The following is a 115,343-nucleotide window of genomic DNA, read 5'->3' as shown; positions in this document are numbered from 1 at the left end:
CAGTTCCCAATAGAACATATACGATGGTCCTACCCAGGTTGTAGAGAAAGATCCCTGTGTATTTCTTCACCCCTTGCATGGCGTTTACGGGAAGAGCCAGGGCGATCGGCCCGCACATACCCACACAGTGTGCACTACCCAAAAAGCCAAATAAAAGTCCGCCGATCAGCCACTCATTGATCATCTATAATTATTCCAAAAGAATTGATATTTATGATTAGTTAATATAAAAAACCTCTCATCAGAATGACCAATGAGAGGCATGGATATAACTTTTCTTTTTAAATTCTAACTGAATCTGATTTTAATTACACCTTCTTCCCTTTCAGCATCTTATTCCAATATAGGTAAGGTAGTACATACTTTTTAAGCAACCACAACCTGTAATGTTCTTTAGAGCTGTCAAATACCAGCATTTGCTTCAGTTTTGGATCCGGTGTGAAGTTGTTGTCATAGTCAAACTCCGCTAATATCATCTTACCGTAGCCTGTTATCAACGGGCATGAGGAATATCCGTTGTATGATGCATTATCCGCTTCTTTTTCGGCCATCAGCTTAAATATATTATCGATCACTATCGGTGCCTGTTTACGAATGGCAGCTCCCGTTTTGGCCGTTGGTAATCCACACACATCACCCACTCCAAATATGTTCGGGTATTTATTATGCTGTAAGGAATGATGATCAACATCCAGCCATCCTTCAGCATTTACCAGGTCTGAGTTTCTTACAAATTCCGGTGCTCGTTGTGGCGGGGCCAGGTGCAACATATCAAATGGCATTTCGATATCAGCATCTCCAACCAAAGTCTCACCCAAGACATTTCCTTCCTGAACCGTACAATCATTTTCATCGGTTTGAATGAATTTGAAGTGAACGATCTTATTCTCAACATCTATACGTACCGGTGCATAGTAAGGACGGAAATAGATATCATATCTCTCGATCACTTTCTGTAAAGTCCTTCTGATCTTATCTACTCCAAAAATGACCGTACCGGGGGTGGCAAACACAACATTGGCATCAATATTATTCTTTCTGAAATAGTCTGCCGATAAATAACAGATCTTCTGTGGCGCACCACCACATTTGATCGGGGTATTAGCCTGAGTGAAGATGGCATTTCCGCCTTTAAAATTTTTCAGGGTTTCCCAAACATGTTCAGGGTCTGTATAGTTACTGCAAACGATCCCTTTTTCCATGGCTTCAGGAAGACCCTCGATCATCTCAGGAGCCATAACCAATCCCGGAGAAACGATCAGGTATTTATATTCTAGGTCACCATTTGCTTCCGTAGTTACTTTATTTTCTTTTGGTTTGAAACCAATGGCTTTATCCTTGATCCAGGTAACTTTATCCGGCATTACCTCTTTCATGGGTTTAGCAGTTTTTTCCATATCGTAGGTACCTGCTCCTACCAATGTCCAGGCCGGTTGATAGTAATGGGTATCCCCGGGTTCAATGACCCCAACTTTTAGCGACGGATCTTTCTTCAAGATCTGTGATGAGGTCATTATTCCACCTGTTCCACCGCCAATTACAAGTACATCAAAAGCTTTATCCATGATCATCCTTTAATTTTGTTTAACTGAAATAAAATAAATCTACCTCTGTATTCCGACTTGTAATGACAAGCAGGGTCAAAAGTCATGCCTCAGTGTAGTACAATTATGTGAAGATTTATTTAAAGTACTTTATGATCACTTCAAGAGCCTTAAGTTTTTATAGACGATCTGTTTCTATTCTTCCAAGTTGAATATATCCGGGCATTAAAAAAGGGCGTACATAATACGCCCTTTTTGCTTCACGAACGATCAATCACTGTGAAGTTATACTATGAACTAAGGAAACTATTCGGCTTCAAACCCGGCATTTGCAAGGTCCTCGAAACCACCTATGTTATATACCTTTTCGAATCCCTCACTTTTCATGATGCGGGCAGCCTGTCCGCTTCGGTTACCTGTTCGGCAGTACAAATAGTACGTCTTGTCTTTTTCCAATTCATCCAGTGAATCTTCAAACTCACCATTCATCAGGTCAAGCTGCATATCTGTTTTAGCAAGGTGACCTTCGTCGTACTCTTGCTGAGTGCGCACGTCTATAACGACGCCTGCATCATCTGCATATTTCTCCTTGAATTCATCGATACTTATATCGATGCCATTTGATTGTTTTGTAAACATGTTAAACATGATAATACCTATAATTAATATTGACGCTATTGTTAAAATCGTTTTCCACATAATGCTATCAGGTTAAGTGAGCTATTGGTTTTTTAAGTTTATTCATACTGAATAACAAAGTAATTCCGGATATCATTACAATAATTCCTGTGATGGTAATGGCAAACCCCAGGTCGAATATATCTGCTAATATCCCAGCCAGAAGGGCTCCTACCGCATATCCTCCGTCTCTCCATAGCCTGAAAACCCCAATACTCTCTGCCCGGTCTTCCGGGTGAACCAGATCTGCCACGGCTGCCAGAAAGGTCGGATACACCATAGCGGTTCCAATACCGAGGAAAGAAGCAGCGATCACAAATTCATAAAATTGATCTAGCAATGGAAACACTAAAAGACTTCCGGCCTGAACCATCAATCCTGCAAGCAGCATATTTTTTCGGCCTGTAAAATCAGATATTTTTCCGGTCACAACCTGAAGGATCCCCCAAAATGCCGGGTAGATCCCGGTTACAATACCTATTTGGTATAGGTCCAGACCGGCAGCAGCCAGATAGAGCGGGAAAATTCCCCACGCCATTCCATCTTTTAAATTCGTAGCCATTCCGGATTGTGAGACGGCAAACAAATTGCGATCTCCAAATGACCCTTTCCAGAATAGATTCTGCTTACTTCGTTTTTCATTGCCACCTTCAGATGACTCTGCCATTACCCAGGGGGCAGTGTCCTTAACCAGGGCTACTGACATCAGCAAACCAATTCCGGCCAGTCCAATACCCAGATAGAACGGGTAAGGACGCAATCCAAACTCTGAAGCGATCCAGCCTGTCAAAAATGCCACAACGGCCACGGCTAGATATCCCGCAAATTCATTTAGCCCCATGGCCAGACCACGATCTTTTTTCCCGGCCAGATCAATTTTCATGATCACATTAGCCGACCATGCCAGCCCCTGGTTGATACCCAAAAACACATTAGCCACGATCACCCAGTTCCAGCTGTCGGCCATCATTAAAATAAATGGCACCGGCAGGCCAAATAACCAACCGATGATCAACATTTTCTTTCGGCCAAATTGCTGGGCAAAACGGCCGGCAAAATAATTGGATGCAGCTTTGGTGATCCCAAACACAACAATGAAAGAGAAGATCGCCGAACGGGCGGCCATTCCAAATTCACTTTCTGCTATTTCAGGGAGAATTGTTCTCTCCAACCCTACCATGCCACCAACAAATGCGTTGATAAGCACAAGTAGCGAAAATTGCTTCCAATTATGTCTTAAACCAAGGGGATTCATTTAGTGGCTTAAAGCTTGTTTAAAGATTTGTTTGAACGGGTGAATAATCGTGATCTTTCTGATGCCCAGCTTTATATGCTTCAATGGCATCAGATACATCGAAATAGAAATTCGAGATACTCAATCCATCAGTAATTCCACTGATCTTGAGTTTATCACGAACAGGTCCAATAGCTCCGGCAAAATATAATTCAATATCCTTGTCATCCAGGTCTTTGATCAACTCTTCCAGAGCATGTACACCTGTTGAATCGACGCTATTTATGGCCGATGCATCCAATACCACCAGTTCCAACCCTTCTCCCTTTTTATCTATCAGGGTGTCTATAGCCGAACGGAAATGTTCAACATTCGCGAAGTATAATTCAGAGTCAAAGCGATAAACCAGGATCTCTTCCTCAGTTCTAGCCTCTTTATATCTGTTCACATTTCTGAAATTTTTGGTCTCACCGAGGCGGCCCAACTCGGTACTGTGTGGTTTAGTGCTGTTATAGATCACCATCACGAGCGACAATACCACACCTATTGCAATTCCCTCCTCAATTCCAAGAGCCAGAGTTGCAATGAAAGTGGCCATTAACATTGCCAGGTCTTTCTTGTCGGTTTTCCAAAGGTGTTTCATTTCATGGGTATCAAACAATCCAGCCACAGCCACAACAATAATGGCACCCAATACTGCTTTCGGCAGATAATAGAATAAAGGGGTAAGGAAGAGTACCGTCAGTGCTATAATAACCGCACTTATGATAGACGCCATACCCGTACTGGCACCGGCCTGATCATTCACAGCTGTTCTGGAAAACCCACCTGTGGTCGGATAAGATTGAAATAAGGCGCCACCAATATTGGCTACACCCAATCCAATGAGTTCCTGATTGGGATCCACCTTATATCCTCGCTTATTGGCGATAGCTTTAGCCACTGCTATGGATTCCATATAACCGACCAATGAGATCACAAGTATAGTTGGAAAAATCACCTCAAAATCTGACCAGCTAAAAGACGTGAGCTTAAAACTTGGTAATCCTTCAGGCACCTGACCCACTATGGCAACGCCGGACTCGTGAAGCCCAAATATGTAAGTAACCAAGGTTCCCAATCCCACTACCACTAATGCTGATGGGAATGTCTTTTTCCATTTCCTTAATAAAATGATAGTAGCAATGGAACCGAACCCTATCAACGCCGTGAACAGATCGATCTCACTGGCTTTCTGGATCGTGTTCATTACGATCTCATGCACATAGTTGGTTCTTGGTATATCAATTCCCAGAATGCTCTTCACCTGACTGCCTCCAATGATCAAGGCCGCGGCAGAGGTGAATCCACTCAATACCGGATGAGACAAGAAGTTCACCAAAAAACCCATCCTAAAAACTCCCATGAAAAACTGGAATAAACCGACTCCCATTGCCGTCATAATAGCCAATTGTATAAAGCGGTCACTGCCAACTTCTGCAATTTCGCCCACACCGGCTAAAACCAGCAACGATACCATGGCAACCGGCCCTACGGCAAGCTGTCTCGATGTACCAAAAATGGCATAAAGAATCAGCGGTACAATGGATGCATACAGACCATAAATAGGCGGTAGTCCGGCAAGCATGGCATAGGCCATCCCTTGTGGGATCAACATAATACCAACCGTAATACCCGCGTTAAGGTCACCCTTTGCATCCTCAGAGTTATAGGACTTTATCCAGTCCAGGATCGGGATATATTTTGCGATGAATGATGTATTAGATTTCATTGTGGTGATTCGATTTTGAATCGGTTACCGTAGGGGAATTCCGTAGAATGCCTCTACAAAAACCGGCTTATGAATTTCAATGTTTAATTTTATTAGAACCCAAGAGGCCTCTCACATCCCCTTGGGATGGGTTTTCGGGGTACAAATTACTTGACTCTCTTTTTGACCAACCCCATCAAGTTTTAGAAATGCGAATAAGTTTTCATTATCCGCTCTTTTTTGATAGATGCCGTAGTGGGCGATCACAAGCCGCCCCTACGAACTCTATCAACAATTAAGCAGTCGCTGCTGCTCTTTTTTCATAGTTCTCCCACTCATCATCGATGAGGGTAACTTCGTAGCCATTACGTTGCAAGAGAGCGGCTGCTACAGCTGAACGACCTCCTGCCTGGCAATGAACTACGATCTTTCTTTCACTTGGCACTTCATCGATTCTTGGAAGCAATCGGGTGTGAGCGATATTTTGTGCTCCCTCGATGTTTCCTTCATCATATTCTGAAGCCTTACGAACATCCAGGATCTGATAGTTGTCGTCACCGACATACTTATCAATGCCATCGAACTTCTCTACAGCCAGTGTTTCAAGCTCGCCGCCATGCTCAGCATAGTGATCCAGATCAACCGGAGTCACATAGCCAACCACATTGTCAAGACCAATTCGATACAGGTCACGAACAGCTTCAGTCAGCTGATGTTCTTCCACGATCAGATAGATCTCTTCATCTTCAGTGATATAAGAACCGGCAACGGTATTGTACTGCTTGTTCAGCGGTGACAATAGTGATCCTGGCAGGTGTCCCTGAGAGAATTCATCTCTTTCCCTGGTATCCAGAACTGCCACTTTTTTATTTCCGGACAGTTTACCCAGCTCTTTCAGGGTCAAATGCTTAGGCTGTGGTAGCCCTTTGATCACTTTTGGTCCAATTTTATTATCACGCTTCATTCTTGCAAAATACAATGGTGGCTCAGGTTGGCCTTCCAGAATGAATTTCACAAAGTCATCTTCTGAAGTCGCTGATTTGATGGATGCATTGTATCGCAACTCATAACCAACGGTGGTTTCAGGTATGGCACCAAGTGCTTTTCCGCATGCACTGCCTGCGCCGTGACCAGGCCAGATCTGCATGAATTCCGGAACACTCTTGAAGTCCTCAACTGATTTGAACAAGGTTCGGGCTGAAGGCTCCATTACGTTTGCTTGTCCGGCAGCAGATTCGAGCAGATCAGGACGACCAACATCACCTACAAAGATGAAATCACCTGTGGCAATACCAATTGGTTGATCAGCGGCTGCACCATCAGTAATGAAATAGCTTAAATGTTCAGGTGTATGACCCGGTGTATGCCATGCTTTAAAGGTGATATTTCCAATACTGAATTCATCACCGTCATTGAGTAACTGATAGTCATAGTCACTGCCGATAAGCCACTCATACTTCCAGTCTTTATCTCCTTCATCAGAAGCGTAAACTTTCACGCCTCTCTCGGCAAACTCGCGCAGACCGGATATGTAGTCAGCGTGAATGTGTGTGTCTGCAGCACCTACAATGGTCAGGTTTTCTTTTGCTGCAGCTTCAATATACTGATCGATGTCTCTCATTGGGTCGATCACGATAGCTGTTCCTTCAGCCTGGCAACCAACCATGTAAGCATACTGTGCTAGTTTTTCGTCAAAGAATTGTTTGAAATACATAATGTGTCTCCTGTGTTGTTTTATTAAATAATCTTGGGTTTCAGATCTCTGGGCTCAGTAGTCAGTATTTCTTTACTGAGTTCTAACTCCTGATCTCTGAGTTCATTTTCATTAATGAGGTAAAGAATCTCGAAGCATACCATAGACGTAGGTTCCTGCAATTGCTGATAAAATTGGGATGATCATCACGGTAATTCCGCTACCGAGAAGTGCGAACATGGGTCCCGGGCAGGCTCCCAACAATGCCCAGCCTAAGCCGAACATGCTTCCGCCAATAATGTAACGCTTCCATTGCGTGGCATCTTTTGGTGGTATAGTGATTGGATTACCTTTGGTATCCTTAATGTTCTTTTTCTTTATGATCTGAACTGAGATGATACCCACCACAACTGCCAGACCTATAATTCCGTACATGTGAATTGAATCAAACCGGAACATTTCCTGAATTCTAAACCAGGAAACCACTTCAGACTTCACCAGAATGAATCCAAAAACTGTTCCTATCAATAAGTATTTGAGATATTCTAAAATTTTCATTGTTCTGCTTTTAATAATTTAAAGTATGATTGGATAGATCAGGTAAGTCATCAATAAGCCACCGATGAAGAAGCCTATCACAGCTATCAGTGAAGCAAGCTGAAGATCAGATAGTCCGGATATAGCATGGCCGGATGTACATCCGCCGGCATATCGGGCTCCAAATCCTACCAGGAATCCTCCTAGTATCATCACGATGAGTCCCGTTGGTGTGCCTAAAGCCTCCCAAGAGATGAGGTCGGCTGGCACCAATCCACTAAAGTCATTTATTCCCAGTGCCTGAAGATCCGTGACCGTTGATGCAGCCAGGTCGATAGGTTCAGGGTTTGCAAATACGTATCCTCCAAGAAAACCGCCTAGTACGGATCCTACCAAAAAGGTAATATTCCACCAACCGGCTTCTTTCCAGTCATAATTGAAAAATTCTACGTTGCCAAAGTTACATGCTGCACATGCATGGCGTAAGTTCGCCGAAACACCAAACATCTTTCCTCCCAGAATGAGAAGTACCGGAACGGTTAATCCGATGATCGGACCGGCAATGTACCAAGGCATAGGTTGAGTAAGTATGTCCATTGTATTTTTGTTAGTTGATTGATCGTTTAATTTTTCTTCACACCAATGATACAAGAGTTTTTAAATTTGTATCAACATGTTATAACAAGTATATTCATTCCGATATTTATCGGGATTTTTATGGTCGCAATGACATTATAGGTGTTATTTATGATGTGTTAACACTTGTATTAAACTATTTACTATTTATTGAATATAAGTACACAGATATGGAACAATTAGCCTCAAAACACGAGCAAGTCAAACAGCATCTACAGAAAGAGATCACTGAAGGAAATTATGAGTCAGGCGAAAAACTCCCTTCAGAGAAAAGACTGTGTGATTATTTCAAGGTGAGCCGTGTAACGGTTCGGCATGCTTTGCAGAATCTCGAAAATGATGGCCTGATCTATCGCAAACAGGGCGTCGGTGCTTTTGTGAGCGACAAGAATATGAAGAGTAATCTGGTCAGGTTAACTGACTTTGCTGAGGACATGAGGCAAGCCGGTCTTGAAAGCAGTTCCCGGTTAATTAATTTAAAGAAAGTGGATCCGATAAAGGAAGTAAACGAGATCCTTGATATTCGTCCCGATATGAAACTGATCCGGGTTGACCGCATACGCCTGGGAAGTGGTAACCCAATAGCTTTTGATATTACCTGGCTTCCCCCCGGATATGGGCAGCTTTTGTTTGATGAGGACCTCACTACGCAGACTATTTATAATATAATTGAAGAAAAATATGAGATCCCTATTCAGGCAGGCAGTTATAAACTAACCGCTGCCAATGCAGATGAATACATTGCAAAACATCTACAGGTAGAACCCAATGATGCCTTACTGGAAATAGACCGGTGTTCACGCACTACCGGTGGTAAGAAAGTATATTTTCAGAAGCGGTACTATAACCCCAAACACGTATCATATGTGATGGAATTATCCCGGGCAGACGAGCAAAACGAGATGTCTTCAAAAGACGGACTTCCCCTAAAAGAATTTTCGCCAAAGTTTGCTAAATAATAGCATTTACAGCATTTTCCTGTTTACATATTATTACTATTCATAAACATTCGTACAAATGAAAAACAACAAGACCACAGCAATCTCCTTGCTGATGCTTGCCTTGCTATTTTCCTTTTCGGGGATTCAGGCACAGTACTTGGAGGAATTTGAAGAAAAAGTAACCGAGTTCACACTCGATAACGGCCTTCACTTTATCATCATTGAAAGACATGACGCACCCGTTGCGAGCTTCTATACCCATGTTGATGTGGGAGGAGCAAACGAGCCCGTTGGTAATACCGGCATAGCTCACATCTTTGAGCATATGGCTTTTAAAGGTACCCACTATATTGGAACTACGAACTGGGATGAAGAAAAAGTAGCCATAGAGAAAATGGATGAAGCTTATCAGAACTGGCTTCGTGAAAGCTATAAAACCAATCCTGACAGTTCCCTGATGGATCAGTATTGGTCTGAATTTCAGAGTTATCAAGAGGAATCGAAGCAGTACGTGGTAAATAATGAATTCTCCCAGATCATACAGCAAAATGGCGGAACCGGACTGAATGCCTCAACCGGAGCTGATTTCACCAATTACTTTTACAGCCTTCCCTCAAACAGAGCAGAACTTTGGTTCAACCTGGAAGCAGACCGGTTCAAGAACCCTACCTACCGTGAGTTTTACGTTGAAAAGGAAGTGGTTCGCGAAGAACGTAACATGAGAACTGAATCTAACCCAATAGGACGTCTTGTTGAGGAATTTCTTGCAGTTGCTTACACAGCCCATCCATATGGCCGCCCGGTCGTAGGCTGGAACTCAGACATTACAGCTACCACAATTGAAGATGCCAGAGATTTCTACGAGACATATTATGTACCTAGCAATATCACTATTGCTATTGCAGGTGATGTGGAACCTGAAAAAATGAAGGAATTTGCTGAAATGTATTTCAGTGATCTTCGTGAAGGAGAACCCGCTCCTATTGTTACAACGAAGGAACCGGCACAACGCGGTGAAAGAAGATTTACTATTGAAGGTAACTCCCAACCGATCATGCTTATCGGGTACCATGGCGTTTCTGAATCACATGAAGACTTTGAAGCTCTAAATCTATTAGGCAACATTATTTCAAACGGCCGTACTTCACGCTTGTATAAGAAATTAGTTGAAGAAGATCAGCTTGCATTACAGGTCGGAGCATTCAATGGTTTTCCCGGAAGTAAGTATTCATCCATGTTCCTCACCCTTGCCGTACCAAACATGAATGTGGAACTGGACACACTGGAACAGTCAATTTACACTGAGATCGAGACAGTAAAAGAAGGTGTACTCACTCAAGAAGAATTGGATCGCGCCAGAACTAACATCCGGGCAGGAATCATCCGCGGTTTGAATAACAACACAGGATTGGCCAGTAATTTTGCCAGCACCTATGCAAACAAAGGCGATTGGAGAGAGGTCTTCCTCCGTCTTGATAAGATCAATGAGGTGACGCTCGAGGATCTTCAAAGGGTTGCTCAGGAGTACCTGACCAAAGACAATCGCACCGTTGGCGCAACTGTACGTGCTGACTCCTAATAGAAGAGTTTAAAATCAAACTGATCCAATTATGAAACGATTAACAATATTTTTATTTATTGCACTTTTTGCGTTGCCTATCATGGCGCAGAAAAGGTATGATGAGATCGAATATCCGGAGTTGAACCCGATCAATATGCCGGAAATTGAGGAATTCAATCTTGATAACGGTATCAAATTCTATTTGGTTGAAGACAAGGAACTTCCCCTTGTCAATGTAAGGGTCACTGTAAAGACCGGAGGCCTGTTAGTGCCTGAAAGTAAAACCGGATTAGCCAGTATGACCGGGCAGGTTATGCGGGAAGGCGGTTCGGAAAATTATCCGGCTGATCAGCTGAATACATTACTTGAGGACAACGCCGCCTTCATGTCCACTTTTATCGGCTTTGGTTCAGGTGGGGCAACTATGAATGTTTTAAAGGAAGATTTCGATAACCTCCTTCCGGCATTTGTGGACCTGCTTCAGAACCCGGCATTTCCCCAGGATAAGATCGACCTGGCCAAGACACAGACAAAGAGTGGCATTTCCAGAAGGAATGACCAGCAACAGCAGATCGCCGGGCGCGAGTTCCAGGAGCTGATCTATGGTGAAAACTCTGTATATACCCGTCAGACAGAATATGAGACCGTGGATAACATCACTCGTGAAGATATGATCGAGTTCCACAAAAACCATTTTACAGGTTCCAACATGACCGTTGGTATTGTCGGTGATTTCGATACTGATGAAATGAAACAAAAGCTGCGTGAGGCTTTTGGCAGCTTACCGACCGGTAGCCCAACTACCCTTCTTTACCCTGAGGTTGATTACGATTATCCCTCCACCATCAATTTAGTGGATAAGCCGGATGTTAACCAAAGTTATGTAACAATGGGGCATATCGGCGGGCTACGTGAAAATCCTGACTATCCTGCCATTCAGGTAATGAACCAGATCCTTGGGGGCGGTTTTTCAAGCCGACTTTTTCAGGAAGTTCGTACCAACCTTGGGCTTGCTTATTCAGTAGGCGGAAGTTATGGCTCCAATATCAATTATCCGGGCACATTCCGCCTGACTACTATGACCAGCAGTGCGCAAACTGCTCAGGCTATTGATGCGATCCTGGCTGAGGTAAAAAAATTGCAGGATGAGCCTATAACTAAAAAAGAATTACAGGATACCAAAGACCGATTCCTGAACTCTCTCGTTTTCCGTTACGATAGCAAATCCCAGATCCTCAATGAACGGATCAGTAACGAATACAATGGCCTCTCCGAAGATGCCTTTGATAAATTGGTTGAAGGTATTAAAGCAACAACCGTTGAAGATATTCAGCGTGTTGCACGTGAATATATGAATCCGGATCAGGTACAGATCCTGGTTGTTGGCAACAAAGCTGAGATCGGTGACCAGCTTGATAAATACGGAAACGTAAACGAGTTGGACATCACTATTCCTCAACCTGCATCAGATGAGCCACAGGAAGCCGGTGATGCTGCACAGGGAGAGGAATGGCTAAAGAATATGGCTGAGGCCATTGTTGAACCCGGCACTGAGGTTGAGTCTATCACCACTGTGGGTGAACAAACCATCAATTCGCCTATGGGTGAGATCGCTGTTTCTGGTACTGTGAATATCAATTTTGTTGAGAACTCACAAAATGCGGTGCTTAATACTCCACAAGGTCAGATAGAGATCAATGTTGCAGATGGCAAGGGAACTCAGAAACTGGGTTCTCAGGAATTCCCAATGCCACCGGCTCAGGTTCAGCAGGTACAGAATGAAATCAAAAGAAGCTATATGAGTATTGCCATCGACAGAAGCGCTGTTGATGCTGAATATATGGGAACCGAAACGATCGGTGATAAGGAATATGTAAAGCTGAAGATCAACTTTGAATCGCCTGTTACATATTATTTAGACCCGGCCACATTCCTTCCAATGATGAGCACTTATTCACAATTCAATCCACAGGCCGGGGGTAATCAAACGGTCAAAACCGAATACTCTGACTGGAGAACAGTGGATGGCGTAACCTATGCATTTGTTACGACTTCTTATGCGGATGACGAAAAAGCAAGTTCCAGCAAAACCGAAAGTCTGGAAGTGAATAACTAAGATCACTACTTGTACTTTATTCAAATTCAAGATCCCGCATTTCTTAATTGAGATGCGGGATTTTTTTATTCGATTTTATCCCACGGTCTACTATATTATTTTAAATTAAATACAGAGGTTAACGATATGTCAGTTTGGGATAATGAACATCCATCCGGCTCAGAGTATGCGCACTATTATGCTAATTATGTGGCTCACGTACCAAAAGGAAATATCATAGAAACCCTTAAAGCGCAAATGCATGAATTCTATACTTTCATCAATGCCATACCCGGTGACAAGGCGTTCTATTCCTATGCGGAAGGGAAATGGACCATCAAGCAGATCATAGGACACCTGATCGAAACTGAAAGGATGTTTGCTTATCGGGCCCAGGCTTTTTCCAGACGTGACCCCAACCCTCAACCGGGTATGGAACAAAATGATTATGTGAAATACTCTAACTACAACAGCCGTACCATCAGCAATCTTGCCAATGAATATCTGGCCGTTCGGATCGCATCCATACACCTCTTTCAAAATATGACCAAAGAGATGATCGACCTGAAGGGTACAGCAAGTGGGTTCGAGTTCACCGTGCGCTCATTCCCTTTTATCATAGCCGGCCATGAACTGCATCATGTTGAGATCATCAAAGAGAAGTATTTGTAGGGATTACTTTTCAATCACTAACATCCCCCTGAAAATGATTCGGGGATCATTTTCTTCCCTCTTCTAAGAGGGACTTTTCTCCGATCAAATTTCTGAGTGTTTAGGCCCCCTATCGTAGTAGATACAAATGAAGCAGCTATTGAGAATTCTCCCTTGGAAGGGAGCAGTTGAGAGCTTAAGCTCGAGACCAGAGGGATGTATGTGAGGCTTTAAAATATTCCTGGAATAAATTTATTTAAGCAACTAATTTACCTGAATATCCAGTTTTCTCGCCACCAGCTTTGGGCCATTACCATCAAACTCGATAGAATAAAATAAGTCTTTAGAGTTCTTAGCTTTAGGAGGGTAGAATCTAACTCTTTCATCATCATAAGAATCAGGATCTGCGGTCAAAACTTCAAAACCGAGATAATTAAATTGATCATCGAATAACTCTACCCCGTATTGTCTCTCTTTTCCAATATCTCGTTTAATAAAGTGAATATAGCGACCACTACTTATTTGCGAAAGAAATAATGATTCTCCATGAATTCTGTACGCAAACGGCTCATCCTGACCGGGAGGAAAAAACAACATTTCAGCATTATCTCTCCCCGGTAGTTTGGAATAATTATTTTCAATATTTGCGGCATTTATGCTACTGACTTTTTTCCATTCCTGAGATTCAGAGTTATACCTAAATCTATAAAGTTTACCCGAATAGATTCGAGGGGCTATTACAAAACTATATTCATCTATGAATTGAAGATTACCATATCCAGTCATCACCTGATAGGATAGGTCTTCATTAAAGTCAGGATAAACTTCTTTCGCTTGAAGCTGGGGTACGCCTATTCTCTCAAAAGCATTATCATAAATATGAATTCCAAAGTACTGGCTCAAATCTCCACTAAACGGCATGGAAGAAAGCATAAAACCCTCATTGAATCTAAAAATATCAGGATTTCCCCTGATATTATCTAAGGTATAAGACGTAATAAATTCTCCATCCAAGGAAAATTTATTCATGGTTGAGCTTCCCTCTGAAAACCCAAACAGTACTGAATCAGCAAAAACGCTGGAAATCCTATCGAACTCACCTGGGCCCCGTCCTCCCCTTCCAATTTTATTAATGAAAGACAGGTCTGTACCAAATTTCTGAATGATGTTTCTTTCCTGATCTGAGACATAAACATAACCATCATTATCTACGGTTAGGTCTCTTGGTCTCACGATCCAGCTGTCCTCATTATCAGGATCTTCAGCGGTCTCGTAAATTTTTTCAAAGCTTACTGAGAACTCTATTTCAGAACTTTTCTTATCCTCTGTTTTAGCACAGCCTGAAAGCAACAATAGGATCAAGATTATATTTTTGTTCATTGTATCCCGATTTTATTTCTACGCTGATAATAGTATGCATAAACCTATATATCAAATGACTCACATCCCCACTGAAAATGATCCGGGGATCATTTTCTGTCCCTCTTCAAAGAGGGATTTTCTCTTAGGCAATTTTTATAGGTAACTAGACTTTTGTGTTTTTAGCAACATTCAGAAATGAGTTAAGGAAATTCTCCCTTGGAAGGGAGCAGTTGAGAGCTTTAGCTCGAGACCAGAGGGATGTGCGTCAGATCATACAGCTAGTTTCATCTTCGGTTCTTTCAGGCCTTTCCCTGCCCCAAGCCCTGCCTTAATAATTTTTTTCACCAGGTCATCCTCATCTGATATTTCAGGTAAGCTCAGTTCTTTGCCATCATCTATCCATGCAGATAGCCTTTTAATAAAATTCTGATCGATCTGATAGACCACCTCTGCTCCCAATTGTTTCAAAGCCGCGGCATTGCACAATTGTTCATACTGCCTCTTGATGGGTACGGTAAGAAATTTTTTGCCCAGGAACATGGCTTCTGAACTGGTTTCAAATCCCGTTGCAGAGACAATTCCCATACAATTCTCAATACTTTTCAGAAATGTCTCTTTGCCAACCGGGTTTACTTTCACATTCCCTTTCTGATAGGATGTATCACATGTCGGTGAAAAGATATGCCACCTGACTTTTTTTATCTGCCCGAAAATAGATGTCAGGGTTTCATGATCAAAAGCCGGCAGATAAACGGTTATATGATCTTTCTGTTTCGGAACAAGATCGCGGATATGCCTTCTTATAATTGGTGGTTCAATAAAATCATCATACCGTAAATAATGGGAACCCACTGCCGCTGTACAAGGTGCAAAATACCTCATAAGATTTTCTGCAATTTGTGATCTTTTTTCCGGACGCGGCACCTTTGATGATAAGAATGAAGCCTGATGACTGATAGCAACGCAGGGCATCCCGGCTCTTTTTGCTGACCAGGCAGAAACCGGTTCAAAATCATTTACCACAAAGTCATAGTTCTGAACCGGTAATTTTTGCATATCCTGAACAAAACGTACAGGATTAAGGCCCAATACCGTCCCCAGGAAATCGATGCTTCCTTTGTTATCATAAGCCAAACTCAAACCACGTGCTTCGAAATCCACCGGCCCATCAATTGATATCTTGAAGTTATATCCACTGATCAGAACATCAACATCAGCATATTCACGTAGCTTGGGTAAAACTACCCGGGCGCGACTAATATGTCCATGCCCGGTTCCCTGAATACCATATAGTATCCTCATCCTATCATCACCTTATGGTCAAAAGTGTGACTCTTCATTAACAAATTCATTCTTGGGTTTTCCTGTAGCATTTTGTCTTCACTGTATCTGTAAAGACTCCACTCTGCTCCATCATATTCCAGGCAGGTCAGGTTTTCAACCCAATCGCCGGAATTAAGATAGATCACTGATCCCTTCTCATTTTCATAACCCCTGATCTTTGGCTGATGAATATGTCCGCAAATCACGTAATCGTAACCTTCCTCGATCGCCAGTTCCATTGCTGTTACCTCAAAATCATCAATAAAATTCACGGCCTGCTTCACACTGTCCTTGATCTTTTTGGAAAGTGAAAACTTACCATAACCTAACTTTTCAGATATGGCATTCATCCAGCGATTCAATAATATCAGAAGCTCATACCCTTTTCCGCCTAATTTGGCTACCCACTTACTATGCTTCATCGTAATATCAAAAATATCACCGTGGAAGATCCAGACACTTTCGCCATTCATTTCAAGCACCAACTTATCCCGGATGAATAGAGGTCCCAGTTGCAGGCTTGAGATCTTTCGTAAGGTTTCATCGTGATTCCCCGTCAGATAGTAAATATCCACCCCATTGGTCATCATAGTGATGAATGTTCTGATCACATGCATATGGGATTCAGGCCAGTAGTACTTCTTAAAGTTCCACATATCGATAAAATCACCATTCAGAATAACTCGCTTGGGTTGAATGGAATTTAGATATTGGACCAGTTCAACAGCGTGACATCCAACGGTACCTAAATGGATATCAGATAATACAACAGTGTCAAGTGTACGCTTCATGGCATTTGGGATAGATGATTTTTATCAAATATCGTAACGCCATGTTACTATGGTTTTTTTTAAGCATTATGTTTTGATTACCGGTGTATTAGGAAATTGTAAATGATAATTTAGAATAGTCTTAAATGAGCGATAAAAAGATAGTACACGTACACCTGCCAAAAAATGAAACCTATAAAACCACTCTGACTGCCGGAAACCATGAGTTGATAGCCGATGAGCCGAAAAGTGTAAAGGGAGGAACCGATGCCGGTCCTGACCCTTATGATTATCTACTGATGGGGTTGGGCTCCTGTACCCTTATGACCGTTAAGATGTACGCAGAACGAAAGGGATGGGAACTGGATGATATGTATCTCGAACTCCGCCATAACAAACGCCATGCTGATGATTGCAGGGAATGTGACGATCCAAAAAGTAAGATCGACCACATTGAGAAAGAGTTAATTGTTAAAGGCGATCTAAAGCAGGAGCAATTAGATAAGCTGCTGGAGATCTCCAAGAAATGCCCCGTTCACAGAACACTCATGAGTGATATCACGATCGAGAGCAGCCTTAGTACTTCGTGAATTCGTTACGACGCAGAGCGTCTTAACGAGGGGTTGATGTCGAGTTGATAGAAGTTTATCCTCGTGCCTACGCTCTGCGTTGGTACGAGGATGTGAAGCTAAACCAAGCATGAATATCTTTAAGGAACTCTGAAGCTTTCTTTCTTCAACATTCAAAATTCCTCTGCTAAACATTCATTATTCGATAACTTCTATCCCTTCTTCGTAGGCTTCCATGGGGATGCAGGCACAAACCAGGTTCCTGTCACCGTAGGCATCATCCACTCGGGAAACGGATGGCCAGAATTTGTTAAACCTGAGTTCTTCAAGTGGGAAGGCACCTTTCTCACGCGGATAACTTCTTGTCCATTCATCCGCCACCATCACTCTTTGAGTGTGAGGTGCATGCTTAAGTACATTGTCTTCTCTGTCTGCAATACCATCTTCTATCTCCTGAATCTCCTTGCGGATAGAGATCATGGCCTCACAAAATCGATCCAATTCTTCTATCGACTCACTTTCAGTTGGCTCGATCATCAATGTTCCCGGAACCGGGAAACTCATAGTTGGGGCATGGAACCCATAATCCATCAACCGTTTGGCCAGGTCAACAGACTCTATACCTGCAGATTGTTTGAATGGACGAAGGTCGACAATGAATTCGTGAGCTGATCGGCCGGTCATACCGGTATACAGAATATCATAATGATCTTTAAGGCGATCCTTCAAATAGTTGGCATTCAATATGGCATAACGTGTAGCATCGGTCAGTCCATCTCCACCCATCATCCTGATATAGGCATAAGAAATAGTTAGGATACTCGCGCTTCCCCAGGGAGCTGCAGATATAGCCGTTACTCCTTTCTCTCCTCCGGTCTTGACAACAGAGTGTGATGGCAGAAAAGGAACCAAATGTTCAGCCACCCCGATCGGCCCCATTCCCGGTCCACCGCCCCCGTGCGGTATACAAAAGGTTTTATGAAGGTTCAGGTGGCATACATCAGCCCCGATCTCGCCCGGGCTGGTTAAACCAACCTGTGCATTCATATTGGCCCCATCCATGTAAACCTGTCCACCATGCTGGTGAATGATCTCACAAAAATCTTTTACTTTATGTTCAAATACACCGTGTGTGGATGGATAGGTGATCATCAGTGCCGCAAGACGGTCACTGTATTTTTCCGCTTTTGCTTTCAGGTCGTCATAAGAAATGTTGCCGTGATCATCCGTATCTACCACAACTACGTCCATTCCTGCCATTACAGCACTTGCCGGATTGGTTCCATGAGCTGAGGATGGGATCAATGCCACATCACGATGGTCATCACCGTTGGCATGATGATAAGCGCGGATCGTCATCAAACCGGCATACTCCCCCTGAGCGCCGGAATTCGGCTGAAGTGACATTCCTGCAAATCCTGTGATCTCACATAACCAGTCACTCAGTTCATCAAAAAATTGAGTATAGCCTTTAGCCTGCTCTCTCGGAGCAAACGGGTGGATCTGACCGAATTCGGGCCAGGTTACCGGAATCATCTCAGCCGTTGCGTTTAACTTCATGGTACAGGAACCGAGGGAGATCATGGAGTGAACCAGCGAAAGATCTTTATTCTCAAGCCTCTTCATATAGCGTAACATCTCGTGCTCTGAATGGTATAGATGAAACACAGGATGATCCATGTAATCAGAATTTCTTTTTAGATCTTCCGGATAATCCACTTTGATACTATTAGCTTCAGTATAAACATCAAAGGTATTTTCCTTACCCAATGCCTCTGCAAAGATATCCAGAACTAGTTTGGCATCTTCAAGTTGCTTCGCTTCATCAAATGAAAGGCCAATGGTATCCTCGTCTATAAAACGGAAGTTCACTTCATGCTTTTCGGCGACCTCACGAATCTTGCCTGCATTCGATTTAACTGTAATAGTATCAAAGAAGGTATCAGTGAGAACCTCCACTCCCAAAGCTTCCAATCCTTTTTTGGTCAGCTTGGTCAAGCCATGGACTTTTGAAGCAATTTTTTTAAGTCCTTCCGGACCATGATATACGGCATACATTCCAGCGATCACAGCAAGAAGTACCTGTGCCGTACAGATATTAGAAGTCGCTTTCTCCCGGCGGATATGCTGTTCCCGGGTTTGAAGTGCCATGCGATATGCCGGTTTACCTTCAGCATCCTGAGTCACTCCAATAATTCGACCCGGGATCTTGCGTTGAAACTTCTCCTGAGTTGCAAGGTATGCGGCATGAGGACCACCATATCCCATAGGAACACCAAATCGCTGAGATGAACCAACTACCACATCAGCCCCCATTTCACCGGGAGCCTTTAATAGAGTCAGACTCAACAGGTCTGCAGCCACTACCCCAAATACATCATTTTCATGGGCGGCAGCTATAATATTTGTGTAATCCTCTACTGAACCATCGGTGGCAGGATATTGAAGTAAAATACCAAACAATTTCGGATCGGTAACGTCAAGATCATGGTGATCTCCTACCACTATCTTTACATCGATCGGTTCGGCCCGGGTCTGAAGTACCTCAATGGTTTGTGGATGACACAATTCCGATACAAAGAAAATATCAGCTTCTTTTCGTTTCTTTCCTTTTCGCTGACCATATAACATACTCATTGCCTCAGCGGCTGCCGTTCCTTCATCCAGTAAGGAAGCGTTCGCCAGTTCCATTCCGGTCAGATCAGAAACCACGGTTTGAAAATTAATAAGAGCTTCCAGTCTTCCCTGTGCAATTTCAGCCTGATATGGTGTATATGCTGTATACCAACCCGGGTTTTCAAGGATATTCCTCTTGATCACATTCGGCATATAAGTGTCATAATACCCCATACCGATAAATGACTTGAAGATCTTGTTCTTATCAGCCAGTTTTTTGAATTCATTCAAGAAATCGGTTTCACTCAAAGAATCAGGCAGGCTCAGAGGTTTCTGCAATCGGATTCCCTCGGGAATGGTCTCATCGATCAGTTCTTCCAATGATCCAGCACCGATAACCTCCAGCATTTTTTTTATTGATTTCTGATCAGGTCCGTTGTGTCGGTGAGCAAATACTTCTCGGTCGAAATTGATGTTCATTAATGCTAAAACGTGAAGGTTAAATATTTAAAAATGAAACACTGAATGGCCGTCATACATTTCGTAAAAACAGCATAAAATTCGAATTCTGTAAAATAAGGAAAAACGGGTTCAAAAAAGCATCAATTGTATACTCAGTAATTCTGTTTGTCATTTTTTTTTGATTTATTACAGCTCTAATCAAAATCAGTATTTCCGCTAATTAATTTTATCAAATCATGGGAAAAGCACTAAAACTTTTAGTCGCCGTTTTGCTTTTGGGCACCGGCAATATTTTTGCACAGGATGCAAACACATTAAAAATTGTAATTGAGCCTGATCCGGTCGTCGTGGAAGTCGGCAACGAACTTCAATTACAGGCAAAACTGGTTAACGCCCAGGGGCAGACTCTACCCGATACCGTATTATTTTTCTCAAGAAACGGAGCAGACCTGGAAGTCTCCCGAGAAGGCTATATTAAAGCCAACAAACCCGGTAATTATTCCGTTATTGCCATGAGATCCGGCCCTAGAGAAGAACGGGTGACCAAGAATTTTGAGGTCAAGGTGCCTTATCCACCGATCGCTGAAGTCTCTTTTAAAAATGTGCCTGATAATGTCTATTCCAAGACCACTATCGACCTTATGGTTGAGGTGATCGATGAAATGGACCTTATCAGAGAAGATCCGGACGTTACTTTCCGCAGCAATAATGAGGCCGTTGCAACCGTGAACCATGGAAAATTATTGGCCATTAAACCCGGCAATGTTCGGATCACAGCATCATCCGGAGGCAAATCTTCGACCCTCAATTTAAACATCAAAGCCAATCCGGCTCAGTCCATTGAGATCGCAAACAATGAGACAACCGTTCGAACCGGTGATGTGATCACCCTGAATGCTACAGCCAAAGCAGGCAATGGCAGTAATGTTGATGCTCCCATCACATATTCCTTTGTTGCACAACCAGATGACAATCTTGGTCAGGGAGCTGAAGGTCAGATCAATCAGCAGGGTAAATTTGTAGCTAATGTACCCGGAACATTTATCCTAAGTGCCCGATCCGGTAATGCAGTAGCAGATCAGGTTATCCGTGTTACTGAAAGAAATGTGGCGAAAGATGTAGAGCTGATCGGCCACGCCGAGATCCTTGATGTACACACGTCTGACCTTTGGGTCTGGGAAGGAGTTGACGGAAGAGATTATGCGATCACCGGTACATGGGGCGCTAACGGAGATGCCTATTTCTGGGATGTGACCGATCCTTCAAATATGGTTGCTGTAGACACTGTACGTGTAGATGCAAGAACCGTGAATGATGTCAAGATCTCTGAAGATGGAACTATTGGTGTACTTACACGTGAAGGTGCTTCAAACCGTAAAAACGGGATCGTGATCCTTGATGTCTCTGATCCGGGTAATGTGAGTGTGATCTCGGAATACACTGATGGCCTCACCGGCGGAGTTCATAATGCTTTCATTTATGATGATCACGTTTATGCCGTAAATAATGGCCGTCGTTATGATATCATCAATATTGAAGACCCTGCCAACCCGTATACCGTTGGCCGATTTGAATTAGACACTCCGGGTCACTCGATCCACGATGTTTGGATCGAAGATGGCATTGCCTATTCCAGTAACTGGAGAGATGGTGTAGTAGCTGTTGATATTGGAAGCCGAAACAGTGAACTGGCTGATGCAGGCGGTTCTCCTGAAAACCCTGTGATGCTCGGCAGTTATACCTACCCAAGTGGACGGAATCACGCCGCATTCCCTTTTAAAAGTGAATCAACCGGTGACTTTTATGTCATTGCCGGAGACGAGTCCTTCCCATATGGTTTGCCATCGCGCAGTAATCCTGTAGCAGCTGCCGGCTGGATCCATTTCATCAAATTTGACGGATGGGGTAATCCCAGTGAAGTAGCTCGTTATCAGGTTCCTGAAGCCGGAACGCATAACTTCTGGGTTGTTGGAGATGTGCTGTATGTTGCTTACTACAACGGCGGGCTACGTATCGTTGATATTTCCGGGGAACTGATGGGTAATCTATATGATCAGGGCAGAGAGATCGCCAAATTTGAACCGACTCATCCTGATGCAATCGTACCTAATGCCCCTTTTACATGGGGACCGCAGCCCTATAAAGGTAATATCTTTTTATCAGACTGGAATTCCGGATTATGGGCCATCAAACTGGTTGACAAGCCACAACAAGGAACCAATTAAATCAAATAGGGAATCAAAATACTATGCATTTAAAGAGAGTTTTGCAGACTATTTTGGTCGGAGGGTTCCTCATATGGGGAACTTCCGATCTTATTGCACAGGATTACTATGTATATGTAGCGGCTGAATCTGATGATCAGGTTCATCTGGTTCATTTCAACGGAGAAACTCAGCAAGGAGAGATCGCTGAGACCATTGATGTAGGAACATGGCCACAGGAGAATGAAGGACCACATGGATTAAATATTTCACCTGATGGTGAGTACTGGTTTGTAAGTATTGCCCATGGCATGCCTTATGGTTCTCTTTGGAAATATAGGACCGGAACCAATGAACCGGTAGGTTCGGTAGAACTTGGACTATTCCCGGCTACTATGGATATCTCATCAAGTACCGGTTTGCTCTACGTTGTGAACTTCAATCTACATGGTGATATGGAACCAAGTACGGTATCGGTAGTTGAGCCTGGATCCATGATGCGCCTGGATGATATTAAAACCGGGATCATGCCTCACGGTTCCCGCATTACCGATGATGGAACCCGGCAATATCATGTATCTATGATGACCGATGAATTGATAGAGATCAACACCGAAAAGCTGGAAGTATCACGTCGTCTTAAATTGGGTAAAGAAGGTGATAACAGTCAGCATACCATGGCATCAGGTTCTGATATGGATCACTCCACAATGAATCATTCAGATCACGATAATATGGAACACAATCCAATTGAAAAGCCTACCTGGGCAGATCCTCATCCAACCAAACCACTGGTTTATGTTGCCGGAAATGGCTCTGATGAGATCCTTGAGGTAGACACAAAAAAATGGAAGGTCACGAAACGCTGGAGTACCGGTAAAGCGCCTTATAACCTTGAGATCTCCCACGATGGAAAACTACTTGTAGTGACTTACAAAGGCGAAGGAGCTACAGGGATTTGGGACCTTGAAAAAGGTAAAGAACTGGCAAAAATTCCCAATAGTAGAAAAGTTAGCCATGGCGTAACCATCTCACCTGATAATAAATTTGCCTTTATTTCGGTTGAGGGAATTGGAGGTGAACCCGGTTCAGTTGATATCCTCAACCTGCAAACATTAAAACGAGTGGATGTTGTTGAAACCGGCAAACAAGCCGGCGGTATCATATTCTGGAAAATGGATAGTTGATCCACCCCAATAAAATTTACTATCCGAAGCCGGGATGAACCTTCATTCCGGCTTTTTTATTTTAGAGAGATCAAGTGGCTTACACTATGATCTTTTTCATGCTCCCTTATGATGGTTTGCCTGTCCAATGATGATATCTTATAACCCAACTTGTCAGCTATTCCAATGATCAAAGACTCAAGCCTTCCTTTATCCGTATTGAACTTCACCAAAGCCGAGCCAGTCCTTATGTCGATCTTTTGAGCTGCACGACCGATCATGTCCGCGCACCTGATCACTTCTGCCCCACTGTAACTCTCCCTGTCTGTTAACGGGCTTGGCTTAAACGACTTCTTATGTACACTAAGCGACCTGATCTCCCCTGATTTTTCATCCTGCTGTAACCATTCGATCCTATGGTCCACTTTTTTGATGTAGTAGGCAAGGTACCTGGGTTTTTCACTTTCGATATGAAAATTAAAATCTGAAACCCAGATCTGTTTTACATCTTCCATCGGGATGTCAAACCATATACCTCCTTCTTCAACATCGAAAACTATTTTATCTTCTGTACTCTGCCTTTTATTGATCTGAAGATCCAATGATGTGTTAAAGGAATCTGTCAGTTCAGAAACACCGGAATCGGGTATCACTCTCAGTTTGGGACGATCTTCTTCTGCTTTAACAAAATCAGGAGCATCATTTTCAAATGTACAGATCACGCTGCCGATCCTTAAAAAGATCCTGATCAGACCACTTTCAATAGGTACATCAAATGCTTTTAAAGCTTTGTCCATTGCCCAAGGTTTTCAATATAATTTAGACAAAGGTAGTAAAAATATTTTCTGTATAGTAATACACAAATTTCATATGTTTAGCCGTGACTAAATCATAAATATGATTAAGCAAATAACCTTTAATTGAATCACTTTCATGGAATTTATTCCCGATTGGTTTTTAAACCTTAGTCCTATCACACAAGCTCTTTTGGGCGGATTATTTACCTGGGGGGTTACCTCACTTGGAGCAGCGTTGGTTTTCATGACCAAGACCATCAATTACAAATTACTGGACGGCATGATGGGATTTGCAGCCGGTGTTATGATCGCAGCCAGTGTTTGGTCTTTGATCATACCAGGTATCGATCTGGCGGAAGCACAGGGAATGATCGGATGGATTCCTGCAGCCATTGGTTTCCTTTTAGGTGGACTATTCCTGCGTATTTGTGATGCTTATATTCCTCACCTTCACATAGGTCTTCCCAGGGATGCAGCGGAAGGAGTTGATACCAAATGGAAAAGGGCTACACTGCTGGTACTTGCCATCACCCTTCATAATATCCCGGAAGGACTTGCCATTGGTGTTCTTTTTGGTGCCGCAAGTATTGGGATGGAATTAGATGGAGGGGCAACCGTAGCCGGCGCAATAGCACTTGCCATAGGTATAGGGATCCAAAACTTTCCTGAAGGCGTGGCTATATCAATGCCACTGCGCAGGGATGGAGTAAGCCGACTCAAGAGTTTCAACTATGGACAGTTATCTGCAATTGTTGAACCGGTAGCTGCAGTGATAGGGGCCGCGGCTGTTATCTATATCACACCGGCACTGCCTTATGCCCTCTCGTTTGCAGCAGGCGCCATGATCTATGTTGTGGTTGAAGAGTTGATCCCTGAAAGCCAACTTCATGGAAATGACGATCTTGCCACCCTCGGCTTAATGTTAGGTTTTGTTGTGATGATGGTACTTGATGTATCACTTGGTTGATGGATACTGAATTCATTAATGAACGGGATCAACCTTAAGCTTCGGTTCATCCCTCTTTAATCATTTCAAAAGCTGAAAATGCCTTCTTAAAATCGTTGTGCATTTCGTACCTTTAAAGTCTTTCATATTCACAATAAAAGCATACTCCATTGAGCGATAATAAGATCATATTTTCTATGGTTGGGGTCTCAAAGACCTACAAACCCAATAAAACGGTTTTAAAAGATATATACCTCTCATTTTTCTATGGTGCCAAGATCGGTGTACTTGGTCTTAACGGTGCCGGTAAATCCACTTTGCTGCGAATTATTGCCGGTGAAGACCAGAACTATCAGGGTGATATCAGTTTTCAGAAAGGGATCACTTTTGGGTATTTGTCACAGGAGCCCAAGCTGGATCCCTCAAAAACAGTGAAAGAGATCGTCGAAGAAGGCGTGCAGGATACGATAGATCTGCTTAATGAATATGAATCTATAAATGCCCAATTCAGTGACCCGGATGCTGACTTTGAAAAACTAATAGAAAAACAGGCAAAACTTCAGGAAAAGATCGATCAGATCGATGCCTGGGATATTGACAGTAAGCTAGAACAGGCTATGGATGCGCTCAGATGTCCTCCGGGTGATACATCGGTTGAAGTTCTCTCTGGTGGTGAGGCCAGGCGTGTTGCCTTATGTCGGCTTCTGTTGAAGAAACCCGATGTTCTGCTATTGGATGAGCCTACTAACCATCTTGATGCTGAATCCGTCCTGTGGTTGGAACAACACCTTGCCAGGTATGAAGGAACCGTCATCGCTGTGACTCACGACCGTTACTTTCTTGACAATGTAGCAGGCTGGATCCTGGAACTTGACCGTGGGGAAGGCATTCCATTCGAAGGAAATTACAGCTCATGGCTGGAACAGAAATCAAAGCGTCTTGCTCAGGAAGAGAAAGAAGAATCCAAGCGGCAAAAAACTCTGAAACAAGAACTTGAATGGATACAGCAAAACCCCAAAGGTCGCCGTGCAAAAAGTAAGGCCCGCATCAATAAGTATGAAGAGATGCTTTCAGAAGAACATGACAAACGGCGCGATGATATGGAGATCTTTATTCCTGCAGGGCCACGACTTGGTGACAAGGTCATAGTTGCTGATCATGTCCACAAAGGATTTGAAGACCGGCTGCTTATTGAGGATATGAATTTTCGGCTTCCTCCGGGGGGTATTGTGGGGGTTATCGGGCCAAACGGCGCGGGTAAGACCACTTTATTCAAAATGATCACGGGAGAAGAAGATCCTGACAAAGGAACCTTGGTTACCGGGGAAACTGTAAAACTGGGTTACATTGATCAAAAACGACCACTTGATCCAACTAAAACGATCTGGGAAGAGATATCCGGAGGGCATGATACCATCAAGCTTGGCAACAGAGAAGTAAACTCCAGGGCCTATGTTGCCAGATTTAACTTCAGTGGCAGTGATCAGCAGAAAAAGGTAACAGAACTATCAGGTGGTGAAAGAAACCGTGTTCACCTGGCTAAAATGCTTAAAGAAGGCGCCAACGTACTTTTACTGGATGAGCCAACTAATGACCTTGATGTGAACACGCTGCGTGCCCTCGAGGAAGCTCTTCTTGAATTTGCCGGCTGTGCCGTAGTGATCTCGCACGACAGATGGTTCCTGGACCGCATTGCCACACACATTTTGGCTTTTGAGGGGAATTCTCAGGTCTATTGGTTCGAGGGTAACTTTCAGGAATATGAGGAGAACAAAAAACAACGACTTGGTATTGCAGATGATCAGCCGCACCGTATCAAATACAAAAAACTCATGCGTTGATCCATTTGTTATCAAGTGATCATTTCTTTTTTATAAATTCCTATTATTTTAATATTTATAAGCATTAAATAATAGTTTTCATCTTTGATCATATTATTTAGTTCATAAATATATAAATATGGATATAGGAGCAGAAAAAGTACGATTTAATGGTGATGGTAAAATTCTTGGCGTCATCTCCTTTGGGCTATTTTGTGCGCTCTTGCTTATCATCGTTGTAAATGTTTCCATCAATACCTCTTCAGGAATTCGAGCTTATGTTGCAGGAGAAGGCTATTGGGCTAAAGCTCAAAAAGAAGCCGCTTTACATCTTAGCAATTATATCATTACCGAAGATCCCGAAAAATACGATCACTTTGAAAGCGTACTTCGTGTAATTGAAGGAGACAAAATTAGTCGTATTGAGCTTCATAAAGAAGATTTCGACTATGAAACAGCATACGAAGGATTTGTTACGGGTAAGAATCATCCCGATGATATTAATGACATGATCAATCTTCTCAGAAGGTTTCAGGACGTTTCATATGTAAAAAAAGCGATCGATACCTGGAAAGCCGGAGATAAAAAAGTTGATGAATTCAGAGCTTTTGCTGCAAACATCCACTCCGTGATCCAAAACAGTGATTCAATTTCACTTGCTCAAAAAACCGATTGGATGCAAAAGCTGGAATCCTTAGATCATGAGTTGACCGATCTTGAATACAATTTTTCCCAAGCCATGGGCAATATGGCTCGATTGATCAATGAGATCTTCAGATGGACCACCATTACATTAGGATTGATCATAATCTTTATCGGAGTCTGGATCACTTCACGCTTCTACCGTTCTACTCAAAATTGGGCTCGTGTCCTTAAAGAAAGTCAGGAACAGCTCAAGAATATTCTTGATAACTCTAAAGACTTCCTCTACAAATTAAACCTGAAGACCCGTACCTATGAATTCGTTAGTCCGGGTGTTTACGATATGCTTGGGTATGAAAAACAGCAATATATTGATGGAGGCATACCATTTGTGTTATCGATCACTCACCCTGACGATCTGCAACGGATGAATAAAGAAATAAAAAACTATGATGAACTAAGTTCCAGTGACTTTTTATCTGAAACCCAGTTCAGACTCAAAACCAAGAGCGGTGAATACAAATGGGTAAGTAATGTACGATCATTAATTCACGATGAGCAGGGTAATGCCACTGCAATTGTTGGAGCCGTAAGGGATATTTCTACTCAAAAAGAACAGGAACGGACTATAAAAGAATCTTTAAAGGAAAAAGAATTCTTACTGAAGGAGATCCATCATAGGGTTAAGAACAACCTCGCGATCATTTCCAGCCTTCTTGAGCTGCAAAAAGACGGGGTAAGCGAAGAAGTACAAAGTATGCTCACTTCCAGTCAGGCACGTATCAAATCGATCGCAAAAGTTCATGAAAAACTTTACGAATCTACAACCCTTTCAGATATCAACCTGAAAACATATATCGCTGAAATTACTGAAGAAATTAAACGAGCATATCTCTCTGATAACAGAAACATTGATATACAAATGGATCTTGCTCCCCTGACCGTAGATATCAACAATGCCATTCCTATAGGATTGATATTGAATGAACTTATCAATAATGCCTATAAACATGCCTTCAAAGGTCTTAAAACAGGGATTTTAAGGATCAAATTAAATGTAAATGACGGGCAGGTGGAACTTTCTGTTGAAAGCGATGGAAACAAAATGAAAAAAGATTTCAATATAAACGAAAGTGACTCATTGGGTATGACACTCATTGAAGTGCTCGTCCAACGAATTGATGGACAACTGAATGTTGAGCAAGATGATTGGACCAGATTTATAATCTCCTTCGACTTAAAGGATAACATTCAATCTTAGGCTATCCAGCTTTTAGGGGTTGTTATCACTTTTTTCGATATTTCCTTTTGAGGGAATCATTACATTTTTTCCGTTTATCCAATCGAATACCCTTTGGCAATCGTCACCATTCAGGTCGTCGACTTCAAAACTCATACCTCCAGCCCCTGAAGCTACCGTAGTACTGAGACTATATACGTCTTTCCTTTTTTGAAACGGATTCTGGGACAGCTCCACATTTTGAACCCGAATACGCTTGGCTATGGCGGTGGTTCTGGAGATCATTCTAAATCGGGAGCGGATAAAATCTTTGTCGAACCCTATTGCTGCATCCTTATACCGCAACCAACCCAATAAGCCCATAAGTGGTAACAGGAAGACCAGCAGCCAGCCATAATCCAGTAAAAGCCATACAATCGGTAATGCCAATAAGATCAGGTAAGCCGGCCTTCTGATGTAACGGAATTTTACCTTAGGCTTTGGAGTGATGTCGTATTCCGGTTCCTGATACTCCGGCAGAAAATCACTCAGAAATTTACTGAATCTATCGGCCGCCAGGTAAGGAGCGATCACGATCGATCTGCCTTTTTGAGCTTGATTGAATCCTGCACTCTCAACATAAACCATACCGTATCCAAAAGGTTGACGTATCACACCCTCCACAAACCTAACAGCCTGAATGCGATCAAATGGAATGGTAACGTGTTTTCGCTCTATAAGTCCACTCGTGATGATCAATTCCTTTGAAGTCTTTTGAAGCTGAAAGTCTGAATAGTTAAAGATCACACCCAGAAATGAAAGTGTCCAGGAAACAACTATAATAGCAACAACTATTGTAATGATCATTGTCACATTATTGAATCCCGGTAATATTTCATACAAATATTCTATCGTCTCCTCATTGATCACTTCATTTAACTGACCGGAAACTGCACCAAGAATGGAGGCGATCAACCCAAAGTTACCCGAAGTAAATGCGGCATAGACCAGATCCTTATTCGATAGTTTCCAACTATCAAGTATGTCATCCTCTTGATCCTGAGGCTGATCATAACCATCCTCAAAATCAGGCCCCGTCTGTTCTTTCTTTTTGCGTAACTCGGTACGGAGTGCCTCGGCCTCCTCGCGTGAAATTGCACTGATCGTTGCTGATTCTGTTCCCCCTCCTGCCGTTTTTATCTCGACCTTCACTAAGCCAAAGATACGCTGGACCAGCCCCTCAGTGATATCGATCACCTGAATGCGATCCTTTGACATATAGATATTGTTCTTAACAAATACCCCCTTCCTGATCTGAAGTTCATCATCCTTTATGCGGTACCTGAAGACCCACCAACCAAATACTCCGGCTACGAGTGAGAGTACAAGACCGGCTAACAAAAAATAGAGAAAGTAGCCTTCTGTATTCGAGGTTCCAATAAATAACAGAATGATAAGCGTGATGAAATTCTGTTTTATGGTCTCAAAAACCTGAGATACAGCGGCAACAGGATGTTGTTTTTTGAAATCAGACATCACCCTTAACTTTTCTCACCAGTTCTGAGATCGTGTTTCGCAGTGCGTTGGCAGTCTCATCATCCAAAGCCGGGATCTCATGGGTTGTGGCTGCAGTAGAGATTGTCACGGATGATAATCCAAACTTCCTGTAAACCGGCCCCTGCCGTGTGTCTACGTGTTGTACGCGATTGATCGGTACCAAAGTGCGCTTTTTGATAATGATGCCTCTAAGCAGGTCGATCTCTTTCTCGGAAACGTCATATTTCCATCTCTGCCAACGTAATTTGGGATACAACAACCCAATAAGCAAATACAAAAAAAGAGCTACGACCAATAACACTGAAAATAAAAACCAGTCTATGCCTTCATACCAAGCCAGGTCGGTCCCAAAGGTATCTCCAACAGATATCATGACATAAAATCCTATCGGGATAAACCATATCAATCCCACAATCAATGCGTTGACAGTCCATGCCTTGATAGCATTTCTATGAATTCTTTTCTCGGGTTCTTTGTGCATTTTTTACATTATTAGGTTGGCTTTGAAGTTAGGCACAACTAGTTACTTAAAAAATCATTTACATAAAAAAAGCCACACAATGGTGGCTTTTTTATTAACTACGTTATTGTAGAAAATTACATTTCGTTTTTCTTAGCCTGAATTTCCTGACGAATTTCGTGGGCCATGTTTTTAAGAGTCATCAGATGCTTACGAGCCCGTGTTCCGGCTGCTTTGTTTCCTTTCTCATAAAACTTCTGCATGTCAACTTGTAATTCTTCTACTACGTTGTTGATATCGTCCATTCTACTCATATGTTGTACTCCTTTAAATTATATTTCGGTTAAGAGCATTTATCTCAATGAAAAACACCCGCTACTAAAATGCACTGTACTTAAACAGCATTAAATTCTGCGTTAATTTAATAAATAAGTAGATAAATACATTTTTTTCTTTGTTATAATCTTTGAGGGATTTTCTCATGTTTTGTTCCCTGAATTTCTTCAACGCTGAACATCAGGATCAGGCCTATGATCAATAACAGTAAAATTGCACTCATCCCCCACCTTTGACTATTCATCAATAAGGTGATCCAACCAACCATAATGGGACCGGCAAAGGTGGTCACTTTACCGGACAATGCAAACAGGCCATACATTTGATTTCGTTTATCTTGGGGCGCCAATCTTCCCATAAAGGTCCGGCTGGAAGCCTGCACCGGTCCAACAAATATTCCAAGCAGTAAACCCCAGATCCAGAACCAGGTTTCAGACTCAACGAAAAGTACGGCTACAACAGGGATTATCAGTCCAACCAAAGCCCCCACTATAGTCTTCTTACTTCCACTTATATCATCCAACCATGCAAAACCAAATGCACCCATGCCTGCCGTCACATTGAGCGCGATTCCGAACATAAAGATCTGTCCTGTATCAAAATTGAAGGTACCTGCAGCATATACACCCCCCATAGCAAAGATAGTAGCAAGACCATCGTTATAGAAAATACGGGCCAACAGGAACTTCCAGATATTAGGTTCATCCTTTAGCATGACCAAGCCCTTCTTCAATTCCCTTCTTCCATCACTCAATGCCTGTCTGATTGATTTCTTCTTAGAAGGGGTATCCGGGGTCTTTATGAACATAGGAAGACTGAACAAAGCATACCAAATACCGGTAAATAGGAAAGTTACCCTGACATTTTGCAGTGAGTCTTCATTCAACCCAAATAGTGTTGCACCATGTTCAACAAATCCAAAATAACCTATGATGAGGCAAAATAAACCTCCTGCGTAACCCATGGCCCATCCCCAACCAGACCATTTTCCGATATTCAGACTGGTGGTAAGATCCGGTAACATCGCATTATAAAAAATAAAAGACAGTTCAGCACCAAGGGTGGCTATGAATGCCATGATCAATGCAAACCAGATATAATCAGCACCGGGTTCTGCGAACCAAAGCATACTACATCCAAAAACACACATTACCGTAAAAAAACCTATCCAGGGCTTACGGCGACCACCTTCATCCGCTATAGAACCGAGAAGAGGGGCAGACAAAGCGATCACTAAACCTGCAATACCGATCATATTCCCCCATAACGCAGTTCCTGAAGTTTCATTTTCAGCAATGGACTGTGCAAAATAGGCTGCAAATACAAAGGTTTGGATCATTACAAAATAGGCCGAATTGGCCCAGTCGTACATGGCCCATGCAAAGAGGCCTTTCGTTGAATCAGGTTTCGTCATGGTATCAGTTAATGGAAGATGTGCCCGAATATCGCCTCTGAGAAGGGAAAAGCAAAATTCAAAATACCGGTTTTATATTTGTCCGGTTTGCTTAAATTCATTTTTTCAATTCGATGGACCTAAATAAGCATAAATGAAATCAAACTACCTAAAGGCAATAATTTTTGTTGCATCAACAAACTTGTTCTTTCTTTTAAACTCCGGGGCATTTGCACAAACCCTGCCGAACGTTTTAGGGGATCCGCATTATGGTTCCATTGAATTTGGAAACACGTCATCTAACAGTATTTCTCAGGAGATTTCAGCTGGTGGTTCTTTTGATCTGGCTGAAATGAATACTGATTACAGTGGGTATATTAGTTCCATACCCGACATTCAACTAACGTATAGTGCCGGCAATAGTGAATTAACATTTATGGCGGAAAGTAATAATACAGGAGATGACCCCATTTTGCTGATATTTTCACCCTCCGGTGAGTTTTTATTTAACGATGATATTGAGCAAGGCGGTTATGATGCAGAAATAACCATTAAAAACCCCGAATCCGGGAACTACGCCATTTGGGTCGGTAACTATGATGCTGAAGAGCTCATCTCTACACTTTTGACCATTTCAGAGAACAGCGGCTCTGGTTCCAACGAAAATTCCTTTGTTATCAGTTCAGCTTCATTTGACCAACTTGATGTATTTGAAGATCCATATTACGGGGATGTGCATTTAGAGAGTGGTTTTATGCCCGACCCTTATATAAAAACAATTACTGCAGGGGGGTCTGTTGATCTATCGCAATATGGCCATACAGGCTATTCAGGCAGCAAACCCGATATAGACTTTTATTTCACTCCATCGGGAAATACCGGTGAAAAGCTGACCATTTCCGTTCGAAGTGAGACCGATACCATCTTGCTTATTAATGGACCTGAAGAGACATGGTATTTTAGTGACGATGCTGACGGAACAAACCCAGCCATCATCTTTAGCAACCCAAATGGTGGCCTATACAGTATTTTTGTTGGCACATTCGACTCAGGGACTGCTGAAGCAGAGCTTATGATCTCAGAGCTATAATGTGAACTTTCTTTGAACCAACGTTTTAGCAGCCTTTATACAATCAGGCACCGAAACTCCCCATCGATAATTGCCGCCAAAATACAACCCGGGATAGTTCTCTTCTGCATGTTTCAGAACTTCGCGAATGTTTTCATAGCCCACATGAAACTGGGGGATCGCCTTTTTCCACAAAACTGACCTCAAATACATCGGATCAGCCTTAGCCTTAATTCCCGTGAGCCTTGCAAACTCCTGAAGGATCTCTTGTTCGATCTGGTCCATGGAGTCACTCAACAAGGTCTTATCATGAGCCCCTCCTGTCATAAGTGTGAAATGAAAATGATCATCATTGCTCAACTCCGGGAAGATGCTGGTCTTCCAGATCGCGCCCAGCAATCGTATATTTTCTTTTCTGGGTATCAGGAAGCCAAAACCCTGTTTATCAAATTCGATATCCTTTTTCCTGAAGATAATTTGAGTGGATAACATAGGAGAGTATTTGATCTGTCTAAGGGTATCACATAGATCTACCTCAAAATTATCTAACATATTAACCAATACATGCGCCGGCAAGCATGATATGACCTGACCCGATCTATAGGTTGACTCTTCTGTTTCAACCAGATATCCTGTCTTTTCTGCGGTGATCTTAAGGATCTTCTCGTGATATATATGGTCTGAAAGCTTTGTTTCAATTGCTTCGGCCAACTGTTGAATTCCTTTTTGAAATGTTAAAACAGCGGGTTTAACATCAGATCTTTCTTTTTTGGAACGGAGGGCCCCCATTACCAATGATCCGAATTTTTGTTCATTTTCCTGAAGTTTTGGAAGGATCTCTTTTTTACTGATGCTGTAAATATCTCCCGCATAAATGCCCGAAAAAACAGGGTCCACCAGATACTCGACAGCCTCTTTACCGATCCTGCGTTCCAAAAAAGAACCGACACTTTCATCTTCCGCAGTTCCCTTCGATATAAAAGGCTCCGCCAGAACGCGCCATTTTCCTTTGGCTGACAGAACATTCGTAGTAAAAAGTGTCTTTGGAGAAGGAGCCAGTTCCTGAAGATCTCCATCTCTGACCAAGTACCGTGTTTTAAAGGCTTCAGATATCTCAATGATATCATCTTTCAGGCCAACCTCCGAAGCAAGAGCTCGAAGTTCTCCATCCCTGTCACGAAGAGAATTTGGGCCATAATCTACAACAGTTCCCTCAATTTCAGATGATGAGATCACTCCCCCTGACCTCCTCTCTTTTTCAATGAGTGTGAAGGGTACACCAGCTTTATGAAGAAACCATGCCGTAGCCAGACCCGAGATCCCTCCGCCTAAAACAATGACTCCATTTCTATCACCGGCTTCTTCCATCTATTATTTGGCTAAAATTGGCCGGATTTATGGGTATGACCCAATAAAATCCGGCATCATAAATTTATGCGACTTTCTCGGCTGGTTTAAGCATTTGTGTACACCAGGTTTCAAGGGCATCGATCCATAGATCGCTGTCATTGACACAAGGGATAAGTATCAGGTCATCCCCTCCGGCTTCCACAAAGTCTTCTTTACCACGAATCCCGATCTCTTCAAGTGTTTCAATACAGTCTGAGATAAAGGCCGGACAGGCGACTGCTACTTTTTTCACTCCTTCTTCCGCCAACCGAACTAGCTCATCATCTGTTGCAGGTGTCAACCAGGGATCGATCCCAAGTTTGGATTGAAAAGCCACACTGTAATTAAAATCTTTGCTGTCCAGATCCAGGTACTTTGCCACATTTTGAGTGGTCTTGATATCCTGGTGGCGATAGCAGAAGGTATGAGCAGGTGAATTCACATTACAGCAATCATCACACTTAAGGCAGTGATCACCGGTTATATCCCGCTTCTTGATATGCCGCTCCGGTACCCCATGATATGAGAACAAAAGGTGTTCAATATCATGTTCCTCAATATGCGGCCGAATACTTTCACCTAAAGCTTTTACATACTGGGGGTCATCATAAAATGCTTCCTTGAACTTGACTTCAAGGTGTGGATATTTACCCTGCCATACTTCTTTTGCCTTTTCAATCACAGTTTCAGTAGTTGACATGGCATATTGTGGATAAAGTGGGATCAAAAATACTTCCTCAAGATCCGGATTCTTTTCTATCAACTCATCAAAACCTGCTTCTATGGATGGATTACCGTATCGCATTCCCATCGAGATCGGCACATTCTCACCCAACCGTTTCTGCAGTTTGTCGATCACTTGTTGCGTGATAACGATCAAAGGTGATCCTTCATCCCACCAGATCAATTCGTAGGCTTCCGCTGATTCCTTAGGGCGAATCGGTAAAATAATTCCTTCCACCAATGCCTTTCGTAATGGTGTTGGAAAATCAATGACTCTCTTGTCAGTTAAAAATTCTCTGAGGTATACTTTAAGGTCTGCCGGTTCATAACTATCCGGAGATCCGAGATTCACTAATAATATGCCTGTTTTAGATTGTTCCATGCCAGATTTTAGTATAAGTTTAGTCTGCAGTTACGCAATAACTTTGTTTAATTTAAAGATTATATGAAATCAGATGATGTAAGATCCGTGCTAATTATTGGTTGCGGATGGGTCGGTAAAAAACTTGGACAGTATCTTGGCAGTAAGGGTTTTAAGGTGTATGGAACTACCAGGTCTGAAAAGAATTTTTCCGATATCAAAGGTTATAACATCACTCCGATCAAGCTACAACTTCCGTTTGATAAGATACAAAATATTGAACTTCCTAAAGTAGGCTCAGTAGTTATATCAATATCACCCGGCCGCGGAGAAAACAGGGATGAATACCCTGCAAACATCCGACAGCTTGCCAAGCTTTGGGAGGACTCAAACACTCAGGTAATCATGTATAGTTCCACAGGTGTTTATGGAAATGCAACCGGACTGATAACTGAAGACCATACAATACCTGAAGTAAGTAACAGCAATAGTATATGTGCGGCTGAAGGTGAGCTTAAACAAACTCTTAATGACTCCGTTATTCTTCGGCTTGCCGGCCTCTACGGAGAGGACCGCCACCCTGTCAAATACCTCGCAGGTCGCAAGAACATCAAACAGGGAGATGCTCCTGTTAATCTGGTTCATCGTAAAGATGTAATTCAGGTTACAGATCTTATGATCAATGAGAATATTCGATCTGAGATCTATAATGTTTGCAGTCCGGGTCACCCCAAAAAAAGGGACATTTATACCGCTATTGCAAACAGGTTAGGCTTGGATAAACCTGAGTTTTTATCTGGAGGGAAAGATGGCAAACAAATATCCTCTGAGAAACTTATCAAAGATCTTGATTATGAATTTATCCACCCGGATCCAATGGAATACCGTAATTAATCCGTCTTTAAAGTCCCCTCTTCTTCCAATAACTCCAGTGTTATTGTGGCATGACGTAAATGAGGTATGACAATGCTGCCACCCACTATTAATGCAACATTCAGGGCATCTGTGATCTCTGCTTTGGTCGATCCTGTTTTGGCACATTGTTCGAGGTGATAATCAATGCAGTCGTTACAGCGAAGTACAGCAGAAGCAACCAATCCCAGCAATTCTTTGGTTTGTTTTGGTAAAGCCCCCTCACGATAGGTATTGGTATCCATATTGAAAAAACGCTTGATCCCCAGGTGATCGAGATCCATAACTTTTTCGTTCATGATCTCACGTTCTTCTCTGAATTGCTCTAATCGGTTTTTTTCCGCCATGTTCTGTGTTTCTGCATTAAGATTCTGTCTTAAAAATAGGCAGTATTCTGTATTAAAACCTAACTGTTCATTAATTGTATTTTGAATGGTCTTGCTCTTAAGTATCTTCTTGTGCTTGCAAGATCAAGTAATACGAAGTAATGTTCTGGAAAAAGAAAGAAGCAAAACATAAACTGGTAGTTATCGGCGACAGCCTTACTCAGGGCTTTAACAATGGGGGTATCTACAGAACCGATATCAACTTCCCTTCTTTTATTCACAGGTGTTTTGAGCCGAAGCCCGATTTTGATCAGCCCAGCTTTACAGCACAGGCCGGTATACCACTTAATATCGAGGTATTGGTGAGAGGCCTGTCCGAAAAATACGGAGATGAAATTGAACTTTCGGAATTTCTCTCTGCCTCCAAATATATGTTCACCACCTTTAAAAGGATCAAAAAATACTGGGAAGGTGGTATGAAAGATCTTTCCGTGGATCGTTCTATTCCATATCACAATCAGTCTGTTTGGGGATTCAATATCAGCGATTCATGGAAGGTAACTGAAAAGAACAGTCATGAATACATTCAAAACAACCCCGAATCTTTTACAGTATTCAACATGTTGCCGGAGCATGCAAAATTTACGACCGCAAGGTTAGTTTTGAATCCCTCCCTTAAACCAGAGTATGAGAGCCGATCCCAGATCGATAACGCCAAAATACTTGCTGAAGATGGTGGTATTGAAAACCTTATCGTTTGCCATGGTCATAATAATATACTTGCTGCAGTTACCGACCTTAAGGTAATTTGGACGGAAGAAAAGGATGACCTGGAAGCTTTTCCGGGGCACCGTAATTATACTATTTATCGCCCTGAACACTTTGAGCAACAGTACCGGAAACTAGCTGAAAAAATATCAACCCTTGAGGCCAATAGGGTTTTTGTCCCGACCATACCATACGTGACGATCCCCCCGGTCATGCGTGGTGTCAATTCGAACCTTTCAAGCAAGCGATTGGGCTATTTTGATTACTATACCCGGTTTTGGATCTGGGATGAGGATTTCCATCCCGACAAACATCCACATCTAACCAAAGATCAGGCCATTCAACTCGATTTCACTATTGATGCTTACAACGAGATCATCAAGAAGGTAGCCGAAGAATATGGGTGGACCGTGGTACCGATCGCCAAGAACGTGGCCGGACTTGCCAGACGCCGATTAGGAGGTGAACTCGTTCGTGACCTTCCGGCGGGACTTGGTGAAGCCCTTAAAAACAGAGATTCTACGAAACATCTGGTTGATGAAAACGGAGAAATAAACCTGTCTACGGATTTCATCAGACTAAATGATGAAGGCAAGATCTATAAAGGTGGGATATTCAGCCTCGATGGTTTACACCCAACCACTATCGGGTATGGCTTAATGGCTAACGTTTATATCAAAACCATGGCTCGCGCCGGCGTGAAGTTTGAACGGGGTATTGACTGGGATTTAGTTGTAGGCGAAGATACTCTTATCAATAACCCTCCGATACTGCTCGCAGAATTACGTATGGTGCTGCGAATGCTTGCCATGAATCATCAGGAACGGATCTTCAGTGTCAGTAAAAACATACTCAGTCAGGTTATGGAGATCGTCTCCCCCCGCCAACACGACTAAAAATACACCTCCCTTTATATTTCTATAGCTTTCTTATTTTAATTTAGATTTATTCTACATAAGCTTTGATTCCGTCTAAAAAGCTCCTTAACTTAGAATTGTTCTAAATAACAACTCTAACCATATCATATCAATTTTCTTCTCAGATGAAACTCTCTAATATATTATTACTTCCGATATTAGCTCTTTCTCTTTTTTCCTGCGATAATAATAACGAACCAAATATAGACGCTCCTGCCACTTATGAGTTTACCCGAAACGGTGAATCATCTGTGTCATTTACCGGTCAAACCACCCGGATACAAATGGCCGCAGAGTTGACTTCCGCCATGCTGGATTTTGACAATTCCACTGAAACGCTGCTCCTGGAAATGTATCGTAATGAAACTGCTAATGGTGGTGATGCCGATCCATTTCAGAATCCGGATCTGAATGAAGCCACCAAAAATATAAAAGGCAAAGTAGCTGCCTCCACTGATTATTTTGCTTCCAACACTCAGATGAGTGCCGATATCAAAAATGAATTTGAAAGCTGGATCAGCGCTCAGGTCAATGAAGTATTTCCTAATGAAAATACCCTGGCAGCCCCCGGTCAGCCCGGACAAATTGCTGATGGTTCATCTACACGGTATGTAAACGGAAAAGGTTTTGAATACAATCAACTGGTGGGAAAAAGCCTCATCGGTGCTTTGATGGCCGACCAAATGCTAAATAACTATTTAAGTACTTCAGTATTGGACGCCGGAACGAACCGCGAAGATAATAATGAGGGAACTCTCGCTGAAGGCTCCAATTATACCAACATGGAACATAAGTGGGATGAAGCCTACGGATACTTATTCGGAAATGCTGACAATCCTGCAAATCCTACCATCGGTGAGGGTAGTGGTTTTCTGAATACCTATCTTGGGCGGGTTGACGGAGACGATGATTTTGCCGGAATTGGACAGGAAACCTACGAAGCTTTTATTCTTGGACGAGCCGCCATTGAGGCCGGAGCTTATGATGTTCGTGATGAACAAGCACAGATCATCCGGGAAAATATCTCAACTGTGATCGCGGTAAGAGCTGTCTACTATCTGCAGTCCGGGAAAGCAGCCCTGGAGCAATCCAATCCTGATTTTGGAGCAGCTTTTCACGATCTTTCTGAAGCTTATGGGTTTATGTATAGCCTGAAATTCAGCCGTGTTCCCAATTCTGATAGCCCATACCTTTCTTCACAGGAAATTGATGCTATGTTAGCTCAGTTAGAGGATGGAGAAGGACTTTGGGATGTTGAAACCAGCACGTTGGATCAAATGTCTGAAACGATTGCGGCTCAATTTGATTTCACAGTAGCACAAGCCGCTAATTAAAACCATTTTTATAATTAAGCTGGCATTAAGAAAAATTGCCAGCTTTTTTGTTTTAAACCATTTTTGCCATGAAGAAATATGCCATTCTGTTATTAACTGTTTTCTTTATATGGAGCTGTACCGATAACGGCCCTTCAGGCCCCAACCCGGATGATTTTGATCGAGAAGCAATTTTAGTGAACTGGGCTGATAATATTATCATCCCTTCATTTACTGATCTATCAGAGGCGACCGACCAACTCCATACCTCGGCTGAAACTTTTACAGCCTCCCCTACCCAGCAAAATCTAAACACCCTTCGAAACTCCTGGGAAAATACTTATCTCGCATTTCAGCATGTTTCTATGTTTGAGATGGGAGAAGCCATGCAGCTTCGTTTTCGGGATAACCTGAATATATACCCAACCGACACAACTGAGATCAAACAGAATATCAGTGAAGGGGGATATGACCTAACACTTCCTTCTTTAAATGACAGTCAGGGTTTCCCGGCACTGGATTATCTGATCCATGGTCTCGGTGATAATGACATTGAAATACTATCATATTACACCACCAACAGTGATGCCCAAAACTATCGCACTTACCTGACAGACCTGACCCTGCGAATCGATACTCTAACTGATCAGGTCTTAAACAGCTGGACATCAGGATATCGGGATGAATTTGTAAGCAACTCCGGTAACGGAGCTAATTCTTCACTCGACATGATGGTAAATGATTATATCTACTATTACGAAAAACACTTGCGTGCGGGCAAGATCGGCATTCCGGCCGGTGTCTTTTCCGGTTCGCCATTAAGCAGTCATGTTGAGGCTTATTACAGTGAAGGCTTTTCTAAGGCTTTATTCAATGAAGCATTGTCAGCAAGTATCAATTTCTTTAATGGCACTCACTTTGAAGGAGAAGCTGATGGTCAAAGTCTGGATGATTACCTGGATTATCTCAATACCATGAAAGATGGTGCTGACCTCACATCCATCATAAATAGCCAGTTTCAGGATGCAAAAAATGAAGCTCAGGCTTTGAACGATAACTTCGCTGTTCAGGTAGAATCTGATAACAGCCTCATGCTTTCAACATACGATGAGCTTCAGCGGAATGTCGTCAACCTGAAAGTGGATATGCTTCAGGCATTGAATATCAATGTAGATTATGTGGATGCCGACGGTGACTAAGGCGTGAATAATTCTTCCATTCGCACATATTTTTCCAGTACCAAGAATGCTGCTCCATTAGCCGTTTTCCGAATCCTGTTTGGGATCCTGATGCTTTGGAGCATCATTCGTTTTGCGGCAAACGGCTGGATCTCTAAACTATACATCGAACCGCAATTTTTCTTTTCCTACTACGGCTTTGAATGGGTTCAGCCTTTGGGTGAATGGACCTATCTGATTTTTATCATTTGCGGGCTCTCCTCTTTATTTGTAGCCATAGGCTTCAAATATAGATGGGCAATTATCATTTTTTTCCTCAGTTTCACTTACATCGAGCTGATGGATAAGACCACCTACCTGAACCACTATTACTTCATCAGTATACTCAGCTTTTTAATGATCTTTCTCCCGGCTCACAGCTATTTTTCTGTAGACGCCTGGCAGGATGAAAAGATCCGCTCACAGAAAGTTCCCTCCTGGACCATCGATTCTATCAAACTACTTTTAGGGATCGTATATTTTTATGCCGGTCTTGCCAAACTCAATTCGGACTGGTTATTTGAAGCCATGCCATTGCAGATCTGGTTACCGGCTAAGTACTCTATTCCATTATTAGGTGATCTGCTGCAGCAAACATGGATGCATTACATCTTTGCATGGAGTGGCGCCATTTACGATCTGTCTATTCCGTTTCTGCTGTTATATAAACGAACCAGAACTATTGCATTTATCTTGGTTGTTGTTTTCCATGTACTGACGCGGGTCCTTTTCCCAATAGGTATGTTTCCGTACATAATGATCGCCAGTGCCCTTATCTTTTTTGACTCGGGACTACATAATAAGATCCTGGAAAAACTTTCAGAATGGCTTAGGATCAGTAAATCCTATTTTGATAACGGTTCTATTTATGAATATCCCAAAAAATGGATCCATAAGGCCTCTCTGAGCATCATAACCGTATTTTTTGTTCTTCAGCTTTTAATTCCCTTTCGCTATATGCTCTATCCCGGTGAACTCTTCTGGACTGAAGAAGGGTATCGGTTTTCATGGCGGGTAATGCTTATGGAAAAAGCCGGGTATGCTAATTTTAAAATAGTTGATCCTGAAAAGGATCAGCGTTTCTATGTTGACAATACTGAATTCTTAACCCGCTTCCAGGAAAAGCAAATGTCTTCGCAGCCGGATTTTATTCTGGAATATGCACACTTCCTTGAAGATCATTATCAGGAACAAGGCATCAAAGATCCTGAAATATATGTTGAAAGCTACGTTGCTCTCAATGGGCGGCGAAGTCAACCTTATGTAGACCCAAACGTTGATCTAACAGAGATCGAACCCTCATTTAAACACCGAACCTGGTTATTACCATTTGATGACGAAATTAAAGGCCTTTAGTTTTTTACTGTTCACAGGAATCTGGTCCTTCCCAGCTTTTGCCCAGCATCAGATCTCAGGGTATGTGATCAATGCGGAATCCAAGGAACCCATTGAATCAGTTGAGATATATGATAATAATGCGGGTAAGGCCTATAGTACGAATGAGGAGGGTTATTTCGAGATCAATGACCTGCCTTATGGAACCTATTTTCTGTATTTCTACAAATTAGGGTATGAAGTAGAACAACGGCCCATCATTTTGGATACACAAAACGCCAACATCTACATTGAATTAAGGAAATTATCCCGAGAGATGTCGGAGGTTGCCATTATTGAGCAAAGAGAGCAAGTATTTGCCATGCAGCGCCTTCGGGAAGTGGAAGGAACAGCCATCTTTGCCGGAAAGAAAAATGAGGTCATCAACCTGGATCAAATGGTGGTGAATACATCCTCCAATAATGCACGACAGATCTACAGCCAGATTTCCGGTTTGAACATATTTGAATCAAATGATGCAGGACTCCAACTGAATATCGGTGGACGTGGCCTGGACCCAAATCGTTCATCCAATTTTAATACCCGCCAAAACAACTATGACATCAGTGCGGATGTGTTAGGCTACCCTGAGAGTTATTACACCCCTCCAGCAGAGGGCATAAAAGAGATACAGGTCATACGCGGAGCGGCTTCCCTGCAGTATGGTACTCAGTTTGGTGGTCTCGTCAATTTTAAAATGAAAACTCCTGAAAGAGATAGAAATTTAGAACTCATATCTCGTCAATCTCTTGGTTCCAATGCTCTTTTCACCTCTTTCAACAGTCTGAGTGGTTCAACCGGTAAACTCGGTTACTACGGGTATTTCAATTATAAGCAGGGGGATGGTTTTCGCCCCAATTCAAATTTTGATTCTCAGAACGCCTATATCTTCAGTGATTACAAGCTGGGTAAAAACACAACCATCAGTGCTGATTTTACTTACCTGTACTACCTGGCCCAGCAGCCTGGTGGCTTAACAGATGCTCAGTTTTACCGGGACCCGACCGTCAGTAACCGTACCCGGAATTGGTTTGAAGTGAATTGGAAACTGGCCTCTCTAAAATTAGAACACCGATTTTCTTACAAAACCCGACTAAGCGTATTGACCTATGGCCTTGATGCCTCCAGGAAATCTGTCGGATTCCGTACAAACCGAGTCTCTCAGGAAGATGACCTTGATGCCCCCCGCGACCTCATTCTTGGAGATTTCAACAATTGGGGTACTGAATTACGTTTCCTGAATCGCTATGAGATCGGTTCCATGAGTTCTGTTTTCCTGATCGGTTCCAAATATTATCAGTCTAACAATGAATCCGTCCAGGGGCCGGGTACCGCAAGTTCAGAAGCTGACTTTTCCCTTGCTGACCAACAATTTCCTAATTACCCCAACCAATCTGATTTCACCTTTCCAAACCGCAATATGGCTGTGTTTGGGGAGAACATATTTTATATAAAGGATAACCTTTCGATCACACCGGGATTTCGCTTCGAATATATCAATACAAGCAGTGAAGGTTCTTTCAAAAGGATCAATTTCGATCTTGCAGGTAACCCCATACAGAATGAAACCTTTGAAGATAACCGTGAATTCGAACGCGGCTTTATTCTGTTGGGTACCGGAATCAGTTATCTGCCAAACTCCACCACTGAATTTTACGGTAATATTTCACAAAACTATCGTTCAGTAACATTCAACGATATTCGTATAGTCAATCCAACATTTCAGGTTGATCCGAATATTACAGATGAAAGCGGATTTACAACCGACTTTGGGATCAGGGGTCGTTTTAATGAATCTGTTTCATATGATATCGGTGGTTTTGGTTTATTGTATGATAACCGAATTGGTGAGGTTCTGAGAGCAGAAACCCGCCTGAATACAGTAGGAGAACTGGAGGAAACGGGCCGTGTTGTCCGTTACCGTGGAAACATCGGGCAGGCATTTATGTATGGAATTGAAAGCCTGATCGAATTAAATCTATTGCCGATACTAGGATATGATTCACCGGATAAAAAACTTAGCTTTTTTGCCAATACGGCTCTGACCCGATCTCAATATATCAATTCAGATATTTCAGGTGTGGAAGGTAATAGTGTGGAATTTGTTCCTTTGTTGAATCTCAAGACGGGATTCAACTTTGGGTTTAAAAACCTGGTTGGAAGCCTGCAGTATACGTATGTATCCAGCCAGTACACTGATGCCTCGAACGCGGCCCAGAATCCCTTTGATAATCAAAGTGGCATACGTGGTGAAATACCTTCTTATAATGTTCTGGACCTGTCAGCTTCTTACAGCTGGAACAGATTCACACTTGAGTCTGGTATCAATAATGTTTTGAATACCTGGTATTTTACAAGACGTGCAACCGGGTATCCCGGTCCCGGCATCATACCATCTCCACCCCGCACCTTTTACCTTACTTTGGAGCTTAAGATCGGAAGATAATTTCTGAGCCATTTCCTACCCATTCAAAACAAATTATTTTCCTTATCTTTGAGCTATTCATCAAAATTATTCTAATACTATTCATGAAGTACCTACTAATTTCTGTGGCAGCCATGTTCGCTGTTTCCTGTAACTCCACACCTGAAAAAGAAACTTACAACCCGGAAGCTGACTCACTCAAGTACGAACAGGAAGTCCACCTCCGGAATGTACAACAGCTCACTTTTGGTGGAGACAATGCCGAGGCATACTGGAGCTACGACAGTGATGAACTGATCTTCCAATCCAACAATCCGGAGTGGGGAGTGGAATGTGACCAGATCTTTACCATGGATATTTCTAAGAAAGAGCCGGGGTTTGAACCCACTATGATCAGTACCGGAAATGGCCGAACAACTTGTGCTTACTTCCTTCCCGGAGATTCCACCTTTGTTTACTCCTCAACTCATGAAACAGGCATGGAGTGTCCTACCCCTCCGGAACGTGGTGATGCAGGTGCATATGTTTGGCCTATTTATGATTCCTATGATATCTATAAAGCAGATATGGATGGTAATATCATAGCTAAACTCACTGATGAACCCGGTTATGATGCTGAACCCACCGTTTCACCAAAAGGTGACAAGATCGTTTTTACGTCAGACCGTTCCGGAGATCTGGAGTTGTACATTATGGATACCGACGGTTCCAACGTGATACAGATAACGGACGAACTCGGTTATGATGGCGGCGCTTTCTTCTCGCCTGATGGCACTCAGCTGATCTTCAGGGCCTCACGACCTGAGACTGAGGAAGAAGTCACAAAATACAAGTCATTATTGGAAGACGGCCTGGTAGAACCGACCAACATGGAGCTCTTTATCGTAAATGTAGACGGTTCAGGATTACGACAGATCACTGATCTCGGTAATGCCAACTGGGCCCCTTATTTTCACCCTTCCGGCGATAAAGTGGTCTTCTCCTCTAATCATATGTCGCAACGTGGGTTTCCGTTCAACATCTTCATGATCAACGTGGATGGAACCGGACTGGAACAGGTTACATTCGATGAGCAGTTTGATTCCTTCCCTATGTTTTCTCCGGATGGTAAAAAGATCGTTTTCTCATCCAATCGAAATAATGGTGGTGATCGATCAACCAACGTATTTATTGCCGATTGGGTGGATTAGTTTAAGGCAAAGAGTTCAATGCATGTATTGAAGGCAGGACCTGGCTCCTAACGCATGGGTAAATAATGTATCATTCTATATACATCAGAACTTGCTTGAACTTTTGCGGCTCAACATATCCGGATACGTGAAACAGATAATTACCGTTCGCTGACAAAAATACCACGGCCGGAACCGATTGAACATTGAACCTTTGTGCAAGCCGTAAGTGGGATAGACTCTGATCCAGATATTTCACTTTACTGTTGTTGTCATCCCGGTTAAGGCGTGTAAGAATAAAATCATTTTCCAAAGTTTCAGAATGTTCAGGATATACTTCCTTCTGCATTTTCTTACACCACCCACACCAGGGAGCCCATACGTCAACCATGATTGGTTTTTGGTCTGTTTTCGCTATTTCAATAGCATCTTCAAAAGACTTCCAATCCAACTGTGAATTCTGACCATAAGTTGGTTGACCGATCAGTACGTCGGATACCACGAGAACAATGAAAAGCGAAATGGTTCTAAAGTACATGCTCATAAACAATTATCTGAGATTCAAGCGAGCGCCAACTGAAAAGGTTCTTCCCAGAATTGGCCCCCACGTATAAATGGTGTCAAAATTTGGTCCGAAGGGATTTCCTGCATCTAACAACGGACTGCCCTGCCTAAAATTGAACAAGTTTTCAGCCGTTATATAGGCTTCAAATCCAACTCCATTGTCACTATTCACATTTGTGAATTCCTTAGTTATCTTCAGGTCGTGGGTGCTATATGCAGGCGACCATTGGTCACGTCCAAAATTTTCTGCATATCCATCCGGCATTCGCTTTGGACCTACCAGGTTCCCGTTATAGCCTATGGATGTATCCAGTGATCTGATGGTATAGGTAGCCCCGAAAACACCTGTATAATCCGGAGCATAGGTCAGTGCCTGACGTTGTCCACTTTCTTTTGTGTAAACATCCATGACCGTTATGCTTGTGTTGTAGGTTAAAGGAAATGCTGTGAAATTTTGCTCTACCTCTACTGAGAAACCTTGGGTAACTGAATATCCTTCCAGGTTTTCATATACAATAAGATTTGGATCCTGATCATAATCGGGGATGATCTTATTAGAAAAGTGAGTGTAAAATCCATCAAGGGTTATTGTCATGGGATTGGTCCCAAACGGCATGATCTGTTCCAAACTGGCTGTCAGGCTTTTGGATTCCTCCGGATCGAGGTCTTCATTAAATATTACTTCCCGTGAACCGGTAAGCGCAGCATGGTCTTCTGTAAATACATTTACAACCCGAAAACCCGTACCAGCACTGGCCCTGAATGTGGTAAGGTTATTTGGGCTGAATTTGGTTGAAAGTCGAGGAGCCGTAACATATCCGTGTTCGGAATGATGATCGATGCGTAATCCTCCAAGAAAGGTGAATTCTCCGGCGGTTATTTCACCCTGAGTAAATATTCCGGGGATCCATTGTACATCGGTTCCATCTGATGTGGCCGGGGTATTGTCGTTGTAGGTCTCATACCGCAGAGTGGTCCCGGTTAATAGGCGAATATTATCTCCAATGGATTGATCCCAGGTTGCCTGACCATACATTACGCTTTGCTGGGCATCATACCATTCCGTTCCGTAATAACTGTCCTGATCATGAAAGGTGACGGCTCCATTAAAGCGAAGCTGTTCATTTAAACCGTCGGGTCGATATTCTGTCATCAGCTCAAACCGATTAGTATAAATAGACTCACCATAGATCTGATCTGAACCACGAAGGTTATCCGTAAATTGCTCTAAGCCGCCTGTACGGTCTTCTGAATAAAACTTCGTCGCTATATTCAGCCTCTGCTCCTTGTTCTCACCCAATAAGGTTCCTTTTCCAAACAAAGAGACTCTGGACTGTTTTACCACATCATTGAAGTTATCTCCATTCCTGTCAAAGAAATTCTCAAGTTGGACCAGATTCCCACTTATAAAGCCTTCAAATCGTCCAAACTTTGGCGAGTAAGCCATATTTATGTTTCCCTCGCGGGTGCTTTTTGCATATGCATCTACTGAAAAGGTGGGAGTTAATGCAGGATTTTTAGTAATGATATTTACAACTCCGCCCAGTGCCTGCGTGCCATATAAGGTAGATTGAGGTCCTTTGATCACTTCCACCTGATCAATGATGGAAGGACTGATACCATTCAACCCATAGACAGATGCCAAAGCTCCCATGATAGGCATGCCATCGATCAAAACAGCCGTATTTGGCCCTTCTACTCCATTGATCCTGATAGCATTAGTTCCACAAACTCCACAATTCAACTGGGTTGAGAGTCCATTGACACTGCTGATCAGGTCCATGATATTTGAGCTGGTTCTCCCCTGTTGCAGCTGTTCCGTTTTCACTACATTCACTTTTACCGGAGAATCCTTCACATAGGTTTTTCGCATAGTACCGGTTACTACCATTTCACCCTGAACTTCCTTTGCCACCAAATTAATATTGATAATTCGATCCTCATCCTTGGTAATTTCAATTGCCTGTTCATGTGTTTTGAACCCAACATAGGACGCACGAAGTGAATATTCACCCGGGCGTAAATTTGTGATCTTATAGAATCCTTCTGCATCCGTAGTGGTGCCTTTCTCTGCCTCTGCAACATAGATATTCACAAACTCTACCGGTTCACCATTATGAGTAACCGATCCCTGAATGGTACTGTACTGTGCTTTTAGATCTGTTGAATACAGAACACAGGTTACGATCAGAAAGAATAACTGTATAGTTTTCATTGTTAACTTATTTTTTAGCTTTGGCTAAATATACAGATACTACGGCTGAATGTTCAACCTAATAAACATTATAATTAGCCATGACTAAGTATTGAAAGTTGCATTGTAATCTGGATGCTTCACATACCTTTTCACAAAGAAGGATCAGAGCTTACTTTTCAGTAGGAATACTTGATGCGAAAGTAGATGGCGTTGGGTGTTTCGGTAAGATCAGTTAATACCGCCCCCTTTAGAAGTTGTGCCAGGATGAGCAGGTCAATATTCTCGGAAAGGGATCTGGTAAATTGAGGGATCAGTATGATCATTTTTCGATCAAAACTTCCCATCACACCACCTGATATACTCGTAAGTGGATTCACCTGATAGGCTCCATTCAGGAAATACCCCGTTTCTGCAATAAAAAGATCTGATGCACTTGGTGGTCTGGTCAGTTGAGCTACCGGATTCACAGAGCTATTCCAGCCTCCGTTATACAATAGTTCGGCTGACGCATACACGCCATTCTGAAACATGTAATCTGTGCCTACCGTTGAGGTGATATGTCCGGTTTCATCAAAGAAATTTTCTCTTGGGTGAAAGTAGGTGAACTCCCCCCTGAACCCAGCATTCTGTATATAGCCACTCCAACCGCCTCCCAACGCAAGTTCCTCAAAATAATTCCCGATTATGAACTGCAGATCATATTCCCCTGCATTACCTCGTATCATTCCGGCTATAACTGATCTATCGATGCCATTCCCTATTCTATAGCCTGCTTCCACACTTGATGCATAACTCCATGAGTAGGATGCGTAGAAAGCATCGGTTCCGGGGCGTTCTTCATAATCAAAATCAAGATAGGCATAAGCATTGAATAGGTCGTTTGGGTTCCAGACCATGGTCTTACCCCAATTGATACGCTGGCGCCCTGCATGAACCTCCCATGGGCCGTTAATATAAGATACATGCAGGCGATCTACCGCGGTATTCAACACGGCGTTGTCTGTATCGACCCAGGTGTGACTCAGATCAAAGTAACCGGGATCATTGGATAGAAAATCACCGTAACCGGGTGAGTTTTTAACCGTCCAGCCGTTGAAAAGGCGTGTTCTGGCATCTGCCCTTATCTCAAATTTTTTCCCCAGGTCAAAACGGCTTTCAATGCGGTGATGCAGGATATTATCGAACCTCAATGTACCCAGATCATTGCTCAAACTTAAGGCTCCCAGTTCCTTTACATATCCCCGAAATTCAGCCTCGAAATTCATTTGTGCCAACACAAAGTTTGGACTCAAGGTCAACAGAAAACAAATGGAAATAGCAGGATATATTTTTTTCAGTCCGATCACTGTCTACTGATTTTTGGCTTACTGTTCATTGTCTACCCTATCCCTGACTTCATCTGATGCGATCTTTCCATCTACCAGTGTGATCACTCGCCTGGCCCGGTCGATCACACGCTGATCGTGAGTTGAAAATATAAAGGTCATATTTTCGATCTTATTTAAATCTGCCATCATATCCAGTAACTCCGTGGTAGAAACCGAATCCAGGTTAGCGGTTGGTTCATCAGCAAGAACAAAGTCGGGTTTGGATGCCAGTGCCCTTGCTACAGCCACCCTTTGCTGCTGCCCTCCTGATAATTCTGAGGGACGCTTATTGATCTTATCTTCAAGACCAACTTCTTCCAGCAGGTCAATACTTTTTTCACGACACTCCCCGGCAGGCCTGCCCTGCATTTGCATGATAAAAGAAACATTCTCAAGAGCAGTCAGTACAGGAATGAGGTTGTAGGATTGAAAAACAAAACCAATATGGTTCAACCTGAAATTGATCAACTCCCTGTCTGAAAGCGTACTGATATCCGTGTCTTTGATAAACGCTTTTCCCTCTGTTGGTTCGTCCAGTCCCCCTATAATGTTCAATAGTGTGGTTTTGCCGGAACCTGAGGGTCCAACTATAGCCGTAAATTCTCCTTTCTCTATAGTCAGGTCTACGCCATTCAAAGCATGTACCGGAACCTGATCCGGATTGTAGACTTTGGTCAACCCTTCTGTTTTTATTACAGACATATTAATACCGTTCCGTGTTAGGGTTAATGTTTATCTTTGTTATGACTGCATCTTTCATTCTTCAATTAAATTTTCTGATCGCTTCAACCGGCCTAAGCTTAAGAGCTCTCCATGCCGGATATAGTGCGGATATCAAGGCTGCTGCTGCCACCAGTAATACAATATTCAGGTAGTATTTAAAAGCAAGGGAAGGATAGATCATGGTAGTGAAACCCCATCCTTCCAAACCTTCTGAAAAAGCACTTAGGTCGATCCCTTTCACCCCAAAAAAGGAGATCGTCAGCCATCCCAACAGTAAGCCAACCGGAGAACCTACCATTGTCAGGAATACGGTTTCGAGCATTACCATGCTAAATGTTCGGGTTTTGTTCATCCCAATTGCGCGCAGCATTCCCAGTTCACGGGTTCGTTCCATTACCGCCATCAGCATAGTGTTTATGATGCTGAAGATCAGCCCAATAATAATGATGATCATGACCATGTACATCGAAAGGTCCTGCATGTCAAATACGTAGCGAAGGTCGGGGGCGATCTCTCTCCAGCTTTTTACCTCGAGATCAGGGTAATCTTTCTGCAGTTGTTCAGCCAGGGCACCCGCCGTCGTTAGGTTATCGGTGTCGATCCTGATGTTATGTGTTAAATCATCTTTGCCAAGTAACCGGTTCAGGTCACTTTTTTTAACGACTACATAATTTTCATCAAACCGGCTATCAAAGCTGTCATATATGCCGGATACCCTAAAAGTCCCGGCCGTGATATCGCCGCTCACATCCTGGAAACTCAAAACCATACGGGATTTCAATTCAAGTCCAAGCCTTTCTGCCAGCTCATCCCCGATCAGAATGCGGTTACTGCTTTCGTTATCAGGAAAACTTCCTTCATGCAAATAACTTTCAATTGAACGTACCGAAATAGAGGTATCAGTTTCAAGATCCATTCCCCAGATAGTCACCCCATAACTATTGCGTGCACTTTGAGCCAGACCGGTTGCCACGCTCTTGGCTGAAACATCCCTGATACTGGAGTTTTCACTCAACGAGCTCATGATGCTCCCCGATTCGGGAATGAAGTAATTTGGGTTATAAAGATCTTCGAACTCAGGATGCATGATCTGAACGTGCCCTACCGTCAAATTTATCTGTCCTTTGAGGTAATCATCCATCATTCCGTTGAAAAAACCTGCTGCAAAAATGCCGGCCCAGGTACCAAGCAATACGGTTATGATCACAACCCCGCTTCTTGTCGGGTTTCTCCAGACATTCTTCCAGCCAAGTTTCAGAATATACTTCAGCATATCAGGACCTCATCGCTTTTACAGGGTTCAAACGACTGGCTTTTAGTATCGGGTAGAGGCAAAAGATGAGCGTTATTACAAAAATGATAATAGCCTGAGAATAAAACAGTGATGGCTCCAAAGAGAATTTCAGAACCGGTTCCATGCCAAATGTTTCTATGACCTCTGCCATATCACTGCTGCCTGATAATCTGATAGGGTTCACGTTGAAATAGTAGGAAATGGGAAAGGAGACTACGATCCCTATCATCGACCCTACCATAGCCACCAGAAAGACCTCAAATGCCAAAATTATGGCTATGGCAATTCTTGGTGTACCCACTGAGATCATGACACCAAATTCGTACATCCGCTCGGTGATCATCATCAAAACCGTACCCAGTATTCCGAACCCGACAACAACATATAATATCATTATGACGATAAACCCACTGCCACGATCAGATTCAATGGCCTGCACCAATTCCGGCATGAGCTCTTTCCAGTCCATGACCTCATACTGCTCTTTAGACAGTTTGCCGGATAGTGTCTTTGCAACTTCCCCGGCATCATCAGAGTCTTCCAGCATTAGAGAGATGGATGTTAGTCTATCCGGTGCCGCCAAAAAGTATTGGGCAGTTTCAAGCGGCATCATCACCAGGCTGCTGTTGAGTTCCGGATTAGGGAACCGTACCGAACCCTTGATCTCATATAAACCGGCAGCACTTTGTCCCCTGAAACCTTGCCCTATCATGACCAGGCTGTCGCCTACCTGAAGTTCCAAACGCTGTATTAGGTCGATTCCAAGTAAAACCGACTGTTCGTTGATCGACTCAAAGTAAGAACCGGTAACCAGTCTGCTTTCAGGGTCACTTAAAGCCTTTTCTAATCCAGGGTCTACACCCATTACCATAGCGGCCCTGCTTTGATTCTCTCCGGCTACCAAAGCATAGGCTTCCAGCCTCGGGACAGCATCCGTTATTCCGGGTGTCCGGTCAATTATTTGGAATAAAGAATCTGATGAGACAAGTGTGTTTTCAAGTGTTTTATCATCCCAATATCCATCGTGATGAATTTGAGCATACCCGGTAAAGATACCTACCGTGTTCTCTATCATTTGCTCATAAGAACCCTCATTCATGGTCCGGGTGACAGAGGATAGCATAACCGCAATTATCACAGACAGCATTGTGATAAAAGTGCGCCTTTTATTACGCCATAGATTTCGCCAAGCTAATTTTAGGTAAAGCAATTTTTTCAGTTAGCAGTTAACAGTAAATAGTAAACAATTTTCTATTTATTGTTGATACGGGTTGTTTTTAAAATAGAAAATAAAATTTTACACAATTCATCGGCATCATCATGCATACTTCGGAAAACCTTTGAATTGATAAAGCCTGTATCCGAAAGAAGCTTAAGCCAATATTTTGTTTCAAGCGCTTCCTTGTACGCAATTGAGATCTTAAGTGAAAAATCTGATCTAGAAATGGCTCCATTGGCTTCAGCAACATTGGCCCCAATACTCGTTCCACTTCTCAGTAATTGCTTAGAGATGATAAATTCTCGTTTCTCTCTACTCAAAAATTGATACCCCTTTACCACGCGTATGGCAAAAGCATACGACTTATCATAAAGATTATTCTTTTCCATATGTTATCTGTGATATTTCAGTTCTATAGTAAGAGCACCTAATTCTCTATTCCTTACAGAATTCGTTGTAAGATCAACTATACAAGCTGACTGTTCACTGTTAACTGCTTAATGATCACTGATCAGTCAAGTCGTCTCATGTTTTGAATACTAAAAAAGCTTTCGGGGATACCTTCATTGAATTCCATGGATCTGTACTCTAATACCGTTTTATGGCCTTCTTTATCCATTGGGATCATCTCCATTTTTGAGGGGATCATTCTTCCATCGAATTCTTTCACTTCCATCCCATTCATTACATTGATCAGCTCCCCAAATTCATCATAGAATTCCGCTTTAAGTTCTAAATATTCTTCTTTGGATATCCATACATCTACTCTTGTCCATACAACCGGAGCGTCCGGTTTAGGCTTCATCTCGATCTTGTAGCACACATAACCCTCAATGGTCTCTTCTCCAACCAGTTCATGATCATAATCCGTAACAGCAGAAGATTCCCGCACCAGGTCATCGTTGGTAAAATCAGATCCCATCCACGACTGCATCATCATTGATGGGGGCATTTTTATAGTCCTGCCAACACTCGGTACCCAGTTCCAGATCTCATTTCCCCGTTTTAGAAAAGCAGTGCCCCGGTCGCGTGCAGGTGCGGTGATCAATATCATTGAGTATTCCGTGCCACGACTCCAGCTTTTCATTGACACTTCCCGGCTCCAATCCGGGCGTACGATAGTCATCGTGACTTCGGCCTTGAGCGACTCACCCCTCATTTTTTCGTCCATTCTTTGAACTATCTCAGTCGCATTTTGTGCCCGAACTGCTCCTGCAAGGAATACCAGAATGGATGTAGCAATAAATATCTTAGATCGAAACTGCATGCTTTTAACCTCCTCAGGTAGTTAACCAAAAGTAAAGTTAAAAGAAAATAGTCGGGGTGAATGAATTTAAGGTGAAGAAATATATCTCTTTATTTCTGAATTGCTTTGGCTTTTTCAGGAGAGTAAACCAGATCCAGAAAATTTTGGAGGATCATAGACCCAACGCTGCCTGATTTCTCGGGATGAAACTGAACACCAATGAAATTATCTTTAGCGACTATAGCGGAAAAATCATTGATATAATTACAGGTGGCAAGCGTGTGATCACTGACAGGGGCATAATAGCTATGCACAAAATAGAGGTAATTTTTCTCGATCAGATTCTTTAAGATAGGATGACCATTAGTGCTTTTGAGTTTATTCCATCCCATGTGAGGCACCTTTGCTTTCGTATCGTCAAATTTCTTCAGAGACCCCGGAATGATCCCAAGACCCGCTGTATCCCCTTCTGAAGAGTTTTCATATAAGAGCTGCATTCCCACACAGATACCCAGGACCGGTTTATTAGTTTGCTTAAGCCAGTCGTCAACTCCCTTCTCCTGAAGTGATTCCATGGCTGCTCCTGCATGGCCTACGCCCGGAAATATTACTGCCCTTGCACTTTCGAGTTCTTCTGGAGTCTCAGCAAAAAAATATCTGGCTTCCAGACGTTCCAGGGCATTTGCCACAGAGGCTGTATTTCCGGCTTTATACTTGATGATAGCGATCATATGTAATCTACAACGTCCCTTTTGAACTTGGGACTAGATTTTTTATGCGCCCGTTCTGTTCTATAGCCATCTTCAAAGACCGGGCGAGACCTTTAAAGCAGGCTTCAATTTTGTGGTGATCATTTTTACCTGAAAAGCTAACATGTAAAGTTGCTTTCAAGTTCATTGCCAGGCTATAAAAAAAATGTTCTGCCATCTCGGTGGGAAAGTCTCCAACATATTCTCTCTTGAAGTCACCTTCAAACACCAAGAATGGTCTGCCTGACAGATCGATTGCCACTGTAGCTTGCGTTTCGTCCATTGGTAACACGAATCCATAGCGCTCAATTCCCATTTTATTACCGAGCGCTTTTGTGATCACCTCTCCAAGGGCAATGGCTACATCTTCTATTGTGTGATGTTCATCTACCTCAAGGTCGCCCTTACATTCCAGTTTCATATCAATTAACCCGTGCCGGGCTATCTGATCCAGCATATGGTCAAAGAACTTCAGACCGGTTGAAATATCGGCTTTACCGGTACCATCCAGATTGACTTCAATGGAGATGTCAGTTTCGTTGGTTTTCCGTTGTATTGATCCTTTACGGGCATCTGAAGTAAGGTATTTTACCAGATCTTTCCATTCAGGGGATGTGATCAGTTTTTTTTCTCCATCTCTCACGACCAGCTTTTCATCTTCCTCATCGATCAAAAGATCTGCTTCTCCTTCCCCAAAATTTGCAACATCTTCCTGCTCAAGCACGGCCTTTTGTTCATTTGTAATAGATCCTTTGGCAATACAAAGATCACTTCCTCCTTCCTCAATTCTTTTAAGTGAAGTGATCGTGTTTTTCCGAAACAAATACTTGCCGGAAGGATCATTAATTGCCTTTTTGGTGATAGATATTAGCATGGTTCACGAATTTAATTGAAACGAAACTTCAGTGAGTATTTCCACAAGAAAGCAGTGAATGGATATCAAATGATATAAACAATTCGCCAGTCGAACTTTGAATAGCCGGACGAAGATTCATTTTGTAATTCAAAATTCCTTGTTCATTATTCAATGTTTTCAAGCGCTGCAAAGAACCGGTCATTTTCAGCGGACGTTCCAATGGTTAGTCTCAGACAGTCTTCACAGTGAGGCTCATTACCGCGATAACGAACGATCACACCCTTATCTGCCAGTTTTTTATATACTTCCAGTGCATTATCTATTCTGAACAGCACAAAATTTGCGTCAGTCGGGTATATTCTTTTAACCTGTGGAAAAGTAACCAGTTTTGCGATCACGCGTTCCCTTTCTTCCAGTACAGCTTCAATATTTTTTTTAACATGATCGAGATTTGAGAAAGCCTGAGTCGCTTTTTGAGCCGTCAGCTTATTAACATTGTATGGAGCCTTCACCTTCAGCATATAGGATATGATCTCCGCATCAGCCAGGGCTATACCCAATCGTATACCGGCCAGTCCAAAAGATTTGGACATGGTCTGAAGTACCACCAGGTTATTGAAGTCGGTCAGGTTACCGGCTAAACTAGCCTGGCTGCTGAAATCAATGTATGCCTCATCGATCACTACAATACCATCAAATTCATTCATCACCCGCATGATATCATCAATATCCAGGCTGTTAGCCGTGGGGTTGTTAGGTGAACAGATAAAAATCATTTTGGTTTCAGGACGAACCGCCTCAAGGATCTTGTCTGGCTGCAACTGAAAATTTTCAGTCAACAGAACCTCATCTACAGCTACATCGTTGATCGCAGCAGATACTTTATACATTCCGTAAGTGGGGGGATTAGTGATAACCCTGTCTTTACCGGGGGTACAATATATCCTGAATAGAAGATCAATAGCCTCATCGCTGCCTACACCCACAAATACATTCTCTGTATCAACCCCTCTGAATGTAGCTATCTTTTCTCTTAACTCGTTTTGATAGGGCATCGGATAACGATTCAATTCCATGTCATCCGCAAATGGAGCCCCAAAGCTATTTTCATTTGCATCCAGTAAGATCCCGGAATCAAAATCATCCCGTGCACTACGATATGGTCTTAGGTTCTTGATATTATCCCTCACCAGAGTATTGATATCTATTTTTTTCATTTACAGTGATTTATAGTGAAATGCGTCGTTTTGGTTAGAGTTGGAGACTTATCTGAGCATGCCAAAATAGAATTACGAAATTCAATATTCATTATTCAATATTCTTTAAGCGAATGCTGACAGCATTTTTGTGAGCCTGAAGTTCTTCTAATTCAGCCAGTTTTTCCACTGCAGGACCAACATTTTTTAAACCCTCTTTTGTGAGTGACTGCAAGGTCACTGATTTTTGAAAGGCTGCTAAATTCACCCCGCTATACATGCGTGCATAACCGTAAGTAGGCAGGGTGTGATTGGTTCCCGAAGCATAGTCACCCACACTTTCCGGAGTCAATTGACCAAGAAATACGGACCCTGCATTCAGGATCTCATCAACATATAATTCAGCATCATTCACATTCACTATCAAATGCTCGGGAGCATACTGATTTGAGAAATGGAATGCTTCTTCAAGTGCATTGGTCACAAGCGTAAAACTATTTTTTAGCGCCCCGGACGCCATTTCTTTGCGGGGCAGTTCATTAAGCTGAAGCTCAAGTTCCTGCTCCAGTTTATTCAGGTCAAATTCTATAGTGGCTACCAAAACAACCTGACTGTCACTCCCATGTTCCGCTTGTGACAAAAGGTCTGCTGCTACAAATGCAGGATTCGCCTGTTCATCAGCAATTACCAATACTTCAGATGGGCCGGCGGGCATGTCGATGCTGATCTGAGCCTCTGAATTCTGGAGGATCATCTTAGCAGCTGTCACATATTGATTGCCCGGACCAAATATCTTATCCACTTTCGGCACCGACTCTGTTCCAATTGCCAAAGCAGCCACAGCCTGTGCCCCACCGGCCAGCAGAACCTTATCGATCCCGGCCTTTTGTGCAATATAAATGATCTCAGGGGCTACGGTTCCATCCTTACGAGGTGGTGTTGCCAAAACTTTGGTTGAACAACCTGCTATCATAGCCGGAATGGCAAGCATCATAGCTGTAGATGGAAGTATTGCTGTGCCACCCGGCACGTACAGTCCGACTCGTTGGATCGGTCGACTTATCTTCGAGCACTTCACCCCGGGCATGGTTTCCAGGTGAAGATCAGGCACCTGTTGAGCTTTATGAAATTGTGAGATATTGTTGAACGCAACATCTATGGCATCCTTAACCGATGCTTCGATCTCGACCTCAATCTCACCTGGGTCCATCGTGACCTCACTCAGTTTCACCCCATCAAATTGCTCAGTATATCGGGTTACCGCAGCATCGCCCTCATTCTCAACAGCATCGATAATAGGCTGAACCGTTTGAAAGATCGCGCTGAAATCGATCTTCGGTCGCTTCAATAGCCCACTGATCTCTTCCTGTGATAATTCAGAATAGTTGTATGTTTTCATTTCTTTGCCTTATAGTTTATAGCAGGACTCAGTTTGGCATTCCGCAGCGAAGCGACGGAACGAGTTTCGAATACTTCGATATTCAATATTCCTTGTTCATTGTTCAATGTTCTATAGGATCATACTTTCGATCGGCAACATTACAATATCTGATGCGCCGGCTTCTTTAAGTTCTTCCATCACGGTCCAGAATTTATCCAGCGGGATCACCGTATGAATTGCCACCATATTCTCTTCAGCCAGCGGCATCACAGTCGGACTTTTCATTGAAGGAATGATATCCTTGATCTTCTCTACGGCGGAGGTAGGCGCATTCATCATGATATAACGGCTCTTCGCGGCCTGTTGATATCCATCCATTCTCACCAAAAAGCGTTCTATCAGTTCTTTTTTGCCCGGCGAAAGTTCTTTATTGGTTCTGATCAACTGTGTTTGTGACTCAAGAATAGTATCAAGTTCTACCAGGCCATTTGCTCGAAGTGTTCCTCCTGACGATACAAGATCTACGATAGCGTCGGCAACTTCCAGTTGTGGAGCGATCTCTACGGCACCGGATATCTCAATGACCTTGATCTCTACCCCTCTTTCATTAAAAAACCTTCGCGTTAGATTAGGGTAGCTTGTAGCCACCTTCTTTCCGGCGAAATCTTCCGGTTTTTTGATGTCCCCGTTTTTAGGAGCTGCCAGTGATAAACGACATTTTCCATATCCAAGATCCCGTATAGGAGTCACATCCGCGCCGGTTTCCTGAGTTTCGTTAGCCCCCACAAATCCTAGATCGCAAACACCATCTTGTACATATTCCGGAATATCATCATCGCGAAGCAGTAATAATTCTACGTCAAAATTCCGTGTTTTAACAATGAGATTACGCTTATAGTTATCAAATTCAATTCCAATGCCTTCAAGCAGTGCAATGGTTTTGTCAGTCAAACGACCACTTTTTTGAATAGCAATACGCAGTGAAGTTGAAGAGTCCTTCGTTCGGTTCATAATATCAGTAAATAATTGGTTGGTTTATAAATTGGAAAAAGGTAGAAGTAGGTATGAAAAAACGTGCAGATCTAGTGCACATGAATATGATGATGTCCCTGATGGGCATGATGGACATCATGATGAAATTGATGAGAGATCGATGTATATGTGTTTTCTTTTTTCACGACTCAAAAATAGGGATAGTTTGATTTAGGTACAATTCGTTATCAAACATTTAACGATTCTTTCAATAAATAACGTTTCAATCAGCTCTAAACTATTTGGGCTCACTGTATGTTTGGGTGAAACATATTAATTACAGTTCTTAACCAATGAAGATCTTTTTTATATTTTTGATAACTGGATACTTTATGACAGTCGATCTATCAGCCCAGATGGAAGATAGTTTCGACCTTGATGAACATCGCTGGAACAACCGGGTACTGCTCGTTTTCTCTCCCAACAACACCTATACGGATCTGACGCGAACCATGGAAATGGTTCAAAATAATCGAGGTGGTATTTCTGAAAGAGATCTCAAGGTCTTTCAGGTTTTGGGAAATATTGGAAACTCATCCGGTGATAACGTTTTACAAAGCGATGATGCCCAAGATCTGCGAGAACGATTTAAGGTATCCCCAAACGAATATATGTCCATTTTGATCGGAAAAGATGGAACTGAGAAAATGCGTACCGGGGAAGTCGTTACAGCAAAGAGACTGTTTGAGATCATAGATGCCATGCCGATGCGCAAGCTCGAAATGAAAGACAATGGTTAAGGCCAAGCTATTTTCTTATCTTCGGCGCAACAAAATTTATAATTAAACAATTACTTATTAGCAGATGAAAATTGATGTAAACTGGCTGGGTAAAGACTTCCATTTTGAAGCTGAAAATGACACCAAAGGCAAGATCCGTATTGACGGAAATAATGAAATAGGCGGATTGGAAGGTGGACTTGCCCCCATGCAATTGTTACTGGCCGGAGTGGGAGGTTGCAGTGCAATAGATGTTCTGCACATACTGGAGAAACAACAGCAAAAAGTTGATTCCCTTAAAGTGGAAGTGGATGGTGACCGTCAAGAGGTTGAAGGTGCCTCTCATACCGAATATCGATCCATTCACCTGCATTTCATTCTATCAGGTGAGTTAGATCCAAAAAAAGTTGAACGGGCACTTAAGCTCTCCATTACAAAATACTGCTCTGCTTCCAAAGCCCTTGAAAAAGGGTCTGAGATCACATACGACTATGAAATAGTCTAACGAAAACCCCTCAAAATTGCTTCTGAAGCACATTTTCGGTATTTTATGATGTTTAAAATTTAATAAATCAATTACTTATCTATGGCTAAATGTGAGTTATACCAAGACGTTAAAGGCGAATGGAGATGGAGACGCGTTTCCAAGAATGGTGATATTGAGGCCTTTTCCAGTCAGGGTTTTGAAAAGGAAGAAGATGCACGAAAAGACGGCAAAGAATGTAAAGAGTGCACCAGTTATCTGCGAAAGTTTTAACTGAGTCTGACCATTTTATTTTTAGAGCCTCTCCAGTTGGAGGGGCTTTTTTTGTTTAAAGCAAAAAACCTGACTCACATCCCTCTGATTGAGAGCTGAAGGGCTCAACCGGTCTCCCTTCTAAGGGAGAATTCACCTAAAAAATTATGTATACCATTTTTTTAAACCCATAAACCTAAACTAACCTCCGAAACTAGCTAAAGATAATTCCCTCTTTGAAGAGGGACAGGAAATGATCGCCCGATCATTTACAGGGGGATGTAAAGTGTTTTCCAGGGGCTATTCATTCTTAAAACGCCGAACAAAATCTTCCAGATACCGCAAAACATCAGGTAGTTTATTTTTCACATCCGCATCATCTATCCTTACAAATGTGACACCCAATTTCTCTATTCTTTTTTGACGATTCGTATCCTTTTTAAATTTTTCAGGATGATCATGACTTACCCCATCAATTTCAATCGCCAACATTATCTCGTGGCAGTAGAAATCCATTATGTAATTCAGGATCGGTACCTGTCTGTGGAATTCTTCACCTAGTGCCTTACCCTTTATTTGTTCCCACAATAAAACCTCACTTAATGTGCTGTTTTTCCTTAGTTCCCGTGCTAAATATTTCAAATTCCGATCATACGGAAGGCTCTTATTCGGCATGGCATACCCCTCTCATCTTTGTTCAAATTAACTCACATCCCTCTGATTGAGAGCTGAAGCTCTCAACCGGTCTTCCTTCTAAGGGAGAATTCTCTTTATTGACCTTAAATACTTTAATCCTGCTACAAATTTCTAACACTCTCCCTAAAACCTAAAAGGAGAATTCCCTCTTCGAATAGGGACAGGAAATGAACTTATTCATTTACAGGGGGATGTAAGTGGTCTACAAAAGATCACATACTCTTATCAAACTCCAGTATCACATTCAATATCATTTGAACGGAACGCTTATAGAAATCCTGTGGGATCGTTCCAAAATCATCGGTGTGCTGATGGTAATGTTCGTGATCTGAAACTCCAAAATAGATAAACGGTACTCCCTGTTGATGAAACGGGCCATGGTCTGAGGCATAGGTCCAGTCATCAAGCTCACCATTCGGATCGTCATGGCCATAAAGCACATTGACTCCGGCCTTATCTGTACTGTCTATAACAGACTTCAACTCCGGGTAATGATACGTACCCACTGCATAGATCGTATTTTCGTCATTCTGAGCGATCATATCCAGGTTAATATTCATTTTTACCATATCCAGAAATACGGAATCCTGAACCATTGCTCTTGCTCCCTGCAATCCCATTTCCTCTGCATCAAAAGCTGCAAATACCAGTGTGTGATTGGGTTTTACATCATCAAAATAATCGATGTAGGCAAGTAATGCCGCTGTTCCTGAAGCATCATCATCGGCTCCATTGAAGATCAGCGAATCTCTCATTCCCAGATGATCATAATGGGCCGTGATCACGATCACCGAATCCGATTTGCCACTCACCTGCCCTATGACATTCACACCGGTCATTTCTTCCCCCTCCCGGTTACTGAAAGTGAATTCATGCGTATATGCCCCTTGGAATGGTTCGGCTCCTTCCTCTTCAAATCTTTGCAGAAGATAATCGCGGGCAATTTGATTGCCTTCTGTACCTGTACGGCGGCCCTCTGTAGAGTCAGACGAGATGATGCGAAGATCTTCGATCAGCTGCTCCGTATCAAGTGATGGTTCTTGATTTGCTGCCTCCTGATCTGCAGAACAGGAAACAAAAAGAAGCACAAAAATTGAAAGCAGTAAATGATGTTTTAGGAATTTCATTTAGTAAATGATTTTATTTAAAAGGTAGACAGTTCTTATTTATTTAAAAATATTCTTGGGAAGATGCATGGAAACCAGCATATGAGGAACATCCACGACTTCAGCGATCTTAAGATCACCCGCCAGTGAAAGGAGTGCATAGGCATCATTTCTGCTCATTCCTTTTTCTTCCTCCAGGTAATCGATCATAAATCGTGTGGCTTTCTTTGCTGCTTCATCGGTCGTTTCAGCAAAGGCAGTGACTGCATAGTATTCATCCGTTTCATACTGAGGCTCCATGATCTTTCTGCCTCCTTTGATCACTTCAACCTCATAAATAATATTCATGGGTGCTTCAATAGCGGTACCGCAAACTTCCCCGTGACCCTGAGCTGCATGCGTATCACCAATGGAAAACAGTGCTCCTTCCACAAATACCGGAAAATAAATGGTCGATCCTTCTGTCATATTGGGATCATCCATATTTCCGCCATTGGCCCGCGGTGGAATAGTGGACAGCATTTCATCTGTATCAGGCGCTACTCCCATCACACCGGGAAATGGCTTCAATGGGATCTCAATATTTTCAGAGAATTTAGCCGTCTTCCGGTCTTTACCCAACTCAAAAGTTTTCAGGTAGGGTTCATCAAACTCATCAGCCAAAAATCCAAATCCCGGGATAATGGCCGTCCAGCCCCAATCCCCCATTTCAACTTTGTGCAGCGTCACTTTTAATACATCTCCGGGCTCTGCACCTTCAACGTAAACAGGACCTGTAAGTGGGTGGATCGGATCGAAACTCAAATTACCAAGATCTTCAACCGTAGAGTTTACCGTAAGCTGTTTGGCTGAGGCCTCCTGAGTCGCCACCTTGACCACGGATCCTGAGGGAACCGTCAGAACAGGTTCAATTGCCCGACTCCAACGGGCATGAGTTTGAGCATCCGTCAACTCATAATCATATTCGATCTCTTCTGTAAGAGGTTTCTCTGTCTCTGTAATACAACCGGATAATATTATCCCGAAAAAAATCATCATCAAAATTATCGACCGAATCATAGTATCTCCATTTTATATTTATTAGTTAATACACTGCTAACTCTTACCACTCACATCCCTCTGCTTTCAAGCTGAAGCTCTCAAGCGGTCTCCCTTCTAAGGGAGAATTCTCTTAATATAAAACTGAAAGGCTTAAATTACCTTCTATATCTCCCTAAGAAAAAATTCCCTCTTTGAAGAGGGATCGTAAATGATCCCCGGATCATTTACAGGGGGATGTGAGTCAGTCTACAAAGTTCTTCCTGCCTTTATTCGGCTAATAAAATTATCCAGGAAAAGAATAACATTCGGTAAGTTTTTCCGGATAATCATGACTAATCCCATCTACCTCTATCACCACCATGATCTCGTGACAATAAAAATCTACTATGTAGTTTAATATTGGTATTTGTCTGCGAAACTCAACACCCAATGATTTACCTTTTATTTGTTCCCAAAGAAGCACTTCACTCAGCGTACTGTTTTTTAGTAATTCCCGTGCTAAATATTTCAGTTTCCGATCATATGGAAGGATATTATTCGGCATTGTGTACCCCCAATGTTTTTTCCTGGTCTAATTAACCCACTAACATCCCTCGGTTAAATCAGTGAACTGATTTTAGCCTCTCCCTTCAAAGGGAGAATTCGTTTTAATCAGTTCATAAGTTTGCTTAAACATCAAAATTCTAAACACGTTTATAAAATCTTTAAGGAGAAAATCCCTCTTCGAAGAGGGTTATTAAGTGATCGCTAGAGCATTTTCAGGGGGATGTTACTCATGTGCAAATGTGGGGAGATAGATCCAGTTTTACAAGTAAACAGATATAAAAAAAACTCCTGCTCTCTTTCGAGAACAGGAGTTCAAATAATTATCTATATCTCTGAGATCAGTTTAAACGATCCTTTCGATAAGGTCAGCGGTGCGAGCAGAATAACCCGCTTCGTTGTCATACCAACCGATCACTTTCACCAGATTACCATCCACTTTGGTACTCAAAGCGTCAAAGATATTTGAATGCGGATTTCCAATGATATCACTGGATACCAGTTCCACTTCAGAGTATTCAAGAATACCTTTCATGGGTCCTTCGGCAGCTGCTTTGAATGCTGCATTCACTTCTTCTTCTGTCGTCTCTTTTTCAAGAACCACAGTAAAGTCTGTAAGTGAACCGGTCACCGTAGGAACTCGAACAGCTCCACCGTCCAGTTTACCGTCAAGGTGAGGAAGTACAAGTCCTACAGCCTTGGCAGCACCTGTAGTGGTAGGTACGATATTCACAGCTGCAGCACGTGCTCTACGAAGATCCTTATGAGGACCATCAACTAATGCCTGATCACCCGTGTAAGAGTGGATCGTGGTCATGAACCCTTTTACCAGTCCAAAGCTGTCATCAAGTACCTTAGCCATTGGAGCCAGGCAGTTGGTTGTACAGCTGGCATTAGAGTAGATCTCAACATCTTTGTCGATCTTCTCATCATTCACTCCCAAGACTACAGTTTGAACTCCTTCTCCTGAGGCAGGTGCTGAGATGATCACTTTCTTTGCACCGGCTTCCAGATGTTTTCCGGCACTTTTAGCATCGCGGAAAAACCCAGTGGATTCAACCACCACTTCTGCACCAAGTTCTCCCCAGTTCAGGTTTGCCGGGTCTCTTTCAGCTGAAACCTTGAAACTATCTCCATCAATAGTCAGGGTATCACCGTCCACAGAAACATCTCCCGGATACATTCCTTGAGCCGAGTCATATTTGAACAGGTGAGCCAGTGTTTTGGTATCTGTCAGGTCATTTACACCAACAATTTCAATATTGTCTTTATGATTTGCGAGGATCGAGCGGGTAACCATTCTTCCGATACGTCCAAACCCGTTAATTCCTACTTTAATTTTTGACATTTCTAATCCTTTTTGTGATTGAATATTAATGCTCTTTATTCATTAAACAACAATGTAAAAAGCACTTATAAAGTTCTTATGAATCTCCCCAAATCTACCATTATAACGCTCGATTTTCAATGTTTTACCTGATACTGCCACAGTTTAAATATGCCCTTTGAAATGGGAGCGCTTTTCTGCGTATCTTACAGCTAATAATTATAAAACAAGATAAAATTATACAGCTATGCCTGACCAAACATTGGAGAAATACAGAAACGAAACCTACCTGGATTTTTCAGATCCGACACATGACAAAGCCCAAAAAGACGCACTCAAAGAAGTTCGTTCTAATTTTGGAAAAGAATACGATCTGTACATCAACGGTAAATTCGTGAAGGGAGATGCCGGTACTTTCGACAGTAAGAACCCCGGGAACCTTTCCGAGACCATCGGTACCTTTCAGATGGCCAGTAAGGAACAAGCCTTTGATGCCCTTGACAAAGCATGGGATGCCTTTGAGAGCTGGCAATATGTTTCTGCCAAAAAACGTGCCGACTACCTGTTCAAAGCAGCTGATGTAGTGCGCCGGCGGCGTCTTGAGATCAACGCATGGATGATCAGTGAAGCCGGAAAGAGTTTCCTGGAAGCTGATGCTGATACATGCGAAGCCATCGACTTCATTGAATATTACGCCCATGAAGCCCTCCGTATTGACGATGGCATGGATGTACTTGAAGAAACCTGGGGTGATCATAACCGCACTATCTACATGCCAATTGGTGCCGGCGTATCCATCTCGCCATGGAACTTCCCATTTGCGATATTTGTGGGCATGTCCATTGCCCCTATCGCCGTGGGTAATACCGTGGTTGCCAAACCTGCCCCTGATACTCCAAAAATGGGACAACTTTTTGCTGAGATCCTTGACGAAGTGGGACTACCGGCCGGAGTATTCAATTATGTAACCGGTGGAGATATCGAAGTAGGTGAGAATCTCGCCAAGCATCCAAACACCCGTTTCATCACCTTTACCGGTTCCAAAGGAGTTGGGCTTCATCTCAACAAGATCGCAGCTGAAGTTGCTGAAGGACAAAAATTCCTGAAGCGCATGGTTTGTGAACTGGGTGGTAAAAATGCAACGGTTGTTGATAAAGACGCTGACATTGAGTTGGCTGCAAATGAGATCATCAAAGGAGCATTTGGGTTCCAGGGACAAAAATGTTCTGCCAGTTCACGGGTGGTTGCTCACGAAGCGATCTATGATGAACTGCTGGAGAAAGTGACTGAGAAAGCCAAGGCCCTGAGTGTTGGTAATCCTAAAGAAAATCATATTTCCGGACCGGTTATCAATCAAAAAGCCGTGGATAAGATCATGAGCTATATTGAGATCGGAAAAGAAGAAGGCCGCCTGATGGCCGGTGGTAAGATGGCCGAAACGGATGAGGAAGGCTACTACATCGAACCGACTGTTTTTGCAGATATTGATGAGAACGCCCGTATTGCACAGGAAGAGATCTTTGGGCCTGTTACGGCATTCATCAAAGCTAAAGACACGGATGATGCACTGCGCATTGCCAATGGTGTGGATTACGCCCTGACCGGTGCTTATTTCTCAAACGACCCTAAGAAATTGGATCGTGCGCTGAGAGAGTTCAGAGTCGGTAATCTATACATCAACAGAAAATGTACCGGAGCTCTTGTTGGAGCCCAGCCATTCGGCGGTTTCAAATTGAGTGGAACCGATGCCAAAGCCGGTGGACGTGATTACCTCAAGTATTTCCTTGAGCCGAAATCAACCACCCTCCGTCCTAAGGATGGCGTGGATTATGACCTTCAAAAATTCGAATTCTCCAATAAGTAAATAAGAGATTCGGTTTTTAAAATTATCAAAGCCCTGTATGCGAAAGCATGCAGGGCTTTTTTTGTATAAAAATATCAGAAAAAATAGCCCCGTCCTTTAGGGCGGGGTAATTAGAATATGAATTTTAAACCCGTGTCTCATATTATGACAAGCCTATTCATTTTTTCAGGGTTGTGCAAATAACTCTTTAATAACACCCCTGCCAAAGCTTCGAATAACATTATGAGCCTTAACACCCGTCGGGCGAAGCTTTTATTTGGATTAATTTTCTACCCCGCCCTAAAGGACGGGGCTATTTTTTATCATTAATTTATTCGCAGATCAATCATCCAGGTCAACATCGTCTGGAGCTTCATCATCGTCAACCAGGTCATCGACATCGGGTGTATCATCCAGGTCATCTTCATCCTCATCATCGTCAGTGATAGGCACCACTTCCTTTTTAGGTTTGGTCTCAGGCTTGGCACCGGCCCGCTTAAGGATCAGGGCAATATCCTCCTGTTCATTATCCATCGCTATGATCATGGCCGTGTCACCATTCTTATCACGGAGTTTGACATTCGCTCCCTGTTCGATCAGGTATTTTACCACATCCGTATTTCCTGCTTTGGCAGCCACCATAAGTGCCGTGTGCCCCCAACGCTGCTGAGCATCCACATCAGCTCCGGCATCAACCAAAAGTTTGACCGCATCAAGATCGCCGGACCGGGAAGCTGCTATCAAAGCCAGATCGCCGATCTCCACTCCTTTTTCAATAAAGAGTTTGATGAGTTCAACGTTACTGTTCTCTGCGGCTCGATTCAAGGCGGTGCCCCCCATCTTGGTCGTGATATTCAGATCGGCTCCCTCAGAAACCAGATATTTTACTATATCGGTATGATCTTTTTCAGAAGCAACGATGAGAGCAGACGCCCCGCTTTTATTCGTGTCATTGATATCCGCTTTACCTGAAAGAAGCTTTTTTATCTCTTCAAGATCTCCTGCTTTTGCAGCTTCTATTAATGCTGGTTGCTCCATGGTGCTATATATATTTTTACCGTTATAGTTGGCGTGATGATAAAAAACGGTACGTATATCTCAAACTTATTCTTTAATATTTTTTTAATAGCCGCTCAGATGAATGTGATAAACTGACTAATAACTCTGCATAAGGCTACAAACACCCATCGGTCAAATCAGTAAACTGATTTACCCTCTCCCCTCAAGGGGAGACTTTCCTCATAAATACGGTCCTCGGTCTTCCGTCCCCCGTCAATCATTAACCCAACTAAACACTAAACACTAAAAACTCACCACTAAAAACTACTTAAGCATCCCTTCAGCTAAATGGCCGTGTATAAACTCCTGCCCCGTCATTCTTTTTGTACCAGGTAACTGAACTTCTTTCAGGATCACCGTTCCGGATCCACAGCCAACCAACAGATGTTCTTCATGCTCAGTAAGTTCTCCGGGTTTCAGGTTGATATCCGGTCCAATTTCGGAAGCATACATATTGAATTTATCACCGTTCAGGGAGGCCCATGCGGTTGGAAAGGGACTCAACCCTCTAATCTTATTATGAACTTCAACAGATGGACGATCAAAATCGACATGACAATCATCCTTGAACAGTTTGGGAGCCGGTGAAGCCTTCTCATCATCCTGGGCTTTCAGGTCATATTCACCTGAATCGATCAGGTTGAGGGCTTTTAGAACCAATTCACTTCCCATATCCCGCAGGCGGCTATATAGTTCACCGGTGGTCTCATTCTTGCCGATCTCTGTTCTTTCCTGAAGCAGGATATTACCGGTATCCACCTTTTCATCCAGGAAAAAGATCGTACAACCGGTCTCTTTTTCACCATTCATGATGGCCCAGTGAATAGGCGCCGCCCCCCTGTATTTTGGAAGCAAAGAGGCGTGTAAATTTACAGACCCAATATTAGGGATCTCAAGAACGGATACCGGAAGGATGCGAAAGGCCACAACAACGAACAGATCGGCTTCAAGGGCCCTTAATTTTTCTGCGAATTCCGGAGAACTCAGATCTTCCACTTCTATCACCGGTAACCCAAGTTCAATTGCTTTTGCTTTTACCGGGGTTGGAGAGGTCTTTGAACCACGGCCACGACGCTTATCAACATTACTTGCCACCGCCTTAACCGTATGGTCGTCAGACTGATGGATCTTTTCTAAGCTGGGAATCGCAAACTCCGGCGACCCCATAAAAACGATGTCCATGGAATTAATCTTCCTTTTTCGGAACTACCGGATATTTAACCTTCTTTTTACCTGAATCGATCTCTTCCAGTTCCTTTTTATGCAGACGTTTTTTGAAGGTACTCAGGTAATCGATGAACAAGGTTCCTTCCAAATGATCATATTCATGCTGAATGACCCTGGAAGTCCACCCTCCGGCTTCAAGACGGTGTTTATTGAAATCACGGTCAAAGAACTCGATCACCACTGTTTCCGGGCGGAATACCTTATCATTCACTTCCGGGATACTCAGGCAACCTTCTTCCATCGGTACTTTATTACCGCGTTTTTCAAGGATGAGTGGATTGATGAATACCATAGGACCGTAAGGAACTTCTCCTTCCTCGATCATTGCATCGGTATCCATCACAAATAAGTTGATCGATCGACCGATCTGTGGAGCCGCGAGTCCAACGCCATCAGCATTGTACATGGTCTCCAGCATGTTGTCGATCAGGGTTTGCAGTTCAGGACTATCTTCTTCAATATCCTCTGATTTTTTCAGTAAAACAGGATCATTGTAGGTTACTATAGGTAAAATGGGCATGATTTATTTTAAATTCGAATCTAAGTAATTTTGTAAGATGATGGCCGCGGCAATACGGTCAACGCGTCCCTTCTCCCGCCTCTTTTTTTGGGGGATCCCTGCCTCCAGCATCATATCTTTTGCACGGGATGAGGTATAACGCTCATCGATCTTTATGATATCAATATCCGGGAATTTCTTTTGCAGTTTCCTGATGAACTTTTCAACCATTTGCGTGGCCGGTCCTTCATCTCCGCTCAGAGACAAGGGCCAACCGATCACAAATTTTTCAACCGGAGATCCTTCAACGATCTTCCCGATCTCTGTAAATACATTCTCAGGCGAAAATGTTCCAACCGGACTGGCAATGGTTTGCAGCAGATCCGTTTGGGCGATTCCAACTCGCTTTTTACCAACATCTATACCTATAAGGCGAGTGTAGTCCTGCAAAGAATCAATAATTCCTATTTTTTATCTTTTACATCTTCAAGAGGCTGACGCAAGAATTTCTTCATCAGTTTACTTGGCTTGAAGTGTGTTTTACGGTGAGCCGGTACATAGATCACCTCATTGGTCTTAGGATTACGTGCTTTTGGTTTAGCCTTGGTCTCTTTCACTTCAAAAACACCAAAATCACGAATCTCAATACGGCATTCCGTATCAGCCGACATCATGATCTCTCTTAAAGCTACAATTACAGCATCTACCCATGGCTCTGCCTGAATCATGGGTTCATCCATGGATTCTGCCACCCGACGCACTACATCTCGTTTCGTGTATGTCATCATAGTATTATTATTTAGTTATTTGCTAACCTTTATGTTCGCATTGTTTTAGTGTCCTTCCTTCTATTCGCATCTGCACTTTTGTTAGTACTTTTTAGCTAAAACGAATAAATATTATTCATTGTAAAGATAAGTTGAATAAAAATCTACCTTAACTGTACTAATAACTATAAACTTAGGTTAACAGTGTTATGTAGTATTGACCGAAGACCGGGGACGGGGGATGAATAGCGAATATCGAACAAGGAACATTGAATTTCGAAGTACTTCCATATATGATAAGTCATTGCGAGGCCTTCGGCGAAGCAAAGCCCGTGGCAATCTGCCTGATCTATTTGGGATGTCGATTTCGGGAGATCCCGGATCTTCGACTCTGATACTAGCGCAAGCGTCTCGCTTGTGGCGGTAAGTATATTCCGGGGTTATAAGGAATGATCAGCAATCCAAATTCCCATCACCCGGCTCTTTTAGGAATATACCTCGTAACTAATTTAAAGTAAGCCGAATGATGGAGGTGATTTTCAGTGATTGATCGAGGACCGAGGACGGACGACCGACGACCGGTTTTAAAAGGCGAAGTCATTGCGAGGCCTTCGGCGAAGCAAAGGCCGCGGCAATCTGTCTGATCTGCCTGGGAACTCGCTTTAGGGAGGTTTTTTACCAGACCAGATCTTAGATCAGCTTTCCATCACCCGGCTCTTTTGGTAATGAATCCCGAAACCAAATTAACGTGAGCCGAATGATGAAGGTACTTTTCAAAACCCTCATCCATCATTCCGTTCAGCATGCATCTGTTATTGGTTTTACAAAATGAGAACGGGATGATGGATGGTTTGAATTTACCTGTGTGTTCGTATCAGGGAGGTCGCTTCGTTGTTCATTTTTTTAAACCTATGTTATACTAAAGGGCGCCTCGCAATGACCGGTTTTTAATTACTTATGTTTTTTAGTCCTCGTTACGAAGGTCCTCCTTCGTAACGCCATCTCGGAAGCTCCTGCTTCCAGTAAAGGCTTGGTTGCCCTGATCACGAACACACCTAGATCCGCTCCTTCACAAGGAGAGGATTTTATAAGTCACATTAACTTTCATAAGCAGGATAGGACTAAGCAGTGTGATACAACCAAGAGGATTCCTCCTTTGAAGGAGGTGCCGGGCTGACCGAATGGGAAGCCTGGCGGAGGATGTACGGGGGTGGATTTGACCTGGTTGCCTTCATACCCGCACTCACATCCCTCGGTAAGATCAGTAAACTGATCTTAGCCTCTCCCTTCTAAGGGAGATTTTCAGTGATTGATCGAGGACCGAGGACGGGGGATGAATAGCGAATATCGAACAAGGAACATTGAATTTCGAAGTGCTTCCATTTATGATAAGTCATTGCGAGGCCTTCAGCGAAGTAAAGGCCGTGGCAATCTGCCTGATCTGCTTGAGAACTCGCTTTAGGAAGGTTTTTTACCAGATCAGATCTTAGATCAGCTTTCCATCACCCGGCTCTTTTGGAAATGAATCCCGAAACCAAATTAACGTGAGCCGAATGATGGAGGTGCTTTTCAAAACCCTCATCCATCATTCCGTTCAGTATGCAACTGTTTATTGGTTTTACAAAATGAGAACGGGGTGATGGATGGTTTGAATTTATTTTGGAGCTCGCTTTAGGGAGATTGCTTCGTTGTTCAACTTACCAAACCAACATTAGGACTCCGGCCGCCTCGCAATGACCGGCCTTTAATGGTTTTGGATATTTGACAAACACTCACTTCAACATTCAATGTTGAATATTGAATGTTCAATATTCATAACCCTCCGTCCTCCGTCATCGGTCTAAATTTTATTCATACCGCAGAACATTCTTAACGCCCTCGATCTTCTCCAGGCGCTTCATGATGCGTTCCAGGTGATCGATACCATCCACGTACAGCGTGATGATCCCCTCGAACATGCCACTGTCACTGTTTACGTTAATGCTCTTCATATTCGTTTCCAGTGATTTTGACAACACATCCGTGATATCATTGATCATTCCCACGCGATCACCGCCAATGACCTTGATGGCTCCCAGAAACTTGGTATCCAGATTCTTGGCCCAGCTGACGTCCACGATACGTTCTGCTTCGGTCTTCAGCAAATGCTGGGCATTATTACACATGGCCCGGTGGATCTTGATATCCCCCGTCCGACTGATAAACCCGATCACATCATCACCGGGTATTGGATTACAGCAATTGGCATACGAGTATTTGATATTGCTAAGCTCACCATTGATATAAAGTGATTTCCCATCACCATAGGAGCGCGCCTCACTCAGGTATTTATCCTGGATCTCATCTTCCGTAACCTGCTTGCTTTCTGATCCTTCAGCCTCGGAATCATCAAAACGGCCGGTACTCTTATATTTTTTAACAGCTTTATAGAGGGTATTCACTTCAAACACACCGGACCCGATATCAAAGAACAGCTCCTGCGTGGATTCATAATTGAACCGCTTGGCGAACTTGTTAAGCTCCTGTTCCGAGATCTCCACACTGCCCTTTCTGGCCCGCTTATCCCAGATCTCACGGCCTTCCTCAGCCACCTTACGCTGTTTCTGCTTGATGAACTGACGGATCCGTGATTTCGCCTTATGCGTCACCACATCATCGATCCAATCCGGGTTCAAATTGATCTTGTTCCCGGTGATGATCTCAACCTGGTCGCCGTTATGTAATTTCTGTCGCAAAGGCACCATCTTGCCATTTACCTTGGCAGCCATCGCCCGCTCTCCGATCTCACTGTGGATCTCAAAGGCAAAATCTATCGGCGTGGCATTTCTGGGCAGGGTCTTCAGCTCTCCATTGGGAGTGAACACGTAGATCTCATCCTTATACAAATTCAGCTGAAAATCCTTCACAAAATCGGTAGCCGCATCCGGACGGGGGTTATCCAGGATATCCCTAACCCAGCTTACAAACTTATCCAGGGTATCGGAGCCCTGCTGTGCCCCCTCCTTATATTTCCAATGGGCGGCCAGGCCTTTTTCAGCAATATCGTCCATGCGGCGGGTACGGATCTGCACTTCCACCTTGCGCCCTTTATTGGTGATCACCGTAGTATGCAGCGACTGATACCCATTGGCTTTAGGCACCGAAATAAAATCACGGAACCGCTCCGGGATCGGCGTGTACCAATCGGTGATGATGGAATATACCCTCCAGCAATCCTCCTTGGTGTGAGGATCCTCTAAAATGATACGAATGGCAAACAGGTCATAGATCTCTTCGAACGGCTTTTGCTGCCGCTGCATCTTCCGGTAGATGGAAAAGATATGCTTTGGCCGACCCTTGATCTCAAAATTCAGCTTCATCTTACCGAGCTCATTCTTGATCGGTTCCATGAACTCGTTGATGAATTCTTCCCGGTCCTCCTTCTTCTCCCGAAGCTTTCGGGCTACAAATTTATAAGAAGTTGGGTCAATGGCCTTAAAGCAAAGGTCCTCCAGCTCATTCTTGATCCGGAATAAACCGAAGCGATGGGCCAGCGGGGCATAGAGGTCCATGGTCTCTGACGCGATCTTCACCTGTTTCTCCCGCTTCAGGTGCTGAATGGTCCGCATATTATGCAGGCGATCTGCAAATTTGATGAGTACTACCCGAATATCTTCTGCCATGGTCAGCAGCAGCTTCATAAAGGCTTCCGCCTGCTTGCTGTCCCGACTCTTAAAAACGCCGGTGATCTTGGTCACCCCGTCAATAATGACCGCCACCTCTTCCCCAAACCAATAGCGGATATCATCCAGGTTCACATCGGTATCCTCCACCGTATCATGCAGTAAAGAGGCGATCACTGAGACATCATCAATATTGATCTCACTGGCTACGATCTTGGCTACTTCCACCGGGTGGTAATAATAGGGCTCACCGGAAGCGCGGGTCGTTTCTTTATGGGACAAATAACACAGCTTGAATGCTTTGGTGATCGCCTCCTCATCCACATCCTGAATGTGTTCACGACACACTTCGATCAGGTTCTGAAGGTCATCAGCCTGAACTTTATCAAGGGTATACCCCTCAAGGTCGTATTTATCTATGGAGGCTACTCGGCTCATATACTATTTTTTATACCCTTAAAAGTAGGTATTAAGTTGGTTTAAATCATTATGCGAAGTGAACCCAATGAAATAACCATAACATTAATAGTCACAATTTTTACTTTGATAGCCTAATATTCTTATTTAGGTCATGCTGATCAGCCAAACGGCGGAGAAGCACCTTCACAGGTGTTGTTCGTTCCATAGACTTGAAGATCCTTCGGGGGTACCCTCAGGATGACTATCAAATTGTCGTGGTTATATTACATCTCATGGTATTTTATCCCATACAAAAAAAGCGGATATGACATTCACATCCGCTTATTGAACAACAATCTTTCCATTAAAAACTGATTGAGATACCGAAAGAAATGATCCCACTGCTGTCTTTAACATCCTGCAGGTTTGGACTTTCCAGATCATAGGACGTATAGCGATATTCCACAAAGGGTTTGATCTTCGGCACTATGGATACTTTGGCTCCGGCCATCATATTCCAGAACAGGCTGCTTTCATCGGCACTGCTTGGGCTCGCGTTTCCGGGATCATTCTGAACATCAGATATGGCTTGTTCGTAATTATTGGTACCCAGTCCCAATCCAACATATGGTTCCAGCAGTCCTAATGACACGCCTCCAATGGCGGATACACCCAACTCATAATTGGTCAGGTCTTCGGAATAGCTGATCCCATTTTCAGACACACTATTCTCTTCGCTGAAATAACTTCCATGTAAGCGAAGTCCAAGATTCACGATCGGGAGCTGTGACAAAATGCCTTTTTGAATGCGAATACCGAATCCATTTTTAGGGTCTTCTTCACGCAGCTCGTAAGAAGCACCGATCTCGAATTGTGCCAGCGTACTTGCCGAAAATAATGCTGTGATGATAACAATCAGGGGTAATACTTTTTTCATAGGAACTCTCCTTTGATTTATTGGTTGCTTAAAGTTACAAAAGAGTTTTGATAGTGTTTAGTGCTTAGTTTTTAGTTTTGAGTGGGGGTGATATGACCGAGGACCGAGGACGAGGGACCGATAAGTTCTCGTTACGCAGCTCCTGCTGCGTAATGACCTCCCGGAAGCTCCTGCTTCCAGTTCAAGCTTGGTTGCCCTGATCACGACCTCACCTAAATCCTCTCCTTCGCAAGGAGAGGACTTTGTAGATATAATCAAGTATGATAGCATTATAGGACTCAGTAGTATGAAACTACCAAGGAAATTCCTCCTTTGAAGGAGATGCCGGGCTGAGTGAATACGAAGCCTGGCGGAGGATGTACGGGGGTGGATTTAACATAGGTGCCTACATACCCGCACTCACATCCCTCGGTAAAATCAGTAAACTGATTTTAGCCTCTCCCTTCTAAGGGTGATTTTTCGAGGTTGAATGAAGACCGGAGACGGGGAATGAATAGCGAATATCGAACAAGGAACATTGAATTTCGAAGTACTTCCATATATGATAAGTCATTGCGAGGCCTTCGGCGAAGCAAAGGCCGCAGCAATCTGCCTGATCTATTTGGGATGTCGATTTCGGGAGATCCCGGATCTTCGACTCTGATACTAGCGCAAGCGTCTCGCTTGTGGCGGTAAGTATATTCCGGGGTTATAAGGAATGATCGGCAATCCAAATTTCCATCACCCGGCTCTTTTGGAAATGAATCCCGAAACCAAATTAACGTGAGCCTAATGATGGAGGTGCTTTTCAAAACCCTAATCCATCATTCCGTTCAGCCTGCATCTGTTTATTGGTTGTACAAAGTGAGAACGGGGTGATGGATGGTTTGAATTTACCTGGGTTCTCGTTTCAGGGAGATTGCTTCGTTGGTCACTATTCTAAACCTCTGTTATACTACCGGGCGCCTCGCAATGACCGGGTTTTAGGTACCTCCGTATCTTAACAGACCACACTTCAACATTCAATGTTGAGTGTTGAATGTTCAATGTTCAAATCCCGTCTCCGGTCATAAATCAGTTATTCCCGAACAGGTCCCGGGTGTACACTTTATCCTTTACATCCCTGATCTCATCCACCATGCGATTGGCTACAATGACTTCTGATATGTTCTTGAATTCATCAAGGTCACGGATCACGCGGGAGTGATAGAACTCATTCTGCTTCAAATACGGCTCAAATACAACCACTTCGATGCCTTTAGCTTTGATCCGCTTCATAATCCCCTGTATTGCGCTTTGGCGGAAGTTATCAGAACCTTGTTTCATCACCAGGCGATACACGCCTACGATCTTAGGTTCTTTCTTGATGATCTGATCCGCCACAAAATCCTTACGGGTTCTATTGGCATCCACAATAGCCTGAATGAGGTTGTTGGGTACATCCTCGAAATTTGCAAGCAGCTGTTTGGTATCTTTAGGAAGGCAGTATCCTCCGTATCCAAACGATGGATTGTTGTAATGATCTCCGATCCTGGGGTCAAGCCCTACGCCCCTTACCACTTGCTCTGTACTGAGGCCATGTGTTTCGCAGTAAGTATCCAGCTCGTTAAAATAGGCCACCCGCATCGCCAGGTAAGTGTTTGAGAATAGCTTGATCGCTTCTGCTTCTGTGCTGTCTGTATACAGCACCGGGATCTCGTCAGCGTCTTCCGCGGCTCCCTCCTCCAATAACCGTGCAAATACTTCAGCCCGACCGGATCTTTCCCCCACAACAATTCGTGATGGATACAGGTTATCATGCAGGGCTTTTCCTTCTCTCAAAAACTCCGGTGAAAAGATCAGGTTGTCGGTTCCGAATTTTTCCCTGGCGCTATCCACATATCCTACCGGGATGGTGGATTTGATGACCATGACCGCGTCCGGGTTGATCTCCATCACATCCTCAATAACGGACTCCACCGAACTCGTATCAAATTTGTTGGTATCCGGATCGTAGTTGGTGGGCGTGGCTATGATCACAAACTCGGCTCCCTCGTATGCCTCGTTCTTATCCAGTGTAGCCCTCAGGTTCAGGTCATCCCGGTTCTTTAAAAAGTCTTCGATCTCGGGATCGGTGATGGGCGATTTCTTATCATTGATCATCTTCACTTTTTCTTCCATGATATCCAAGGCAACCACTTCATGGTGTTGCGCTAAGAGAACGGAAAGTGAAAGTCCAACATACCCGGTTCCGGCTACAGCTATTTTCATATGGCTATCTTACTGATTATTAGTTTTGAAAGACTTGGAAGATAAGGAATTTATAGTGTTTAGTTTTGAGTGATTAGGATTTAGGTGAAAGGTGCAAGGCGCAAGGCGCAAGGTGTTAGGTGTTAGGTTTGAGGTGTTAGGGGTTCAGTGCTCGTTTCGGAGGTTTTTCTTTGTGATGCTACGCGGGAAGTCTGCCTTAGTGATCGTTACGCGGTTCTTGCTGCGTAATGCCATCTCGGAAGCTCCTGCTTCCGGTTCAGACTTGGGTGCCCTGTTCACGACCTCACCTGAATCCCTTTTTAAATACACGTCATTGCGAAGGCTGCCGTGAACGAAGTGAACACAGCCTGTGGCAATCTGCCTGATCTAGTTGGGAGGTCGATTTTGGGAGATTCCGAATCTTCGACTCTGATACTAGCGCAAGCGTCTCGCTTGTAGCGGTAAGTATATTTCGGGGTTATAAATCTTAAGAATAAGTACTACAATACCTTTCAGGTAATTCCTCCTTTGAAGGAGGTGTCAGGCTGACCGAATGGGAAGCCTGGCGGAGGATGTACGGGGGTGGATTTGGCCTGGTTGCCTTCTTTCCCGCACACACATCCCTTGTTAAAATCAGTAAACTGATTATAGGCTATCCCTTAGAAGGGAGAATTTCCTGGTTCGGATATAATATTTCTTAATGGGCGTTTGTATCCAGGTGAAGCATTTGAAGAGCTGTGATCGTAATGATCTTCAGGTCCATCCAAAAAGACTGTTTCTCTACGTAGATAAGATCCTCATCCAGTCTTTCGCGCATATGCTCTTCGTCAAGTGTCCCCCCTCTTAGTCCCTGAACCTGAGCTAAACCGGTAAGCCCGGGCCGTACGGCATAACGATAGTAAAAGTCGTCAAAGGTGCGGTTCCAGTATTTACATTCATCTTCCATATAAGGTCGTGGGCCAACAAGGCTCATATCCCCTTTCAGGACATTGATAAGCTGAGGCAGTTCATCCAGATTGGTTTTGCGCAGGAAACTGCCAAATTTGAAGACCCGGACATCTCCTTTCTGTGTGACTGCCGGTTTCTCGTGATTAGGACTGTCATAAAAGGTGTGCATGGTTCTTAACTTATAACAGTTAAATGAACGTCCATTCACTCCGGTCCGCTTTTGAGTAAAGAAAACGGCTCCCCTGGAAGATAATTTAATGCCAACGACAATAAATGGGAAAGCGATAGCAAACGGAATGAGACCGATCAGTGCCAACATTATGTCTAATGTGCGTTTCCCCAAATACTCTTTTTGGGTCAATTCAAAATATTTTTCCGGTAGTACAGATTTTTTGTGAATGATCTTATGATCACTTCTCTCTGCTTCTTTTTTTATCGTATCCCTTACTGTCATGAAAAAGACTTGGTTAAGTAAATGATGCTAGATGATATTATTTCAGCAACTTTTTCAGAATTAGAATTTACTATAATTTGATTTTAAAAGAAACACTTCAATTTTTAGATAAAAACAAATCTCTATATTGTGATGTAATTTTTCCCCAACTGTATTCTTTTTCCCCAATGTTTTTCATTTTTCTGGAACATTCTTTTAATGAAGGCTCAGATAAACTTTCTAATAATTTCTTTAAAGACTTTGAATTCTTAAAGTAATTAGCTTGTTCCGATGTAGTTTCTCTATTTGTAGGAACATCATAGGAAATAACCGCCAAGTCTAAATTCATTGCCTCAACCAGGGATGGGGCAGTACCACATCTGGAATGAGAATGAACATATACATGTGCATTACCTCTAATATAATCTAACTCTTCTTTATCATAAATCGCATCAAGTAATATCATGTTGGGATGATCCTTATACTTTTCTTTTAAATCTATTCCATATTGAGATACTTCCCAGTTTGAAATAAGTACAATTTTATATTTAGAAAAGGATTCAAATGCTTCTAAAACAAGATGTATATTATTATCAATCTGAGCTCTTGAGACACTTACAGCATATTTTTCTTTAACAAAAGGATATTTTGCATAAAACCTTATCTCTTCTTTTGGAATTTTCTTCACATGATCACCGCCATATCTGATCACTTTAGAATCAGCCCCAAAATTACTTTTCAAGCTTTTCTTGTACAGTTGATTATCTGCAATATTTACATCAGAAAATTTGGCAGCTATATGATGATTCATTTTAGCCCATTTCTTTTGAAACCAGCTTAACTTTTCGCGTTCCCATTCATTTAACCCTCCATGATTTACAATAACTTTAACTTTCTTGCCAAATAATAGATTCAGTGGAGTTATAAAACCTGAACCTACCGGACTTAAGTAGAGAATAATATCAGCTTTTAATAGAGCCTCAGAGTAGGTGATCAGATCATACAAAATGCCTTTTGCCCCGCTTGCATCAAGTTTCAGGTATTTTAATTCAGCGCCATGATATTTCCTTTCTTTAGATGGATATTTATGAGCATTACAATAAACAGTAATGGCAAATTCTGAGCCTAAATATTGACATAAAAAATCAGCTAGTGTTTCAAAACCACCATATTTTGCGGGTACACCATGTGTACCTACAATATGTACTTTTATTTTTTTATCACCCATTCTTCAATTTAAGTAACCCTTATAATAGTTCTCAATGTATTCGTTCAGAGAAACTCTCCAGTCTCTCATTTTACTTACCCCTCTTAGTTCAAGCTTCTTAGTAATTAGTCTTTCGGAAGCAGGCCTTTCCGCATAATAGATGTCCTTAAAGTAATCTGACTTTACCGGAGTTATTTTTATTTCATCTTCCAACCCTAATATATTAATCAGCTCTTTAGCAACCTCTAATCTGCTAGTTTGACCTCCGCATACGCAATTATATAAACCCCAATATTCATTTATTATTAATTCTTTTACTGTTTTTGCAAAATCATGAGTATAAGTGGGAGTTCCATCCTTGTCATCTACAATAAATAACTCAGTTTTACCATCTTTAAGTTGCCTCATTAGTTTCTGGATAAATTTCTTATCCTTTTTTGGTCCGGCTCCCATCATCCATCCTGCACGACACACCAAATATCGATTTGCATTTTCTACCACAAAACGTTCACCTTTATATTTCGATCTAGCATATACCCCTAATGGATTTGGAATATCCCAATCATCATATAGTTCTTTTTTTCCATCAAATATTCCCGCGGTACTTATATATAATAATGGGATATCTAATTTATTAGCTATATAAACAGCATTTTCAACAGCTAATGTGTTCGTTAAATAGGTATCATCAACATTTTCTTCACAAAACTCTAAATCAGTATAGGCCCCTAGATGGAATAAATAATCCGGTTTAAAATCTCTTACATCTTTTTCATACTTGTCTAGTTCACGAAAATCTAAAAAAGATAACCAGTTCTCATTTACATCTTTATCCGTGCATTTGATTTCATATTCATCTTTGAACTGTTGGTAAAAGGCCTCACCTAGCATACCCCCAGATCCTGCTATATATATTTTCATTGATTATATTTATCTTAGTTGTTGTCTTTAATTGCTAATATTAAAAGTTGCCAAAAAATTTAATAATTTATTATTTAAACATATAATTGAAACAACTTTATCCATTAGCGTAAATATTATAGTCCTCGATTAATTGGCAATATATTTTATATAAATCTTTACTTTTTGAGTTAATATCAAGACGTTTGTTTTTAATAAAGTTCCTAGTCTCAATGTTGTTCATTTTCAAAGAATTATAAACATGAAGTGCTAGTTCTTCCGGGGTATTTGTTTTACTCACTTTGCATCCAGGGATCCCTTCAATCATCTCTCGTACATTTCCTACATCCGTAGACACTACAGGAGTTGAGCAAGCTAATGCTTCTTTTACCGAGTTAGGAGACCCTTCAAAATCTGAAGTCATTAAATGTATATCAGCTGAGTTATAATAATATATTAGTTTTTCTCTTGGTAGATTAGAAATAGTTAGTTCCTCTACCATTTTAAGATCATACTTTTCTTTTAGTAAATTTACTGTAGATTTATAGATATCGTATCTTTTCTGAGGTCTTTTGATTGATTTAGAGCTTACAAAAAGAATGTACTTTTTATGTAAATCAAGACCTAACTGGCTTTTTGCCTCTATCTTATTCATAGGATAAAAAGTTTCAAGATCTACTCCATTTGGTAAGTGAAATGTGTTATTGCGCTCTTGAAACTCGTTTGGAATTTTGTCTTTCAAAATAACTCCAGTACGGCTTTTCAACAATCGATTAACTGATATTATCTTAAAAAGTGAACTCAGAATTTTACCATTATCAGCATATTCATTATCAATTGAATTCAAAAAAGAGACCAGTATTGGAACTCCTGAATGAAATGTGCTAACTAGCAAGTAAGTTAAACCATGAAAACAGTGTATTAGGTCATAATTTCCGTCACTAACTTCTTTCCTTATCTTACCAATAGCTTTAAAGTATTCATTTCTTCCTTTTTCTCTTGCATTAATAAATATTATCGTTCCATCAACACCTTCTTTTTTAACCCCTGCTATTTGATCTTTAGTAAAGACACAGTATTCAGGATTATTTTTTGTAGGGTAACCATTTGTAACCCACAGAACTTTCATAGACATGATTATATTTCAAATTTCTGTACAATAGCCCGACGAGGGCCGAGTAGAATAGAATAAAAGTAAGTTGCCCTAAAATAGATAGAACCATACTTTCAATGAATAACAAAATAATTATTGTGCTACTTAGAAATAAATATATTTTGCGTTTTTTTAATTCTAAAGACTTCAAGTCATATATTAACTTTAATGGATAAAAATAGAGAATTAAAAAGATTAAAGCTGCAATAAATCCATTCTCACCAATTATTGAAGACCAATATGTGTCAAATAAAAAATTTGGTTGACCTTTTTTCCCTTTGATTGAATTCTCAGTTAAACCATAAACGTTAGATAAATTGTAGTCTTTATAAACATCACTATAATTTATTCTAACCGGGTAACTACCAAAAGTTGATTGTCCAGATCCAAAAGGAAAATTGTCAGAAGCAATTGAAAATGAAGTTAAATATAGTAAGTTTCTTGGTATAGTATCCGCCTCACTCGACATAACATATAAGTTAATGTATCTCTTTATTTTATAATTAACAGAATCAATAGAGAATGTCATTATTGATATACCTAAAACAAACATGGCTAAAGTAGTTATAAACTTTGCTCGATTGTAATATAGAAATAAAAAAATACCAATAACTGCAGCTAAGGATAAAAGCGATTTAAGAATCGAAGAGTAAATAACAAAAACTGATAAAATCCCAATATTAACAATATAGATTAATTGAGGTCTACGTTTAAATAAATAGAGGCTAATAGACACATTTATTACGCATAAAGTACCCAAAAACGCTGGGGTTTTTAAAAGGTGTGTAGAATAAAATATATTTGCTCTACCATTAATAATTGACTCTAAAATTGATATAATTATTATTGAATTACAAAACCAATACAATAATGAAATCAACCTATTGAGTTTTTTATTATTTAAATAAATATTACTTGTAAATATAAATAATAAAATTGGTAATATTGTAATACTCAACCCAATTATGTAAAGTATATAACTCTCAACATAGTCCGAAATAAACATGTTTAATAGGTTTAACAGTATAAATATCCCGAAAAGAAAGGTGTACTTTTTTGAAATGTTTATTTGTTTTACAGAAAACAGTAGAGAGGAAACAAAAACAAAAACCGACAGAAGTATATAATCAATTCCTGGAACATTAAATCCTATTATACCCCAAAAATATGAACCTATCGAGGAGTGAATAAATAAACCTATAAATAAAAATATAAATAAATTTGTATTATAAATTTGCAAGTTCTTTAAGGTCTATTTCTGGATGTTTTAAATCTGGATTATTGAGCAGGTTCTTTAAATGGAAAAACCCCGGTATAAAATTGCCTTCAATAAAATTTAAATCACGGTCATAAACGCCAGGACAAGAATAAAGAGGCTCATCCAAATAAGTATAACTTATTTCACAGAGTTTAAGCTCATCATTTTCGTCATAAAGAAAATCGTATGCCATAGAATCAAATCCTAGCTCATCTGATATTTCAAAAGCTAATTTTATTGCCTTTAAATCAATTTTATCCTGATCAAATTCAATTTTCCCACTACCTGAAGCTCTGAAGTCATTATCTCTATTATACCTTAAAAAAGCATAAGCATGCCCCCCAATCACGGTTATCCTTGTATCAAAATTATTATCAGGTAAATACTCCTGAAATAAACAATAATTCATGTGTTTTTTCCAAAATAGCTTTCTAATGCCATATTTTTTTTCTGAATAGGTATCATAGAAAATGGATTTTACGAATGATCTAATGTTTTTATAAGTAAGATTATTACCAAGAGGAATTTTGCCATCCAATACTCCTTTTCGAAACATGGCTTTCACAACTTTTTTTGCTTGACTTATCTTTTCTATCTTTATTACGTTCGATGAACCAGCTCCGCTTTTTAGTTTAAATATCTTGGGTAGATCGGTCTTATTAACCCATTCAATTGCTTTATTATAATCCCAAAATACATGTGTATTAATGATTGGAAAATTTTTAGATCTCAGCAAGTAAAACTGTTTTATTTTATCATCATAATGCCACCTGGCATTTGAATTAGGAAAGACTTTTTTATCTAATATATTTTCAATTACTGGAAGAACTGATTCTGCTTCCTGTATTTGGTATTCAGTATTAACGTACCTATATATGAAGTAATCACATTTTTTTACTTTACTCCAAAAATCAGGATCACTTAAATTAGATTCTTCATATGGTATATCATTAAAGTCTAATATTGATTTGTAATAATCATTGTATTTTGGTGTTTCCCAAATGTTCGACTTATAGAGTAATATCATTTATCCAAATATTTGTCGTAATCTAATTCCTGTTAAAACTTTCCAGAATGCTATGCTTCATACCTTTGCTAATTCCTATCCAGCCATACATTCCAAAAATAATCACTATCAGTAGATTCCATAAAACAATTCCTTTAAGGGTGATTCCAAATAAATTCCTGATAATAAAAAATATTATGAGTCCCAAACCAACCGTAATATATCTACTTAAATAAATCTTGAAGAAATCTTTATTAGAGACATTGTAATATTTCAGGTATCTAAACAATTGGATTATTGTACAGAATGAGTAGCCAAGCGTTAAGCCACTTATGAACCCAATGAAACCAAAATATTTTATACCTAAAAATGCTAATAGTATAGATAGCGTTGTGTTCGCCAAATTAAACTGAACACTCATCTTAGAATTTCCTTCATTATAGTACAGCATTAGCATTATTGCAAAGCTTGGTAATATCAACTGCACTCCTAAAATTGTGAGGTGTAATGCAAAATTTTGATACTCTGATTGCAGATAATATTGTGATAAAACTTCCCCATTTACTAAGATAATAAATACCAAGCCAGTCACTATTATTGAATGAATATTGGTCCCCTTTTCAATTATTTTCTTTATAGAATATTTCCTTTTTAATTCATGTGCCGCGGGTAAAATTGGCCTAATTAACATATCTGAAATTTGTTTTACAAGTCTAAGAATACGCTGCATTATCCCAAACTCACCAACTACAGTTGGAGAAGCTATTACAGAAAGAATCGTTTGAGTTCCATGGTTAAATATTTGTGCCGATACAGTTACAAAAGAAATACCACCTAGGTAATTAAATGTCTCTTTTATATAATATATTTTAGGCTTTTTTGGGATAGAAATAATCTCCGGGATGTAAAACATAACCTGTATCAGTTGAGTCAACAACTTTATAAATGGTACAAATACAAAGGTAAGAATTGAAAATTCTACAATAGATAAATTGCCTAAATAAAACCAAACAAAAAAAGCTGTGACATAAAATATTTTTGAACAGATGCTAGCAAAAGAAGTCATATCAAATCTTACAAATCCATTAACAACTGCATCTATAAATGAATTTAAATTTTGAATAAGTACCCCAACACCAAACCAAAGTATAGCTTTTTTTAAAATATGTAAGTTGTCTACAGTTACTTTATGGAATATGGTTTCTACATTAAAAGCGACAAGTACACAGATGATAAACCCAATAATAGAAAGGAATATTTTGAACCAAAAAAAAGTCCAAAAGAATTCTGAAAATTTTCCACCCTCTAAATCAAAATATCTTTTTGTATAGTTTGTTATTGTTGACCCAATACCAATATCCAGCACACTATTTATGATATTAAGAGAAAATACTATTTCAAATAATCCATACTGTTCTTTGCCAAGACCACTTATAATAAATGGAATAAAAAATATCCCGGCTAATCCACTTACAAACAAGTTCAACAGTTGATAAGATACACTTTTTGTGATCTTAGACTCTATAGAGGTCATTATCCTATACTCAAAATATACTTGGTTAGGTTTTCAACTGATTCATCTTTTGTAATATCTGTATTTTCTTTTACCCCTTTATAATGATATGCATTAACTGTATTCTTTCGGATATTAGATAGCCCCTTCAACAATTCATATTGATCATGATTCTGCATATTAATATTCTGAAATAAGTTTTCTAGGTCTTGCCTATTAGTTATTTTTAAAACACCAGGTAAGCTTTCATACCATGAGGTGCCAAATACAACAGCACATTTTTTTCTAATCAGTGCCTCTACTCCTACTGTACCAGTCAATGTAACAACAGCCAAAGAATTGTCAATAAGTGTAAATGAGTTGATTTTAGTAGAAATCAACTTCACACGATCTATTTTTTTTATTACTTGGTAAAAATCTGAATTTCTTCCTGTTTGTCCTTCCATTTTAGGATTAAACTGAGAAGGGTGCTCTTTCACGTAGATACTTATGGTATTAGGCAGGTACTTTGATAAAGCTTCAACCATCAAGGCCTGATCAACATAAATTTTACCGCTTGGGCAGCTTGTCTCTTCAGGTTGATAATGTAAAGCGACAAAGATGTATTCCCTGTCTTTTTCATATGTATCACACATGCTTTCATATTTTTTTTTAAGCTTTTTTTTAAACCGATAACCTTTAATAAACTCAAAAAAATACTCAGCTTTTAGATAATTAGAATCTTTTAGGCTTCTTCTTTTTTTCTTCCAGTAGATTTTAGATGGTTTGAACAACTTGGGAATCGCATAAATTTTATACTTTAAAAAATAGTTCTGGATTCTTTTAAAAAAACTTTTGCTGGCTTCATTTGCCTGTTTCTTCATGTATTCAGGCTCTGCTTTTTGATAAGTTGAATTCACTTTATCAAAATATTTCAGAATATTGTCATCTATTTCAGAGTCAGCATCATGTTCCAGTGGGGGCAAATTATCAACATCAAAGAACGGTAGGTTATATCCAGGCCAAGCGGTCATTTTAAATGTTAAAAATTTGATATCCAAAATATTAGCTGCTAGATATAATGCATAATCAAATACCCTATGTGGAATACTTGGTGCTATAATTAGGTTAATTTCTTGTTCCTTAAGAATATTTAACCAAGCCCTTAATAGGTACCTGAAAAAGTCTTTTCTCTCATTAAAATTGAATGACTTTTGATCTGGATCTAAACGATCCATCATTTTGATGGCCATTAGTTCTTCTCCACTTAGATCTGACAACTCGAATCCATCCAACTGAGAAAATGTTATATCCGTTAACCCTTTTGGAAAAATACCTTTCCAAGCATGATTGATATCATGATAAATGCAATCAGGAAACTCATCTTTTATTTTACTTTCAGAATCTTCTGGCCATCCTATCCAATAAACTGGTTTATACTTTTTAGATTTTTGAAGTTTTAGAGCTACTTCTTTCCATGGATCTGCTATACAACAACAAAAAAGTAAATTCTTCATCTATTGGTTTGTAATAATTTCTAACTGAAAGCGCCCAACCTTTCCAGCAAAATTAATGCTTTCACTTTGCCATGAGAGATGGCCCTCTTCTTTGTAACTATAATAAATCAAGTAGTTATTTCTAGATATTTTAATTGCTTGTGGTGCAATATATAGGCCCCGAAATTTTGGAAGCCCCTTAAATAATTCCTGATCAAACTTATAAAATGTAAATGTTGTTTTTCTTTTATTGCCTAACATCCTATACGCAACCCTAAGTTGCATTTGGTCATTTGAAGGATTATAAACACTTGGAAACATAAATTCGTACCTGTCATCAATTACCCTGGTAGCATTATTATATAAATGAATATTAGATGCGTCTAAATTTGAGAAACTAATTTCTCCATAATCAAGGCCTAATGACTCATCAAAGTTTTGAGATTCTGAAACTCCAATTTGTCTGTATCCTTCACTATGCTTTTCTCCACTCCAATACCTATAAAATAATTTATAGTATCCGTTATAATAGTATGCAACTGTTTGTGTGTCAGAATAATGACGTTTTAAAAGTCTTTCATTTTTCCATTCTATGCCATCTTTGGACGTCATTCCATAAATCCAATTAGTTGATAAACTATCTATCCATCGTGCGTAAACTATTTTATAAGGCCCTGAATCTTTACTCGAATTGGGGTCTAAAAAGACAGTCATACCATGTATACCTTTGTTTGGCATTCCCTTATTACTTATAAGTATGTTATTATTAGTATTACCATCATATTCAATAATTCCCATACTTGGTTTAATCCAATTAGTGCCATTATGAGAGTATGCATAATTGAAGTAACTATTGTAATCCACCTTGCCAAATGTAGCGGATTTTCTTCCTAATGATTCGTACCACATATGCCATAATGTATCTGTTTGAATTACATTAATATAACCGAGACCTTTTTCTTCCCAATCATTTTCTAATTTTAAATTAAGTGGAAATTCATGGTTTGAAATTTTGAGTTCAAATGGATGTTCAATTCTGCTATCATCATTAAGCATATCACACCCAAAAAAACTTAAACTTAATACTACCAATATTAGAATATTTAGCAGGTATTTCATTTATGCTTAATTGATCGATCTAATTATTTGAAAGCACTCAACAGATTCTTTCCCGATCCTAATTCCTCTTTCTGTACAAGTGATTTTCAGGGCTTTTGCGGACCTCGGATGCGGCCACTCCCTTTTTTCAAATTCATAACTTTCCATTCCCTCTATTTTTGCTTCAACATCTTCTTCAGAAACTTCTATAAATAAATTAGGCACAAACCGTTTTGGATCACTGGATGCTTGCCATTCAGTACCGGATGGAGTTTCAAAAGTTATGATAGTTTTTACTACCTCATCAGCCATAGGCCGAGTTGCTGTTATGACTGCTTCAAATGTTCGCTGATGATCGATGTTGAGATCGCCGCCATGATGGGTAAAAATTATTTCGGGTTGAAATTGTTCTTTTTCTTTCTCAACGACCTTAATAATGTTCAACAAGGCAACCGTATCAAATCGGTTATCCGGAAAATCATACGTACTCACTGAGTGATACCCTATAACAGCTTGAGCATCTTTTATATTCTGCTTATGAATTTTGAGCTCTTTCTCCCATTGTTCCGGATCTCGTTCATCTCCCCTGGAGGTTATACCTTCACCAAGTATGACCACATGAGTTTGAACGTTATACTCTTGTATTAATTTATGCATGGTTGCCCCAAGACCAAGTAACTCATCATCCGGATGAGCAACCACAACCATAATCTTTTTATTTTTCAGGTATTCTAACATTTTTATTCCTTAATAACCTCAAAAGTTAATGGTGTTCCCCTTTCTAAATTTCTTGTAACTGTTTTTCCAAGAATATCTTCATAATTCTTTGGTTTCATTCCATAACCTGGTCTTATGGACCTAACATTTTCTGAAGTAAGCTTTTCTCCACTTTTAATATCCTTTACAATATATAATGATCTAGCAAACTGGCGGTTTTTTTCCACTTTCTTGCTTACAATCAACTCTTCATTACCCAAAGCCTTTTCCATGCTCCTTACTTCTTGAACCATATTCTTAAATTGCAGAGGTTCCATCGAAAAAGAGGCGTCGGGGCCTCCAAGATCACGTTCTAAAATGAAATGTTTTTCGATTATTTTTCCTCCCAAAGCAGTCGCTCCTAACGGAACTAAACTTCCTTCTGTATGGTCTGAAAGTCCTACTACACAATTAAATTTGTCTCTTAGTGTATGAATTCCTCTAAGATGGACTTCTTCCAATGGAGTTGGGTAAGCAGATGTACATTTAAGAAGTGCTATTTGTTCATTACCAACGCTTTTACAAGCATCTATTGCTTCTTGGATATCAACCTCAGTAGCTATACCAGTAGATATGATTATAGGTTTTTTCTTACGTGCAACAGCTTTAATGAGAGGTATATCTGTAATTTCAAAAGACGCAATCTTAAAAGCCGGTACTCCAAGGTCATCTAAAAATTCTACAGCTTCTAAATCAAATGGAGAGCTCATGAATTCCATCCCCAATGATTCGGTTAATTCTTTTAAAGGTTTATGCCATTCCCACGGGGTATATGTTTCTTTATAAAGTTCGTATAGTGTTTTACCGTCCCAAAGAGTATCACCTTTAATTATAAAATCTTCCTTATCTGAATCTATAGTAATAGACTCAGGTCGTGCTGTTTGAAGTTTTACACAATCTGCCCCAGCATCTTTCATTGCTTTAATTGTTTCAACAGCTATCTGATAGTCTTGTCGATGATTACAAGAAAGCTCAGCAATTATAAATGCAGATGAATTTTCGTTAATTATTTTTTTTCCAATTCTCATGTTTAATTTACTCAAATTATTAGAATGCATCTGAATCTCCCATAACTAAATGCCATTTATCAAAATCAAATAAATATTCAGGCACTTCTTGATTTAATTTTTTAACAGCAAAAAAAGTATCAAACCCATTTTCGCTGAACCCAAGATTTATCAGTTCTTTTGATGTTGACTTGTTAAATGGCCAAAAAACTAATTTATCAAATTTACCTTCATACAATTTAGCTATGTCATTTATTGCTTTATTTAAATCAATTTCAGGTTCCTTTACATAGTCAATTAAATGGAGTTTAGTGATAGTATCTTCCTCAAAAGTCTTTAAAACTAGAATTCCTTTTTTTTCTGACTGGGTTACTTTCCATACATCATATGGCTTTTGAGGGTGTGATAAATATCTTTTATTCCAATAATCAGTAGTTCGTTTAAAATGAATGTGAGAAATATTTTCACTTTCTATCAACTCATTTAACAGAAATAAAAAGTCCCAACCAGGTTGCTCGATACTTTCCCATTTGTACTCATAATCGTTTGATAGAAAGCTAGATGCATCTTTAACGAGTGCATTAAATAAAGAGACTCGTTTCCATTTTTCAATTTTTTCCTGGATTAATCTATAGTTTTGATTGGGAAAACCATATACAAAATCTATTCCTCTCTCCTCTGCTAACTTATAAGCTAAACCGCTTATTGAAAAAATTGATGCCTCGTTTCGTCTATCGGGTGCTACAAATGCATGAACTCCTAAACCTGCTTTTAATTCCAATTCCTTATTTAATACACATCTTCTGGGTAGAATTGCATAATGGCCAATAATATTACCCTTCTCTTCTGCAACTGATACTACAGAATTTGAAAGAATTCTATTCATCCATACCCAGAAAGACGCATCCCTTTTATATTTAGTATGCTCTTGAAATAACTTGAAAATTTGTTCCGCATCACCCGTGGAGTACGGTCTAATATTTATTCCCATAATTCAAATTGTTCCTGAGTCAACAAAAATATTTTGTCCTGTTATGGATTCTGATTTATCTGATAACAAATACAGCACAGTTTCAGATACACTTTTTAACGTTGTTGGTTTCTTAAGTGCGGTTCTTTTATAAATTCTATTTTTTTGATCTGACGATAGCCCACTACTCATTTCTGTTTCCATAAATCCGGCTACAACACAATTTGATCGAACTCCCATTTCCCCCCATTCTCTTGCTGTATTTTTGGAGAAAGCCTCTAGAGCGCCTTTTGTAGATGCATACATGGCAAGTCCCTTATACCCGGTATGGACGCTTATTGATGAAATATGCACAATACTTCCTTTAACTTTATGAAGAAGCATATTACGAATCACATATTTCGTGATCATCATTGGAGAAAAAACATTCACCTTATACATTTTAGCCAACCTCTCTTCATCAACATTAGTTACTATATCATCATATGCTAAAGCTGCATTATTTATAAAACCATGGATTTCGTTCTTTCTAATAAACTCATCAAATATATCTTTCTTGACATTAAATCCTTTATCAGCCAAGTCAATAGATTTCCAACTTAAATCTCCATTTGACTTACTGATTAAATCCTCCAGATCTTCAGTTTTGCTTCTACTGATACCAAAAACTTTATGGCCTTTAGCTATTGCAATCTCAGAAATTTTCAAGCCTAATCCTTTTGAAACACCTGTAATTAATAAATTCATATTCTTTTAATTTTACCGGTTCTTGTTCTTTCAATTTCATCAGAAAACTCAATGACCGCAGGAATCTTAAATTCTTGCAGCTCAGTGTTTAAAATTTTCTTCAAATCGCTTTTTGTTAGAGTAGAATTTTCCTCTAATACAATTTCAGCACAAAGGATATTACCCAAAACTGAATTCTGTCTGCTATATACTCGTGTATCTAATATACCTTTGACTTGCCTTATTGTATCTTCAACCTCAGTGGGATTTACCATGTACCCCCCAACATTTATTTTTGTGCTTTTTCTGCTCACGAATTTAAATAAAAGAGGTTTTGAGGATATTAATTCTACAATATCTCCTGTAGGATACCATTCACCTTCCCGTAAATTTTTATCTGGTAATAAGGCACTGTCCAAAATAAGTTCGTTATCAATAATTTTAACTTGGTCTTTCAGACTATCAGGAACTCTAAAAACATCACCATCTGTTACAAACAATGAGCCAAATTCTGTAGAAGCGTAAATATTATTAATTTTGGCATTTGGGAATGTGCGTCTCAAATTTGCTAATAACTTATCATTCGACTTTTCTCCTCCAAGCGTTACTCTTTTAACATTACCAAATCCCTCACTATCAGACACCAACATTCTATAAAAAGTAGGAGTAGCTGAAATATGAGTAATACCGTATTTCTCAATTTCTTTATTTATAGTTTTTACTGGCTTTTCAAATAAATAAACAATAGTGTTTGAATTTAGTACTGCCTGAAATAGGACTTGCAAACCTGCCATATGCGTTGGATTATATGCTAATCCCCAAACATCCGAGTCATATTTTTCACCAATCCTTGTCATTCTAGTCAACGAATTCACAGAATGAGTAACCTTTTTGGGCACTCCTGTTGTACCGGAGGTATAAATATAAATTTTAGATTTTGAATTTCTGACAGATGAAAAGAGTTGAGCAATATCATCAAAATTATTTTTAGCAATCTCTTTCCTTTTTTCTACTTGATCATAAAATCCAAGTTTTTCTAGCTCACTTTTTGAAAAATCTTTATCCAATAAGATTATATTCTCATTACCTGAAAGTGCTTTAATAAAGTTTATGATATATTCATATAAGTTCTCATAGAGCCAACTTTCATAATAATAACCATCCCTATTTACTCTATTAAGGATTTCGTTATACGAGAGACTTTTATCTAAATTGCTATCAATTATCATTGCTATTTATAACTATATCATAAATTTCTCCTACAGTAGAAACTATACCTTCTTCAAATACATCAACTCCAAATTCATTTTCAATATGAACAGTGAGTAAAGCTAATCCAAGTGAGTCCAGACCTAAATCATCTCTTAAATGAGATTCTTCGGATATTTCAACATCAGTTTCAATTCCTCTTTCATTCATAACTTCCGTTAAAATGTTGTTAATTCTATTCTTCATCTTTGTAAATTTTTAAATGATATTTAAATCCATCAATTTTAAAAAAAGCAGGATACCTTTCGTTATCACATACTCTTAATAAGTCAAATTGGTCTTTAATGTTTTTACCAATGTCTAACTCACTATCTTTGGGCTTTCGTTTCGGATAATAGGTCGATTCGCCTTCTTGTGGAGAAGCCTTTACATTTGGATATTTTTCCACAAAATCAATAATCAATTTTTTAGTTTTTAACCCTTGCTGATGCTTTATCTCAGCAAGCAATTCATGGCCCTCTAATTGAATAAGTTCTTTTCCATAGACATCTCCGGCATCTACTTCTTTTGAAGCTTCAAAGAGAGTTATAGGGATTCTATTTTTCCCCTCTAATATCTGCCAGGTAAGCGGCGACCAGCCTTTACCCTCAGGAAGGTCACTTTCATGAACAACTAAGTTATGTTTGTTAAGATGTAACTCCTTGAATATTTGTTCACATGAGAGTAAACATAATATATCACCTTCTTTTACATCATCATGGCTATGTATCAAATATACTTCATGACCTTTATCCTCTAGCTGATCACTAAGCTCTTTCGCATAGGGAATGATCCAAGAGTTAATATTATCCACTAAAATTTGAATTAGCATAATTCTAACAATCTATTACTTACCCGATTTTTAATATTTCTATCAATAAGTTGTTTTTGTTTGCTTACAATAGCATCTAAATCAAGGATTTTTAGTTTGTTAAAAGCTTCATTAAAAGCTTCTTTCGAAAAAGATTTAGCATCTATAAATACCCCTTTATCTAAGAATCCTTCATAGATACCCTTTTGATTATCCGTGTAATATCCAGATATAACAGGAAGACCGATCGATATTACTTCAAATAAGATACCACTTGCAGGTACTATGGCTAAGTCTGCCTTTTCAAGCTCATGTCTCATCTCTTTTGCAGATAAAGAACTTTTTACAACAATTTCTAAATCCTGTCTTTCCTCTATCACTTTATTCAATGCATCTTGATGTTGGTAAGCATTACCAAGTACCACTGTGACCGAGTAACCTTTTGAAGGAAGCCATGAAAAAACCTGAGCTGTAAGGTTCTTATGATCGGAGCCACCAAAACAAATGAATACATTCTTTATGTCATTCGATTTCTTTATTACTTGGGTGGTACTCTCGAGAAACTCAGGCCGAAGCAAAGCATAATCAGGCCCCAATAAGTATTTAGTGTACGACTCCCCCTCATAATCATCCTTAGCTACTCCAGGCGCATGATTGATCACTAAGTCTGCATAGAAATGCTGATCATGAAAATCATCAATACAAACTAATTTACATCCTTTACTCTTTATCTCTTTCTGGTAGTCTGAGTCAAATTGATACCCATCCAATACCACGATCTCATTTCCGGTAAGCTTATTTAAAAAAACTGATTCTCTCTCAATAAAAGTCACATTCCAACCATTTTGGTTGATCTCAATTTTTAGAGAATCTGGAATTTCCAAAGAAAAGAAATGGATAGTAAAATCATTCTTAAGCATATGAGCCAGTGACATACACCGAACAATATGGCCTAAACCGATATCAAAACTTCCATCAGCTCGTATGTAGACCTTTTGTTTCATTATGAGAGCTTTGCTTTCATTTCTGCTAACTTCCAATCTTCTTCAGTGTCAATATCTTGCACGTTGGTGCTTGGCAATACAATTGCCCCACTATTATTCCCAAAAAGCTTTTCTTCTTTTAGAAGCTCTTCTACATTGAACCAATAAAACTGACCTGCATCATGGTAAGCTTTCGAGAGGTCTTGCGAACGAGAATTCAGATGTTCCGGCCAATACATTTCTGCTTTTCCCTTTTCATTCAGCTTGAGGGAGCGCTGTATCGGATATGAAAACTCAACCACAGGAAATACGATACTGAAATTCTCTTTAATTAATTTCTCATACCCACTTTTTAAAAAAGAAGGCTTTAACAACGGCGCTGTTGGGTAGAGACAACACCCATTTTCAAATTTCTTTTCTTGTTGCTGATAAGTTTGTAACACTTCAACTAATACATCTACAGTAGTCGCATAATCGTCAGCATTTTCTTCAGATCTCATAAATGGAACTTTTGCTCCGTATTTCTTTGCGACCTCAGCGATCTCTTCATCATCAGTCGAAACCATCACTTCTTCAAAGAGTCCACTTTCCAACGCCGTCTCAATGGAATAGGCAATGATAGGTTTTCCCAGAAAGTCCCGGATGTTCTTTCGGGGAATTCTCTTGCTTCCGCCTCGAGCCGGTATAATTGCCAAATTGTTCATTCGTAATATTCATTGATCTTATTAATTACAAGATACTGTTGATCATCAGTCAATGTCGGGTACATCGGCAGGCTAATACAATACTTATAATAGTTTTCAGCATTCGGCATATCTCCTTCTTTCCATCCAAACTCCCGGTAATAAGGCATCAGATGACAAGGAATGTAATGGATCTGAGCATAGATTTTTTGTTCTCTCAGATAATTATACAGTCCCAAACGATCTACTACTTCAATCACGTACAAGTGATAGGCATGTCCATCTACAATACCTGATTGTCCTTTTATAAACTCTTTTCCTTCAAAAGCTTCTTTATATTTTTTAGCAATTTCTCTTCTTCGTTCAATTCCTTCGTCCGCTCTTTTCAGCTGACTGGTACCCAAAGCACACTGAAAATCGGTAATCCGATAGTTGTATCCGAGCTCCTGCATTTCCATGTACCAGGCGGGGTATTTTTGAGTGTTTAGTTTTGAGTTTTGTTTGGAGCCTACTGCAAACTCAACTGAGTTTATATATTCGTTTTCATTTTTGGTGATACCGTGGGTGCGGAATTTGAGGAGTTTTTCGTAGAGGTCTTTGTCGTTGGTAGTGATCATTCCGCCTTCACCGGAAGCTATATGCTTAACCGGATGGAAAGAAAAAATGGCCAAGTCAGCAAAATTTCCATTTCCACAAAACTGTTTAGTTCCTTTACTATCAGTAAAAAATCCGCCTGGAGCATGACAGGCATCTTCAATGATCCAGAGATCATATTCATCTGCCAGTTGTCTATAAGCTTCAAGGTCAACGGCACTGCCTGCAAAATCGACCGGAATAATTCCTTTGTAGGTTCCTTTTGGTGAAGATTCCAACAGTTCTCTTACCTTTTTGATATCAAGCAGATAGGTTTCTGGATCAATATCAGCAAACACTACTTCCCCTCCACAATATCGAACACAATTGGCAGACGCTGCAAAAGTATTAGGTGTCGTAATGACTTTATCTCCTTCTTGTACATTAAGAGCTAATGCACATAAATGGAGGGCTGCCGTTCCATTCGAAATAGCAACGGCATATTTTGAACCAACGTAATCAGCAAACGCCTCTTCAAATTCGGCTATGCGAGGACCCTGAGTAAGATAGTCTGATTTTAATGCTTCAACTACAGCTTGGATATCCTCATCCGTAATATGTTGGCGGCCGTAAGGTATTACTTCCATCCTTTAAACCTCAAATGTTGGATCTACATGTTCTTTGATGAGTTTTCTCAGACTTTCAACAGTCTCCCATTCATCATTTTCTCCGGAATTGTATCGAAAGCCCTTCTCAACGGGTTTAGCGTTATGATGATCGATAAAATCTTCAAGCTTGAAGCGAGGAACTTGTGGAAGTATTGCAAAATACTTTCCTAGATCATAAGTATTAAAGGAGTCGGAAGCAGTGATCATTTCCTCGTGAACTTTTTCCCCGGGCCTGATACCTATTATTGGCTTTTCACATTCCGGTCCAATAGCCTCAGCAACATCCATAATACGATATGAAGGGATCTTTGGAACATACAATTCTCCTCCCCATGCCTCTTCCAAGGCATGCATTACCATATTAACCCCGCCTTGCAAAGAGATATTAAAACGTGTCATATTCGGATCGGTTATAGGTAATACTCCCTCCTTTCTTTTATCCAGGAAAAAAGGAATTACAGACCCATTAGAACCCATTACATTTCCATAACGTACTACAGAAAATTTAATAGGATTCCAGCCTCTAATATTATTAGCAGCTATAAAAAGCTTATCAGACGTAAGCTTAGTGGCTCCATACAGATTAATTGGAGCAGCTGCCTTATCTGTGGAGAGAGCAACAACCCTTTCAACTTCCGTTTCAAGACATGCATTGATCAAGTTCTCAGCGCCCAAAACATTTGTTTTGACACACTCCATGGGATTGTACTCTGCAATAGGTACATGCTTCATTGCTGCGGCATGAATTACGTAATCGATTCCTTTTAAAGCACGTTTTACTCGGTCTTCATCCCTTATATCCCCTATAAAAAATCGTATTTGAGGAAATTTGTCATGAGGATATTCTTGACCCATTTGAAATTGTTTCTGTTCATCCCGAGAAAATATTACTAATCTCTTCACATCTGGATAATTTTTAAAAATATATTCAGTTAAGGCTTTACCCAAAGAGCCCGTACCACCAGTAATGAGTATTGATTTTCCGTTTAGCATTTTATCTGTGATTTTTTAAAAATGGTAAATTTATGTCTTTTTCTGAAACAATAGGTTTTTCCAATAACCAGTCTATATCTAATTCTGGATCATCAAACCTAATCCCACCTTCATCTTCAGGATGATAATAATCCGTACATTTATAAGTAAAATCGGCCACTTCAGAAATTACACAAAAACCATGAGCAAACCCTGGTGGAACATACATTTGAAGATTGTTATCCTCACTTAGTTCTTCACCATACCACTGGCCAAATGTTGGTGAACCTTTCCGAATATCAACAGCCACATCAAATACATTTCCGGTACGCACGCTAACTAACTTCCCTTGTGGATGTTTTCTTTGGAAATGGAGTCCCCTTAACACACCTTTAGTTGAACGGGACCAGTTATCCTGTACAAAGTCTTCTTTTATTCCGATGTCTTTATATCGTTCTTTTTGCCAGGTCTCTAAAAAGAATCCACGTTCATCTTTAAAAACTCTTGGCTTTATTATTAATAATCCCGGTATAGGTTCTTTAATTACTTCCAGCATCTATATTTATTACTTTATTAAATTTAGCAAATATTCACCATAACCACTTTTTATCAATGGCTTCGCTAAATCTCTAAGTTGAGAATCATCCAAATAATTCATGCGCCAAGCCACTTCTTCCGGGCTGGCAATTTTTAACCCCTGTCGCTGTTCTACGGTTTGTACAAAATTTGAAGCTTGAAGCATAGAATCATGGGTTCCGGTATCCAACCAAGCTGTTCCCCGCCCCATTAATTCTACAGTAAGCTCTTCACTTTCTAAATAGACCTTATTCAGATCCGTTATCTCTAACTCCCCTCTGGCAGATGGCTTTAAATTTTTTGCGCGTTCTACTACTTGGTTATCGTAATAGTATAAACCAACCACGGCATAATTAGATTTTGGTTGTTTGGGTTTTTCCTCGAGGCTTAGCACTTTCCCATTTTTATCAAATTCAACTACGCCATACCGTTCCGGATCATGCACGTTGTATCCAAACACCGTTGCTCCGGATTCTAATTGAGCCGCTTTCTGAAGTTTTTCAGAAAGACCCTGTCCATAAAAAATGTTATCACCTAAAATCAGGGCAACATTGTCATCATCAATAAAATCTTCTCCAATGATAAAAGCCTGAGCCAATCCTTCGGGTTTAGGTTGTTTCGCATAGCTTAACTCAATACCCCATTGAGAGCCATCACCTAATAAATCTTCAAAGCGTGGTAAGTCTTCAGGTGTAGAGATCACCAATATTTCGTTAATACCGGAAAGCATTAAAGTAGAAAGCGGGTAATAAATCATAGGTTTGTCGTACACCGGTAATAATTGCTTACTAACTACCAATGTATTTGGATGTAAACGTGTTCCTGCTCCACCGGCAAGGATTATTCCTTTCATTATGGAAATTTTAAATTGAGTAATTCTAAATTTTAAATTATTTAGGCTGTACCAAGTCTTTCGAGATCGTAGTTGTTTTCTGTGACAGCTTCGCACCAATCGATATTATCGAGATACCATTGAATGGTTTTTTTCATACCACTTTCGAAAGTCTCCTCAGGTGTCCATCCTAATTCACGCTCAATTTTGGATGCATCAATAGCGTAGCGGAAGTCATGGCCGGGACGGTCGGTGACGAAAGAAATTTGATCTCTGTAATTATCACCGGCATCTTTTGGCACTAATTCATTCAGTGTATCACAAATGGTGTGTACCACTTCAATGTTTTGTTTTTCGTTGTGCCCACCGATGTTGTAGGTTTCGCCTGGAAGTCCTTCTTGTGCAACTTTGAGCAATGCACGTGCGTGGTCATCCACATATAACCAATCGCGTACATTTTTACCGGTTCCATATACCGGAATATTTTTTCCCTGTAAGGCTTTCAAAATGACGACCGGGATCAATTTCTCAGGAAACTGATACGGTCCATAGTTGTTCGAACAGTTTGTGATCATCGTCGGCAATCCATAGGTATGATACCATGCTCTTACTAAATGATCAGAGGAAGCCTTACTTGAAGAATAAGGTGAGCGGGGATCATAAGGAGTCTCTTCAGTAAAAAATCCTTCATCTCCTAATTCACCATATACCTCATCCGTAGATACATGCAGAAAACGGAAATTATCTTTTTGCTCATCATCTAATCCTTGCCAATAATGCTTTGCTTCCTCTAGTAAAGTATGCGTACCATTTACATTTGTTTTAATAAACTCTGCTGATCCGTCTATTGAGCGATCCACATGCGATTCAGCTGCAAGATGTATAATGGCATCTGGTTGAAATTTATCAAAAATTCGGTTAATCGTTTCAACATCACAAATATCCACTTGTTCAAATTGATATCGGTCTGAGTCTGAAACAGGTTCTAAAGATTCTAAGTGACCTGCATAGGTAAGCTTATCAATGTTTAAAACTTCATGGTCTGTTTCATTTATAATCATTCGAACTAGGGCTGAACCTATAAATCCTGCACCGCCTGTTATTATTATCTTCATTACTTGCAAAATTTTGAATTCAAACTTTTAAATATTAAATGTATCCTAGTTTCAGAAAATCTCAGATGAAACCCGTAATAAAGACACTTTTTTCTCATTCTCTACTAAAAGGATTCGACTCCAAAAACTGTCTAATAAATATCCAACCGATACTCACAATTCCACTGAGTATCACAAACAAGATTAAAATCCTTAGTCCACTCGTCTCATCATCCACCGGCACCTGCACCGGCTGTAAAACACTCACCACCGGGGTTTGTTCCTGCACTTTCAGTTTGGCTTGTTCCACCTGTTGGGCCAGGGAGTTGTAGACATTAAAGGCCAGGTCATACTCAGATTGTAGTCGTTGTAATTGTGTCTGAGCCCGGGCAGAGGATAGATTTACGTTACTGTCTCTGAATTCAGCCAGTTTATTCTGGGTCGCTTCAAATTCTGTTTTTGCTCCCTCCATTTGTTCCCTGGCATACACCAGATCTTCTTCAGCCTTTCGGGTTCGGTAATTCACCACATACTCCCGCATCAGGCCAATACTTTTCTGAGCCAATTGGGCGGCTGCTTCAGGATCGGGCATGGTGACAGACAGGTTTATCACCCCGGTTTCTTCGTTTAAAGATACAGAAACACGTTCCCTCATGTTATCAATGATCTCCATTTGGTCTTTGGTCACGGAGATCACCGAATCGGTTTCAAAACCCATCGGTAACGGCCTGTGCGCTTCCTCCTCTTTCAGTAACCCGATCAATTTTCCGGGTAAGCCTATGGTATATTCTTTGGCGTAGGAAAGAACAGAGGGGGTATACACTTCATCAAAAAAAGTGTAAACCGTAGCGGTGGTCTCAAAACGGGGAAATTCCATTTCCGTATTCAATAACTCCAGCTGAAAAGGCAGGCTTTGCACCATCTGCGGGTATAGCTGAGGAGGGATCATTCCTCCACCTCCAAGATCAGCGCTTCCACCCATACCCAACAATCCTCCATACTGCTGCAACAGTCGGCTGGCCCCGCTTTCCGTGCTTTGCACTTCGGGCATCAGGGTAGCCCCGCTTTTATATTCTTTAGGGCTGAGCAAAGCCACGGCCAGTCCGAGTACTACTCCCACGGCCGTAAATTTGTAAATGGTGGAGCGGTTATCCCAGATGTATTTGGCCAGTTCGATCAGGTCAATTTCATTTTCGCCGCCTTCCCGCTCATCCCATTCCTCAACGGGTACCAGGCGGTATTCCTGCAATGGAAAATCTTCACCACCGGACTTCTTTTTCTTCTTCCCGGGCTGATCCGAATTGTGCCCCTGATCGTTGTTTTTATTCTCTTCGCTCACGTTTTCTGATACGTTTTTTGTGAAGCTTTAATGATACGAAGATATTGAATGGATTTAAAGGGTGGTTTTTTAGTGTTTAGTGTTTAGTGTTTAGTGTTTAGTGTTTAGTGGTTAGTGGTTAGTGGTTAGTGGTTAGGTTTTAGGTTTTAGTTGTTAGTGGACGGTGGACCGAGGGAAAAATGAATTTCGAATAACGAACAGGGAACACCGAATTTCGAAGTGGATCCTATAAATTGATTTTCTAATCCTGTAAATCCCGGTTCAAAATGAGATACTTACCAAAGCCTCTGCTGTTTTACCTACCAAAACACTCGGTTAAAGCGTCTTCTCCCCTGTGTAAGGGGAGAAACAAAGAGGGGGGAAGTGAATATCCAATATCCAACAAGGAATATTGAATTTCGAAGTATTCTAATTTTGAGTCTCGTCATTGCGAGGCCTTCAGCGAAGCAAAGACCGTGGCAATCTGTCTGAATTATTTGGGTGATCGCTTTAGGGAGATTGCTTCGTTGTAAGGCATCGAAATTGAGAATTGACTCCCGAGCACCTCGCAATGACCGGGTTTTGGTTGTTTGGGATGTAAACTTAATCCAGCCCCGTACACCCTCCGCCAGGCTTCGTATTCACTCAGCCTGGCACCTCCCTCAAGGGAGGACTCCCTGAATATCGACCAAAGAATTATCAAATATCGAATCACAAATTAGTTGGATGGTGGTGGGTAACATAAATACGCCCCACTTCAAAATTCAGTGTTCCTTGTTTGATATTCGATATTCTAAAAAGTCCTTCTCCTTGCGAAGGAGAAGACAGATGAGGTCGAGGATACGGGTAACCAAGTCTACCCATTCGTCAGACGACTCTTTGCAGGATTCTACGGACAAGTCATGTAATAGTCGTCAGACGAGTTTCGGTAGTAAACATGGCGTTCCCTTACCCTGCGGCGGTGACTGTAAGAAAACCAACTTTATTTCTGTGAGCCGGAGGGCAAGGGACAGGGATTGGGTTATGAATACAGGCAACCGAGCATGAATGGGCAAGATCCTTCTCCGCCAGCTGGCGGATCAGGATGACCGGTTGAATATCCAATATCCAATAAGGAACACCCAATATCGAAGTGGATCCTGAAGGTCATTCTACTAATCCCGTAATTCCCTGTTCAAAACGAGTTATTATCGCTAAAATCAAATCTGGATGGATCGTTTATAAGGCATAAGAAGTGCCTCTCTTTTTGTGAGCCTGACCCGGCACTATAGTCTGTGATAACGGGACAATATACCAACTTTCATTCCCGGTAAAAAAATAGAGCGGAGAGCAGGGATTGAACCTGCAACCTCCGACCTGGTTGGCCGGTGCTCTGCTAATTGAGCTATCCCCGCATATAAATTTTAGTTGTACCATACCCTATTGGTATCTAATAATAAAGGTATAAAAACCATGGTTGTCAATACGGTATCTTCTATTCCGAACGTAAATTTTGAGCTGTGAAGATCCTTTGAATATCCAATATCCAACAAGGAACACCGAATATCGAAACGTTCTAGTTTTAAGTCTCGTCATTGCGAATGTTGCAGTGAGCGGAGTGAGCACAGCCTATGGCAATCTGCTTAGGAGCTCGCTTTATGGAGATTGCTTCGTCGTAAAGCCCTAAGTCCGAGTTTTGATTTCACGCCTCCTTGCAATGACCTGGTTTTTGGTTGTTTGGGTAATTGTTTTACATAAAATCCTGATAATCGTACTTCAATCCCATAAATCCCGGTTCAAAGCGATGAACTTACTATAACCCTTGCTATTTTAACTACCTCACCACACACCAAAGCGTCTTCTCCCCTGTGTAAGGGGAGAAACAAAGAGGGGGAAGTGAATATCCAACAAGGAATATTGAATTTCGAAGTATTCTAATTTTGAGTCTCGTCACTGCGAGGCCTTCAGCGAAGCAAAGGCCGCGGCAATCTGTCTGAATTATTTGGGAGCTCGCTTTAGGGAGATTGCTTCGTTGTAAGGCATCGAAATCGAGACTTGACTCCCGAGCTCCTCGCAATGACCGGGTTTTGGGTGGTTAGGAATTGGCTTTCAAAATCCGTGTAATCCTTTCATCCCACTAATCCGCGATTCTTAAACGAGACATAAACCATAGCCCATACAGTATTACCTACTCCCCATGTATAACAAGAGTCCTTCTCCTTGCGAAGGAGAAGACAGATGAGGTCGTGGATACGGGCAACCAAGTCTACCCATTCGTCAGACGACTCTTTGCAGGATTCTACGGACAAGTCATGTAATAGTCGTCAGACGAGTTTCGGTAGTAAACATGGCATTCCCTTACCCTGCGGCGGTGACTGTAAGAAAACCAATTTACTTCGGTGAGCCGGAGGGCAAGGGACAGGGATTGGGTTGTGATTTCGAGCAACCGAGTATGAATAGGCAAGGCCCCTCGGTTCCTCGGGGTGACCTGTTGTTTAGTTAGGCTTACAAAAATAAGGACATCGCGGGTTTAGCCCGCGATGACTTGCCTGTTTGTTAACTCATATACCCTCAATTAGGCCAAGTACCTTTTCCACGGCTTCATCAATAGAAAGCTCATCGGTGTTGATGGTGAGTGCCGGGTTTTCGGGGGCTTCGTGATCGGCATCGTAGCCGGTGAGGCCGGAGATCTCTCCTTTTTCGGCTTTGGCGTAAAGGCCTTTGGGGTCTCGTTCCTGCGCCGTCTTTGGATCGCAGGTGATATGAACAACCTTGAAGTCGCCTTCAGGGAATAAGGCTTTGACAGCCTCGCGGTCTGTGTCAAATGGAGAAACAAAAGTGCAGATCACAATATTACCATGCTCGAAGAATAACCTGGATAAGTGGCCGACTCTCCGGATATTCTCACTTCGGTCGGCGGCACTGAAACCAAGGTCACCATTTAGTCCGTGACGGACCTGATCTCCATCCAGTAACATCGTCTGCTTTCCGGATTCAAATAATCGTTTCTCAACCTCTTTGGCGATAGTGCTCTTTCCGGCGCCGGAGATACCGGTCAACCACAGAACCTGTGCTTTATGGCCGTTTCGCTCTTCACGTTCTTCCCGGGGGATATTCCACGGCTCCCAGGTCACATTGGGCGAAACATTTCGGTCATCCGTCCCCGGTCCTCCGTCTTTAGCTACCGTTGAGCCTGCTCGCATCATACCGGCCCCGACCGTTACATTGGTGGCCTTGTCGATGATGATGAAGCTACCGGTTCTTTTATTGATCTGGTAAGCGTCAAAGAAGAGGGGCTGACTACTGACCAGTTTTACCCGACCGATCTCATTCAGCTCAAGCTTATTGGCATCCTCACGACCCATGGTATCCACGTTCATGCGATATACAATATCATCAGCGTAGACCTGGGTTCTGCGGGTGTTGTGCTGCAGTACATATTGCTTACCCGGCTCTAAGGCTTTGCCATCCATCCAGCACACATAGGCTTCAAAATCATTTCTAACCGTCGGTACATTGTCTTTTCGGACGATCATGTCCCCGCGCGAAATATCGATCTCGTCTTCAGTTGTCAGTGTCACGGAATCACCGGGGTAAGCAATGTCCAAATTTTCATCCCGTGTCACTATCTCCTTGATCTTAGTAGTCAGCCCGGATGGCAGCACTTTCACTTCATCTCCGGGACGCACATGACCGGAGGCCACACGACCTGAAAATCCCCTGAAGTTCTGATTGGGTCGGATCACATACTGCACCGGAAACCTGAAATCGATAATATTCTCATCGGCATCCACCTTAACATTCTCAAGGTGATGCAGCAAGGTTGAGCCTTTGTACCATTCGGTGTTTTCACTTTTATCCACCACGTTATCTCCCTTGAGGGCAGAGATCGGGATGTAGGTCACGTCCGTTACGTTCAATTTCTTGGCAAAGGCACTGAATTCCGAGACGATCTCATTGTATACGTCTTCAGAATAGTCCACTAGGTCCATCTTGTTGATGGCAACCACCAGGTGAGGAATCCTCAAAAGTGATGAGATAAAGGCATGGCGGCGGGATTGTGTCAATAATCCTTTCGAGGCATCTACCAGGATGACTGCAAGATCAGCCGTGGAGGCACCGGTCACCATATTTCGGGTGTATTGGGTATGACCCGGGGTGTCCGCGATGATGAATTTTCGTTTTGGGGTCGCAAAATAGCGGTAAGCTACGTCGATGGTGATCTTTTGCTCACGTTCGGCTTTGAGTCCGTCCGTTAACAGGGCCAGGTTCACATCCTCTTCCCCACTGCTCTTACTGGATTTCTCGATCGCCTCCATCTGATCTTCAAAAATAGACTTGGAATCATAGAACAACCGCCCGATCAGCGTACTTTTTCCATCATCCACACTCCCGGCTGTTGTAAAACGCAGCAGGTCCATGTCGAGATACTTATTGTCAGATTCAGAAGTTTTGGGTGAACTCATAATAGTTTTTAGTGCTTAGTTTTTAGTGCTCAGTTGGCTTGTTTTAACAATTGTAGTCAGAATTTTTACAAGCTCCAGGCACCTTTCATATTCTTGTTCTACATCAATTTTCACGACATCACTTGCTTTAAGTAACTCTAGCCAATAGAGAGCTTCCCGTGCTTCTTTCGATGCGATGCCCATCTTGTTAGTGAAATCTCTTTTGGAAACAGCAGCTCCTGCCTCATTTACATTTGCTCCTATGGCTGTTCCGGATCTGAGTATTTGCCTGCCTAGATCATACTCTTTTTGTTCATTCAATTTCTTTTTCAAGCTTAATATCATCAGTGCAAATTCAAAGCTTTTAGTGTAAATGGGGCCTTTATTTTTCATATCTCCAAACGTTTAGTTAATAACAGTAAGAGCAATCAATTACTGATTCCTTACAAAGGATCTTCAACTAAACACTAAAAACTCAAAACTAAGCACTAAAAATATCCCTGCCTTTTCCGGTCTTCCATCGCTGTTTCGCTGCGTTTGTCGTCGTGGCGATTGCCGCGTTCGGTTTGTCGGGCTGAGGCCACTTCCTGGATGATCTCCTCCATGTTGGATGCCGTGGATTCCACCGCTCCGGTGCACGTGGCATCCCCGATGGTTCTGAAACGAACGGTCTTGGTGACCACTTCCTCATCATCCATTTTATTCACAAAATCTGTATCCGCCAGCCATACCCCGCGCCGGTCAAAGACCTCGCGCTCGTGAGCAAAATACAGGGACGGGATCTCGATCTCTTCCTGAGCGATATATTGCCACACATCCATCTCCGTCCAGTTACTGATCGGGAACACGCGGAAGTTCTCGCCGGGCTTCTTCATACCGTTGTATAAATTCCATAGTTCAGGACGCTGATTCTTAGGATCCCACTGACCAAACACATCCCGGTGGGAGAAAAACCGCTCCTTGGCCCGGGCTTTCTCCTCATCACGGCGACCACCACCCAAAGCGGCATCCACCTGATGCTTTTTCAACGTGTCTAATAGAGTTACGGTTTGAAGGGCATTACGGCTGGCATCGGGGCCGGTTTCTTCTTCCACATCTCCTTTATCGATGGACTCCTGTACGCTACCCACGATCAGTTCCACACCATATTTCTCGACCAGTTTATCACGGAACTCAATGGTCTCCGGGAAATTATGTCCGGTATCCACGTGCATAAGTGGAAATGGTACCTTACCGGGATGAAATGCTTTTAAGGCTAAATGGAACATCACGATGGAGTCTTTACCACCTGAGAATAACAGTACCGGCCGGTCGAACTGGGCGGCTACTTCTCTCATTACGTAGATGCCTTCGTCTTCAAGTTCTTTTAAATGCGATTGTTTTTTGCGTTCGCTCATTGCGTGATTTTTGACGGTTGACGGAGGACCGACGACCGTTTGTAGTGTTTAGTGTTTAGTGTTTAGTGATGAGTTTTGAGTTATTACTCGATGTCCACAAACTCATCCATGCCCAGTAAAAAATAGGGATTTTTGAAGGTTTCTTTGTTGTAGGTTAGCGGAGAGTATTTTTCTCCGTTTTTACCTGAATATCTGTATACGGCATCGGCTGCTGCTGTGTCCCACTCCATGGTTGGCCCAAGGCGCGGATAGAGATCAGCTTTGCCCTCAGCTACCAGACAAAATTTAATAGAGCTTCCTGAGGGGACTTCCTCACTTACCTCTATACCGAGTTTCTTTAATTTCTTTTGTGTGGTAGCGTCACCATGGGAGCGGCTGACCACGATCCTTGCCGGTTCTGAGTTCTTGAAGGTCTCTGTTTCCAGTTTGACTGCCTTATTATCTCCTTCTTTCTTATAGGATCCGATGGTATCATCGCCATAGTACATCGTACCGAAGGCGGGCACGTAAACCACACCAAGCACCGGTTTATCCCCTTTGATCAGGGCAATATTAACGGTGAATTCGCCATTTTTCTTGATGAATTCCTTGGTTCCATCGAGCGGATCCACCAGCCAGAATGCATCCCATTCTTTTCTTTCCTCATAATCCGGAATACCTGATTCTTCTGAAATGACCGGTGTATCGGGATCTATTTCTTTCAGGGCGTTTACAATGATGTGATGGGCGGCCAGATCAGCCTTGGTGAGCGGGGAGTCATCCTCTTTGGTAATTACTTCAACATCCGTCTCATAAAATTCCAGTATTTTTTGCCCCGCCTCTTCTGCAGTCTTAATAACCTGATTTAGCATTGACCTCTTTTAAAAGTTCCAAATATAGGGTATTAATGATACGGCGATCGCACCGACTATCAAATTAAGCGGTAATCCTATACGCGTGAAATCAGTAAACTGGTAACCGCCCGGCCCCATCACCATCAGGTTGGTCTGATAGCCGATCGGTGATGAAAAACTAGCTGAAGCTGCCACGATCATCACCATGGCAAAGGGCATGAATTCCACCCCCAGAGTTGCGGCCAGTGAAAGGGCTACCGGAAACACCAGAACAGCCGCTGCATTGTTGGTGATCATTTCCGTTAGCAGCCAAGTGGCCAGGTAGGTCAGAGCCAACGCCAGTGTTGGATTATCACCCGCAAAGGAAAGCAGGTTGGTAGCCAGGAATTCGGCCGTCCCGGTATATTCCAAGGCACTTCCCAGCCCCAAAGCTGAAGCAATGGCGATCAATACCCGCCAATCCACGCTATCCAGGGCGTTAGCATACCTGAAACTTTTAGTAACCAACAGAAACCCGCTAGCAACAATAGCTGCCTGCAGCATACTAAGGATACCAGTCCCTGCCAATATCACCATTCCGATCAAAGAGAGACCGGCTACCCATGCTTTTTCGTACGTAACCGGAGTGGAGTCTTCAATAGAGCTCACCAAGTAATACTCACTGGAGTTGCGATATTTCTTTACAAAATTGGGATGAGCCTCCAGTAAGAGCACATCCCCCATGCGCAAGGTAATATCTCCTATCTTCTCGTTGATCCGCTCACCGCTTCGGGATACTGCAATGACCACTGCGTCGTACCGATCCCTGAAATTTCCATCCCTGATGGTTCTTCCGATCAATGGGTTTGAGCGGGATACCACCGCCTCGATCATCATCCGTTCATTGCGGGGGGCATTCAGCTTGAATACCTGATCAGTTGCAGGAATGAGTCCCGATATTTGTCGCAGGTCGATGATCGAATCCACAATGCCTGTAAAGATCAAACGGTCATTCCCTTTCAAAAGCTCATAGGGCCCCACAGCCGGAATGGTGCGCTCATTGCGCTGTATCTCAATCAGGTACAGTCCCGGTAAATTTCTCAGCCCGGCATCCTCGATGGTCTTACCGGTCAGTGTACTTTCCACCTCTACGATCATCTCTATGGTATATTCTTTCGGATCCTGAAAAGTGTCCAGACTGGACCCTCGTTCCGGTAGCAGACTATCCCCAAACAACATCAGATATATAAAACCCGCTACGGCGACCGGGATCCCGATAAGCGCCGGTTCAAAAAGGCCAATGGTTTCCAGCGACCCCTGCTGAATCATCAGTCCATTGATTATAAGGTTGGTACTGGTTCCTATCAGAGTACAGGTGCCCCCCAGTATGGCTGCATAACTCAATGGGATCAGGATCTTGGACACCGGGATCTGCGAGATGCGGCTCCATCGTTCCAATGCCGGAATAAAGGAAGCAACGATAGGCGTGTTATTGAGAAAGGCACTCATGATCATGACCGGACTCATGATCCTCAACTGGGCTTTTTTGACGGTCCTGGCATCCCCCATCACCTTTTGAACAATGAAATGGATAGCCCCGGTTTCCCTGAGTCCTGCAGCTACAATATACAGTGCTGCCACGGTCAGCATCCCCTCGTTCGAAAAACCGGAAAGGGCTTGCTCAGCCGGCAAGATCCCTGATATAAAGATCACAGCCAGCCCTGCAAATAGGATGATATCCACCGAAATGGAGGTGCCAACCAGCAGGATCAAACAGATCAAGATCACCCCTAAGACAAACCAGCCTTCAAATGTCATATAATTTCAATTCTGTATGTGAGTTGATGAATGCGGAATATATCATCAGGCGGGCAGAGGAAAAAATTGAATGTACAGCTTTTCTCCAAGGCAATTAAAAATACAAAAACCGTGATCCATCTTTCTTTCATCTCTGATCAAACCCTAAAGCCAACTGCAACTAATTTAGTGACCTATACGAATTTATCAATCCCTACTCAGCGCATAGACCCGGACATACGTATTTAGTCGTATTTTTAATTTTAGGCCTTATTACCGATGTATTTATAAAGAGTTATTGGGATCTTCATTACCCTAATCATAAAGAACTTCCATTATCAATTCAGTTTACATGACGCACAAAATAAAAACCGGAATAGAGGGTTTAGATGAAATTTTAGACGGCGGATTATTAACTAACAGATCCTATTTAATACAAGGCGGACCGGGTTCCGGGAAATCTACTCTTGGGTATCATTTTTTGGAAGAAGGTAATAAGAACCATGAGAATACTCTACTGATCTCTTTAAGTGAGAAAAACGAGAATATCGTTGAAAATATCATGCGCCAGAACATTGATCTGTCTGATACGAAGATCTTAGACCTCAGTCCAAGTGCCAGTCTTTATGAAGATGGGGAAACCTATGGTATTTTTTCTCCCTCAAATGTCGACCAAAAGCCATTGATGCAAAAGATCAAGCAGGTGCTTGATGAGCATAAACCTTCCCGCGTGGTCCTGGATTCCATCACCATGCTGAATATGCTCAATGAAAACCCTTACCATGCCCGAACCCTGGCTCTTTCATTTATCCGGTATCTCTCCAATAATGATGCCACTCTACTGATGATCTCAGAACAAAGTACAGATATCGAAGAAGCCTCTTTTTGGGTTAATGGTGTCATAAAACTGAACCATGAATCAGGCTGGCGAAAAATTGAAGTAAATAAATACAGAGGATCTGATTTTCAGTCTGGGCAGCATGCTTTCAGAATTTCTGACAAAGGACTGGAAGTCTTTCCTCAATTAAAGCCTAATAAATACGAACGTAAATTTGCCCCCAAACAACTAAGATCAGGAATTGAAGGCCTTGACAGTATGCTGAAAGGGGGACTTGAAAGAGGTTCTACTACCCTTTTGACAGGACCTTCCGGAATTGGAAAAACAAATCTAGGCGTTCATTTTGTAAGCCACGCCGCTTCCCAGAAAGAACGCTCGGCTATCTATTCATTTGAGGAATCAAAGGAAGTCATTCTAACGCGTTCGAAAGGTATTAACATCCCGATCCATGACATAATCGAGCAGGGAAATCTTAAAATTGAATCGGTTGAACCTTTATCGTACTCCCCGGATGAATTTTCAAAAATGGTGCGAACGGATGTTGAAGAAAATGATACCCGAATAGTCATGATCGACTCCATTGGCGGTTATAAACTTGCCGTGGGAGAAGAAAATGCCCTTTCACGAATGCATTCACTTTGCGTATACCTCCAAAACATGGGAGTGACCACCATACTGATCAATGAAACTTCCAATATATTCGGTGACCTGCGGTCAACAGAGATCAATGCAAGCTACCTGGCAGATAATATCATCTTCTTTCGGTATTTCGAACATCAGGGGTCATTACTTAAATCATTGGGTATTTTGAAAAAACGCCTCAGTGATTTCGAAAGTCAGCTTAAAGAGTTCCGCATAACCGGAAACGGGATAGTGATGGGTAAACCACTGAACAACATGCGTGGGGTCTTAACCGGTCAGCCGGAAATACTTACAAACAATACTGATCATGAATAATACGGCAGTAAATTATCCGAAATTCAGTAAGAATGAATTTTCCAATCTAACGCTATTGCTGTCTAATGCCTCTGATGAGAGATTGGTATGGAATTTATTTTCTGATGAATACAATATCTCTTCATCCAAAGAATCATTGGAAACAGGTGAGTTTGATCTTCTGATCACGGATGAAAGTAGGTTTGAAGAGTGTGCCGTTCATTTTAAAGAGCTGAAAGAACAGTCCCTCCCCATTATTTTACCGGTATTACTCTTAACTAAAAATGAAACTTTTGTCAGCAATCCCAGGAAACATGCTGAGGTTATTGATGATATTCTTTTCATGCCCACTTCTCCGGAGGTTTTACGCACCAAGATCAATTTACTGCTTCAGGCAAGAAAACATTCAAAACAGTTAGAGGAAGAGAAAAGGAAGTATCAGTTACTTGCTGAAAATTCAACCGATATGATCTCAACCCACAAACCCAATGGGGAGTATGAATATGCTTCTCCGTCATCACAAAGTATATTCGGTTTCAGTTCTGAAGAGTTGATCGGGAAAAATGCATTTGATTTCATCCACCAGGATGATCTGGAAGGTGTCATAAAGGGTCGGGAACACACCATAAGAACCAAAGAACCCTCAAAAGTAGAATTCAGGAAAAGAACTAAATCTGGAGAATATAAATGGGTCGAGTCGATCATAAAAACCCTGGACCTGCCCGGTAAGAATGATGAGGTTCGGATCCAGGCTGCAACAAGAGACATCTCAGATAGGAAATGTTATGAGCAGAAACTGAAAAAGGAGGTCTCTTTTAGCAACGCTGCCCTTGATGCTTTGCCCAATATCTTCTTTATGGTGGATTCTGATCTAAACTTTATCCGATGGAATAAGAATCTCGAAAAAAACCTTGGATACTCCAATAATGAAATTAGGAATATGACTCCCTTTGACTTCTTTAAAAAAGAAGACCATGAAAGAGTTAGAATGAAAATTCAGGATGTATTTATTGATGGTGAGGCAGAAATTGAAGCAGACCTGATCACACACGATGGAAGTTTGATTCGCCACAGGATCTCCGGGCGTGAATTCATTGATGGAGAACAAAAGTATATCATTGGTACCTGTGTCGATGTTTCCAAAGACCATAGAATGATGAGCGACCTAAAAGTCTCAAATGATGAAAAGCAGATCTTGCTTCTTGAGATCCATCACCGGGTAAAAAATAACCTAGCAGTTGTATCAGGTATGTTACAACTCCAGGCCATGGAAACGGACGATCCCGTTTTGGCTGAAAAATTGAGTGAGAGCCAATTACGCATCCAATCCATAGCTTCTATTCACGAGTTGCTGTATCGCTCAGAAAGTTTCTCACAACTTAATATGGAAAAGTATTTCGTTGAACTCATAAA

Annotated in this window: 100 protein-coding genes and 1 tRNA gene (2 of these 101 running past the window's edge); 25 read left to right on the top strand and 76 right to left on the bottom strand. The window is 41.5% G+C overall.

Annotation, left to right across the window (positions count from 1 at the left end; genetic code table 11):
• The 8 genes from AC13FX_RS06095 to AC13FX_RS06060 form a co-directional block, all read right to left on the bottom strand.
• Positions 1-184 carry the 5' portion of a sulfite exporter TauE/SafE family protein gene (locus AC13FX_RS06095; protein ID WP_482879632.1) on the bottom strand. It extends 479 nt beyond the left edge of the window, so 184 of the gene's 663 nt are visible here — the first part of the coding sequence; its start codon is at positions 182-184; the stop codon falls past the left edge of the window.
• Positions 185-308: 124 nt separating this feature from the next.
• A complete protein-coding gene (locus AC13FX_RS06090) occupies positions 309-1,565 on the bottom strand; it encodes an NAD(P)/FAD-dependent oxidoreductase (RefSeq protein WP_482879631.1) in 1,257 nt (418 codons plus the stop codon).
• A 285-nt stretch (positions 1,566-1,850) separates the two neighbouring features.
• Complete coding sequence (locus tag AC13FX_RS06085) at positions 1,851-2,183, bottom strand: rhodanese-like domain-containing protein (RefSeq protein WP_482879630.1); 333 nt, start codon at positions 2,181-2,183, stop codon at positions 1,851-1,853.
• Between the two features lie 67 nt (positions 2,184-2,250).
• Entirely contained in the window at positions 2,251-3,477 is a 1,227-nt protein-coding gene (locus tag AC13FX_RS06080) for an MFS transporter (protein WP_482879629.1), read from the bottom strand.
• Positions 3,478-3,496: 19 nt separating this feature from the next.
• Positions 3,497-5,227 (bottom strand): SulP family inorganic anion transporter, encoded by a 1,731-nt coding sequence (locus AC13FX_RS06075; RefSeq protein ID WP_482879628.1) that lies wholly within the window; start codon positions 5,225-5,227, stop codon positions 3,497-3,499.
• Between the two features lie 274 nt (positions 5,228-5,501).
• A complete protein-coding gene (locus tag AC13FX_RS06070) occupies positions 5,502-6,920 on the bottom strand; it encodes a rhodanese-like domain-containing protein (RefSeq protein WP_482879627.1) in 1,419 nt (472 codons plus the stop codon).
• Positions 6,921-7,031: 111 nt separating this feature from the next.
• A complete protein-coding gene (locus tag AC13FX_RS06065) occupies positions 7,032-7,457 on the bottom strand; it encodes a DUF6691 family protein (RefSeq protein ID WP_482879626.1) in 426 nt (141 codons plus the stop codon).
• 18 nt (positions 7,458-7,475) lie between these two features.
• Complete coding sequence (locus tag AC13FX_RS06060; RefSeq protein WP_482879625.1) at positions 7,476-8,033, bottom strand: YeeE/YedE family protein; 558 nt, start codon at positions 8,031-8,033, stop codon at positions 7,476-7,478.
• 209 nt (positions 8,034-8,242) lie between these two features.
• Here AC13FX_RS06060 and AC13FX_RS06055 point away from each other — a divergent pair, with 209 nt between their 5' ends.
• The 4 genes from AC13FX_RS06055 (at position 8,243) to AC13FX_RS06040 (ending at position 13,341) form a co-directional block, all read left to right on the top strand.
• Positions 8,243-9,031 carry a GntR family transcriptional regulator gene (locus AC13FX_RS06055; protein WP_482879624.1) on the top strand — a complete coding sequence of 263 codons (789 nt, stop codon included), beginning with the start codon at positions 8,243-8,245 and terminating at the stop codon, positions 9,029-9,031.
• A 58-nt stretch (positions 9,032-9,089) separates the two neighbouring features.
• Positions 9,090-10,592, top strand: coding sequence for a M16 family metallopeptidase (locus AC13FX_RS06050; protein WP_482879622.1), 1,503 nt, complete (start codon positions 9,090-9,092; stop codon positions 10,590-10,592).
• Positions 10,593-10,623: 31 nt separating this feature from the next.
• Positions 10,624-12,690, top strand: a complete 2,067-nt coding sequence (locus AC13FX_RS06045; protein ID WP_482879621.1) for a M16 family metallopeptidase — start codon at positions 10,624-10,626, stop codon at positions 12,688-12,690.
• A gap of 126 nt (positions 12,691-12,816) precedes the next feature.
• On the top strand, positions 12,817-13,341 hold the full coding sequence (locus AC13FX_RS06040; protein WP_482879619.1) for a DinB family protein: 525 nt from the start codon (positions 12,817-12,819) through the stop codon (positions 13,339-13,341).
• A 243-nt stretch (positions 13,342-13,584) separates the two neighbouring features.
• Here AC13FX_RS06040 and AC13FX_RS06035 read toward each other — a convergent pair whose 3' ends face one another.
• From AC13FX_RS06035 to AC13FX_RS06025, 3 genes are all read right to left on the bottom strand, one after another.
• The gene (locus tag AC13FX_RS06035; protein ID WP_482879618.1) at positions 13,585-14,700 is read right to left on the bottom strand and encodes a hypothetical protein; all 1,116 of its coding nucleotides are present in this window, start codon (positions 14,698-14,700) and stop codon (positions 13,585-13,587) included.
• Between the two features lie 252 nt (positions 14,701-14,952).
• The gene (locus AC13FX_RS06030) at positions 14,953-15,984 is read right to left on the bottom strand and encodes a glycosyltransferase family protein (RefSeq protein WP_482879617.1); all 1,032 of its coding nucleotides are present in this window, start codon (positions 15,982-15,984) and stop codon (positions 14,953-14,955) included.
• The gene (locus tag AC13FX_RS06025; RefSeq protein ID WP_482879616.1) at positions 15,981-16,796 is read right to left on the bottom strand and encodes a UDP-2,3-diacylglucosamine diphosphatase; all 816 of its coding nucleotides are present in this window, start codon (positions 16,794-16,796) and stop codon (positions 15,981-15,983) included. The genes AC13FX_RS06030 and AC13FX_RS06025 overlap by 4 nt, the downstream gene beginning before the upstream one ends.
• Positions 16,797-16,921: 125 nt before the next feature.
• On the opposite strand from AC13FX_RS06025, the gene AC13FX_RS06020 reads away from it, so the two are divergent.
• The gene (locus AC13FX_RS06020; RefSeq protein WP_482879615.1) at positions 16,922-17,365 is read left to right on the top strand and encodes an OsmC family protein; all 444 of its coding nucleotides are present in this window, start codon (positions 16,922-16,924) and stop codon (positions 17,363-17,365) included.
• Between the two features lie 177 nt (positions 17,366-17,542).
• Here AC13FX_RS06020 and gcvP read toward each other — a convergent pair whose 3' ends face one another.
• Positions 17,543-20,440 (bottom strand): aminomethyl-transferring glycine dehydrogenase, encoded by a 2,898-nt coding sequence (gcvP, locus tag AC13FX_RS06015; protein ID WP_482879614.1) that lies wholly within the window; start codon positions 20,438-20,440, stop codon positions 17,543-17,545.
• A gap of 218 nt (positions 20,441-20,658) precedes the next feature.
• On the opposite strand from gcvP, the gene AC13FX_RS06010 reads away from it, so the two are divergent.
• A complete protein-coding gene (locus tag AC13FX_RS06010) occupies positions 20,659-22,647 on the top strand; it encodes an LVIVD repeat-containing protein (RefSeq protein ID WP_482879612.1) in 1,989 nt (662 codons plus the stop codon).
• Positions 22,648-22,670: 23 nt separating this feature from the next.
• A complete protein-coding gene (locus tag AC13FX_RS06005) occupies positions 22,671-23,813 on the top strand; it encodes a YncE family protein (RefSeq protein WP_482879611.1) in 1,143 nt (380 codons plus the stop codon).
• Between the two features lie 56 nt (positions 23,814-23,869).
• Here the strand turns inward: AC13FX_RS06005 and AC13FX_RS06000 are convergent, their stop codons facing one another.
• A complete protein-coding gene (locus AC13FX_RS06000) occupies positions 23,870-24,589 on the bottom strand; it encodes a hypothetical protein (RefSeq protein WP_482879610.1) in 720 nt (239 codons plus the stop codon).
• A 136-nt stretch (positions 24,590-24,725) separates the two neighbouring features.
• Between AC13FX_RS06000 and AC13FX_RS05995 the strand changes: the two genes are divergently transcribed.
• From AC13FX_RS05995 to AC13FX_RS05985, 3 genes are all read left to right on the top strand, one after another.
• Positions 24,726-25,556 (top strand): ZIP family metal transporter, encoded by an 831-nt coding sequence (locus tag AC13FX_RS05995; protein WP_482879609.1) that lies wholly within the window; start codon positions 24,726-24,728, stop codon positions 25,554-25,556.
• A 149-nt stretch (positions 25,557-25,705) separates the two neighbouring features.
• Complete coding sequence (ettA, locus tag AC13FX_RS05990; protein ID WP_482879608.1) at positions 25,706-27,376, top strand: energy-dependent translational throttle protein EttA; 1,671 nt, start codon at positions 25,706-25,708, stop codon at positions 27,374-27,376.
• Between the two features lie 118 nt (positions 27,377-27,494).
• Positions 27,495-29,258 carry a PAS domain-containing sensor histidine kinase gene (locus AC13FX_RS05985; RefSeq protein ID WP_482879607.1) on the top strand — a complete coding sequence of 588 codons (1,764 nt, stop codon included), beginning with the start codon at positions 27,495-27,497 and terminating at the stop codon, positions 29,256-29,258.
• Positions 29,259-29,270: 12 nt separating this feature from the next.
• On the opposite strand, the gene AC13FX_RS05980 is transcribed toward AC13FX_RS05985, so the two are convergent.
• The 4 genes from AC13FX_RS05980 to AC13FX_RS05965 all read right to left on the bottom strand — a co-directional run bounded on the left by AC13FX_RS05980 (position 29,271) and on the right by AC13FX_RS05965 (position 32,983).
• On the bottom strand, positions 29,271-30,752 hold the full coding sequence (locus AC13FX_RS05980) for a PH domain-containing protein (protein WP_482879606.1): 1,482 nt from the start codon (positions 30,750-30,752) through the stop codon (positions 29,271-29,273).
• Entirely contained in the window at positions 30,745-31,254 is a 510-nt protein-coding gene (locus AC13FX_RS05975; RefSeq protein WP_482879605.1) for a PH domain-containing protein, read from the bottom strand. The genes AC13FX_RS05980 and AC13FX_RS05975 overlap by 8 nt, the downstream gene beginning before the upstream one ends.
• Before the next feature lie 116 nt (positions 31,255-31,370).
• Positions 31,371-31,547, bottom strand: coding sequence for a histone H1 (locus AC13FX_RS05970; protein WP_103664624.1), 177 nt, complete (start codon positions 31,545-31,547; stop codon positions 31,371-31,373).
• Between the two features lie 143 nt (positions 31,548-31,690).
• Complete coding sequence (locus AC13FX_RS05965; RefSeq protein WP_482879604.1) at positions 31,691-32,983, bottom strand: MFS transporter; 1,293 nt, start codon at positions 32,981-32,983, stop codon at positions 31,691-31,693.
• 133 nt (positions 32,984-33,116) lie between these two features.
• On the opposite strand from AC13FX_RS05965, the gene AC13FX_RS05960 reads away from it, so the two are divergent.
• Positions 33,117-34,052: a hypothetical protein gene (locus AC13FX_RS05960; RefSeq protein WP_482879603.1), complete on the top strand. Its 936-nt coding sequence runs from the start codon at positions 33,117-33,119 to the stop codon at positions 34,050-34,052.
• Here the strand turns inward: AC13FX_RS05960 and hemG are convergent.
• Positions 34,047-35,399: a protoporphyrinogen oxidase gene (gene hemG / locus AC13FX_RS05955; protein WP_482879602.1), complete on the bottom strand. Its 1,353-nt coding sequence runs from the start codon at positions 35,397-35,399 to the stop codon at positions 34,047-34,049. The two genes, AC13FX_RS05960 and hemG, sit on opposite strands and share 6 nt — an antisense overlap.
• A 64-nt stretch (positions 35,400-35,463) precedes the next feature.
• Positions 35,464-36,525: a ferrochelatase gene (gene hemH, locus AC13FX_RS05950; RefSeq protein ID WP_482879601.1), complete on the bottom strand. Its 1,062-nt coding sequence runs from the start codon at positions 36,523-36,525 to the stop codon at positions 35,464-35,466.
• A gap of 63 nt (positions 36,526-36,588) precedes the next feature.
• Here hemH and AC13FX_RS05945 point away from each other — a divergent pair, with 63 nt between their 5' ends.
• Complete coding sequence (locus tag AC13FX_RS05945; protein ID WP_482879599.1) at positions 36,589-37,398, top strand: Rossmann-fold NAD(P)-binding domain-containing protein; 810 nt, start codon at positions 36,589-36,591, stop codon at positions 37,396-37,398.
• On the opposite strand, the gene AC13FX_RS05940 is transcribed toward AC13FX_RS05945, so the two are convergent.
• Positions 37,395-37,763, bottom strand: a complete 369-nt coding sequence (locus tag AC13FX_RS05940; protein ID WP_482879598.1) for a carboxymuconolactone decarboxylase family protein — start codon at positions 37,761-37,763, stop codon at positions 37,395-37,397. The two genes, AC13FX_RS05945 and AC13FX_RS05940, sit on opposite strands and share 4 nt — an antisense overlap.
• Before the next feature lie 140 nt (positions 37,764-37,903).
• Between AC13FX_RS05940 and AC13FX_RS05935 the strand changes: the two genes are divergently transcribed.
• The 6 genes from AC13FX_RS05935 (at position 37,904) to AC13FX_RS05910 (ending at position 46,946) form a co-directional block, all read left to right on the top strand.
• Positions 37,904-39,406, top strand: a complete 1,503-nt coding sequence (locus AC13FX_RS05935) for a hypothetical protein (protein WP_482879597.1) — start codon at positions 37,904-37,906, stop codon at positions 39,404-39,406.
• Between the two features lie 146 nt (positions 39,407-39,552).
• Positions 39,553-40,761, top strand: coding sequence for a DUF4856 domain-containing protein (locus AC13FX_RS05930; RefSeq protein ID WP_482879596.1), 1,209 nt, complete (start codon positions 39,553-39,555; stop codon positions 40,759-40,761).
• A 68-nt stretch (positions 40,762-40,829) separates the two neighbouring features.
• Positions 40,830-41,939 (top strand): imelysin family protein, encoded by a 1,110-nt coding sequence (locus tag AC13FX_RS05925; RefSeq protein WP_482879595.1) that lies wholly within the window; start codon positions 40,830-40,832, stop codon positions 41,937-41,939.
• A 3-nt stretch (positions 41,940-41,942) separates the two neighbouring features.
• The gene (locus tag AC13FX_RS05920; RefSeq protein WP_482879594.1) at positions 41,943-43,313 is read left to right on the top strand and encodes an HTTM domain-containing protein; all 1,371 of its coding nucleotides are present in this window, start codon (positions 41,943-41,945) and stop codon (positions 43,311-43,313) included.
• Entirely contained in the window at positions 43,291-45,777 is a 2,487-nt protein-coding gene (locus AC13FX_RS05915; RefSeq protein WP_482879593.1) for a TonB-dependent receptor domain-containing protein, read from the top strand. The genes AC13FX_RS05920 and AC13FX_RS05915 overlap by 23 nt, the downstream gene beginning before the upstream one ends.
• Positions 45,778-45,860: 83 nt before the next feature.
• A complete protein-coding gene (locus AC13FX_RS05910; RefSeq protein ID WP_482879591.1) occupies positions 45,861-46,946 on the top strand; it encodes a TolB family protein in 1,086 nt (361 codons plus the stop codon).
• 70 nt (positions 46,947-47,016) lie between these two features.
• Here AC13FX_RS05910 and AC13FX_RS05905 read toward each other — a convergent pair whose 3' ends face one another.
• The 13 genes from AC13FX_RS05905 to hisG form a co-directional block, all read right to left on the bottom strand.
• Positions 47,017-47,469: a thioredoxin family protein gene (locus tag AC13FX_RS05905; RefSeq protein WP_482879590.1), complete on the bottom strand. Its 453-nt coding sequence runs from the start codon at positions 47,467-47,469 to the stop codon at positions 47,017-47,019.
• A 6-nt stretch (positions 47,470-47,475) separates the two neighbouring features.
• On the bottom strand, positions 47,476-49,704 hold the full coding sequence (locus AC13FX_RS05900) for a TonB-dependent receptor (RefSeq protein ID WP_482879589.1): 2,229 nt from the start codon (positions 49,702-49,704) through the stop codon (positions 47,476-47,478).
• 158 nt (positions 49,705-49,862) lie between these two features.
• Entirely contained in the window at positions 49,863-51,032 is a 1,170-nt protein-coding gene (locus tag AC13FX_RS05895) for a hypothetical protein (protein ID WP_482879588.1), read from the bottom strand.
• An 18-nt stretch (positions 51,033-51,050) separates the two neighbouring features.
• Positions 51,051-51,755: an ABC transporter ATP-binding protein gene (locus tag AC13FX_RS05890; RefSeq protein WP_482879587.1), complete on the bottom strand. Its 705-nt coding sequence runs from the start codon at positions 51,753-51,755 to the stop codon at positions 51,051-51,053.
• A gap of 61 nt (positions 51,756-51,816) precedes the next feature.
• Positions 51,817-53,049, bottom strand: coding sequence for an ABC transporter permease (locus AC13FX_RS05885; RefSeq protein ID WP_482879586.1), 1,233 nt, complete (start codon positions 53,047-53,049; stop codon positions 51,817-51,819).
• Position 53,050: 1 nt separating this feature from the next.
• A complete protein-coding gene (locus AC13FX_RS05880; RefSeq protein WP_482879585.1) occupies positions 53,051-54,217 on the bottom strand; it encodes an ABC transporter permease in 1,167 nt (388 codons plus the stop codon).
• A gap of 104 nt (positions 54,218-54,321) precedes the next feature.
• A complete protein-coding gene (locus AC13FX_RS05875) occupies positions 54,322-54,678 on the bottom strand; it encodes a four helix bundle protein (RefSeq protein WP_482879584.1) in 357 nt (118 codons plus the stop codon).
• A gap of 122 nt (positions 54,679-54,800) precedes the next feature.
• A complete protein-coding gene (locus tag AC13FX_RS05870; RefSeq protein WP_482879583.1) occupies positions 54,801-55,556 on the bottom strand; it encodes an outer membrane lipoprotein-sorting protein in 756 nt (251 codons plus the stop codon).
• 89 nt (positions 55,557-55,645) lie between these two features.
• On the bottom strand, positions 55,646-56,266 hold the full coding sequence (gene hisH, locus AC13FX_RS05865; protein ID WP_482879582.1) for an imidazole glycerol phosphate synthase subunit HisH: 621 nt from the start codon (positions 56,264-56,266) through the stop codon (positions 55,646-55,648).
• Between the two features lie 7 nt (positions 56,267-56,273).
• Entirely contained in the window at positions 56,274-57,158 is an 885-nt protein-coding gene (hisB, locus tag AC13FX_RS05860) for an imidazoleglycerol-phosphate dehydratase HisB (protein ID WP_482879581.1), read from the bottom strand.
• A gap of 146 nt (positions 57,159-57,304) precedes the next feature.
• Positions 57,305-58,357 (bottom strand): histidinol-phosphate transaminase, encoded by a 1,053-nt coding sequence (hisC, locus tag AC13FX_RS05855; RefSeq protein WP_482879579.1) that lies wholly within the window; start codon positions 58,355-58,357, stop codon positions 57,305-57,307.
• Between the two features lie 91 nt (positions 58,358-58,448).
• Positions 58,449-59,735, bottom strand: a complete 1,287-nt coding sequence (gene hisD, locus AC13FX_RS05850) for a histidinol dehydrogenase (protein WP_482879578.1) — start codon at positions 59,733-59,735, stop codon at positions 58,449-58,451.
• Between the two features lie 111 nt (positions 59,736-59,846).
• Positions 59,847-60,728, bottom strand: coding sequence for an ATP phosphoribosyltransferase (hisG, locus tag AC13FX_RS05845; RefSeq protein ID WP_482879577.1), 882 nt, complete (start codon positions 60,726-60,728; stop codon positions 59,847-59,849).
• Positions 60,729-61,081: 353 nt separating this feature from the next.
• Between hisG and AC13FX_RS05840 the strand changes: the two genes are divergently transcribed.
• The 3 genes from AC13FX_RS05840 (at position 61,082) to AC13FX_RS05830 (ending at position 62,225) form a co-directional block, all read left to right on the top strand.
• A complete protein-coding gene (locus AC13FX_RS05840) occupies positions 61,082-61,489 on the top strand; it encodes a DUF4174 domain-containing protein (RefSeq protein ID WP_482879576.1) in 408 nt (135 codons plus the stop codon).
• Positions 61,490-61,553: 64 nt separating this feature from the next.
• Positions 61,554-61,973 carry an OsmC family protein gene (locus tag AC13FX_RS05835; RefSeq protein WP_482879575.1) on the top strand — a complete coding sequence of 140 codons (420 nt, stop codon included), beginning with the start codon at positions 61,554-61,556 and terminating at the stop codon, positions 61,971-61,973.
• An 81-nt stretch (positions 61,974-62,054) separates the two neighbouring features.
• Positions 62,055-62,225: a YegP family protein gene (locus AC13FX_RS05830; RefSeq protein WP_198597285.1), complete on the top strand. Its 171-nt coding sequence runs from the start codon at positions 62,055-62,057 to the stop codon at positions 62,223-62,225.
• A gap of 279 nt (positions 62,226-62,504) precedes the next feature.
• Here the strand turns inward: AC13FX_RS05830 and AC13FX_RS05825 are convergent, their stop codons facing one another.
• The 5 genes from AC13FX_RS05825 to gap all read right to left on the bottom strand — a co-directional run bounded on the left by AC13FX_RS05825 (position 62,505) and on the right by gap (position 66,938).
• On the bottom strand, positions 62,505-62,879 hold the full coding sequence (locus AC13FX_RS05825; protein ID WP_482879574.1) for an endonuclease domain-containing protein: 375 nt from the start codon (positions 62,877-62,879) through the stop codon (positions 62,505-62,507).
• Between the two features lie 233 nt (positions 62,880-63,112).
• A complete protein-coding gene (locus AC13FX_RS05820; RefSeq protein WP_482879573.1) occupies positions 63,113-64,027 on the bottom strand; it encodes a M20/M25/M40 family metallo-hydrolase in 915 nt (304 codons plus the stop codon).
• Positions 64,028-64,066: 39 nt separating this feature from the next.
• Entirely contained in the window at positions 64,067-65,044 is a 978-nt protein-coding gene (locus tag AC13FX_RS05815; protein WP_482879572.1) for an acetamidase/formamidase family protein, read from the bottom strand.
• A gap of 286 nt (positions 65,045-65,330) precedes the next feature.
• Positions 65,331-65,591 carry an endonuclease domain-containing protein gene (locus tag AC13FX_RS05810; protein WP_482879571.1) on the bottom strand — a complete coding sequence of 87 codons (261 nt, stop codon included), beginning with the start codon at positions 65,589-65,591 and terminating at the stop codon, positions 65,331-65,333.
• Between the two features lie 345 nt (positions 65,592-65,936).
• Complete coding sequence (gap, locus tag AC13FX_RS05805; protein ID WP_482879570.1) at positions 65,937-66,938, bottom strand: type I glyceraldehyde-3-phosphate dehydrogenase; 1,002 nt, start codon at positions 66,936-66,938, stop codon at positions 65,937-65,939.
• A gap of 226 nt (positions 66,939-67,164) precedes the next feature.
• Here gap and pruA point away from each other — a divergent pair, with 226 nt between their 5' ends.
• A complete protein-coding gene (pruA, locus tag AC13FX_RS05800; protein WP_482879569.1) occupies positions 67,165-68,781 on the top strand; it encodes an L-glutamate gamma-semialdehyde dehydrogenase in 1,617 nt (538 codons plus the stop codon).
• A 321-nt stretch (positions 68,782-69,102) separates the two neighbouring features.
• Here the strand turns inward: pruA and AC13FX_RS05795 are convergent, their stop codons facing one another.
• The 8 genes from AC13FX_RS05795 to AC13FX_RS05760 form a co-directional block, all read right to left on the bottom strand.
• Positions 69,103-69,798 (bottom strand): ankyrin repeat domain-containing protein, encoded by a 696-nt coding sequence (locus AC13FX_RS05795; protein WP_482879568.1) that lies wholly within the window; start codon positions 69,796-69,798, stop codon positions 69,103-69,105.
• A gap of 285 nt (positions 69,799-70,083) precedes the next feature.
• Entirely contained in the window at positions 70,084-71,001 is a 918-nt protein-coding gene (fmt, locus tag AC13FX_RS05790; RefSeq protein ID WP_482879567.1) for a methionyl-tRNA formyltransferase, read from the bottom strand.
• A gap of 4 nt (positions 71,002-71,005) precedes the next feature.
• Entirely contained in the window at positions 71,006-71,566 is a 561-nt protein-coding gene (def, locus tag AC13FX_RS05785; RefSeq protein ID WP_482879566.1) for a peptide deformylase, read from the bottom strand.
• Between the two features lie 3 nt (positions 71,567-71,569).
• Positions 71,570-71,995, bottom strand: coding sequence for a Holliday junction resolvase RuvX (gene ruvX / locus AC13FX_RS05780; protein ID WP_482879565.1), 426 nt, complete (start codon positions 71,993-71,995; stop codon positions 71,570-71,572).
• Between the two features lie 14 nt (positions 71,996-72,009).
• Positions 72,010-72,333 (bottom strand): HU family DNA-binding protein, encoded by a 324-nt coding sequence (locus tag AC13FX_RS05775; protein ID WP_103664591.1) that lies wholly within the window; start codon positions 72,331-72,333, stop codon positions 72,010-72,012.
• Between the two features lie 1,826 nt (positions 72,334-74,159).
• On the bottom strand, positions 74,160-76,412 hold the full coding sequence (locus AC13FX_RS05770; protein ID WP_482879564.1) for a RelA/SpoT family protein: 2,253 nt from the start codon (positions 76,410-76,412) through the stop codon (positions 74,160-74,162).
• 325 nt (positions 76,413-76,737) lie between these two features.
• Positions 76,738-77,310, bottom strand: coding sequence for an outer membrane protein (locus tag AC13FX_RS05765; RefSeq protein WP_482879563.1), 573 nt, complete (start codon positions 77,308-77,310; stop codon positions 76,738-76,740).
• A gap of 1,053 nt (positions 77,311-78,363) precedes the next feature.
• Entirely contained in the window at positions 78,364-79,539 is a 1,176-nt protein-coding gene (locus AC13FX_RS05760; RefSeq protein WP_482879562.1) for a nucleotide sugar dehydrogenase, read from the bottom strand.
• 175 nt (positions 79,540-79,714) lie between these two features.
• On the opposite strand from AC13FX_RS05760, the gene AC13FX_RS05755 reads away from it, so the two are divergent.
• Positions 79,715-79,870 (top strand): hypothetical protein, encoded by a 156-nt coding sequence (locus AC13FX_RS05755; protein WP_482879561.1) that lies wholly within the window; start codon positions 79,715-79,717, stop codon positions 79,868-79,870.
• Positions 79,871-80,215: 345 nt separating this feature from the next.
• Here the strand turns inward: AC13FX_RS05755 and AC13FX_RS05750 are convergent, their stop codons facing one another.
• The 30 genes from AC13FX_RS05750 to AC13FX_RS05605 all read right to left on the bottom strand — a co-directional run bounded on the left by AC13FX_RS05750 (position 80,216) and on the right by AC13FX_RS05605 (position 112,177).
• A complete protein-coding gene (locus tag AC13FX_RS05750) occupies positions 80,216-80,920 on the bottom strand; it encodes a sugar transferase (protein ID WP_482879560.1) in 705 nt (234 codons plus the stop codon).
• A gap of 97 nt (positions 80,921-81,017) precedes the next feature.
• Positions 81,018-82,127: a DUF1972 domain-containing protein gene (locus AC13FX_RS05745; RefSeq protein WP_482879559.1), complete on the bottom strand. Its 1,110-nt coding sequence runs from the start codon at positions 82,125-82,127 to the stop codon at positions 81,018-81,020.
• Positions 82,128-82,130: 3 nt separating this feature from the next.
• Positions 82,131-83,027 (bottom strand): SDR family oxidoreductase, encoded by an 897-nt coding sequence (locus AC13FX_RS05740; RefSeq protein ID WP_482879558.1) that lies wholly within the window; start codon positions 83,025-83,027, stop codon positions 82,131-82,133.
• 97 nt (positions 83,028-83,124) lie between these two features.
• The gene (locus tag AC13FX_RS05735) at positions 83,125-84,135 is read right to left on the bottom strand and encodes a glycosyltransferase (RefSeq protein WP_482879557.1); all 1,011 of its coding nucleotides are present in this window, start codon (positions 84,133-84,135) and stop codon (positions 83,125-83,127) included.
• Positions 84,092-85,117, bottom strand: a complete 1,026-nt coding sequence (locus AC13FX_RS05730) for a hypothetical protein (protein WP_482879555.1) — start codon at positions 85,115-85,117, stop codon at positions 84,092-84,094. Before AC13FX_RS05730 ends, AC13FX_RS05735 begins: the two co-directional genes overlap by 44 nt.
• A 268-nt stretch (positions 85,118-85,385) precedes the next feature.
• Entirely contained in the window at positions 85,386-86,444 is a 1,059-nt protein-coding gene (locus tag AC13FX_RS05725) for an ATP-grasp domain-containing protein (protein ID WP_482879554.1), read from the bottom strand.
• A gap of 22 nt (positions 86,445-86,466) precedes the next feature.
• On the bottom strand, positions 86,467-87,957 hold the full coding sequence (locus AC13FX_RS05720; protein ID WP_482879553.1) for a lipopolysaccharide biosynthesis protein: 1,491 nt from the start codon (positions 87,955-87,957) through the stop codon (positions 86,467-86,469).
• Positions 87,957-89,432 (bottom strand): capsular polysaccharide export protein, LipB/KpsS family, encoded by a 1,476-nt coding sequence (locus tag AC13FX_RS05715; protein WP_482879551.1) that lies wholly within the window; start codon positions 89,430-89,432, stop codon positions 87,957-87,959. The genes AC13FX_RS05720 and AC13FX_RS05715 overlap by 1 nt, the downstream gene beginning before the upstream one ends.
• Entirely contained in the window at positions 89,433-90,530 is a 1,098-nt protein-coding gene (locus tag AC13FX_RS05710; protein ID WP_482879550.1) for a hypothetical protein, read from the bottom strand. It abuts the gene before it with no gap.
• A 6-nt stretch (positions 90,531-90,536) separates the two neighbouring features.
• Positions 90,537-91,247, bottom strand: a complete 711-nt coding sequence (locus AC13FX_RS05705) for a PIG-L deacetylase family protein (RefSeq protein WP_482879549.1) — start codon at positions 91,245-91,247, stop codon at positions 90,537-90,539.
• A gap of 2 nt (positions 91,248-91,249) precedes the next feature.
• On the bottom strand, positions 91,250-92,293 hold the full coding sequence (gene pseI, locus AC13FX_RS05700; protein ID WP_482879548.1) for a pseudaminic acid synthase: 1,044 nt from the start codon (positions 92,291-92,293) through the stop codon (positions 91,250-91,252).
• A gap of 19 nt (positions 92,294-92,312) precedes the next feature.
• Positions 92,313-93,263, bottom strand: coding sequence for a GNAT family N-acetyltransferase (locus AC13FX_RS05695; protein WP_482879547.1), 951 nt, complete (start codon positions 93,261-93,263; stop codon positions 92,313-92,315).
• Between the two features lie 3 nt (positions 93,264-93,266).
• The gene (locus tag AC13FX_RS05690; protein WP_482879546.1) at positions 93,267-93,989 is read right to left on the bottom strand and encodes an SDR family oxidoreductase; all 723 of its coding nucleotides are present in this window, start codon (positions 93,987-93,989) and stop codon (positions 93,267-93,269) included.
• Entirely contained in the window at positions 93,986-95,035 is a 1,050-nt protein-coding gene (locus tag AC13FX_RS05685) for a class I adenylate-forming enzyme family protein (RefSeq protein ID WP_482879545.1), read from the bottom strand. Before AC13FX_RS05685 ends, AC13FX_RS05690 begins: the two co-directional genes overlap by 4 nt.
• 151 nt (positions 95,036-95,186) lie before the next feature.
• The gene (locus tag AC13FX_RS05680; RefSeq protein ID WP_482879544.1) at positions 95,187-95,423 is read right to left on the bottom strand and encodes an acyl carrier protein; all 237 of its coding nucleotides are present in this window, start codon (positions 95,421-95,423) and stop codon (positions 95,187-95,189) included.
• Positions 95,413-96,048 (bottom strand): formyl transferase, encoded by a 636-nt coding sequence (locus tag AC13FX_RS05675; RefSeq protein WP_482879542.1) that lies wholly within the window; start codon positions 96,046-96,048, stop codon positions 95,413-95,415. Before AC13FX_RS05675 ends, AC13FX_RS05680 begins: the two co-directional genes overlap by 11 nt.
• The gene (gene pseG, locus AC13FX_RS05670) at positions 96,042-97,031 is read right to left on the bottom strand and encodes a UDP-2,4-diacetamido-2,4,6-trideoxy-beta-L-altropyranose hydrolase (protein ID WP_482879541.1); all 990 of its coding nucleotides are present in this window, start codon (positions 97,029-97,031) and stop codon (positions 96,042-96,044) included. The genes AC13FX_RS05675 and pseG overlap by 7 nt, the downstream gene beginning before the upstream one ends.
• A complete protein-coding gene (gene pseF / locus AC13FX_RS05665; protein WP_482879540.1) occupies positions 97,031-97,714 on the bottom strand; it encodes a pseudaminic acid cytidylyltransferase in 684 nt (227 codons plus the stop codon). The genes pseG and pseF overlap by 1 nt, the downstream gene beginning before the upstream one ends.
• Positions 97,711-98,913 carry a UDP-4-amino-4,6-dideoxy-N-acetyl-beta-L-altrosamine transaminase gene (pseC, locus tag AC13FX_RS05660; protein ID WP_482879539.1) on the bottom strand — a complete coding sequence of 401 codons (1,203 nt, stop codon included), beginning with the start codon at positions 98,911-98,913 and terminating at the stop codon, positions 97,711-97,713. The genes pseF and pseC overlap by 4 nt, the downstream gene beginning before the upstream one ends.
• 3 nt (positions 98,914-98,916) lie before the next feature.
• Entirely contained in the window at positions 98,917-99,927 is a 1,011-nt protein-coding gene (pseB, locus tag AC13FX_RS05655; RefSeq protein WP_482879538.1) for a UDP-N-acetylglucosamine 4,6-dehydratase (inverting), read from the bottom strand.
• Position 99,928: 1 nt separating this feature from the next.
• Positions 99,929-100,459 (bottom strand): dTDP-4-dehydrorhamnose 3,5-epimerase, encoded by a 531-nt coding sequence (gene rfbC, locus AC13FX_RS05650; RefSeq protein ID WP_482880148.1) that lies wholly within the window; start codon positions 100,457-100,459, stop codon positions 99,929-99,931.
• 12 nt (positions 100,460-100,471) lie between these two features.
• Entirely contained in the window at positions 100,472-101,344 is an 873-nt protein-coding gene (rfbA, locus tag AC13FX_RS05645) for a glucose-1-phosphate thymidylyltransferase RfbA (protein WP_482880147.1), read from the bottom strand.
• Positions 101,345-101,376: 32 nt separating this feature from the next.
• Positions 101,377-102,429, bottom strand: a complete 1,053-nt coding sequence (rfbB, locus tag AC13FX_RS05640; RefSeq protein WP_482879537.1) for a dTDP-glucose 4,6-dehydratase — start codon at positions 102,427-102,429, stop codon at positions 101,377-101,379.
• A gap of 94 nt (positions 102,430-102,523) precedes the next feature.
• A complete protein-coding gene (locus tag AC13FX_RS05635) occupies positions 102,524-103,747 on the bottom strand; it encodes a Wzz/FepE/Etk N-terminal domain-containing protein (RefSeq protein WP_482879536.1) in 1,224 nt (407 codons plus the stop codon).
• 1,300 nt (positions 103,748-105,047) lie between these two features.
• Positions 105,048-105,120 (bottom strand) — tRNA-Gly (locus AC13FX_RS05630).
• Positions 105,121-106,266: 1,146 nt separating this feature from the next.
• Positions 106,267-108,171 carry a sulfate adenylyltransferase subunit CysN gene (cysN, locus tag AC13FX_RS05625; protein ID WP_482879535.1) on the bottom strand — a complete coding sequence of 635 codons (1,905 nt, stop codon included), beginning with the start codon at positions 108,169-108,171 and terminating at the stop codon, positions 106,267-106,269.
• Positions 108,172-108,186: 15 nt separating this feature from the next.
• The gene (locus tag AC13FX_RS05620; protein ID WP_482879534.1) at positions 108,187-108,543 is read right to left on the bottom strand and encodes a four helix bundle protein; all 357 of its coding nucleotides are present in this window, start codon (positions 108,541-108,543) and stop codon (positions 108,187-108,189) included.
• Between the two features lie 95 nt (positions 108,544-108,638).
• Positions 108,639-109,547 carry a sulfate adenylyltransferase subunit CysD gene (gene cysD / locus AC13FX_RS05615; RefSeq protein ID WP_482879533.1) on the bottom strand — a complete coding sequence of 303 codons (909 nt, stop codon included), beginning with the start codon at positions 109,545-109,547 and terminating at the stop codon, positions 108,639-108,641.
• An 83-nt stretch (positions 109,548-109,630) separates the two neighbouring features.
• The gene (cysQ, locus tag AC13FX_RS05610; RefSeq protein ID WP_482879531.1) at positions 109,631-110,398 is read right to left on the bottom strand and encodes a 3'(2'),5'-bisphosphate nucleotidase CysQ; all 768 of its coding nucleotides are present in this window, start codon (positions 110,396-110,398) and stop codon (positions 109,631-109,633) included.
• A gap of 9 nt (positions 110,399-110,407) precedes the next feature.
• Entirely contained in the window at positions 110,408-112,177 is a 1,770-nt protein-coding gene (locus tag AC13FX_RS05605; RefSeq protein ID WP_482879530.1) for an SLC13 family permease, read from the bottom strand.
• Between the two features lie 331 nt (positions 112,178-112,508).
• Between AC13FX_RS05605 and AC13FX_RS05600 the strand changes: the two genes are divergently transcribed.
• Both AC13FX_RS05600 and AC13FX_RS05595 read left to right on the top strand, forming a co-directional pair.
• On the top strand, positions 112,509-113,951 hold the full coding sequence (locus AC13FX_RS05600) for an ATPase domain-containing protein (RefSeq protein WP_482879529.1): 1,443 nt from the start codon (positions 112,509-112,511) through the stop codon (positions 113,949-113,951).
• On the top strand, positions 113,944-115,343 hold the 5' portion of the coding sequence (locus tag AC13FX_RS05595; RefSeq protein WP_482879528.1) for a sensor histidine kinase. The gene runs 403 nt beyond the window's last position; 1,400 of the gene's 1,803 nt are visible here — the first part of the coding sequence; the start codon lies at positions 113,944-113,946; its stop codon lies off the right edge, out of view. Before AC13FX_RS05600 ends, AC13FX_RS05595 begins: the two co-directional genes overlap by 8 nt.

The organism is Gracilimonas sp. B-17 (genome assembly GCF_056857935.1).
Note: the sequence above shows the minus strand (reverse complement) of the source record. Positions and strands in the feature narration are given on the sequence as shown.

Excerpts from the sequence above, each read along its gene's own strand:
- AC13FX_RS05965 (WP_482879604.1), bottom strand. The coding sequence starts at position 32,983 with ATGACGAAACCTGATTCAACGAAAGGCCTCTTTGCATGGGCCATGTAC.
- pseI (WP_482879548.1), bottom strand. The coding sequence starts at position 92,293 with ATGAGAATTGGAAAAAAAATAATTAACGAAAATTCATCTGCATTTATA.
- AC13FX_RS05970 (WP_103664624.1), bottom strand. The coding sequence starts at position 31,547 with ATGAGTAGAATGGACGATATCAACAACGTAGTAGAAGAATTACAAGTT.
- AC13FX_RS05740 (WP_482879558.1), bottom strand. The coding sequence starts at position 83,027 with ATGAAAATATATATAGCAGGATCTGGGGGTATGCTAGGTGAGGCCTTT.
- AC13FX_RS06040 (WP_482879619.1), top strand. The coding sequence starts at position 12,817 with ATGTCAGTTTGGGATAATGAACATCCATCCGGCTCAGAGTATGCGCAC.
- AC13FX_RS05600 (WP_482879529.1), top strand. The coding sequence starts at position 112,509 with ATGACGCACAAAATAAAAACCGGAATAGAGGGTTTAGATGAAATTTTA.
- AC13FX_RS05705 (WP_482879549.1), bottom strand. The coding sequence starts at position 91,247 with ATGTTAGAATACCTGAAAAATAAAAAGATTATGGTTGTGGTTGCTCAT.
- AC13FX_RS05995 (WP_482879609.1), top strand. The coding sequence starts at position 24,726 with ATGGAATTTATTCCCGATTGGTTTTTAAACCTTAGTCCTATCACACAA.
- AC13FX_RS05925 (WP_482879595.1), top strand. The coding sequence starts at position 40,830 with ATGAAGAAATATGCCATTCTGTTATTAACTGTTTTCTTTATATGGAGC.
- AC13FX_RS05755 (WP_482879561.1), top strand. The coding sequence starts at position 79,715 with ATGCTACGCGGGAAGTCTGCCTTAGTGATCGTTACGCGGTTCTTGCTG.
- rfbB (WP_482879537.1), bottom strand. The coding sequence starts at position 102,429 with ATGAAGATAATAATAACAGGCGGTGCAGGATTTATAGGTTCAGCCCTA.
- AC13FX_RS05980 (WP_482879606.1), bottom strand. The coding sequence starts at position 30,752 with ATGTCTGATTTCAAAAAACAACATCCTGTTGCCGCTGTATCTCAGGTT.
- AC13FX_RS05745 (WP_482879559.1), bottom strand. The coding sequence starts at position 82,127 with ATGGGTGATAAAAAAATAAAAGTACATATTGTAGGTACACATGGTGTA.
- AC13FX_RS05815 (WP_482879572.1), bottom strand. The coding sequence starts at position 65,044 with ATGATGATTTTTTTCGGGATAATATTATCCGGTTGTATTACAGAGACA.
- AC13FX_RS05890 (WP_482879587.1), bottom strand. The coding sequence starts at position 51,755 with ATGTCTGTAATAAAAACAGAAGGGTTGACCAAAGTCTACAATCCGGAT.
- AC13FX_RS06005 (WP_482879611.1), top strand. The coding sequence starts at position 22,671 with ATGCATTTAAAGAGAGTTTTGCAGACTATTTTGGTCGGAGGGTTCCTC.
- AC13FX_RS06045 (WP_482879621.1), top strand. The coding sequence starts at position 10,624 with ATGAAACGATTAACAATATTTTTATTTATTGCACTTTTTGCGTTGCCT.
- AC13FX_RS05820 (WP_482879573.1), bottom strand. The coding sequence starts at position 64,027 with ATGAAATTCCTAAAACATCATTTACTGCTTTCAATTTTTGTGCTTCTT.
- hemH (WP_482879601.1), bottom strand. The coding sequence starts at position 36,525 with ATGGAACAATCTAAAACAGGCATATTATTAGTGAATCTCGGATCTCCG.
- AC13FX_RS05940 (WP_482879598.1), bottom strand. The coding sequence starts at position 37,763 with ATGGCGGAAAAAAACCGATTAGAGCAATTCAGAGAAGAACGTGAGATC.
- AC13FX_RS05690 (WP_482879546.1), bottom strand. The coding sequence starts at position 93,989 with ATGAATTTATTAATTACAGGTGTTTCAAAAGGATTAGGCTTGAAAATT.
- gap (WP_482879570.1), bottom strand. The coding sequence starts at position 66,938 with ATGTCAAAAATTAAAGTAGGAATTAACGGGTTTGGACGTATCGGAAGA.
- AC13FX_RS05675 (WP_482879542.1), bottom strand. The coding sequence starts at position 96,048 with ATGCTAATTCAAATTTTAGTGGATAATATTAACTCTTGGATCATTCCC.
- AC13FX_RS05835 (WP_482879575.1), top strand. The coding sequence starts at position 61,554 with ATGAAAATTGATGTAAACTGGCTGGGTAAAGACTTCCATTTTGAAGCT.
- AC13FX_RS05975 (WP_482879605.1), bottom strand. The coding sequence starts at position 31,254 with ATGCACAAAGAACCCGAGAAAAGAATTCATAGAAATGCTATCAAGGCA.
- AC13FX_RS05915 (WP_482879593.1), top strand. The coding sequence starts at position 43,291 with ATGACGAAATTAAAGGCCTTTAGTTTTTTACTGTTCACAGGAATCTGG.
- pseF (WP_482879540.1), bottom strand. The coding sequence starts at position 97,714 with ATGAACAATTTGGCAATTATACCGGCTCGAGGCGGAAGCAAGAGAATT.
- def (WP_482879566.1), bottom strand. The coding sequence starts at position 71,566 with ATGCCCATTTTACCTATAGTAACCTACAATGATCCTGTTTTACTGAAA.
- AC13FX_RS05695 (WP_482879547.1), bottom strand. The coding sequence starts at position 93,263 with ATGGGAATAAATATTAGACCGTACTCCACGGGTGATGCGGAACAAATT.
- AC13FX_RS05765 (WP_482879563.1), bottom strand. The coding sequence starts at position 77,310 with ATGAAAAAAGTATTACCCCTGATTGTTATCATCACAGCATTATTTTCG.
- AC13FX_RS06000 (WP_482879610.1), bottom strand. The coding sequence starts at position 24,589 with ATGGACAAAGCTTTAAAAGCATTTGATGTACCTATTGAAAGTGGTCTG.
- AC13FX_RS05760 (WP_482879562.1), bottom strand. The coding sequence starts at position 79,539 with ATGAAAATAGCTGTAGCCGGAACCGGGTATGTTGGACTTTCACTTTCC.
- AC13FX_RS05680 (WP_482879544.1), bottom strand. The coding sequence starts at position 95,423 with ATGAAGAATAGAATTAACAACATTTTAACGGAAGTTATGAATGAAAGA.
- cysN (WP_482879535.1), bottom strand. The coding sequence starts at position 108,171 with ATGAGTTCACCCAAAACTTCTGAATCTGACAATAAGTATCTCGACATG.
- hisH (WP_482879582.1), bottom strand. The coding sequence starts at position 56,266 with ATGATCGCTATCATCAAGTATAAAGCCGGAAATACAGCCTCTGTGGCA.
- AC13FX_RS05810 (WP_482879571.1), bottom strand. The coding sequence starts at position 65,591 with ATGCCGAATAATATCCTTCCATATGATCGGAAACTGAAATATTTAGCA.
- AC13FX_RS06055 (WP_482879624.1), top strand. The coding sequence starts at position 8,243 with ATGGAACAATTAGCCTCAAAACACGAGCAAGTCAAACAGCATCTACAG.
- AC13FX_RS05870 (WP_482879583.1), bottom strand. The coding sequence starts at position 55,556 with ATGCAGTTTCGATCTAAGATATTTATTGCTACATCCATTCTGGTATTC.
- pseG (WP_482879541.1), bottom strand. The coding sequence starts at position 97,031 with ATGAAACAAAAGGTCTACATACGAGCTGATGGAAGTTTTGATATCGGT.
- AC13FX_RS05905 (WP_482879590.1), bottom strand. The coding sequence starts at position 47,469 with ATGAGCATGTACTTTAGAACCATTTCGCTTTTCATTGTTCTCGTGGTA.
- AC13FX_RS05775 (WP_103664591.1), bottom strand. The coding sequence starts at position 72,333 with ATGATGACATACACGAAACGAGATGTAGTGCGTCGGGTGGCAGAATCC.
- hisD (WP_482879578.1), bottom strand. The coding sequence starts at position 59,735 with ATGAAAACATACAACTATTCTGAATTATCACAGGAAGAGATCAGTGGG.
- AC13FX_RS05900 (WP_482879589.1), bottom strand. The coding sequence starts at position 49,704 with ATGAAAACTATACAGTTATTCTTTCTGATCGTAACCTGTGTTCTGTAT.
- AC13FX_RS06050 (WP_482879622.1), top strand. The coding sequence starts at position 9,090 with ATGAAAAACAACAAGACCACAGCAATCTCCTTGCTGATGCTTGCCTTG.
- AC13FX_RS05825 (WP_482879574.1), bottom strand. The coding sequence starts at position 62,879 with ATGCCGAATAAGAGCCTTCCGTATGATCGGAATTTGAAATATTTAGCA.
- AC13FX_RS06080 (WP_482879629.1), bottom strand. The coding sequence starts at position 3,477 with ATGAATCCCCTTGGTTTAAGACATAATTGGAAGCAATTTTCGCTACTT.
- hisC (WP_482879579.1), bottom strand. The coding sequence starts at position 58,357 with ATGAAAAAAATAGATATCAATACTCTGGTGAGGGATAATATCAAGAAC.
- AC13FX_RS05725 (WP_482879554.1), bottom strand. The coding sequence starts at position 86,444 with ATGATATTACTCTATAAGTCGAACATTTGGGAAACACCAAAATACAAT.
- gcvP (WP_482879614.1), bottom strand. The coding sequence starts at position 20,440 with ATGAACATCAATTTCGACCGAGAAGTATTTGCTCACCGACACAACGGA.
- AC13FX_RS05985 (WP_482879607.1), top strand. The coding sequence starts at position 27,495 with ATGGATATAGGAGCAGAAAAAGTACGATTTAATGGTGATGGTAAAATT.
- hemG (WP_482879602.1), bottom strand. The coding sequence starts at position 35,399 with ATGGAAGAAGCCGGTGATAGAAATGGAGTCATTGTTTTAGGCGGAGGG.
- AC13FX_RS05945 (WP_482879599.1), top strand. The coding sequence starts at position 36,589 with ATGAAATCAGATGATGTAAGATCCGTGCTAATTATTGGTTGCGGATGG.
- hisG (WP_482879577.1), bottom strand. The coding sequence starts at position 60,728 with ATGAACCGAACGAAGGACTCTTCAACTTCACTGCGTATTGCTATTCAA.
- AC13FX_RS05735 (WP_482879557.1), bottom strand. The coding sequence starts at position 84,135 with ATGAAAGTTCTGTGGGTTACAAATGGTTACCCTACAAAAAATAATCCT.
- fmt (WP_482879567.1), bottom strand. The coding sequence starts at position 71,001 with ATGGACATCGTTTTTATGGGGTCGCCGGAGTTTGCGATTCCCAGCTTA.
- AC13FX_RS05830 (WP_198597285.1), top strand. The coding sequence starts at position 62,055 with ATGGCTAAATGTGAGTTATACCAAGACGTTAAAGGCGAATGGAGATGG.
- cysQ (WP_482879531.1), bottom strand. The coding sequence starts at position 110,398 with ATGCTAAATCAGGTTATTAAGACTGCAGAAGAGGCGGGGCAAAAAATA.
- pruA (WP_482879569.1), top strand. The coding sequence starts at position 67,165 with ATGCCTGACCAAACATTGGAGAAATACAGAAACGAAACCTACCTGGAT.
- AC13FX_RS05960 (WP_482879603.1), top strand. The coding sequence starts at position 33,117 with ATGAAATCAAACTACCTAAAGGCAATAATTTTTGTTGCATCAACAAAC.
- AC13FX_RS05880 (WP_482879585.1), bottom strand. The coding sequence starts at position 54,217 with ATGCTGTCTGTGATAATTGCGGTTATGCTATCCTCTGTCACCCGGACC.
- AC13FX_RS06035 (WP_482879618.1), bottom strand. The coding sequence starts at position 14,700 with ATGAACAAAAATATAATCTTGATCCTATTGTTGCTTTCAGGCTGTGCT.
- AC13FX_RS06085 (WP_482879630.1), bottom strand. The coding sequence starts at position 2,183 with ATGTTTACAAAACAATCAAATGGCATCGATATAAGTATCGATGAATTC.
- AC13FX_RS05795 (WP_482879568.1), bottom strand. The coding sequence starts at position 69,798 with ATGGAGCAACCAGCATTAATAGAAGCTGCAAAAGCAGGAGATCTTGAA.
- AC13FX_RS05875 (WP_482879584.1), bottom strand. The coding sequence starts at position 54,678 with ATGGAAAAGAATAATCTTTATGATAAGTCGTATGCTTTTGCCATACGC.
- AC13FX_RS05720 (WP_482879553.1), bottom strand. The coding sequence starts at position 87,957 with ATGACCTCTATAGAGTCTAAGATCACAAAAAGTGTATCTTATCAACTG.
- AC13FX_RS05750 (WP_482879560.1), bottom strand. The coding sequence starts at position 80,920 with ATGACAGTAAGGGATACGATAAAAAAAGAAGCAGAGAGAAGTGATCAT.
- AC13FX_RS06065 (WP_482879626.1), bottom strand. The coding sequence starts at position 7,457 with ATGAAAATTTTAGAATATCTCAAATACTTATTGATAGGAACAGTTTTT.
- AC13FX_RS05605 (WP_482879530.1), bottom strand. The coding sequence starts at position 112,177 with ATGACATTTGAAGGCTGGTTTGTCTTAGGGGTGATCTTGATCTGTTTG.
- AC13FX_RS05840 (WP_482879576.1), top strand. The coding sequence starts at position 61,082 with ATGACAGTCGATCTATCAGCCCAGATGGAAGATAGTTTCGACCTTGAT.
- AC13FX_RS06020 (WP_482879615.1), top strand. The coding sequence starts at position 16,922 with ATGAGCGATAAAAAGATAGTACACGTACACCTGCCAAAAAATGAAACC.
- AC13FX_RS05710 (WP_482879550.1), bottom strand. The coding sequence starts at position 90,530 with ATGAAATACCTGCTAAATATTCTAATATTGGTAGTATTAAGTTTAAGT.
- pseB (WP_482879538.1), bottom strand. The coding sequence starts at position 99,927 with ATGCTAAACGGAAAATCAATACTCATTACTGGTGGTACGGGCTCTTTG.
- AC13FX_RS06025 (WP_482879616.1), bottom strand. The coding sequence starts at position 16,796 with ATGAAGCGTACACTTGACACTGTTGTATTATCTGATATCCATTTAGGT.
- pseC (WP_482879539.1), bottom strand. The coding sequence starts at position 98,913 with ATGGAAGTAATACCTTACGGCCGCCAACATATTACGGATGAGGATATC.
- AC13FX_RS05620 (WP_482879534.1), bottom strand. The coding sequence starts at position 108,543 with ATGAAAAATAAAGGCCCCATTTACACTAAAAGCTTTGAATTTGCACTG.
- AC13FX_RS05715 (WP_482879551.1), bottom strand. The coding sequence starts at position 89,432 with ATGAAGAATTTACTTTTTTGTTGTTGTATAGCAGATCCATGGAAAGAA.
- AC13FX_RS05770 (WP_482879564.1), bottom strand. The coding sequence starts at position 76,412 with ATGAGCCGAGTAGCCTCCATAGATAAATACGACCTTGAGGGGTATACC.
- AC13FX_RS06030 (WP_482879617.1), bottom strand. The coding sequence starts at position 15,984 with ATGAGGATACTATATGGTATTCAGGGAACCGGGCATGGACATATTAGT.
- AC13FX_RS06060 (WP_482879625.1), bottom strand. The coding sequence starts at position 8,033 with ATGGACATACTTACTCAACCTATGCCTTGGTACATTGCCGGTCCGATC.
- AC13FX_RS05885 (WP_482879586.1), bottom strand. The coding sequence starts at position 53,049 with ATGCTGAAGTATATTCTGAAACTTGGCTGGAAGAATGTCTGGAGAAAC.
- AC13FX_RS06090 (WP_482879631.1), bottom strand. The coding sequence starts at position 1,565 with ATGGATAAAGCTTTTGATGTACTTGTAATTGGCGGTGGAACAGGTGGA.
- AC13FX_RS05910 (WP_482879591.1), top strand. The coding sequence starts at position 45,861 with ATGAAGTACCTACTAATTTCTGTGGCAGCCATGTTCGCTGTTTCCTGT.
- hisB (WP_482879581.1), bottom strand. The coding sequence starts at position 57,158 with ATGCTAATATCTATCACCAAAAAGGCAATTAATGATCCTTCCGGCAAG.
- cysD (WP_482879533.1), bottom strand. The coding sequence starts at position 109,547 with ATGAGCGAACGCAAAAAACAATCGCATTTAAAAGAACTTGAAGACGAA.
- AC13FX_RS05935 (WP_482879597.1), top strand. The coding sequence starts at position 37,904 with ATGTTCTGGAAAAAGAAAGAAGCAAAACATAAACTGGTAGTTATCGGC.
- AC13FX_RS05930 (WP_482879596.1), top strand. The coding sequence starts at position 39,553 with ATGAAACTCTCTAATATATTATTACTTCCGATATTAGCTCTTTCTCTT.
- AC13FX_RS06075 (WP_482879628.1), bottom strand. The coding sequence starts at position 5,227 with ATGAAATCTAATACATCATTCATCGCAAAATATATCCCGATCCTGGAC.
- AC13FX_RS06070 (WP_482879627.1), bottom strand. The coding sequence starts at position 6,920 with ATGTATTTCAAACAATTCTTTGACGAAAAACTAGCACAGTATGCTTAC.
- AC13FX_RS06010 (WP_482879612.1), top strand. The coding sequence starts at position 20,659 with ATGGGAAAAGCACTAAAACTTTTAGTCGCCGTTTTGCTTTTGGGCACC.